The sequence below is a fragment of the Candidatus Bathyarchaeota archaeon genome, assembly GCA_026014465.1.
Lineage (GTDB): Archaea > Thermoproteota > Bathyarchaeia > Bathyarchaeales > Bathycorpusculaceae > JADGNF01.
Window position 1 is genome coordinate 112,964 of the sequence record JAOZID010000010.1, and the last position, 103,224, is coordinate 216,187.

Sequence of the window (103,224 nt, forward strand, 5' to 3'; positions counted from 1 at the left end):
ACGACTGCAATAATTTTTTTCATTTTTTGTTACTCCTTATTTTTTTCTTCACCAGAACACATACTCTTCCGAAAATAAAAGGCTTTCTGAGCTTCTTTTCGTTAAATAACTGTTTTAAAGGTTTATTTTTGTTCAGTATTGTTCATTTGGGTTCATTAACTGTTTTGGAGGTTGATTTGAGGTTTTTGCTTGGTTTTGCGCTGGCTGAAGCGATAGCGGCTCGGTTGTTAATTTTAAATATCCTGTTGTTGAAGTTTTATTAAGGTTTAAGATGCGGCGTCAGGGTTTAGTTGTTGCAGGTGCGGTGTGCATGCTGTTGCTTTTTGCTGTGTCAGTTTGCCCAGTGAACGCGCAGGAATTTGTTAAGTACAACGTCGAAGTCAGAACCGATGGCTCTGCAGCCTGGATTATAACGCAAGCAACCGACACCCAAAGCCCCACAGACACCTGGCTTAGTTTTCAAGAAAAAATCTTGACCCTAGTTGAAACAGCCTCCACTCAAACCCAACGAGAAATGAGTGTAGACCTGAATTCACTTGAGATGAAAACAACAAACTTCGCGGACACCCAATCAAAAATCACCGAGTACCAGTTCACCTGGAAAAACTTTAGCATCATAGAAGATACGCAAATCATCTTCGGCGACGTCTTTGGGGTCAGCAACTTTTTTGGCAGCCTGTACGGCGATGGCTCTTTGGAAATTATTTATCCCCAAACGTTTGAGGTGCAGTCGGTTTCGCCCATGCCCAACGGCGGCAATGACGCGCAGGTTTTGGAGTGGCTGGGTACAAACTTTTTTGTCAACGCAAACCCAAGCATCACCTTAGTGGAAAACACTGATTTAGCCACGGGAACAAGCCAGGCTGATTCTGGTCTTTGGTTGCTTATCATTTTGGTGGTTGCTGTGGTCTGCGTGGCAATTGCATTTCTCTACCTGCGTAGACGCGGCAAAAAACCTGCAGCCAAAACCCAAGAGATGGTTAGGTTGCCTGTTGTGGAGAGCGAAGAAGATAAAATAGTGAAAGCCCTTTTAGATAGTGGGGGCAGCAGTTCGCAGTCCGCCATTACACGGCAATGCATGTTTTCGAAAGCTAAAACAAGTCAGTTGTTGACTGCTCTAGAAAAAGATGGTGTAGTGACAAGGTATAAGAAGGGACGGGATAAGATAGTTGTTCTTACAGAAAAAGGCAAGGGAAACAGGCATGATGCATAGATTATTTGGTAGGCGTCAGGTTTTTGTGGCAGCGGTTTTGTTTAGCTTGTTTTTGGCTGCTATGGCTCAAACTGTTAACGCCCAAGCTGATTCAGAGCCAACCGTCGCAGTAGTTCCAAGCCAAAACACGGCGCAAATAGGCGAATCTCTAACCGTTAACATAACTCTTACTAACGTGGAAAACCTCTACGGGTTGGATATAGCGTTTTCGTGGAACAGCTCTGTTTTACAGTTAATAGACAGCCAAGCATTATTGGGCGTAGAAACCTACCCCGAAGGCGTTTTGCATGAACCCGTACTAATTATAGTTGAAGATGTCTCGCAGGAAACAGGGCAGTACCAGCTTGTTGCAATCTCACAAGCCACCGCGCAACCGTTTAGCGGCAGCGGAACCATAGCCACCTTCACGTTCAACGTCACAAGCACAGGACACACCACCCTGACCGTGCAAAGCACACTCGCAGATTACCCCGAACCCGACCAAGTATCCGAACCCATAGCCCACGCCCGCATCAACGCAACCATAAACGCAGTCATCCCCGAATTCCCAAGCACCATTATACTAGCAGCCCTAATAGCCGCAGTCACAGCAACACTCCTACTCCACAAACAACACCAAACCAAAAAAGCCACACACACCTAAACACGCCCAACCAAACCACAAACCCGCTTCAACAGAAAAAAAGTAGACCCCCTCCCCCCTTTTCTGCATACAATTAAAATTTGGACCCAAATAGGTTGGTGTTGGGGGATGAAAAAGTTATAAACGGTTTTTGCCTCAGTTACGGTTTGATGTGTTATGTCTTTAGATGGTTATGTTGAGTATTCGCGGCGTGAATTCTGCAAAGATATTAGGTGTCCTGTGCAGGAGACTTTGAACACTTTGGAGGGTAATCCTGAAGCTTATGAGCTTATCAGGCAGACCTGCAGCACCGCTTGCCGCCACAGCACTTGGGAGTTTCATCACTGGCTAATCAAAAAAGGATATTTACTCGTACGTCCAAAGGACACAGCGGAGCAATAAATTATGTCTATGGATTGGGGAATGAAGAACCGTTTATCTCAGCTTATCCAAAAAGACGGCAAAGCCCTGTTTTTGCCTGTTGACCACGGATACTTCCAAGGACCAACCAGGTGCCTTGAAAAGCCAGGCGAGACCATTAAGCCGATTTGGCAGTACGCAGACGCGTTGATGATGACCCGCGGCGTACTTCGCAACTGCATAGACCCAGCAATTCCAAAACCTGTTATCATGAGGGTCTCAGGCGCCGTAACCGTAGTTGGGGAAGATTTGGCTAACGAGAGCAGAGTCACATCGATCCAGGAAATTTTGCGGCTAAACGCTTCTGCCGTGTCCATGTCCGTGTTCGTCGGCACACCGTACGAAAACAAAAGCCTAACCAACCTAGGCAAACTCGTCGACGAATGCGAAGACTACGGCGTACCCGTAATGGCAGTCACCGCAGTAGGCAAAGAACTCGAAAAACGAGAAGCCCGCTACCTCGCCCTGTGCTGCCGAGTCGCCGCCGAAATCGGTGCCCGCGTAGTCAAAACCTACTACTGCAAAGAGAAATTCGAAAAAGTCGTAGACGGCTGCCCCGTACCCGTTGTCATCGCAGGCGGACCAAAAGCCGAAACCCAACAAGAAGTCTTCGACTTCGTCTATGACGGCATGCAAAAAGGCGCAGTCGGCGTAAACCTGGGCAGAAACATCTGGCAAACCCCAAACCCCGTAGCGTCAATACGCGCGATTAGAGCCATCATACACGACAACTACACCCCCAAAGAAGCCAACGACCTTTACATGCAAATCCAAAACCAAACAACCTAACCCTTTTTTGGTGTTTTTCTTGCTTGTTGCCATGTACTACAACAACCACGACGTACGCATCGAACAAATGCCTGTTCCAACAATCGGCGACGACGAATTCTTGTTCAAGGTCATGGCGTCAGGCATCTGTGGAAGCGACGTAACCGAATGGTACCGTGTTCCTAAAGCGCCGCGGGTTTTGGGACACGAAGCTACGGGCGTTGTCGAAAAGGTTGGCAAGAACGTGACCCGCGTCAAGGTGGGTGAGCGCGTTTTTGTTTCCCATCACGTGCCCTGCAATGCATGCATAAACTGCCAACGGGGACACCACACCGCATGCGAGACCCTGCACACCACCAACTATTATCCCGGCGGGTTTGCCCAGTACGTGCGGGTGCCAAAAATCAACGTGGAACAGGGCGTTTACAAGCTTCCCGACAGTATGTCTTTTGAGGAGGGCACGTTTATTGAGCCTTTGGCGTGCGTGGTCCGAGGACAAAGACTTGCTAACCTGCAAAAAAACGACACGCTACTGATAATCGGCGCAGGCTTAGCAGGCATACTGCACACGCAACTGGCAAAAGCCAAAGGCCTAAGCAAAATCATCGTAGCCGACGTAAACCCCTACAGGCTACAGCTAGCCAAAAAATTCGGCGCCACCCACACCTTAGACGCCAAAACAAACCTCCCCGAGCAACTCAAAACAGTCAATGGCGACTGCTTAGCCGACCAAGTTATCGTCTGCACAGGAGCAACCCCCGCAGCATTAACCGCGTTGGAATGCGTAGGCAAAGGCGGGGTCATCTTGTTTTTTGCAGTTCCCGACCCCACAGTTAAGCTGCCCTTGCCCATTACGGATTTTTGGAGAAACGAAGTGACCCTGAAAACCAGTTACGGCGCAGCTCCGCAGGATTTGGAAGATTCCCTGCTGCTTTTGGAGCAAAAGAAGCTGAACGTGAACGATATGATCACGCATAAGCTGAGCCTTCAAGACGCCGCCAGAGGTTTTGAGTTAGTTGCTACTGCAGGCGAGTCGCTTAAGGTTATTCTTGAGCCTAACCCGCCATAAGCTGGTGGGTCTTGTTTGCTGGAAACTGCGTGAACAAATCCTTGGTGGCTTTGGTTTAACCTATGAATTCAATTCATAATTGACCTTTGTTTTAATCATATACCCGATACGACAATGTCGAGTATTGTTCTATCACTGTTTAAATACTGTTATATTTGATATTATATCTGCACATGTATGCTTTGGGAGAAGCAGAGATGTTGGAGGAGGCTAATGCTCTGTATGGAGCATTTACGGGTGTAACCTTGCTTGTCATCGGCTAAACGCCTTGCAGCATTTACATTTTACTAGCTTCTTTCATCGAATATGTGACATATGAAAGGAGGAGAAAGGAGAAATGAATAATTCACGGAAAATGGCACTTAGTGCAGTAGCAATAACAGTCTTTAGCTTATGCCTCGCAGCAGCAAGCATGCCCCAAGCAAACGCAGTACCAATGATACCCACAATTGACAGTTATGACTCCGCTGGAAACCAAGTGGATGTCTTTTCCATCGGTGAAGACGCCTACGCTCAAGGCAGCGGTTTTTCACCCAACACGCTATACAATGTCTTGGTCTTTGATGACGGTGTTTGCCCCGACCACAGTGACGACATAGAATGGTACACTGGTATGGTAGTTCCAACAGCACGTCTAATTGCTTGTGTTCCCGTTTCCACAGATGGAGATGGCAACCTTCCCTTGACTAAAATAGTTACAAATGTTGGTCCAACAGGGCAAGCTTATGACCTTATGGTTGACGTTAACGGAAACTGTGTATACGATGCTTTCATGGATGCTCTTGACGCTAATGACGATGTTCCACCTTGTGACCTTGGCAACAGCGGCTTCTTTGTAGTCCCTGAGTACAGCTACGGTGCACTCGCAGCCTTAGCAGCTTGCATTGGTGCTTTCGCAATCATAAAACGCAAAGACCTGCACATTGCATAATCTGTGCCTTCAAACGCCAGATACTGCAAACCCTTTTTTCAACCCGTTTTACTCTTTTTCTACATAAACTCTTGAGGGCTCTATATATTACTACGAAATTGCAGATTAACCGTTTCTTTGTATTCTTTGTTTCGGATGCACTGTGACGCATAAACTGGGTGAAACAAACAAGCCAAGCAAAGACAGTTTTGGCAGGCAAAACGCCGAAGACTTGCTGTGCTTTGTTCGAACGCAAACGGACCATATCGTCCACAAAAGAAGGTCTGAAATCCTATGCAGGCACTAGAGCTAAAAAGAAACCGAATCCAGCTCCTTAACCAAATCCTAAACATCTGTCAGCACCCCCAGACGCCCACGGCAATCATGCAAAAAGCCGACCTCACCAAAGAAAACCTTGACGATTGCATCATGCAACTGCAAGATTTAGGTTTTCTATTTTTCGATGTCGCCCATAATGAGTACTTGACAACTGCAAAAGGGCAGGCTTTTCTGGGCAAATGGCGCCAATTTCAAGAACTGCTAAAACCCAACGAACGATGCCTATTCAAAATCCAAACAGAAAAACATTAAAACCTTTTACTGCAAAAAGCAAACCCGCTTAAACTTGCCGTTTTTAACAGGTTATTGCAATCTAAACATGTTTTGTGCGAATTATTTATAACAGACGACACGCATCTATATAGTTAACAGAGAATAAATGGGAACTTCTTATTTTTGAGTTATACATCCTGTTATAAGAGAAAGGGAGATGAAAAGAATTGAATGCAAGTGTAAAATTTCAATGTCCCACATGCAAAGCTGTGTTTGAGTTTGATTGTATAGGCGAACACGAATTCGTTCCTTGCCCCATATGCGGAAACGACTTCAAAACCGCCAAAAAAGGCAAACGCTTAGTCCTTGAACCCTTCGAATTCAAAACCGCACCCATACCCACCTAAACCCAACTTTTCACAAACAAATCGCAACATGAAAGGAGGCAAAAACATGAAAGTAACATGCGCCTGCTGCAGGCAAACCTTCAACGTCTGCACCGAAAACTTTTCCAACTACGAAATAATCTTCTGCCCAAACTGCGCACTAGACCACCAAATAACCAAAAACAACAATCAAGTCACCGTAAAACCTTTACTCCGAGCTTAATGCTTGGGTGGCAATCCCTTGGGCGCTTGAAACAGCGCTGCGCTTTTTGGAAACCCAGCAAGACACCTAAATCAAGCCAAAACCTACCTGTGCACGCAAACTAAACCGTAAAGCCACGACTTCAAAACAAAAACCCAACCTGCTCAATGCAAGTGTTTTGGTAGCCCGGAAGAGATTCGAACTCTTGTCAAGGGCTCCAGAGGCCCCTATGCTTGGCCACTACACCACCGGGCTCCTACCGCACCACTAAAAACACTTCTACGTAATAACCTTAACGTTCTTTCAGCGGCACCTTTCGCCTTTCTGAGTTGGCGGTTTGGGTTCTGGGCTGCTTTTGATGTTTAGCCAAAACGGTTTGCCCCGCAAAAACTCGGTGAGAAACCCTGCAAAACCGGGGTCGCTTTTGTAAACCTCTGTTATTTGTGTGTTAACCAGAACCGATAGGCTTTCACGAAAACTCTTAGCTATAAGTCCAGCAGCGCCTATGTCTTTGCCGCCATCCGCAAGCTTTCTACGCAGCAAATCCGCAGCCCCCGCATTTTTTCGATGCACCTGAACTGCCCATCTGCCCTCTTCAAGGTAAGGACCCGCAATTACCTCGCTGCTGTTTGCGTATTTTTCCAAGAAGCGGCTGCTTGCTTTTTCCCGCGCAAGCGGTGGACCCAAATGCTTCTTAACCAAGGGCAAAACCTGCTCTTCAAGCTCAAAAACAAAAACCGCCAACGCCGCCGCATCACTTGTCCACGCTGCGTCACGCAAAACCTTGAAGTTCGCAATCTCCAACTGCCTGCGCAGGTTTTTTTGGGTGCGGTAGATTTGTCCCCACAGCACATCCGCCACTGCCTCGGGCTTGTTGCAGCAGACAAAGACAAGGTCTGTGCCGCGGTTCTCCACGGTCTGTTGTAGTTTTTGGGTGGTTAGGGGCTGGGTTTTGGGTGGAAAAAAGAACGTTTCGCGGGGGGTTTGCAGAAATGCGCGGCTGGCTGCTACGAAAACGTTGAGTTTGGGGGGTTGCACGGCGGAGGCGACGTTTCTTGCTTTGTCTACGGGGTCAACAATTACCAACGGCTCAGCAAACAACCGCTTCAACTCGGCTTCGTCTTGCCTGTAGTGGCTTTCAATGTCTATGAGTTGTCTGCCCGCGTAGCCTGATGCCGCTTCCAAGACCTCAAGGAACGAGCCGTAATGCAGAACCAACAACTCACACAAATAGCCGCTAAACCCGCCGACTTTAATTTCCGCCCCATACACCCCAATGCCCTTCATGAACTTCTTCAGCAGCCGCACTTCCCCACGCTGCGCCTCATTCAAGTGGGTGTTGATGTAGTTTGTATGAAAAGGCGTTCGGTCCGTTGCGCTTAACCACTTGCCTGGCGTGGCATCGTAGCAGGGCACAATATTTACCCGTGTCCCATCCTCTGTGAACGCTTCCAAGTACGGGTGCTCCGCGTATCTTTCAACCTGCCTTGCGCCCTCCATGGCTTTGCGCGCAATCTTTAGGGTCAAATCGCCTAGTTCATCTCGAGAAACCGTTCGCGGCACACGCATAAAAACATCCACGTCAGGGTCGCCTCCAAGCCACGTATCTTTTGCCACTGAACCCTCCACACGCACATCCGCCACAACCCCCATCTGTTCACAAACCAGCGCGACTTTGTCTTCTAAAGACTTGGCCAAAGCTTCCATTTTGGCTCTCTCAGCCTGCGTAGGCGTAATTTTCTTCAATACGCGTTGGGTGACTTGGCTGGTTTGGGGTTGCATTGTCTTCGCCTTGGTTACTGTTGCTGGTTTGGGCAGTGTTGTTTTAGGGTGGTGTATATGGGTCCTTGGGGTGTTAGTTGGCTTTTTTTGAGGCGTAGGCAGTTCGCGGTTACTGCTCCAAAGTCGGTTTGGGTGTTTTGGGTGACGAACTGTGATAGTTGGGTTTTGTTTCGTGGTGAGCGTACGCGTGCGATGGTTAGGTGTGGGTTGAATCCTTTTTTGTCGGCTGTGAAGCCCAGTTTTTGCAGGCGCGGCTCTATTTGGTTGAAGATTTCTTGGAGTTGCGTTGCGCCTTGGGTTATGCCTGCCCAGAGCACTCGTGGGTAGTTCAAGTTGGGAAACACGCCTAAACCTTTAACCTGCACCGAAAAAGGCGCAAATTCGATTTGCTGCATCTGCTCAAAAACCTTCTCCGCCATGCTCAACGTGATGTCGCCTAGGAACCGTAAGGTTATGTGGATGTTTTGGGGCTCCACAGGTTTTAGGTCTGCGCCTGTCTGCACGGCGAGTTTTTGCCTGTGAGCAAGTTTCTTTTTGACTTCTTCGCTTTCTAAATCAAAAGCCAAAAAAGCTCTCACGAACTCGGACATTTACGGTTTTCCTCACAGACTACTTTTTACAGTTTCCCCTCATAAATGCTTTTTAATTGTGGATGCGGAGTTTAAAAGCGGACTTGGATATGAACTCTGGCAAACTGGTTGTTGGGTTAACTGGCATGCCTGGCTCGGGGAAATCTTTGGTGGTTCAGACTGCGAAGGAGCTGGGTTATGAAGTAGTTACGATGGGCGATGTGATACGTGAAGAAACCGCCAAGCGGGGCTTAACGCTTAATCCTGCTAACGTGGGCAAAGTAATGCTTGAACTTCGAGCAGAAGGCGGCGATGCTGTCATAGCCGAGAAATGCGTGCAAAAAATCCAAGGCAAAGCCGCCCAGAAAATAATTATCGACGGGATTCGCAGCCTTATCGAAGCGGTGACTTTCAAGGCGCATTTTGAAGGGTTTGTGTTGGTTACGGTGTATGCGCCGCCCAAGACCCGTTTTACTCGTCTTTCTGGCAGGGGCAGAAGCGATGACCCGCCAAGCTGGGAAGTGTTTCATGAACGCGACATGCGCGAGTTAGGCGTGGGTCTGGGAAAAGCGGTTGCAATGGCAGAGCAAGTCATAATCAATGACCAAACAAAGGATGCTTTAAAAGAAAAGGTTGTAGAGGTTTTGGGAGGCATAGAAACAAAATGGTTGCAGTAACTGTTCACGTGGAAGTTGAGGTTTCCCCTACTGAGAACGAAGAGAAAGTCCAGCGGGCATTGTTTAACCTGTTTGGCAGCGCACCCGTAGAATCCAAGCCTGCGTTTCGGGGAAGCGTTTTGACAATTGATGCGAAAGGACAAGAAAGCCTTAGCACCCTGCGCAACGTCCTGCGTAGAGACCGCATCCGCGACTCCTCCAGACGAGCCCTGCGCCAACAACTAAAAGGCGACGCGCTGAGTTTTTGCTTAAATAAGCAGGTGGCGTTTGCGGGTCACGTATCGTTTTGCGAAGCCGAAGCCGAATCACCCCTTGGACCCATACGCGTAACCTTGACCTCCCCTGACCTTCGAGAAATAATCGATTGGCTTGCGCCTAAAACCAGCAAATCCTAACGTGAGAGTTTGAATTTGAATGCAAGCGTAACTAACCGCGGCGCGGTTTTACTTGGCAAATCCGTTGCTTGCGACGCATACGACGCGAACATGCCGTTGCGAATCGTTACGCATGCACACGCTGACCACACAGGCGGTTTACGCTGGAGCCTTAGAAGCTGCCAAAAAGTTTTGATGACTCCCGCCACCCGCGACCTTATAGACGCCATAGAAAAACCCTTGGGAGACCGCCTCAAAGACATCCAGACCCTTGAGTACGAGCAGACCCTAGAGTACGACGGAGAAAAAATTACGCTGCACAAGGCGAACCACATTTTGGGTGCGGCTCAGGTCTTGGTGGAAACCGCTGCGGGCGAGCGAGTTGTCTGGACAGGTGACTTCAAACTCGACGAGACCCCCGTTCTAAACTGTGACACTTTGGTTGTGGAATCCACCTACGGCAAGCCCTCATTTAAGCGTCGTTTTGATGTTGACGTACGTGAACTCTTGGTTTCCATGGTTGAATCGCGCCTCAAACACGGCACCGTCTACATCTTCGGGTACCACGGTAAACTCCAAGAAGTCATGCAGACCCTTAGCAAAGCCCACGTAAACGTGCCCTACGTAATGCCCGAGAAAGTCTACAACATATCCAAAGTCTGCCAACGACACGGCATGCAACTAGGCTGCCTCACGCCATCCACCGACAAAGAAGCCAAACTGCTCCTAGACGAAAACCTGCCCTGCGTTGCCTTCTACCACATGAACAGCCGTAGCAAAATCGGCGCAAACAACCAACGAATCTGCGTCAGCGGCTGGGAATTCCGACGCCCCTGCAGACAAATCGGCGAAAACGAACACGTCATCGCCCTAAGCGACCACTGCGACTTCGAAGACCTCATCGAATACGTACGCCAAGCAAACCCCAAACGCGTCATAACCGACAACCACCGCGTAAACCACGGAGCAATCCTAGCCCAAGAAATAAACAAACGCCTAAACATACCCGCAACCCCCCTACCCAACAAAAACCCCCAACAAACCCTCTAAATAGCGTCTGCAGAGGCGGGGAACATTAAAGTTTTAAGGGTCATCGCACTGTAGAAGGTTTGTGACGTTCATGAACAAGTCCTCCGCGATTTCAGGTTTCTACAAGCTTAACCCAAAAGACCGCTTAGAAAAAGTCAAAGAATTTGCAGGTTTAACCGACGAGGAATGCTCTGTTTTGCAGGATACGGGTGCGTTGCCGTTGGATGTGGCTGACCGTATGATAGAGAACGTGGTTGGCGCGTTTCCTGTGCCCTTGGGTATTGGTGTTAATTTTGTGCTTAATGGTTGTGATTATTTGGTTCCTATGGCTACTGAGGAGCCTTCGGTGGTGGCGGCGGCGAGTTACGCGGCGAAGATGGTTCGTGATGGCGGAGGTTTTCACACTAGCAGTACTGCGCCTGTTATGATTGGTCAAATTCAGGTGGTTAACGTTAAAGACCCCAACGCCGCTCGGCTGCGGGTTTTTGAGTCAAAAACTGTGTTGCTCCAGAAAGCTAACGAGCAAGACCCCATGCTAAACTCGGTAGGCGGAGGAGCAAAAGACCTTGATGCACGCATAATCCAAACCAGCCAAGGCACAATGCTCATCGTGGAACTGCACGTAGACTGCCGCGACGCAATGGGCGCAAACGCAGTAAACACCATGGCCGAAGCAATCGCCCCCACAATCGAAGAGCTAACAGGCGGCAAAGTATACCTGCGTATCATCTCAAACCTCGCCGTAAAACGCCTCGCCCGAGCCTGGTGCACCATACCCAAAGAATCCGTAGGCGGCGCAGACGTTGTCGAAGGCATAATTAACGCAAGCGCATTTGCTGAAGCTGACCCCTACCGCGGAGCTACCCACAACAAGGGCGCGCTTAACGGCATCATAGCAGTTGTCTTGGCAACAGGCAACGACCACCGAGCCATAGAAGCTGGCGCCCACGCATACGCCGCAAAAAACGGTTGCTACACCACGCTCACAAAATGGGAGAAAAACGTAGACGGCGACTTGGTGGGTTCCATTGAATTGCCCATGGCGGTGGGTCTTATTGGCGGCGCAGTAAAGACGCATCCAACGGCTAGGGTTGCCCTGAAAATTTTGGGTGTGAAATCTGCTGTGGAGTTTGCTGAGGTTTTGGCGGCGGTTGGTTTGGCGCAGAACTTGGCGGCTCTGAGGGCTTTGGCAAGTGAAGGTATCCAGCGTGGTCACATGTCGTTGCATGCGCGAAACATCGCAGTTCAAGCAGGCGCAACAGGCTCGCTTGTTGACGCGGTTGCAGCGCAGATGGTTAAAGAACGCAAAGTCCGAGCAGACCGAGCAAAAGAAATCCTAAACGAACTCAGCAACTCAACACAATAAAACAAAATTTCTTTTTTCTTTCTTTTTGTTAGGGGCATTTGTCGGTTTTTCTTATTTCCATGCATAGGTGGCAGAACATGGTGTTGAATTCTTCGCGGGTGACTTCTGAGGTTGCCATTTGTTTTGCGATTTTCTCTGCTGCGGTTTGTACTGTTTGCCCGTTTTCTTCGTAGTTGGGGATGCATTTTACTCCGCGTTTGCTGTTGACGTATTGGCTTATGGCTGCTTGGGTGGTGCCAAGTTTTTTGGCGGCTTGGTTTTGGGTCATGTTGTATTTGTTTATGAGTTCTTTGGCTATGAACGAGCGGTAGATGGGGAGTATGTGTCGGGCTACGCTTTCGCATGAGATTGACATTTTCTTCACAGAGGACATAACATGCTTATACTTAAGATATATGGCTTGGAAAAACAAATTTTTTGCATCAAATATTGCTGCGGTGGCGCGGTTGTGTTTCGTGTTTACAGCAACACTGCAGCTAAACGCGCATTTAACGCGTTTAACCCCAACAGACCACATAGTTAACCGTTAATTTAGCGTGAAACCGCAAACAAGACTCTTGCATCACCGAGTTTTCACAATGACGGCTGTTTTGGTTTTATTTGGTTCCGTGCAAGATGCCAATTGACCCAAATATGAAGCGTGGCTTTAGTGATGCGGGTATGAATTCTTGCTGGTTGGTATCTACGTACTTGACGTTTTCTACGCCCCAGCTTCTGATGGTGCTGAGCAGTTCGTCCATGTCGCCATACATTCTTTTTTCTATGAACATGTCTTGGAACGAGAATTTGCCGCCCTTTTTTAGTACACGAAGCGCTTCTTTGATTAAGTCCTGCTTGTTTTGTGCACTGCTTACTTCATGAAACACCAAGTTACTAACTACCGCATCAAAACAGCCATCCTCAAACGGCAACTTCTCGGCGCTCGCCCGTTCAAACTTGACGCGGTCTGCTACGCCCTCGATTTTGGCGTTGTTTTCACAGGCACTCTTTGAGTACTCCCATCTGCCACCCCAGTAATCAATGCCTGTAACTTGAGCCTCTGAAAGCTTTTTAGCCAACATAATTGCAAGAGGACCATTGCCGCAGCCTATATCCAATGCCTTGCCCTTGCCGTTCCAGCCCAACTGTGTAATGACTAACTCGCGGATTTTAGCCTGCAAGTTCCCTCCTGACGGCGCAAACATGTACCGCGCATAAACAAAATATGCCAAACCCGCAAAAACCACAGCTGCACCCGCAATTAATGGCAGATAAAACAACGATGCAACAAGAAACACAACGCCCACGCAGCCTACAACAACAAGCATGCGCACGGCTAACCAGTTACCATAATCAGGTACCGTATTGCTGGTTTTATTCATGGTGGCTCTGCTTTTTCATATTATCTGCAAGTATAAAACGGTGGTGCCCTGTTTGGCAAAACCGCAAAACCTAAAATGCACTACCAGAGGGTGTTTTGAAAAAGTAAAAAGGGTGTGTCGGTTTGTGGTGTGCTTTTACTGTACGGATTCGACACTTTCTACTTCGGGGATTCGCCTTTTCAGGTGTGCTTCAACGCCTTGTTTTAGCGTCATGGCTGACATGGGGCAGCCGACACAGTGACCTTGAAGCCTGACCTTCACGACGCCGCCTTCAACATCGACAAGCTGAATGTCTCCGCCGTCTGCCTGAATCTGAGGTCTAATTTCATCCAAAGCTTCTTGAACTCTTTGCTTCATAACTTCACTCATCAAATATCACATCATCAAACTTTGCTTTCCAAAAGCACCTTTTCTAACAGCAAGAAACATCTTAAAAGCATTACTATGACTCCCGCCGTTTTAACCCAACAATCCCTGTTTATTTTCTCAACTACCGTCTAGAAATGTTAACCTCGTACAAGCTGCCGTCAGTGCTTGGCGTGGCTGGTTGTTGTGGGGCATTTGAAGTGGGGTGGGTCTATGAATTTGTTTTTTGTTTTGCTGTAGAGCTTCCATGCGATGTAGACTGTTATGGCGACTATGATGGCTGATGTTGGGGCTACTTGTGCAAACGGGTTTAGGATTGCGAAGGCGTTGTTGGCGGCGTGCAGAGAAACGGCTAGGACGTAGTAGGGTAGGGGTTTTTTGGTGGCTATGCCGTATGCGGCTATGGCTGTGCTTGCGGGGTGGAACAAAAGCCCGGGTATGCGGTCTATGGGTCTTGCGCCAAGCGTTATGTACGTGATGAATTCGATTATGCTAAAGCCTAGCCCAACGAATATGGCGAGGGTAACAATGGAGCGTTGGGTTTCGCCGTGCCTGTAAAACAGCGGGTACACTTTGGCGAATTCTTCGATAAGCGGGGCAAACACTGCTGCGGATATGAAGAACGCTGAGAATTCGGAGAAGCCTACAAGCAGCCCTGAAGCGTATTGGCTGACAAACAAAGTCAACGGAACACTAAGAATCGCTCCCGACAACAAAAAGAACAGCTGCTCATTAACATCGGGTTTATGAACCGGAATTATCGCTTCATCCGTAGCCATCCAACTCAACCTGCCTAAAAGCTGCCTTCAAAACCGTACGTAAACAGTTGCCCTGACATATTTAATTATTTTCTAACCCCCTCTTTTGGGTTTGTGCGTCCAAAGGGTTATTTACGTTCCCTGCAAAATTATATGACTCCAAGAATGTGACTGCTGTGCCAAAGAAAGAATTCACAAGTTTTGATGTTGCGTCTGCGGTTTTGGAACTGCAAAACACGATTTCTGACACGCGAGTCAACAACATTTACCAGCTTGACCCCAAAACCTTCGTATTCAAACTACACAAAACCAACGCCCCACCCATCCGACTGATTTTAGAAGTTGGTAGACGACTACACCAGACCGACTACGCCTTAGAACCGCCCTCTATGCCCCCAACGTTTTGCATGGCACTGCGCAAATACCTAAGAAACGTCTGGCTAACAGGCATCACACAGTACGAGTTCGAACGCATCGTCGCACTACATTTCAAAACCAAAGAAGGCACAATGAAGCTGGTTTTAGAACTCTTCGGCGAAGGCAACCTCATACTAATAAACGAACAAAACAACATACTCCACGCCTTATGGTATAAACGAATGCGCGACCGAACAATACGACGCAACGAACAATTCCAGCTACCCCCCGCCCGAGGAAAAAACCCCCTAACCCTAACCATAGAAGAACTGACAGAGGAGCTAAAAACCGCAGGGGACACGGCGGTGGTGAAGGTTTTGGCGCGCTCTGTTGGTGTTGGTGGAACGTATGCAGAGGAGATTTTGGCGCGTGCGGGTATTGACAAGAACCTGTCCTGTGGAGCTTTGTCGGATTTGCAGGTGAACACGGTTTTTGAGGGGCTGCAAGAGGTTTTGTCGCCAATTACCCAGGGCAAGCTAGAGCCATGTATCGTGCTCAACGCGGAGGGCGACTTTGACGATGTTGTGCCTTTCAAGCTAAAACGGTACGAAAACGCGCAGGTCAAAGACTTTGAACGCTTCAACGCGGCTTTGGACGAGTTTTACCTGAAAACCACAACCGTAGAAAAAGCAACCGCCAAAGTTGAAACCGACGAGTTTGAACGCGACCTAGAACGCGTTAACCGCGTAGTCGCCGAACAAGAACGGCTAGTAGCTGAAGCAGAAGAGAAATACAACAAAGTAATGCAAATCGGAAACACCATATACGCGCATACCAGCGAAGTGCAGACCCTGCTGACGCTGTTTTCAAACGCCAAACTCCACGGCAAAGACTGGCAGTCCGTCATACAACAGGTCAACGCCGCCAAAGCTGCGGGAACAGCGCCGTTTGTACTTTTCGAATCCTTTGACTCCAAGAACCTAGCCATTAACGTCTGCGTGGATGGCTTGAAGTTTAGCCTGAGTATACGTAAATCCATTTTCGATAACGCTGCAGAGTTTTATGAACGTGGCAAGAAAGCAAAACAGAAGCAGGCTGGGGCGTTGGCGGCTTTGCAAACGTCTCGCAAGCAGTTGGCAAAAGCGAAGGCTCGGTTAGCGGATGCAGAGCGCCTAAAAAGCTTGAAGCCCGCAGAAGTCTTAGAAGAGCTTAACCAGCGCAAAATGAAAAGCAAGGAATGGTACGAAAAGTTCCGGTGGTTCACCTCCAGCGAGGATTTGCTTGTGGTTGCAGGAAAAGACGCCACCAGCAACGAAGTCCTCATCAAAAAGTATGCAAACCCCGACGAAGCGGTTTTCCACGTGGAAATCGTGGGTTCCCCGTTTGTTGTGGTTAAATCTGATGGCAAGGAACCTTCTGAGCAGACCCTAAAAGAAGCTGCCGAGTTTGCAGCCGCGTTTTCCAGAGCATGGCGTGAAGGCTTGGGTTCAGCGGATGTCTACTGGGTCAAACCCGAACAACTCAGTAAAAGCGGGCCATCAGGCGAGTACGTAGCACATGGCTCGTTTATGGTCAACGGCAAACGAAACTGGCTACGCGGAACCCCCCTGCGCATGGCAATAGGCGTAGCAGAAGACGACGAAGAAGACAAACTGGTTTATGTCGGCGGACCTGTAGATGCGGTTAAAGCAAAAACCAAATCGTACGTGGTTCTTGTTCCAGGCGACACAACAGGCAAAGACCTGCTAAGGCAAGTGATGAAAAGCTTAACCCTAAAACTATCCAAAGAACAACGCGAACGCCTAGGCAAAACAACCATAGAAAGCATACGAGAATTCATACCCTACACCAAAGGACGCATCATGCCAACCCGCTAACCCTCTGTTTTTCTGGTTTTCTTGTTTTTGGCTTTGTGGGCGGGTTTTATTCGCAAGGTATAAAACGCTGCTTGTTTGTTTTTGTAGCTAGGGTCTGCCATGAAACGGTCGGTTTTGCTTTTTTGTGTTGTTGTGGCTGTTGCGGTTCTTGCTTTGGGTTCGTTTTTGAATCTGTATGGCGCAGGTTCTAACGCGCATAGGTTGAATGGGGAGCTTGAAGAGTTGCAGGCGGATTTTGATGAACTGCAAACCAAATACTACGACCTGCTGGGCAACCACAGCATGCTTGAGTGGGATTACGAACGCGTTTTGATGCAAAACCCCTACAGCAGTGTCCCTAACCCGTCTAGTTCAGGAGACCCCGACGCGGCTCAGTACCTATCCCGATACCAAGCCCTGCAAAAACTGTATGCCGAACTTAAAACCGAATACTACCAGTACCTTGAAGACTACGCAAAACTCAAAGGACTCGTCGACGCACGGCTCCTGCACGCTAATGTTCGAAGCAACATAACCCCCGACGACCCCGCAGTAGTCGACATAACCTACAGCATAACCGGCAAAGTAGGAAACATATCCGACCCCAACTCGTACTGGAAAGACATCAAAGCCCTCTACGACTGGGTCAACACCAACATCGAATACCGCGAAGACGGCTTGTACCCAGTTTTGCCAAACAACCCCGCCGACGCCGCAACCGAGGGACTGATGCAGACTGACCAGATGGTGCAGTTCCCAAACGAAACCCTGACCCTGCGAATGGGTGACTGTGAAGACACCGCCGCTTTGCTTTGCAGCATGGTACGCGCTTACTTTGACAAGGAATTCTTGGTGGAGTGCATCTGGATAACAGGTGAAAACGCAGGACACGTAGCCGTGGTGATTCCGTTTTCAGGCGAACGAGTCGTCATAATAGACCCCGTACGCGACTACTACAGCCACGACACATTAGGAAACATCGCATTAAACAGCATCTCAACAGAAATCTACAACTGGATGAACATCTGGCGACCCTCCCTAGGCAACGACGTACACGTCTACCTCGTTTTTAGCGACTACATGGACCAGTACTTTGATACAACCGAAGAATACATAGACTGGATGTACAACCGCTAACCGCTTGTTCTTTGGAGAAGTTAGTTCATTTTTCTTCGCAGCTTGGTTAGGACGGTTTCTTCTATCCATTTTTCGCCTTGGATGGTGAGTTTGAATTCGGGTCTGGAAGGGTCAGGTTTGAAGACTTGTCCGCGTTTGGTCATCTCGTTTAGCCGTGCGGGAACCATGCTTTTTATGCCGCTGCTCTCCAGAAGCTTTGTTATCTGCGCCGCGGTGTTTTTGCGGTCGTCTGAAGCATACAAGACAAGACCCACAGCTTCGTAATGCGTCAAGCTCTCACGGGTTACGATGACAGGTCCTTCCGTGGTGGGCTCAACGATGCCTTTTAATTGGGCTCCTGACGGGATAAGGCGGCTGGAAACAAAATCGGAAAGGTTCTCCACAAAATTTTCGGGAACCGACTCAAGCATCTCAAGGATTTCCTGTGCCGAATCCGCTTTGATGGTGACTTCGCCAAAGGGGGTTTTTATGTGTGCTTCAATGCTTTTCATTTTCTGATTTTCCTTTTCACTTCTTCGTCTTTTACGTCTGCCAAGATGTAGACGAAGCCGTCGTTAGTGTTCCAACGTTTCACCAGTCCCTTCTCCACGATGGCTTCAAGAATAGACGGCAAAACCAGCCCTGGATAATCGCGTTTGTTGAATTTCATGGCATCCTTTAACTCTTCTACGGTTCGGGGTCGCCATTTTCCCCAGTCACTCTCCAACGCTTTTAGGATAGCATCTTCGGGGTTCTCTGACGCAGCGATTTTCGGGTATTTCTGGGGAGCGGCTTCTGGCGAAGATTCAGGGTTGTCCACGGCGATGGCAGCAATTGTCTTAGGCTTCACGTTTTCAAACGCCTTGTTAATATCCTCAATCAAAGTGGGCAGAGTCTTCACGGTTTTCATAACATCCCTGTGAGCCCCACTAAGCTCCACTTCATACTCTCCCATCTTGACACGTAACGAAAAACCTTCAGGTTTCTCATCGGCTACTATCTTTTTCTGCTGCAATTAAATCCCCGCTATAGAATAATGCGTTTTCCTTTTTAGGATTTTTGATACAAAGATGTCAAAAAGAAAAACCCCCACAAAAAAGGGTTAGTTGAGTTTTTGTTTGACTAGTTCGGTGACGTAGCCAGGCTTGGCTTTGCCGCGGGCTTTTTTCATGACCATGCCCATTAGCATGCCAAAAGCGTTTTTGCCCAGCTTCTCGACTGTTTGCTTGTTTTCGGAGAGGACACTGTCAACAAGCGCTTCAAGCTCTGTTTTCGAAAGCATCTTCAAACCCAAAGCCTCCACCGCATCAGATACGGCTTTGCCCTCATTCTTGGAAAGCCAAACAAAAACATCCGCTACCGCCTCTTTCGCCAGCTCCCCTGAGCCAACGCTTTGGAAGATTTCGCAGATTTGCTTGTCGGTGACGTTTTCAACCTCGGTGCCGTCACGTTTTAGCGCCTTTAGGCTCTCTGTTAGGAAGACTGCAACGGTGGTGGCGGATATGCCGTTTTGCTTGACGATGTCCTCAAAAAGTGCGGTGTACTCACAGTCCGCAATCTGAACCGCCAGCTTATCGTTCAAACTGTAGGTCTTCATCAACCGTTTTAGTTTAGCTTCGGCAGATTCAGGCAAATTCGCTTTGACCTGCTCCACAAACTCGCGGCTAATCAACGTCGGCGGGATGTCGGTTTCAGGATACATACGCGCGGCGCCTGGGCGAGGTCGCATGTATCGTGTCGTGCCGTCATCCTTGGCGGTGCGGGTCTCGGCGGGTACGCCAGTTAAGAGTTCGCGTGCTCTTTGAGCAACAGCTTTCAACGCATCAGTTGTGTTCTCTGCAGTGTCAGCTACAAAAACCACGGCATCCTCGGGTTCTGCACAAACCGCTTGTCGTAGCGCCTCAACCTCTTCGGCTGTTACGCCGTAATTGGGCATTTCGTCAGTGTGAAATATGCCGCCGACTCTGCCCCAGAACTTGGCGCGGTCAGACAGTTCAGTGCCGACGCGGAAGCTGGGCATCAGTTCGCGTTTGAGAAAGCCCGCGAAGCTTTTGAGTTTGAGGGCTTTGACGGCTCCGTTTTTGTTTAAGGCTTTTTTGATAACTTTGCTGGTGCTACCCTTGAAGGTGGCGGTGACATCGACGATGTCCTCCGTGATGTCTTGCTCGGTTATGCCCTTGCCTGTTAACTCGTCTTTTACGGCGATGAGGTTTAGTTGACGTTGGACCTCGTAATCCACGACGGTAGAAATCAAATCCAGAGCCTGAACCCCCTTAATCTCAATCAACGCGCCATTAGGCAACGACACATTCAAGTCTTGGCGAATCGTTCCTAAGCCACGCATAACCCTGCCCGTATCACGCAGTATGCGCCCAATTGCCAAAGCCACTTCCTGCGCTTCTTGAGGCGAATAAATCACGGGCGCCGTAGCCACTTCAATAAGTGGAATTCCTAGGCGGTCGATGCGGTAACGGATGATTTTGCCGTCTGCTTCGGTGCTGATTTTGCGTGCGGCGTCCTCTTCTAAGCTTGCGGCTTGCATGGGGATGGTTTTGCCGCTAACTGTTATGTGGCCATCCAACGCCACGATGCAGGTTCGCTGAAAACCCGTCGTGTTCGAGCCGTCTATGACTGTTTTGCGCATAACATGAACCTCATCCACAGGCTGCATGTTCATCATCACCGACGCCATCAACACGGTCTCCAAGGCTTCACGGTTTAGCGGATGCGGCGGTTCCTCGTCCATTTCAACTAGGCAGGCGGTTTCGCGGTTTGCTTCGTAGCGGACTTGGACGCCTTTTTGGAACTCAAAGTACGCTGCGGGGTCGATTTGTCCGAGTTCGCTTTGGGTGGGTCGTAGCCTTCTCAGGAAAACGATTTCGGGGTCTTCCTTGAATAGTTGGGGTGGGCAACTGCAAAACAGTTTTTCAGCGGTTGCAAGTTGCTGGTGAATTTCCAAGCCGACTTTCAAGCCGACCTTCGCGTAATCGATGGTCATTTAGATGTCTCCTTCTTCGTGGATTTGCATTTCCTGAGGCAGGGTGCGGGGTTTGAATTCGCCTGCAATATTTGTTTTGAAGAGCTTCTTGGCTTCTTCTACGTCTTGGGTTTGCCCCAAAGTCCACATGAGCTTGACCAGCGCGGTTTCAGGGAACATGTCCTCACAGGGAATCACGCCCAACGCGAGCAGGTCACGCCCCGTGTCGTAAACGTTCATGTTCACACGCCCCCAGATACACTGCGATGCTAACGCAACCAAAACGCCCTGCTTAACGGCATGCTTTATGGCTCCAAAACATCGAGCACTCACGTGACCCAACCCTGAACCCTCAAGCAAAATGCCTTTCACGTCACGTTCAGCATACCAATCAATCACCGACGGGTCAAAACCTGGGTAAAACTTGACTAATGCGGTTTTCTCGCTAAAATTAGGCTTCAAAACCAGCTTCGCCGACGAGTCGCGCTTGCGGTAATCGGGGTTGAGCATGGTTATGTTATTGTCTTTTGTGGTTATGGCAAGGGGTGTGTCGTTTACGGCTTTGAATGTGTCTCTGCGGCTGGTGTGGCATTTGCGTACTTTGGTTCCGCGGTTAAAAATAATCTCTGTATCCGCAACGGTTTCATGCATAGCTACTGCCACTTCTGCGAAGGGTCCATAGGCTGCGGCTTTTACGGCTCCGATTAGGTTGGTTGCGGCGTCCGAGCTTGGTCGGTCAGAGCTGCGTTGGGCACCCACTACAATTACTGGAACAGGCAAATTCTGCAATGCAAAACTTAGAGCCGCCGAAGTGTACGCCATGGTGTCGGTTCCGTGGGCGATGATTACGCCTTTTGCGCCTGCTTCGATGTGTTGTGCGACGGTTTGGGCAGTTTGGGTCCAATGTTGGGGGGTGAGGTTTTCGCTGTAAGTGCTAAACAGAATCTGCGTGTCCACATGCGCGAGGTCTGATAGTTCGGGAACTACGCCGTAGAGGTCGCTTGCGGATATGGCTGAGCGTACCGCGCCGGTGCGGTAGTCAACGCGGCTTGCAATTGTGCCTCCTGTGCTCATAATCACAATTTTTGGAAGCTCAGCTCGTTGGGGCGGAAGCGGCGGGGATGCGAAGCTGGGTTTGGTGCCTTTGCCGATTTTCTCGATCTGTACGCCTGCGTCTAGGCGGATGCCTACGTTGTAGCCGCTTTTCTGCTTGACGACTACGTGTTTTGTGTCGCCTGTTTCCGAGCGGGGAATCAAGATGCCTTCGTAGGATTTGCCTTCGCTTGTGACACGCACTATGTCGCCGACTTCACAGCCAGCCTTAGTAAGAGCTTGTAACGCCTCGCCCTTGTAACCGACATTTTCCTCTGTTTGACTCACTTTTAGTTCCTCAAATTCTTTGACACGTAAACTCCATCACGGCTATAACCCAACCGCATGTAATACTGCTTTGTGCCTAACGCACTAATAACTAAAATCTTCTTTAAATCATACGCTTCCCGCGCTAAACGCTCTGCTTCAGCTAAAAGTGATGCCCCAAAGCCGCGGTGCTGCCACGCCCCCGCCCAGTGTTTGCCCACGGGAACAAGCTGACCATACACATGCAACTCACGCACCACCGCAGACGGAGCCGCCACAATCTCAGGTCTAAACGCCTTTTGTGAGGGCACCCTAAGACGCAAATAGCCAATGAGCACGTCGTTTGCGGGGTCTTCTGCTGAGATGAAAACTTCGGTGCCTTCTGAAGCTTCATATGTCGTAGAAGAAATCTTTACGTTCTCCAAATCTGCCTGCACGCCATCCACGGCTAAGCGGTGACCCACCTCGCGGCAGCGAATACACCGGCAACGTTCACCATGCTCAACGAGTTGTCGCTGGACAATCTGGCGCAGATTCCCGTTTTTCACCCCCGCGGTGATGTACTGGGCGGGGATGTCGCGTTGTACCCGCATGATTCGAACCCACGGCGGAATAAACCTTTTGACCTCGGCGATTAGGTCTGCGGCTTGCTGGGTCGTGTAGGGCTGGTAGGCTCCGTTTTTGTGCCATTGGCTAACTTTGGTGCCGTCTATGACAAGGCAGGGATAAATCTTTATCATGTCGGGCTTGAACGCGGGGTTAGTGAATACGGTTTTGAAGGCTTCTATGTCTTTTTCGCGGTTTGAACCCGGCATACCCGGCATGAGATGGTAAACGATTTTGAGTCCCGCGTCTTTGGCGGTTTGGGTGGCTTGCGCTACGTCAGCTACGGTGTGGTCGCGCTCCACAAGCCGATACAGCGCATCATCAGGGTTTTGCACGCCCAACTCTATGCGGGTTACACCCATGTCCAGCATCGCATCAATATGTGGCTGTTTTGCCCAGTCAGGGCGGGTTTCAACGGTTATACCTACGTTGCGGGTGCTGCTGTTTTCCGCATTCGCTTTAGCTTCCTCTAAACCTGCTGATTCCTGCTGCGTTATAGCATCTAAGCAGCGCTGTATGAACCATGTCTGGTACTCAGGCGGCGTTGCGGGAAAAGTTCCGCCCATTACAATTAGTTCGATTTTGTCTACTTTGTGCCCTATGGCTGTGAGTTGTTCGATGCGGCTGCGGACTTGCCTGTAGGGGTCGTAGCTGTTTTGTTCTCCGCGCATGGCGGCGGGTTCGTGTCCTGTGTAGCTTTGGGGGGCTCCGCGGCTGGGTCCTCCGGGGCAGTACGCGCAGGGTTCGGGTTGTGGACACGGGTAGGGTTTGGTCATGACTGCTACGACAGTGACACCTGAGACGGTACGGGTATTTTTCATGCGTAGAATCGGCAAAAGTTTGACTCGCTCGTCTGGGGTGAGCTCGCAGATGATGTCGGCGTTTGAGGGTATCGTAGAGAGGTGGTTTTTGGCGGCGGCTTTTAGCTTTAGGTGGTTGATGTCGCTGGAGGTAGGGTTAGGCAAAAGCATCAATGTATCTATGATTTGGCGCGCCGTCGAGTCAACATTCAACGTTGATAAACCACCTTAACCGTTCAAACGCTAATAGATAAACCACACGACAAAAAATTCAGGCAACTAAAAGAACAAACCTGTTAAGCGACGGGTACAAACTGAGCATCTAACGTCCTGTGAACATCGGGCAGCAGCAACTCTTTTGTGCCTTTTGGTAAACGCCTCTTTTCTTTTCGCTTGTGCAAACGCGTTTTCGACCCCCCTCCCCCCTTTTCTGCATACAATTAAAATTTGCAGGCTAATCGGTTGGCGGCTTTGGTTTTTGTTGCCTCTTAATGCTTTAAACGTAGTTAAGTTCCAATCCGCTATACCGCGGCAGGGTTATTGCTAAAAAATTTGTTGCTGTGTGAGATAAAGAATTATGGGTGGGCAGATTTGGGTCTGCTTTTTTACATGGGGTTTTGTCCAGCTTTACGCTGCAAAATCACGCGTTTCTCGTAGTTGCGCCTGCTCCTTGCTTTTGGGCTTGGAGAGGTTCTTGGAGTACCCTCGATTTTGGGGGTTTGCGCGCGGACTTTGCCTGCTTTGGATAATGAACCGTGAGTTGGCATTCTTATACACCTGTCTTCACATAAAGCCCAAAAGTCACACTTAAACCTTTACCTGCAGCCGCCGCTATTCGTGGATGTGGTGTTTTGTTTTTGGTTTTGTAATCTAAACTGTAGATTCACAGGACTAATATGTTTGCAGCTGCAATTTAAGGTTAAGAGGAGCGCATATTGAGTGGAAAAAGTGCCTGCAAAGATGCATGCAATGAAACAGGTTACGGTGCGTACATTGCTTCCACAGACTTGCCTGACGCTGCTGAGAACGAATGCTTAGATATTCTTCATGTTGACGATGAACTCGCTATCCTAGATATCACCAAAGAAATAATCGAGTTGGAAGGCAACTTTAGGGTTGACCGCGCGAAGTCAGTTGATGACGCTTTCAACAAGCTTAAACACAAATCTTATGACCTGATTATTTCTGACTATGAAATGCCTGGCAAAGACGGTCTGAACTTTCTCAAAGAGTTAAGGCAAACGGGAAACAAGACGCCTGTTATAATTTTCACGGGCAAGGGACGCGAAGAAGTGGCGGTTAAGGCACTTAATCTGGGAGCATATCGTTACATTAACAAGCACGGCGACCCGCAAGTTGTTTACAAGGAGCTGTCTTCAAGTATCGTGCAAGTTTGCGACCGCGTTAACGCCCACAAGAAACTGTTGAAAAGCGAAAAACAGTTCCGCCAGTTATTCTCGAATATGCCCAGCGGCGTAGCAGTTTATGAAGCAGTAAACAACGGCGAAGACTTTGCTTTCGTAGATTTAAACAAAGCCGCCGAAAAAATAGACCAAGTCGCCAAAAACGAAATTGTCGGCAGAAAAGTCACTGAAGCTTTCCCCGGCGTCAAGGACATAGGCTTGTTTGCTGTTTTTCAGAGGGTCTGGCGTACAGGAAAACCCGAACATCTGCCAGCTGCTATCTACAATGACGGCAGCGACTCAGGTGTATGGCGTGAAAACTGGGTTTTCAAGTTGCCAAACGGGAATCTTGTTGCGATTTATAATGATGTTACTGCCTGCAAGAAGGCTGAAACGGTGTTGAAGCAGAGCCAAAAACGTTTTCGTGAGTTGGCAGATGCTTTGCCTGAAATGGTTTATGAGGCAGATACTCGTGGCGTTGTAGTTTACATGAACCAGCGAGGCTACGAATTAACAGGTTACACAGAACAATACCTCAAAAAAGAAATGCGTTTGTTTGATTTATTCTCACCTGTTGACTCGAAAAAAACAAAGAGCGCAGATGCCGCTTTGTCGGGTCCGCTGCGGGGTGAGTTCTGGGTAAAGAAAAACGCTGGTGACCTGTTTCCTGTTGTGCTGGAAAGTGTGCCTGTTTTTTCCGAAGGTAAAGTAGCAGGCGTTAGGGGTGTAGCTATTGACTTGACGGAAATCAAGCACAAAGAGAAGCTTCTTGAAAGCAAAGCCCAAGAATGCCAAAAAATCTTGGATGGCATTAATGATTGGCTGTTTGTCATAGACAAAAACCACGTAATCAAGCAAGTTAACAAGAGCTTTTACACGGCTTTGAAAAAGAAACCTGAAGACCTTATCGGTAAACATTGCTACGAAGTTGTTCACGGCACAAACAAGCCTTGGGCTACCTGCCCCGCTGTACGAACCTTCGCAACCAACACCATACAAGCCCAAGAGGTACTTGACGACAAAATAGGCATACCCCTGAATGTCATCACCACGCCGCTTCAAAAACAAGACAACGAATCCCCCCAATGCGTCCACATAGCCCAAGACATAACCCCGCAAAAAGAAACCCAAGAAACCCTCAAAAACACCACGCAAGAGAAAAAATGCCAAGAAGAAGAAATCGCTGCCCTACTACAAGGCACATACGCCGTCTTGAAACACCCAAATTACAAAGATGCCATACGCGTCATATTCGAATCCTGCAAAAACCTAACCAAAGCAGCTGCCGGACATATTGCATTGCTTTCAAAGGCCAACTCCGATAGCAAGGTGATTTTCAGCGATTCTGGAAAACTTGGCTCTATATTTGACCCTGACCCATCCACACCCATAAAAGCCTTGCAAAAACAAGCTTACCAAACCCGACAAGCAGTCTACCAAAACGATTTCTCCAAAAACAAAAAACGCAGGGCTTCTCCAAAAAGCCCGCAGATTGACAATGTTTTGTTTGCTCCCTTGGTTATCGAGAACGAAGCGGTGGGAGTTATAGAGCTTGTCAACAAACCTGGCGGCTTCACCAACAAGGACGCCGCAATAGCAAGAGCTTTTGGAGAATACGCCGCCATAGCAGTAAACAACAACTGGAACTGGGAATCAATCAACAAAAAAGAGGCGCTTTTGAGGGCAATAACAAGTTCTGCTGCCGATGCCATAATTCTAATAGACGCCCAAGGAAAAGCTGCTTTCTGGAGCCCTGCAGCAGAAAAAATGTTTGGCTACACGGAAAAAGAGATGCTGGGGAAAATTCCTCACTTGTTTTTGACTCCAAAGAAAGTGCATAAACTCTATCAGAAACAGTTTAAACAATTCCAGTCTTCTCCTAACCAGTCACTTGTAAGTCCGTCGGAGGTTTTAGTGAAAAACAAAGAAGGCACAGAGTTTTACGTAGAGTTTTCCCTTTCGTCTTTCCAGTTTGATGGCAAATGGCATGCCGTTGAAATAATCCGCGACATCACCGAACGTAAAAAAGCAGAAGCCGAAATAGCCTACGCCAAGGAAAAGTTCAGGATGTACGTGGAGAACTCGCCTGTTGCGGTGTTCGTCGCTAATGTCGATGGCAGTTTTGAGTATGCAAACGAGGCAGCGTATAACCTGCTTGGGTACCCCAATGGACAACTGGTGGGCATGTTTATTCCCCAGGTGCTTTTTGACGAAGATGTCCCAGCTGCTCTCAAAAACTTCAATGACGTTAAAGAGGACGGGCATTCAAGAATTGAGCTATCGTTGCGGACAAAGGACCGCAAGCATGTGTATGTGACGGTGAATTCGGTTAGGTTGCCCGACGGGAAGATCATGGCTTTTTGCGAAAACATAACAGAGCTCAAAAACGCTGAAAAGGAGCTGCGGGCAAACCGTGACCAAATGCAGATGATGAACGAAAAGCTGCGTGTAGTAGGCAGTCTGACCCGGCATGACGTTCGCAACAAGCTGGTTGCAGTAGCTGGAAACGCATATTTAATCAAACGCAAAAACAAAGACCAACCCGACACAATAGAGCGACTCACCGATATGGAGCAAGCGGTCAAGGATATTAACAGGATTTTTGACTTCACAAAGATGTACGAACAACTAGGTGTTGAAAACCTTACCGTAATCAACGTCGCCCAAACCATCGACGAAGCAATCGCACTGTTTCCTGCTTTACCCGACTTAGACGTCAAAAACAAATGCCAAGGACTAAACCTTCTTGCCGACTCCTTCCTACGACAACTTTTCTACAACCTAATCGATAACTCCAAAAAACACGGCAAACACGTCAAAAACATCCAGATCAGCTACGAAAAAACCCCAGATGACAACCTGCTCTTGATCTACCAAGATGACGGCGCAGGTATAACCGAAGAAAACAAGAAAAACCTGTTCAAAGAAGGCTTTAGCACCGCTGGTTCAACAGGCTACGGACTGCACCTAATCAAAAAAATGATCGAAGTCTACGGCTGGACCATACAAGAAACAGGCACCCCCGGGAAAGGCGCCAAATTCGTAATAACCATCCCCCAAACAAACCTAAGCGGAAAAGAAAACTATCAAATCCAAACCTAACCTCCTTTTCTACCCTAAAACAATTAGGACCAACAAACAAACCCTTTTTTCGCGTCAAACCCAAAGCATGCCTTCAGTAACAGTTATCTGTCTGAATCGCAAACAACAATTAACACCTCAACAGGAAAACATGCCCGCACACAAACGCAGTCCCCAAGCAGGGGTCGCCGAGCATGGCCAAAGGCGTAGGCTTCAGGCGCCTATCCTGCAGAGGTTCGTGGGTTCAAATCCCACCCCCTGCACCATATGTAATCATTTCAGTTTTTCAGAAGGGGTTGCATGTTGGCTGTTTGGAATTGCTGGAAGGCTTTTTTGTTGTATTGTTTGGTGAGTTGTTGGGTGTAGGTTTGGAGTGCTTTGAGAGTGTGGGCTTCGCCGAGTTCTTTGGAGAATGTGATTTGTAGGGTCCAGCCTTTGTTTCGCATGTAGCCCATGCCTGTGGTGAGGTCGGCTTGTTTGGTGCCCTTTGACGCGGCGCGTTCACAGTGAACTCCCAACTCGGATAGGATCTTGAAGATTGTCTCGTTAACAAAAGACCACATGGCAAGGTTTTTTTCTTTGCCGCGGTTTTCTATGTACGTTTGGGCGTCGACAATGAGCATGTTTGTGTTTTCGTCGAATGTGCCGTAGTGACCCAGTATCCAAAGGAATCTGAAAACGTGTGCTCTTAGGTTTTCAAGTTTGTTTTGCTGAGCAAACGTGTCGGTATCTCGCAGACCCAACGACGAACGCGCTAACCCCGCTAATAAGTCGTGAAGCGCCCTAAACGCTTCAACCTCTTCGCTGGAGTACGGTAGTTCCTCGGGGAAATCCGTAACTTTCACTTTGGGGGTTGGTGCTTTGGCTGGTTCCACAATGTCTTGGGGCTGCAATGTTGCCCGAATAGCTTCCAAGCGTTGTATTCCCTCAAAGGGCTTAACAAAAACGCGGTAATCCTCTTCCTCTAACGTTGCTCCCAGACGTTGCTCCACGGTTTTTCGGTTCCACGCACCCGCAGTCGCCTTCAAAGTATCGCAGGGAAACCGTGTACAGTACGCGCAGTTTGCAATTCCCGTTTTATCTATGCATTGGCGTATCAGGCATCTGCGGTTTGGCAGCATTGACCCCTTGGGAATCTGCTCGTCAGGCGTCTGGCACGTTGGACACGCCGTCCTAATGGGCATGTACCCTAAGATGGTTTTTGCCCTGTTCTTGTACACCTCAAACTCTTCAGCTGACATGCCTTCTCGCGGATAAGGTCCCCACGGACATGAACCGCAGTCTATGCCGCATTTGGAAACAAGACTTGACATGCACTGTCCCTCAAGGGCAAAACATGAGTGCGATACAAAAACCTTTCTAAGGCAGCTACATCACACGATAAGAGCCGCACAAACCTTTAGATACAGCCTAATCCCAAGCAAATACTTTGGTTTTGCTAACTCCACACGGGGCGGTCTTAGGGTTTTTCTGGTTTGGTTTTGTTGGTTAGTTGGCTTATGATGGCGGCTAGAAAAAGGTCAATGCGTTCGTGGGTTTTGCCAAAGTCTGCTATAGCAGTTATTGTTGTGACGGGGGTTTCTGCGGCTACGGTGATTTGGGTTGTTTTTTCGGAGACTGGGTCTAGGATGATTTGTAGGAGGGAACTGTAGGACATGAACGATTTTTTTGTTTTAACTGTGAGGCTGTGCTCTGTCTTGTTGGTTTCTTCTATGCTCCATTTGAGGGCTGTGATTGCTTTGTGCATTGCCGTCCACACTTGATCTAAAGGGTAGTCAGCTTCTACCGCTTCTTTTTCTTTACGCAGATAAGCCATAATATCCACGGCAAAACCAAGAAGCTACAGCTATTTAAAACATACAGAAAACCCGCGGCTCAAACCATTTCTCTCTTATGAAAAACCCACAAGCTGCCACACAAAACCAACCCCGCAATTACTGCCGCCCCCAAAACCAACTCTATCAACGAAAAACCCTGAATGCTTTCGGGCACAACTGCGATGCTGCTTAGGGAAACCTCGTCTACGACGCTCACTGAATCGTGCCCAATGTAGAATTCGGTTCCACGCGCTACCTCCCCGCTTGGGTTTTGAACACCCGATAACACCTGCACCTCCTGCTCTACTCCGTCCACGTAAATCTGCATACCCAAAGTTAAGCTGCGAACAAACACGACATGAAACCACTCATCCAACACTATAACAGGCTGCGTTGTAACTACTTCATTAAACACGCCCTCCTCATCTAGCATGAATCCTCTAAGCGCACCCAAAGGCGGCGAACTATTGTCTATGGGCGGTTCCCCATTGAAGGCAAACCCAAAAATGCGCATCGGAAACTTTTCAGGCGTGCGCAGGCATTCGACGACGATGTTGCTGTAGGCGACGTTTTTGAATTCTTTAACGTTTACCCATGCGTCTATGGTGAATTCGCCGTGGATGTTGAGCGTGGGTGAGGCGGTGACGTAGGCGTAGTCGGTTCCGTTGAAGCGTAGGGCGTTGCCGTTTTTGCCTTCGACAAGTACTGGCGTGAAAACATCGCCTCCTGACGACTCCAAAACCACAGCGTTATTCCCCAAAGCATCAGGCGTAGCTCCGTTGGGGGAGACTTCGTCAAAATGCCACAGAGCACTGGCTCCGTCCGTGGTTTCTGCCGTGAACGGTAAAGCTGGCGGGGCGGCGTTTTGATTCAGGCTAAACGGCTTGCTCAAAGGATGATAATCTATGTTGCCCTCGTAAACGGTGTATCCGCCGTTGCCTGTGCCGTCGTAGCCGCTCCAGTAGTTGCCCTCTGCGCCGTTATCCCAAACCTGCACGTTATGCGTCGAAGTCACGTCCACATGGTACGTGTTGTTTTCAAAGTTGTTGTGGTAGAACGTGTTGTTGTTTGGGGCTGCAAAATACGACGTAAAATGAACCCCCAACATGTTATCCGCTATAGCGTTGGCTGCGATTATGCAATCTGAGGCTCCAAGGTAGATTCCGCTCTCACTGTGGCTTGTTATGTTGTTGCCAAAGACCACAGAGTACGAAGCGCCCAATCCGATGCCTCTTTGATTGCCTGCCAAACTGTTTCCTGTAATGGTGTCCAAGTATCCGTCTATGGCTATGCCTGACTTTGCACTATTTGTTATGTTGTTGTTGGTTATGGTGTTGTGGGAGCCGCCGCATATGCGTACGCCGTCTTTTAGGGCTGTGGTTATGTTGTTGTCGGTTATGGTTGTAAAGAGTTGGACTGAGCAAAATACGCCGTAGTATATGCCTTCTATGCTGTTGCCTGTTATGGTGCAGTTATCGCCTGCTACCTTGATTGCTGTAGCATAATTTGTTGATTGCGTGTAGTTTTGGCTTTGGATGGTGAATCCTGTAAGTGTTATGTCGTTTGCGGCTAAAGTGAAAACAGAGTTGCCGCCGCGTTCTACTCCGCCTTCACCTACAACTACTGTTTGCGTATCCTCTCCAGCAATAACTAAAGCCTTATCCACATACAGGTTCTCATAGTACACGCCTGCCCTGACTTGTATGGTGTCGCCTTGATGCGCATTTTCTACAGCCGCATTTATAGACGGATAATCATCAGGCACAATCAACGTGGACGCCGCTTGCACATAGAACGTAGCTGAACCAAATGCCTGCGCCACAAGCAACGCGGCAACGGCGGCTAAAACCATAACACTTGGCTTCATACGGGCTTCACAACACCATAAAGAAAGCTGTCCCTATTAGCTCTCCCCCAAGAACAAGCCGTTCCCCTAAAAGAACGCCCTCAGAAGATTCTTGTTCATTTTCACTGTTCTCTCTACTGCTGCGGCGGGTTGTTGGAGCGTTTGCTTTTTAGCTGATTAGTGCCTAACCGCTTGAAACAGAGCGTGACTTCAATGAAGAAAAAGGTTCTGACCACCGTTTCAGTGGAGGATGATTTGCTGGTGGATTTGACGTTTCATAACGTGCCTGCCAGCTTGATAGCGGATTTCACTGCAAAAGTGGTCAAGCCTTACTACGCTGGAAGCCTAACCTGTGCACTCAAAGACCTAATGCAAAAAGCCGTAGCCGACCAAGAATTCGTGCAAAACCACATAACTCGCTGACCGCTACAAACAAGCTACTTTATAGCAAAAAAGAAAGAATGGGTGTTGAGGTCAGAGGAACCCTTTACGCTTTTTTCTACCTCTTAAAACAACTATAGCAATTACGACTACGATTACTACCGCTATTATGCCTGCTATGATGTGTAGCGGTAATGACAGATTATCGTCCCCAGAGGTGTTGCCATTGTCGTTTGAAACCGCCCAGAGGTTTGTTTCTTTTATCATCCAAATAACTGAGCCAGTTTCTTCGTTGTCAAAGTATTCTACTTCATCCTGTGCCTCCACGAGTACTCCAGTTACTTTGTCCAAATAGAACGCTGTCCGCCTCGTGCCGATTGTATTTGCGTCATTGCTTTCGGAGTCAACAATGGGCGCTGTTAATTCGACAATGTTTATTTCTCTTTCTCCGTCGGCGTAGCTGCGGGTTATTGTCTGGTTTATCGTGATTGTGTCGTTGCCCAGTGGATGCAGTAGGTCGCCTGCGGTTAGGTCAGCGCCGACTATGCCTTCAAAGGGAGATTGAACGTAGTAGTAGCTTTCTCCTGTTTCTATGTCCCATGTGACAAGGTATGGCTGCTGAGTATTGTTAACGAAATTCCAAAGCTGAGTCGTTGTGACGTTAGGCGCAGAAACAATCGTCACCTTGACCGTAAAATTGCCGGTGCTGTTCATTTGCTGCAGTTCAGGGGGAACAGTTGCGCTGCTGTTTTGTGAAGTCCAGTATGCTTTAACATCGTAAACCATTTCGTCCCCGTTTGATACGCCAGGAACACGCGTTTGAGCATACGTTTGAATTGCCATGCCAAGACATAAAATAGCAACTAGAGAAAACGCCAAGGTCAGTTTCAAATTCATACAGATCACGCTTAATGCGTGCGATTCGTTTTTATGGTTTTTCCCAAATGCCGTTTTTCCCTTGCAAACCTTGTGGTTCTAGCCAATTTGTCAGATCTGTTATAGGCAGTTTTTGACGTTGCGCAGGTAGGACATGACTTGGTCAATTTTTGGTTCTGAAAAATTGAATGCTAACTCTATGGCTGCTTTGATTTTGGGTTCAGGCGAAAGGTCTACGGTGGTTATGGCGTGGTCGATGTTTGTTAGAAGTGAATCCCATGGGATGGTGATGGGTTGCCCTCTGAGGTTGTAGAGTGTAAGTAGGTACGCGCTGGTTTTGTTTAGGCTCCCCTTGAACGCCTGAAGATGCACTTTAATCTGAAGGGAGTCATAGGTTGCTCCCGAAAGATACTGAGTTAAAACTTTGTATTGTTCTTCTACATTATCTATAGAATCAATAAGGTCCTGTCTTATGCGTGCTTCCGTGTTGCCTTGCATACTTTTCCCCTTATGCTTGTTGGTTGCCCAGTACAAAAACCTAGCGTGTTGACTGCAAGCTATTTTGTTAGAAGCGTGTGTCCATCAAAAGTTATTGACCTAAGTGTGGCTTCGTTTAGTTGAACTACGTTGGCGGGAATCGGTGCATACTCCAGTTCAGGCGCACAATCTTGCCCCTCATGCACAACCCACCACAAAAACTCAACCAGTTCCGCTGCCTCGTTTTGGGTGATGTCGGGAATCACGTTAAGTTCGCTGTAAACCATCATGTAGCTAAAGCTCACTATGGGGTAAGCTTGGGGATCAGGTGTATTTAGCAGGTTCACTTCAGTCCAGTCTTCATCGCCTGCGGGAAGCCCCTCAAAAGCCCCTGACTGAGCTGCAATCTGCGTGGATTCAAGAGAAGGAACCACAAAATTCCCCGAAGGATTCCTAACAGCCGCCACCGACATATCATTCTGGATCGTATAAGCCAGCTCCACATAACCAATACTGTACGGGTTACCTTGAACCACACCCGCCAAACCAGGGTTTCCCTCAGCACCAAGCCCAACTGGCCACGAAACCGTCTTATATGCACCGATCGAAGCATTCCACGCAACGCTAACCTCACTTAAATAGCTCGTAAAAATAAACGTAGTTCCCGAACCATCCGACCTGTGCACAACCGTTATCTCCTCTGAAGGCAACAAAACCCCCACGTTTATATCCTGAATTGCAGGGTCATCCCACCTCGTTATGGTTCCAGCAAAAATGTCTGCTAAGGTTTCCCCTGTCAAATTAAGCCCGGTGGGTATGTCTGGGAGGTTGTATGCGACTGCAACTGCGCCGATTGTTTCGGGGATATGGAGCGCGTTTGGTGCTTGGGTTCGGTCTGTGGTGCTTAAGGGTACGTCGGAACAGACAAAGTCCACGCTTTTTTCTTGAAGCGCATTTATGCCGCTGCTGCTTCCGCTACCTGAGTAGGTGATTTGTATGTTGGTTTTTACGAGGCGATAGTTGTTTATCATTTCTGTGAGGAGGGGTTTGGGGAAGGTTGCTCCTGTGCCTGAGAGGGCGACTGTTTGGGGTGGTTGTGATGAGTGGATGTAGCTTAGGGCTGCGGCTAGGGTTATGGCTATTAGTGCTACTGCGATGAGGATTTTAGGCGCTGTTTTCATCTTTTTGTCCTCTGGTTTTGTTTTTATTATGCGTTGTGAACGTTGTGTCTTAATCATTGGTATATAAGTAGTCCTTAGAAAATCCATACTTTCTATAGGTTGGGCTTATTAGTTTGGGTGTATGGTTTTGTGAGTGAGTACGCGTAGTAAAACACAAGTGTTAATATAAAAGATTAAGGTTGGTTGAATGGAGAACGCCCAATGAGCAAAAAAACCTTCGACGCCCTCCTCTGCGAATCCATCGACGAAGTACTAACAATCCTAGGCGAATCCGTAAAAAAAACCATAACACACCATCTACAACACACCTTCAACTTAAAACCCCAAGAAACCCCACAAAAACCCCAATACTTCGCCTTTGCCCTCGAAGAACTCCTTGGTCCAGGAGCAAAATACGTCCAAACCATTATTCTCAAACGGCTATACACAAAAATCCAGCCCCATTCCATGCCCACGTTGACAGATGAACCGTTCAGTCAACAGGTAAAACAGGCTGCTAAGGCATATTCTATGCAACAAAGTGATGACAACGCATGAAGCTTCGGACAAAAACGCTTTTGCTCTTTGCGGGGACAACAATTTGTCTCATCGTAATTTTGCATTCAATTTCTGAAAACATCATTTTAAGCAATTCCCTGCAGCTTGAACAAACCGAAGTGGGCAACTCCATTGGGCAAGTTCAAATCGCGTTGAATAACGAGTTAACCCAGTTCCAAAGCAGCGCCTACAGTTGGGTCAACAAAAACGACATAGCATCGTTTGTAAAAAAACACAACAGCACATTACCTTTATCCAGCCAAGAAGTCGAATCACTAGTTGACTTAGGCGCAAACTACATCCTAATCTACGACGTTCAAGGCAAATTTGACTCAGGCATAGGCTTTAACCTAACAACATACCAAAAAGAGTCCATCCCCGATAACCTGATAACCGAAATTGAAGAAAACGAGAAAATCTGGAACCTGCAAGAACTTGACAGCGGCATAACTGGCTTTTTATTGCTCTCCAACAAGCCCGCTATTATTGCTTCTAGTCCTCTTTTGGCTGTTGGTGTTGATGATGGTTCAATGCAGGGGGAGCTGGTTTTGGTTAGGTATTTTGATTCGGCTACGGTTGCGGCTTTGTCTCGCAGTGTACGTTTGCCCGTGACGCTAGAGTTGTATGATGCCTGGCAAGGTTCGGCTGTTGAGCAAACTCGAAGTTCCCTTTCCCCCACCACATTCTCCCAAGCCATAGACACCAACTACATCATAGGATACAGTGTCGTAAATGACTTGAACACGCAGCCCGCATTCGTCTTAGGCGTCACCATCCCAAGAAACGTATACGTCCAAGGCATCATAACCGTCAACTACGTGGATATGCTGGTTCTTGCAAGCTGTGTCGTGTTTAGCGTAGCCGTTGTTTTAATGCTTGAATTTTTCATGCTCTCCAAACTAAGCAAACTAAACGAAGCCGTCAGCAAACTAAGCCACCGCCAAAACCTCTCCGAACGCCTCCCCACAACAGGCAACGACGAAATCACCACCCTAACAAAATCCATAAACAACATGCTAAGCGAAATCGAAGACAACACCCACAAACTCCAAAAAGCCGAACGTTTCTCCGCCATAGGCGAACTCTCCTCCATGGTCGCCCACGACCTACGCAATCCCCTGCAAGGCATCGCCAACGCCGCGTTTTTCCTAAAACGAAAAGCCAACCCCCTAACCACCGAGAAGGAAAAAGAGATGATACGGTTAATCGAGAATAACGTGAAGTATTCGGATAAGATTGTGCGTGATTTGCTGGATTATTCAAGGCAGATTAAGCTGGATTTGCAGCCTGTGACGCCTAAGTGTTTGCTTGTGGAAACCTGCAGCTTGGTTAGCGTGCCCCAAAACATCCACGTTGTGGATAAGACCTTGGATAGCCCCGTTGTTTTGGTGGATGTGGATAAGATTAAGCGGGTTTTTGCTAACATGGTAACTAATGCGTGTGATGCTATGCCTAAGGGGGGTACGCTTACGGTTAGCTGCGAATCTGTGGGGGAGGAGGCGCTGTTTATTTTCTCGGATACGGGCGCGGGTATGTCAGAGGAAACCCAACGAAAGCTTTTCCAGCCCCTGTTCACCACCAAAGCGAAAGGCATGGGTTTTGGGCTTTCCATTTGTAAACGAATCGTAGATGCGCACGGAGGCAGAATTATGGTCAAAAGTGCCCTAGGCGAAGGAACAAGTTTTAATATTTACTTGCCTGCTGTATCAAAGCTTGAGGGGAGATGAGAAGAGTTGAGCGAAAAAACCTACTCCATACTTGTAGTCGATGACGACGAAAGCATACGTTCATCCATAGCCGCCGTCCTAGACATGGAAGGCTACATCGTAGAAACCGCCGAAACAGGCAAAGAAGCCCTACAAAAAACCCAAAACAAACCCTACGACATAGCCCTAATCGACTTCAAACTACCCGACACCGCAGGAACCGACCTGCTCGACCAATTCAAACCAACCACCCCACCCATGATAAAACTCATCGTAACAGGCTACCCCTCCCTACAAAGCGCCATAGACTCAGTAAACAACGGCGCCGACGGATACATCCAAAAACCCGTCGACATGGAAAAACTCCTCGAAACCATAACCAAATACATCAAAAAACGCGAAGAAAACCGCAAATACAGCGAACAAAAAGTCATCGAATACATACAAACCCGCGTCAAAGAACACGAACAAAACAAACAACAAAACCAAAACCCCAACAACCCCAACCAACCCAACAAATAACCCCACACGTTTTATCAAGCAACTCCTTCTTATCACAGTCGCCTATGATGAAAATTGCACGTAAAGACGCGGATAACGCCCAAAGCGCATCCACGAACCATGACTGAAAACAACAAGCAAACCTGAGGCGCAACAACCGCTACAGCAAGATTTTGATTGTATTTTGTGAAACTTAACTGATTGTCTTTTTATTTTCCAGACTTTAGCTTTACATTGGTCATTGAGTATAACGCTCTCTTTGTTTCCTTCAAAATGTCAATGTCTTTTTCTAAAATGAAGGTATCAATGTCTGAAAGGGTTAGCCTTTTTAGACTATTAACCCTAGCCCAATCTACACATTGACATACAAGCGACGGTAACTCTTCTTTTTCCTGTAATAGCATTGCTTTTTTCTTTTCATCATCTTCTTTTTGTAACTGCAGTCTAGCTTCAATATCTGCTTGCCGTATTTTCAATTCAATCTCAGGTGGAAGAAAGAATTTTTCAACGCCTTTTTTACTCCAAAAAAGATTGGACAACAAATGAAAGCTTATCCCATCATTTTTTGGGGATTGCTCATCTTTAAATTCTAAAATCTCTTTTGCTATTGATTCAGGGGTCGCAGTCTTCAACCAGCTAGGTACTTTAGTCTCTATTCTACCTAACACTGAGGACGGAGCTTGGACAATTTCTTCTGAAAAAGCATCCTGATTTTCCTTTGAAGGCATTTCTTGAAGACATTCAAGGAAATTAACAATCATGCATTGTTCTTCTTTCCACATCACACACTGGTTACCATGACAGGTTGTCTTAAAGAAAGGACACAAGTTCTCCATTAAACATCCACCTTTTCTAACTCAGTCAATATATCACATATACGTTCATTCATAGTACGTTTAAGTGAGTTTGATAAGTTGATTAACTCGTCAAGGTTGTTTTTACAGGTTGTTTTAAGCCTATCTGCAATCGTTCCAATCTCTTGAATCGAATTAACAAGCTTTTGAAGTTCTTGTACATGTTTATTTGCTCTTGCAATTACCTTGTTAATTTCTTCACCCTTCAGTTCTTTTTTCTTTAAAGACTCGATTTCAACAATTTTTTTGATGACATAGAATGCGAATATGTGTCCAGACCAGTTAAGTTCACTGTTGTTAACGAAAATTGCCGTTTTGTTCATTTCAGTTTTAACCGTAATGCAACTGGAACACTTTGATATCCCAGTTCGTAATGAGATAAATATTCCATAATGAGTTCCTCTTCTTTCGATGTCTCGCCAAAACTTTTCCACCTCACTTGAAGGGACAGTGCCACTGTAGTCTTTTAGTTCTATTAAAATAGGCGTCTTTGATACCGGAGTTGTTGCTAAAATATCTGAGTATTTTCCAATTCTTGAAACATCTTCAAAAGAATCATCCATAAAATGCTCTTTTAGACTTGCATAAACGGTTTCCACCGTCATTTTCCCTTTCTTTGTTGGAGTTGAGAGCGTTGGAATTATAAGTCTTATTTGCTCCCTTATTGTCTCAATATCCTGACGTAGCGGTGAGAAAAATTCTTCAACTGTTTCTTTGCTTGTGCTTATTGATGCATGGGATGCAACCATTTCTCCGAGGATAATATATTTTTCAATAACTTCATCTCTTCGTGTAAGTGTGATGTTTTCTACTATTTCTTTTGCTCGGGGGTCTTTAAGAGATATTGTTAGGCTCATTTCGTGTGCACCGGATTTCATGAAAGATTACCTGTAGCTAAATTATATGGCATCAATATTTAAAATTTAAAAGACTTAAGTTATCTTGGTGTCACATGTCATTTAATAATTGACTCTTATCAAATTATGGAGCTCTATTTGATGCCTCATCATTTTGGCGGTGTGTTGGTTATGACCTGGTTTTATCTTTAGCAATATTTCTTGTTGTTATTGTTGATTCAAAGTTTCGATTTGGAGATAATGATTAAATGGTGAGGGTGCTATGTTACCGTTTAGAGTGTCTGATGGTTTGCATTGGTTGGCGATTAAGCTTTAGGCATGAATGTAAGACTGTTGGGTGGTGGTTTGGGTTTGAGGTTGTTGGTTACGGGTGCTTTTGGGAATATTGGTAAGGCAGTGATAGGTGAGGCGTGTAGTCGGGGTCATGAATTGGTGGTTTTTGAGGTGGATAATAAGAAGACTCGGAAGGCGGCTAGGCAGTACAAAGACAGAATAGCTGGTGTGGTTTTTGGTGATATCAGAGATTTTGGGTCGGTTAAAGCTGCGGTTGCTCAGTCTGATGCGGTGATTCATCTTGCGGCGATAATTCCTCCGTTATCAAAAAAGAACCGTGACCTCACAATGGCGGTTAATTACGGTGGCACCGAAAACCTGCTAAAAGCAATCCAAACAGCTAACCCGGGTATGCCGCTTGTTTTTACTTCCTCGGCAAGCGTCATGGGACCTACCCAGCATCAAAACAGGCTGGTCAACCGAAATGACCCCCTAGTTGTTACGGGGAATTATGAAGAATCGAAAATCAAATGTGAAGAACTCCTAAAACGCAGCGCGGATAACTATCTTGTTTTCAGACTTGCTGGGGTGCTTCCAACTTTCTCGCCGTGGTCCTTTAGAGACGTCTTCCCTTTGCTGGAAGAGATTTTTGATATGCACCCAGATATGCGACTTGAAATGATAACCGCCCAAGACGTCGCCACCGCATTAGTCACTGGCGCCGAAAAACTAAAAACGAAAGCCACACCCAAAAACCAAGCCTACATCCTTGGCGGCGGAGAAAAAAACGGCTGGCAACTCCACGGCAAACAATTCCTCTCATCCTTCTTTGGCGCATTCTCCTTACCCCTACCCGACACAAAATACTTCACCCCAAACATCAACACCTACCACCTAGACTGGTACGACACCAAAAAAGCCCAACAAGAATTCAACTTCCAAAACCACACCCTAACCCAGTACCTGCAACAACTACAAAAATCCGCCCGACCCTTCAAACTACCCATAACACTGCTCCGACGATTCATCCTAAAAAAACTCACACAAATGTCCCCCTACCACCCCCAAAACGGTTAAAGCCTGACCTGCTGGCGGTTAGGTGGGCGTGGCGTTTTCGCATTACTACTGGGCATAGAAGCGAACCATAATTTATCAAAATGTGAACTGGAAAATTACTGGGCGCATGGATGGAAGATACTTTGCGTCTGTTAAATGGAAGCGGAGCTATCCCTAAAAATGAATCTTTAGTCCAAATAAAGGGTTAGTTAAGCTGTAATGCATGAAGCAAGTGTTTCATGGAGTTATGGTCAAGCGGATATTCTGTATTTGGATTGGGTAGCAAATACGTATTTCCACAATACATGATTATTACACCGCTTAGATATTTGGCTTCATTCTCATAAAAAATCCCTGTTTTGTCGGGATTTATTGATAAATTCTCTAACCCTGAATCTGTATATAATTCAAATATCGTTTTTCTAGCAGCAATTGAATTTCCATACAAAGCTCTTTTGTAATCAGTTATATCATATTCCCACTTTTCACAATCAATAACACAAAAAACTGGAGAATATGCCTTGAACTGTTTGTTTTTCTTATCAAAAACACTGCGAATTTTCCTCCTTATCTGCTCAGAGACAACGTTACTTTTTAGTTGGCAAAAAGATAAAGGTGTGGATTCTGTTGTGCCATCAAGACGATTCTTATATATTTTGATTTCATAGCCTGCTGCTGGAAAGCATCCAGTTATCCCCGCGCCTATCTTAGCTTTGATTTCCTCAAGTAATTTATCTTCCTGATATTCGTTAAGCTCAAGACTATCGTCAAAAGTAATTTGAACCCTTAAATCGGATTTAATTCGTCCAATTTCGCCCATAAGACGACCTATATCCACGGGGGTTTTAATCAATCCGACTTCAAAATACACATTTTTTCCCAGCAGACATGTTTTTAAGTCAGGCGTGGCTTTGCCCGCTTTGCCATTTTCTTCCCTAATAAATTCTGGTTTTAAACTTTTTATTTTTCTAGCAAACTCTAATTCGACAATGTAGCTTTCCCAATTATTGTCCCTTTTATTCTTTATTCTATTAATTTTATGCTGGATATTTTGTAATCCTTCACTTTCTTGTAATAACCTTTCTATGTGACCTTTATAGGTTGGGACCAGTTCAAACCTTTTAACTAGTGGGTGGTCTTTCTCAAAGTCTCCAATGAACTTTTTGAGAAATGGATAATTTGTGTAGTCCATACCGCGAATTATAATCGATCTTGTTTATAGAACCTTGTTTTTTCTTTTCTAAGAACATGGAAAACGGAAATAATGATGCAAAACTAGGTGTGTTAGTGAAATAGGCTGGTGTGTTGGTTGTAACCCGCTTTTTGTTTTTTGTGGCATTTGGCTTATCGGGCTACCTGCGCCTTCTGGTAGATGCTTCATCGGCGCTTGTTTGCCCTTTCCACTTGCAGGTCAGCCGTTTCACCGTGCCTTCCCAGCGGACTCTACGTCTGGACGTGTCATTGACGTGTCTGGGGGGACGTTCGTTTCTGCTCTGTTGCCAAGCCTCTCGGCTTCCCCGTTTGGGGTGCAATTCTACGTGTGAGCGGAGTTTCCTCAGACCTCCAAAGGTCCGAAAGCCACACACCAACTCACCAGCCCAACCACAAAAACGGGTGCAGGCAAATAAATATACCCACAGAAAAGGCTTTGAAACGCGGTTATTCTCGCCAGTGTTGGGGCTTGTTTAGGGCTTCACAGCAAACTATTGTGCCTTTGACGCTGCCCAAAACGTTCGGGCGAAGCTCCTGCACCATCCAAGCATCCGCAACCTCCTTGGGAATCGGGAACGGTGCCTGCAAACCAAACTTTGCCGCGGGCGTAAACCCCGCTTTAGGATAATACGCAGGGTGACCTAACACAAAAACCAGCTCAACGCCTGATTTTTTGAGGTATGCTAAGCCGTGTTTGATGAGGTTTTTGCCGACTTTTTGGTTTTGGAATTTGGGAACGACGGCAAGGGGTGCTAGAAGCGAGATTTTTACGTGGGGCTCGTTGGGCAGGGCTCCTTTGGTGAATAGGATGTGTCCTGCGGGTTGGTTGTCGATGTACGCGAGGAGCGATAGCAGCGGCTTTGCGGTGGGGTCAAAGAGCATGTCACGGGTCAGGTTTGCTTCCTTATCGTACCCAAACGCTTCACGCTCAACAAACAAAACATCCTCAAGATCAACCTCTCTTGCTTCTCGTATCTGCAATGCATCAAACCTTCCTTGCAGTACCTATACTTTACAGTCTTTATAAGAACCCAGCAGCCTCACGCCGACGAGCAATCAAACAACAAAAAATACTCGCAACCTTCTGCAGACAAAACAAAACAGAACCTAACAAAACCCGCCACTTTCACCAACCTATTAGCCGCCTAATAGCATCCAAGTTTTAATTCTATGCAGAAAAGGGGGGAGGGGGTCTATATTTTTGCTGTTTCTCAGGTTGGGTTTGTGGGTTCAAAATCCGTTGTCCTGTGCGTGTTTGGTTGATAGTAAGTGTTAACTATTGCGTTGGCTTTTAGGCGGTTATGAATAGGCGTGTCATAGTGGTTACGGGAACTCCTGCAGTTGGGAAAACTACGTTGTCTAAGCAGCTTGCAGAGGATTTGTCTGCTCGATATGTTAATTTGACGGAGCTGGCGAAATCTGAGCGGTTGCTTGTGGGCAAAGACCCCGACCGTGACACCCAAATCATCGACGAAGACAAGGTGCGCCAAAAACTCGCCCAGCTGCTCCAGCAAACCCCAAACGCCGATTTCATCGTTGATGGGCACTACGCCGCCGCAGTAACGCCCCCAGACGCGGTGACCCAAGTGCTGGTGCTTAGGCGCCACCCCAAAGAACTCCACGCCCAAATGCAGCAAAAAGGCTTTAGCACCCAAAAAATCCAAGAAAACCTCACCGCCGAAATCCTTGACGCCTGCCTCGTTGAAGCCCTAGCGCATCAATCCAAAGAAAAAATCTGCGAACTTGACCTCACTGGCAAAAACGTAGAGCAAAGCCTCAAAGCCGTCCACGATGTGCTTGCAGGCAAAGCCCCCTGTGTTGTGGGCATGATTGATTGGATTGCGGTTTTAGAAAAAGAAGGCGTTGTGGATGAGTATTTGCGCTTTTAGCGGGGTTATTGTAGGCTGCGGGTTATTTTGTATATGGTGATGAGTGTGATTTTGCGTCGGTTGGAGTAGGATTTTGCGTGGTCGCTGAATTTTTCGCCTATCATGATTGGGTTTGATAATCCGATGTCGGCGGAGGCGGTGTCGAGGTTGATGATGACGTTGACGCCTATAGTGCGGTTCCAGTCTCGTATCCAAACGGCTTGTTCGCCGGGTCCTTTTTGCACGATAAGGTCAAACTGTCGGGTAATTCCGCTGTAACCGTCTATGGCAACTGCTTCGCTCTTCACTTGGAATCCCTCTTTTTTGAAGTACCGCAACGAAAGCTCCATCAAACGCGGCTTCTCAGCTATACTTGTCACTATGCACGTTCCCCAATAACATTATCTAACTGTATGTGGAAAAGGCTTTCGCTAAAAAAGTGACTAAACATGCCCTCGACGCTTATAGTTGAATGCCCAAACTGCGGCGGCTTACTTATGGCAGCATCCGACAAGAAAACCCGCACCTGCCCGTACTGCACCAAACGAATCAGCCTGCATAAAGCCAAACGCGTAGCAGCTGCACAAAACGTTTTCGAAGCCTCAAACATGCTGCGCATACTCAAAAGCCAACGGCAAACAAAAAAGAAACCACAAAAAAAGGATTATTTGGAGCGGCTGTAGAGCCCCATCAACTCGCCCTGAGCTAGGATGTGTCCTTGCATTGCTTTTTCCAAATCGGCTTTCGTGGTTACTTTTGCATCGAGGTTTAGCTGAGTGTCGAGTGCGTAGACTTTGAAGAAGTAACGGTGGGTTCCAGAGGGCGGGCATGGACCCATATATGATGCTTGCTTGTCACTGTTAAGCCCCTGCGCGCCTGCAACCGCGTTCTCCGCAATCGTACCCGTGGGCGGTATATTCCACATCAGCCAGTGGTCAAAGGTTCCCATCGGAGCATCAGGGTCATCCACTATTAACGCCAAGCTTTTGGCGTCTTTTGGTATGCCCTCAACAGTCAAAGGCGGACTGATGTCTTCGCCATCACACGTGTACTTGCTTGGTATACTCTTGTTATGTTCAAAAGCCGAACTTTTAACCGTCAAACTCGCCATTCAAAATCACCTAACACAACCCTGCTAACCCAATGCAACCTCAAAAACCTATCTAACCGCCGCCTTTTGCCATGTGGTTTAGGGTTGTGGGGTTTGGGTGGTTTCTGGCTGTGGCTGGGTGTTGCCTGTTTTTGGTGGGGCGAGTTTGGGTGCTTTAAACATCAAGAAGCCCCCTGCTACTCGTAGTATGGCTGCGGCTATGAACAGGTAGATTCCAGCGCCTACGCCCCAGTTTACGGTGGTGGTTCCAACGATGGGGAATGCTGTGCTGGTTGTTCCTTGGATGGGGTTGGAGGCTATGGTTTGTATCATGGTGGTTACTTGGACGGGTATGTCTTGGGTAGGTAGTAGTCCTGATGCAAACGGCAAGAACGCGGGTAGTTGCGAGATGAAGATCAGGATGATTATTATGGGGAGCAGTAGGGTTACGGCGCCTGTCATGAGTTTTAGCCCCAAGCTTTTGCCGCTTCTAACCCCCAGCACGTCAAGCGCTAACAGTATGACTCCCGCACCCAATGCGATAGCAAAAGGCATCTGAGTAGCAAACAAGCTGGTGTAGCCCGAAGTTGAATCCGAACTTGCCGCGCCCACAAACATGTTCACATTAAGCCCATTAACGCCGTCCATAGTCATCAACGTAACTCCGCCTTCCTGAGCCAAAGGCCCCGCCTGCGAAGAAGCCGTTATGGTGTACCATGGCAAAAACAACGCAGCAACCGTCAGCAAAATAGCTACGATACCCAGCATTAACCCGATGCCACCGTGTCCTTTAAGGAACTTTTTCACCATTAAGCCGCCCTTTCGTTGAATCCTGTATATGCAAACGCTTTTCCATGCGGCTCGCACGACGATGTAGATGAGAAATAGCATGAGGAAATTGGCTACGAGCCAGGCGAGGGTGAAATAGTTGCCTTCGACGGTGAAAGTGGTGCTTAGGTACAGGTCTGGATATGACCATCGGATTCCATCCTGGTTGAAGACTGGTCCGTGGGGACCTGCTTGACCCAATGCGACTTCTTGCTCCGTGCCCCAGTAACCCCAGCGTCCCTTAAACTCAAGCCAGCTTTGGCTCTGTGGGTGATTATTCACTTCGCCCAGCATCACCAAATTCAGTTCTTCCGGCATAACAGTTTTTCCGTCGCTGCCCACAACGTCGTTTTCGATGCCCATTTTGCCTTGATATGCTCTGAAGTAGTTGGCGTGTGAACCTTGAGCTACGTAAACTACGGGGTGCGTATCAACTTTTTCTACGTCGTTCCATGCAGCGTTTTGTCCTGCGCCGTGTTGGGAGAGCAGAACGGTCTGTGGGTTTCCTGCACTGTCTAAAAAGACCTGAATTACTTCGATGTCACCTTGATGGTTATTGAGGGGTCCATTGTTGTAGACGTAGAAGAGCCAGTACTGAATAATCGTTGAGGTGCCTCTTTGAGTAACTCGGGCGTATGCGTGGTAACCCATGCTGGAAGCTTGGTTTTCGTAATCTTCGGCTATGCTCTTGGCGTCGCCTAGTTTGTTGTCTAAGAACAAATCGATGCTTGAGTAACTGCCTAGACTTGCGGCTGTAGGTGAAGCGTCAACAAGGGTTGGGGTTCCACCGATGTGCCTTTGTTTGAGTGTGCAGCTTTCAATGATGTAGTCTACGTTTGTGGGGTAGAACGTTTCGCCTTGAGTGAAATGAAGAACAGGTGCGTACTGTTCTGCTAACTGCGTATCAGTCTGACCACAAACAGGAGACATGAACGCTGGAGAAGCTAACAAACAAACACACAAGAAAACGGTAAACAAAACCAAATAACGACGACTCTTCAATGACCCTGGGACAGGCACGTTTTGAGTGGGCATCTTTTTTCGCTCCCACTTTTACTCTCCAGATTAGCTATTTAATATTTCGTAATACCACTAGGGGTTAAATAGTGTGTTCGAAATTCTATCTATTTTAGAGCAAGATTTATGAGAAAAACAATCAAACACTTAGTAACGCGAGGCCACCAAAGATGCGGCTCAAAACCTTAGAAGAAACATACCACGTTAACGCAGACATTGAAGAAACGTCCCTGCGGGTACAAAAGGCACTATCTGAAATCGGCTTGAAAAACGTCGCCATAAAAAAGTATGTGCCGCCCCGTTACTTACTTGTCGAATACAGCCCCAGCTGGGTTGGAAAATCCCTTGAAATAGAATTTCTCTTCGAAGAAAAACAAGCAGGTACCGACATCGCAGTCAAATGGCCCTACACCAAAGAACTCCCCGCCAAAAACGACGTCCCCGACCAATTCCGCAAATACCAAGAAGAAATGAAGAAAACCACCGAACGCATCGTCACAGAATTCAAAACCAAAATCGGCGCAGTCAACACCTAACCCAAACTCGTTTTGCACCCGTGCCTACGGTGCCCCTACGTTTCTGTTTTGGTGTGTAAAAAAGCTGGTTTGTTCTCCGCCGTGGGTTCTTGTAAAAATGGGGGCGGTTATGTGGTTTGGTCTTCGTCGTCTTCGTCTTTTTCCCATTTGGATATTGTTAGGGTTTTTTCTCCCATTTTGAAGCCTACTCGTACGTACATGGAGCTGTTCACTTTTAGTGGGAACATGCTGTCTTCGGCTAGGTCTACTGGGAGATAGATTAGGTATCTGCCTTGGCTGTTCTTGAATAGGCGTGCCTTTCCTTCATTGACCATTGACTTCACCTTTACTGAAGTGTACCTCACTTAATGACGTACTCTTTTAAATTTGCTTCCCCGTTCAAGTCTCAGTTTCAATTTCAGAGGGTATAGGAAGTAGCGGCTTTTGCACGTTTGCGTCTTTTAAACAAAACAGCAACCGCCCCTACAGAGGCGGCTATGATGCATGTTACTACCAAAATGACTGTAGCTGTACTGATAAAGATTGTCACTGTCGTTGGCTGCGCAGCGCTGCTCACAGTTGTTGAGACGCCAAAATACGTTATGGTAGCGTTAAATGTCCCAAGCGGAATCAAACCCAAATCTATGGAGCCATCGCTTCCTGTAGCGGCAGTTACAACCGTAGCATTCGCGAATTCAATAGTTGCTTTGGCATCTGTCACGGGAAGGTTCAGGTAATCCTTTACATTTAACTGGGCACTGCTAACTTGACACGCAACCTCCTCCGTTACAGGTGCATCAACAACATACAATTCTAACAAATCAGGCTTCACATCAACATCTCCCCAAACAATGCTATGGAAACGGAACTGTGTCCCGCTATCCAGCCAAAAACCCTGCCCCAAAACAGGCACCACCCCGTCGTTGGCGGTTTCAATTTGCACCTTTTGAGGCGTTATAGGCGTGTCGCCGTTTTGGTCAGTGAACTTGAACCCAACCAGATACTGTGTAACTGAATCAAAGTTTAACTTTTGGCTGCTGTCGATGGTTATGGCGGGCGTGGTATAAGTGCCGCTGCCTTCTTGGGCTACTTCGTGTGCAACGCCGTTGAGCGTGTACCCGATTAGGTTTTGGCGGGTGCTGCCTTCGCCCCAAAGATAATCCGTGGATACCGCTGTTTGGGTGCCTGCATCAAAAAAATCATCTCCTGTTGGGGACGCTGGAACCGTGGTGATGTTGTTGCCGCCCACGACTTCAAGGCGGTATTGCGTAACAGTATTTAGCGTGATTGTTTGGGGCTCATTCATGGTTATTTGAACCGTAAAAACGCCTTTTCCTTGCCGCGTCAAAGCCGTTGGGCTGTCTTGGTTTATGGCGTAGGCGGCGATGTTGATTCGTGACTGAGCAGTTAAAGCCGGTTTTGAATATGCAAAACTGACGGTAACACGCGTTCCAAGGTCATACCATCCACTGTCGCCTGCTACAGGTGGGTTTATGATGGATTCCACAAAATCGTCTGGTATGCTAAGTTCGTATTGTTCAACAGCGCTGACTTGAATCTGATGAGGTGCATCCATGACAACGGGAAATACTACGGCTTGAGCTGTCTGCACAGACGTTTCCGCTCCACTGTCCACGCGATAACCTGTTACCCTCTGACCCACCCCAGATGCCCTATCAGATACGCTCAAAAGCTGAACCTGCACCGTTGACCCTCTATCATACCATTGAACATTTTCCTGTGCCCCGACAATTTCAAGTGAATACTGCTCCGTGTACGCTATAGCGTCTGGAAGCTGGTTGGGCTGGGTTATGCGCCATTGGCTGGTCTGGGTTGCCCATCTGGTGGTCTGTGTGGCTTGCAGCGGGTTGGTTGCGGTGGCGGTTGTTTGACGCAGAGCCCAAAACGTTTGGGGCGTTATTTGTGAAAGCGTTACCTGCGTGGTTTGCACGGTACCCTGTGTGGATGCTTGAGCGGGTGCGGTGTAATAGGTTATTGTTGGGTTTTGGGTTGGATTGGTGCCTGTGATGGTGTAGCTTGTTGTTTGGGCGAGCAGGTTGTAGTAGTAGATGGTTTGGTTGGTGCCTGATGCTATTTGGGTGGGGCTGTTGCTTGCGGTTAGGACCCATTTTTCTTGGCTGTTGGAGTTTGTGCTGGCGGCGGCTACTTCAAGGTTTGTGTTTGAGTCCGTGTGCAGCGTTAACGTGCTGTCTTGAATGTATGTTGTCTGCACGTTGCCCCCTGATGTGTAGGTTACTGTGAACTGGTTGCTTTCCGAAAGCGGTGTGGACTGCCCTGCAGGTAGCAAGGTTATGGATGTGAGCAGGGATCGTCCGTAGTTGCTGGTTAAGGGGCTGCCTAGTCCTGTTACGTAGTCGTAGCCTGTGGTGGCGTCGTAGCCGTTTGAACCTGCTAGTATATCACGGAAGTAGTAGGTGTAGTTTTGGGATTGCGCGTTTAGGTACAAGTTATCGTTTGATGCAGAATGGCTTAACGCGTTGATTGCTGCCCATTGTGGAGCACCTGCGCTTGTACCGCCCACTATATACCAACGTGAATCATGGTACACCGCAAAACCCGTGGATGGGTCAGCATTGTAGGATACGTCGGGGGTGGTTCGTTTGCTGCTTTGGATGCCGTATTGTGCTTGATAATCTGGTTGAGGTTCGTAGGCGCTTATGCCTCCGCCGCTTTTACTCCAAGCCGTCTCCGAGAGCACCGTGCCGTAAGCATCTAAACTAAGCGTTGTCCCACCAACAGAAACCACATTTGCCGAACTCGCAGGCCACATACAACCCGAACCGTTATCCCCTGAAGCCGCATAAAAAACCGCGCCATACGCACTAGTAAAATGCCTGTTGCTTCGAGTCTGCGAAACAAACTCGTCCGAGCCCCAACTCATCGAAACAGAAACCACATCAGGTCGATTTCGTGCATAATCCACCGCCGATAGAAGATCATTAAGAGTTTCAGATTCCGCTTGAACCAGCAGTATTTTCGCTTGAGGCGCAATAGCGTGAGCCCACTGGACATCTAACGCTGTCTCCAACGACCACCCTTCATCAAACGAAATTTTTGGCGCCATGCTATACACTTCAAGGTCAGCCTCAGGCAAACCAAATCGCTCACTAAAAACTGACAAATCCGAAGCAATATCAGGTGCCCTATACGCTACAACAACCGCAATCGTAGACCCCGCCCCACCTGACGACGGCAAATTATACGCGCGGCGAACTTGATCAGGAGAGTACCCCGTTACGGCGTAAGGGTCTGCTAAGGGAAAGACTTCAAAAAGTGGCGATGCCTTCCCGTTTTTTTCTGTTAACGTGGCATGTGCTTGGGTTACATATACCTCGCTTAGAATTGTAACCGAAAACGACAAAACCAAGGCAAAGGCTAAGACGCGACATTTCTGCACGTATCTGTTTCCTCGTTTAAACAATTGCACAAAACCTTTAAAACGTTCTCTCACCCGCAAGCTTAGAAAAAACTTGAGATACACAAATACTTCTGGCAAAACCCAGATTTACCCAAAGCCTCGTAGTGGCTGGTTTGCTGGGACTTTGGCAACCAAAACAGAAGAGAGAAAGAAAACCGTCAGCTTTTGTGCATCAGCACTTTACAGCCAAAGTCCATTCAGCCCAACCTGATTTACTCGATTTTTTAGAAAAAAAAGAAAGGTGTGGATTTTTTTTGTTTTAGCGTTTTCGTCGGAATATCGTTACTGCGGCGATTGCTACGATTATGATGATGACTGCAGCTGCGATAGCGATGTATGTTGTTGTTGGTGTTGCGCTTGTTGGTGGATTAACTGCGGTGTCAGGTGATGGCGAGGGGGAGACAATGTTTGGGGAAGCAGCGTTTGAACTAACTGACAGGTATGTTGTTGAATACGAAGGCCAATATGATTTGGAACCTTCGAATGTGGCTGTAATCTCGTATTTGCCTTCCATATCAGGTGTCCATGCAAATCCGTATTTGCCGTCCATGTTGCATGTAGTTGTGCCTATAGTTACGGGGGCACCGTTGGGGTCAATAGCGGTTAAGGTTACTTGAACGCCTTTGGCATTGCCTGGAATCGGGAACTGCTTGTATAGGTATTCCATCCACTCAGTCATGTACTCATCAGCAATAGCCGGGGTATCTTTAGCGCCCGGAGACTGGTCGGTAACAGAGCCTTCGATTAGTATTCCATTTCCGACTCCCACAACTTTTGGTGATGCTAAAACGGTTGTTTCTGTTTCGCCTTTGCCATACGCGTATACTAGAAGGTCATAGTCATCAAGGGCTGCAATGTAGCCATCTGAAATCACGGGGTTCTCTGTCCACATTGATATGGTCCAGAGTTCTTCACCTGCAGAGCTTATGCAACGTAGCCGTGAACCTCGGTGCGGCGGATTAATTGGCGAGTGCTCACCTGTCTGCAAATAGATTTTGCCGTCTGCAATGAAGGATATTTCTGTGGGGAAGTTTGCTCCATAAAGCGCTTCTCCAGTTGGGTCTGAAGCTTCATATTTCCATAGCAATGTGCCATCGTGGACGTCATAGCAGTACAAGACGCCTCCGTAGCCTGCAGTGTATAATTTGCTGTCAGCAATGTACGCGGCGGAACGAATGGCATCCCACGTTATTTGCGGTTCAGTTGGGCCCCATACTTTTTCGCCTGTCTCTAAGCTATAGCCGTTCCATCTGTTCAGCTCTTTTTCGCGTAGAACGAAAATGCCATCTTCAAGACTTACTGTTCCTCGTTCCATGGTGACGTTACCCTCTGGCGCATGGTACTGCTTGTGCCACATCAAGTTCCCTTCTTCACCTGGCTTTAGGCTAATTGCCCACAAACTCCAGGGGTCGTAGCTGTAGTATCTTTGACCTAAATCAGAACCTATGATTCTGTCGTCAAGAACCGTCCATATGCTGCCTGATAAGTCAGTGGGTATTGATACGTTCCACGTGTAGGGGTTAACTTCCCATGAGGTTTCTCGTCCTGCAGCGTTCTCAATTGTCCACGTATAGGGTTTGCTTACGTCTAGTGTAGTTCCAGGCCAAAGTCGGTATTGCCATGCATCAGTTCCGTCAGGGCCAGCTAGTGGAATCGCGTCACTTGAATTCCAAAGTGCCATCCAGCCGTTTGCTGTATTGACTTGGTATATCAGGATTTCGCCGTTTGGACCAAAGGTTCGTGTTCCCGAGGGTACGCCTGTGAAGCTTAGTATCCAGTCGCCTGTGAATGCATCGTACATGTCCCATCTAGCAGTTGAGCCTGAACCGCCAGTTGCCCACAAGTATGCAAAAGCACCGTGTTGGTTGGGTGAACTGTAGTAGTAGATTTGTCCAAAGCTTAGGGTTGGGTATCCTTCCCAGTTGCCGTAATTAGCTCCACCACCGCTCAGAACTACGCTCACTGGGTCACCGCGTCCAGTGCTGTTGTTGCGCCAGATTTCTTCTCCAGTTTGCAAGTCAACAGCGACAATATCTGTCCAGTATTGAGAGTGCCCATAACCGTATTCCTTGTAGTAGAGTACACCGTTAATGACTACCGAGTTGGCAAATTTGTTTTCGTATGCTCGCCCCTCATGATAAGAGTGAGAGCCATACTCTCCGCCAACAAGTCCGCCATCACCATAGGGTTTTGTCCAGATGATGTGAGCAGATTCAGGTCCTCGAGTGTAAGCTGCGTACCTATTGTCTGGCGCACTAAGCCAGTTTCCAGAAATTGCATACCAGTTTCTATGCACCGCGTTTATGGGTCGAGTCCAGTAGGTATTGGTGTCAGGAACAGGCGTATCTTGCCAAGTTGGTGTTGCTTCTTCCTGCACGGTCAATTCAACTTCGTTGCTGTCGCTGGGTTGGAAGTAATACTCATCAGGGGGTAGCCAGCGTCGCGGCGTATCTTCAGGGATGTCTATTGTTTGACCAGGGAAGTGTGCTTGAAAAGTGTAGGTGCCGACTTGGTTAGGCGTATACAGAGCCCAAAAGCCAGAGATAGGGTCGCTATTAAATGGTCCCAAAGTTTCTGTAGAGCCATCCGGTTTTGTTACGTCAATTGTGATGCCAATCCATGGATCACCGCCATGGGATACGGCATAGGGTGGCACCAAGTCAAGCCAGCCAGTAACGTACGCGGGTTGATTTACCTGTACTGGATTGGGTATTGCAACTAGATACGTATAGGTGCTCATCGTGCCTTCAGCCTCAGCTGTAGGTATTGCAGCCATGAATGCAGATGTTGTCAATAGCAAGGTCAACGCAATGGCAACTAAAATAGTGTTTTTAGAGTGTTTTTCATTTTTTGCAGTATTCAATTTTTATTCTCTCCAATTCTGTTAGCTGTGTTTATCTGCAAATTTTTTGTTTTAAAATTTTGTAATGTATAACATATACAGACGACTTGCGCGGGCATCATGGTGTTATCATGGCGTGCTGTATTTGCACTTAAACAGCTCATCCTCAGATTCCAATATACGCGGCAAATCTGAATAAAAAACTGCTAAGTTGACAAAGAAAACTTGCAAACTTCCAAATATCAAGCAACCGTTTTTTTGCCAAAGCTTATAAAATTTAGCAACAGTGATAGCAATACCAAATAGGAAACACGATAGGGGGCACTATGAAGGTGGCGTTGCCCGCCTCTTTTGAAAGTATTGTATTAATTCTGTCTGAGCTAGGACTTACTACTTCCGAAGCCAAGGCATACATAGCACTTCTCCAAAACGGGAAATCAACAATTGATACTATTTCAAAAACTACTGGAATACACAGGACTAATCTGTACAAAATTATCCAATCTCTTGAAAACAAAAATCTTGTGGAAAGGGAGTTAAAGGCATCTGCCACTCGATACAGGGCAATTCCATTTTGCGACGGAATATCTATGCTGCTTGACCGCAAAAGACTCCACATGTCAGAGTTGACTTCAAAAACAAAGACTGCAATAGCACAATTTGAAAGACTAAAACAACCCGCAGCCGGAATGACCAAAAAGCACGACGCTGATTCTCAATACCTAACGGTCGTTCCCCGAAAAAGAGTCATCATTGAAAAACAAAGAAAATCAATCCACAAAACTGCCCTAAGCATAGACATCGTCACTTCAAAAAAACGTTTTTCAAATGTAATTGAAGAGTTCATGGATGACTTTCAACTGGCACTAAAACGTGGCGTAACAATCCGAATAGCAACAGAAGCGCACAACATCGAAAAAACCACATCAGGCCTTCTACAAACATTACAACAAAACCCCAACTTCGAAGTCAGACACATACCATCCCCAATCAACGCCATAGGCGGCATATTCGACAACAAAGAAGTTTGCCTAATACTATCCCCCACAACACCTTTCGCAGCATCCCCCGCACTATGGTCAAACAACAACTGCTTAATACACATCACACAAACCTACTTCGAAACCCACTGGAAAACAACCCAGCCACCCCTACAACAAACCCCAAACAAACTCTAAAACCAAAGTTTTTATGTTCTTTGTTTTTGCTTACGGTTTTTCTGCTGATTATTGTTCTCATGACAGTTACGTGCTAAACTAACACTTTTGTTAACAATTCAAGATATGGCTATGTTGCTATGTTCTGCTACTATGTTGATGCACTAATTTTTTATTATATAACGTTGCATTATTAACATGTCGTGCGGGGGCAATCAGAAAAGTTGCAGGGCTTGTCTCAAGCGTTTAGCCACTGTGGGCAAGGCTTAGTTGGAGTTGAAGATGTAGCGACCTTGACGGCTCTGGGTCTTACGGGTAGGCAAGCTCGTGTTTATCTTGCATTACTTAAAACAGGTACTGCCACAGCCAAAACAATTGCCCAGGTCTCTCAAATAAATCGGCAAGACATCCACAGAGTAATCAACACTCTTCAACAAACAGGTTTTATCCAAAAAGAAGTAACTACCCCTACTACATTCACACCAACTCCAATAAAGCAAACTCTACACATATTACTCCACCAAAAAACGCACCAACTCACTATCCTCAAAAGCAAAACCGAACTGCTAACAAAAAAATACAGGCACCCACAAATAACCCAACCCCCACCAATTTCTTATCTAGGAACTCTCTCAGAAGCCGATCACGGAAAAAAACACAAAACCGCTATCCAAGACACCCAGCATCACATCCAAATAGTAACCACATGGAAACAATTCCGACAAGCAACCACAATCTATGAGAATCACCTCAAAAACGCCCTCAACAAACACGCAATCATTCAAATGATAACCCAAAAACCACAAAGCCAACTTCTTCCAAACTGGGTTAAATATGCTATGACAAAAAATAATACCTTCAAACTAAAATTCCTCGATAACCCGCCAGCTGCTACATTCACAATATTTGATGACACAAAAGCAGCAATAGCCCTCTCCAACACCGCAAGCTTCACACGCGGACCTCACCTTTGGACAAACAACCCTACTTTAATCGCCACATCACAAGCCTACTTTAACACCAACTGGGAACTAGCAGAATAAAGCGCAAAAGTATCATTATCTACACACCAAACAAACCATAGACGGTTTAATTTACTAACTTTTGAAAGTGACTCACATATTTTTTGCCTTAGTTTGACCAATCCGTTGTCTGCCTGAACCACAGCCAGAAACACGTTATGTATCTACATCGGCAATTTTGCTTTCATAAAAATTTGGAGAAACAGAAATATCTATGAAATCAATTAAAAAAAATCTGAGAATTCAACGAAATCAAACATTAACCGCGATTGCATTAATTTTGATGTTGTCTATTTCTATGCCCCTGCTATCTTTGCCACTTGCTACCGCACATGATCCGCCATGGACGATTCCAACTTATGCATACATAAGTGTCGCGCCAGACCCTGTCGGAGTTGATCAAACATGCCTCATTATATTTTGGCTTAACCAACTGCCGCCTTCTGCAGCAGGTCTAGGCGGTGACCGCTGGAGAAACCTGACAATTGACATCGAAAAGCCTGACGGGTCAACAACCGTTTTGGGCCCCTTCAATTCAGACCCGGTCGGTTCCTGCTATACACAGTTTACGCCGGACCAAACTGGCATGTACACTTTGACATTCAATTTTCCTGGTCAAGTAGCTTCCTTATACGGACCCGGTGGAATTGCTGGTTCTAACAGCCCTTACATCAATGACACCTACACGGAGAGCAGCGCAACAACAACGTTAACCGTGCAGGCTGACCCTGTACCCGGTTTACCTGAATATCCCCTTCCAAACGAGTACTGGTCACGCCCCATAGAAGGACAGAACATAGCATGGGCTAGTCTTGTTTCAAACTGGCTGGGCTCTCCACAGATTGTAGCAAAGCTGCAACCAGACGGCATAGCTCCAAGTAGTGCTCACGTTATGTGGACAAGACCTATTTCTTTCGGAGGAATTGCTGGAGGTCAATACACAACTAATAACGCTATGCCTTACTATTCAGGAACCGCATATGAGGGCAAGTTTGGGTCACCGCTAATTCTGTATGGACGACTCTACTACGATTTGCCGCAAAGCAACTCACGTTCTGGTGATGGCTATGTCTGTGTGGACCTTCAAACAGGCGAAGAAATTTACTGGCAAAACATGACAGCGCCAACATTTGGGCAACTTTACGACTACGAATCGATGAACCAACACGGTATAATCCCCAACGGATATCTATGGAAGAGCGTTAATGACCCCGCCAACGGTGGCTCAGTGTGGATGGCTTATGACCCTATGAATGGCAACTGGTTATTCAACGAAACAAATGTTCCTAGAGGCACACAAGCTTATGGTCCAAACGGCGAAATACTCATCTACCAACTTGACTACGAAGGACGCTGGCTCGCAATGTGGAACAACACTGCAGCACACGGTTTGACAAACTCGCGGGACCCAACAGATTGGACAAGCAGTAACTACTATCAATGGCGCCCCCTTGGTAAGAACGTCAATGCAAGTGATGCCTACTCGTGGAACGTTACCGTGCCTGATTTGCCCGGAGTGGCCCCTCCCGCGATTATTAGCATAATCCAAGATGACGTAATGATTGGCACAAGCAGCACTATGGGTGGTCTTTTAGCTTCTGGTACCCCAGACCCCTACACGATTTGGGCTGTTAGCTTAAAACCCGAGAGTAGAGGCGAACTTATGTGGATAAAAGACTTCCCTGCTCCTGCAAACAACCTAACTCGTTCAATTGCCCAAGTAGACCCCGTAACCAGAGTCATAGCAATCTTAGAGAAGGAAACTCTTTGCTATTATGGTTTAAGCGTAGATGACGGAAGTGAACTGTGGGGTCCAACTCCACGTGAAGCTGACTTCAACTACTACGCTGACGTTGGTCTGCCACGCAACAACATCGCTTACGGTCGACTTTACTCTGTAGGCTACGGCGGATTCTGTTACTGCTATGACCTTACAGACGGTAGATTACTTTGGACCTACGAGGCTCCTGCAGGCTTTGCAACACCTTACGGACGCTACCCACTAGGTATTGGCGCAATCGCTGACGGAAAAGTCTACCTATACTCCACTGAACACTCAGCCAACTCGCCACTGACTCCCGGCGCAAAGATACGCTGTGTCGACGCGTACAGTGGAGATGAAGTCTGGAGCGTATTCTCTTACGGAACACAAAACGGCATGGCTGTCGCAGACGGATACTTGGTTTTCCTCGACCTCTATGACATGCAAATCTACTGTGTTGGCAAAGGACCAAGCGCGCTAACCGTGACGGCTCCAACTACTGCAACACCACAAGGAATCAATGTCCTCATACAAGGCACAATCACAGATGAAGCCTCAGGAACAAAACAAACTGAACAAGCAGCACGTTTTCCAAACGGCGTACCCGCAGTATCTGACAGCAGTATGAACGAGTGGATAGAGTACGTGTACATGCAAAAACCCCTACCAACAGACGTAACTGGGGTTGAAGTGCACTTAACAGCAATAGACCCTAACGGAAATATCCAAGACATTGGCGTAGCTACAAGCGACGAACTAGGCAACTATGCAACTGAGTGGACCCCCCCTATTCCCGGACTATACACCGTAACAGCCACCTTTGAAGGATCAGACGCTTACTATGGCAGCAAAGCAGGAACAGCATTTGTAGTATCAGAAACCGCAGCCTCACCCAGCATATCACCACAACCGTCAACCGACGTATCACAGCCACCAACTGCCACACCTACACAACTAACATCTCCATCACCAAGTGAAGCACCACAACCACCGACTAGTGGTATGCCAACTGAAACCTACATCGCCATTGTTGCAGCCGTCGTAGTACTCATCGTAGCCGCAACTATCATTCTCAGACGCAAAAACTAGACAAACAAACACCAACCTCTCCCCTTTTTTAGCCACAACAAACCAGCAAAATCGGACTGAATGGACTCTGGAAAAAGATAATGCATACATCAGCAACAAATCATCCGTTCATTCTCTCTCCTGTTTGGTTCCCAGAGCCCCAGCACCCCTTCACCCCTTCAACTATAAAGCCCAAAAAGACGGTTAAATCCCACACATGCAAACCACACGCTAAAACGATTACTGCCAAAAGAACACATGAACATATAAAACAAATTGTCGATTATTCACCACTATACATGCCCAGTAGTTTTAGCACAGAAATAATAAACAGCTAACTTGCTGACATCTTGTTTGGTGGACGGGGATAGCTTCATGCTGTCGTTTAACCCGTCGGTATCTTTGGTTTTATGGTACTTCCTGAACTTGACTGTCTTTCTTTCCAGATTATGCATTTAGTGTTTTTGTTTATTGACCTTTCTTAGTTTAATAAGCCCTGAAGTGATTTGGTTTTTATGATTTAACCATTGTTTTGAAATATTTGTTTGTTTAAAAGTCTGATTTGTAGAAAAATTTAAAAGACAATCAGCAGATAACCTGAAGATTATTCTTCCTCACTGTTCATCCGTGAGGTTGGTGAAAACAGACATTTACATCGAGGGAAAGTTTAGTGGGTAGGAACACTGTATATTTCAAGAAACAACATCAACTCTTTTTAGTTGCAACATTGTTATTCCTGCTAATTTCGGCTAATTATGCCTCTTTGATCCCTAGTGCTACTGCGGAAACGCTTACCCCTGAGGAGCAAAAAGGTTTGTCTATTCTTAGCAATGTGATGAGCCTTGATGTTGGAAAATACGCCGTGACCCTAAAAGAGTATTCACAAAACTACTCTGTTGATTATCTTAGTTCTTTCTCTCAAAAGACTGTAGGTTTTAACCTAAATTCTAGCACGAGTAAGCTTAATGTTCTTTGTTCTTTTGCGAACGGGAATTTGCATATGATTCAGGTGCTTGAAAATGAGGGATCGCCAAGCATGAGCAAGACGCTACTAAACAATAATGCTGGTGAACTGGCTAAAGACTTTCTTAGTAACTACCAAGCATACACCAATGACCCAGTTTATGGGGCTTTAAGTATAATGCTTGATAGTGTAGACGGTAACAAGAACCTTACTCAAACTTCAGATAACTCACAGCTTGAAGTATCTGCTATCAGCGGTTACAGTGCTTTCAAATGGGAATTCATGTCTAACGGAGTGGTTGCTCCAAGCAAGTTCATAGGCATAGGCTTCGCTAATGGGTCCCTTACATATTTTATTGATAATTGGAGTATTTACCAGGTCGAAAACACAGATGTGAACCTTTCTGAAAAAGAAGCTATAGCTATAGCTCTCCAAGCAGCTAAGTCTCATTCTTGGAGCTTTGAGTTAGACAAAGATGCTTTTGATATGAAGAACTTCAACGAGTCAAACGTACGCTGGGTTTCTTTGATTTTTGACAGCTCCGAGGGGGCAACTAATACCCGTTCTGCTGATTCTCTGAAGCTCTATCCAGTTTGGCGTGTTGCCGTTGCTCTAAACAGATGGTACGAGAATTTATACGGTGTAGAGGTTGATATCTGGGCTGATACAAAAGAAGTGAGGAGTGTTGAAGAGGCTTGGTCAACGCTGACTCCACAGGATCTAATGCAGTCAGAAAACTTAGTCGAAATGTCACAAACAAGAGGTTCTGATTTAACCGATAACCACGGTGTTACTTTGTCTTCACTTGGTATGTTGTCAAGTTTGTCTTTCGTATTCGCATTTATGTTGATTACTGGAACAATAATTTGGATCATTATAAAGAAAAACTTGACTCTTGGTCTTCACAAGCGTCTCCAAAAAACCAAAGCCACGACCGCAATGAAGAGGCGTCTTCCCCAATTAATTACAAGTTTATTGATTGGCTTTTTAATCGTCTCTTCCTTGAACGTTTCTATGCAGACTCCAATGGTTGAAGCAACCACTCCAACTGGAGGTGCTGTAGTTTGGGGGTCGGAAAGCATTGGCGCATACAACCCATCGCTTGGTTATAGTCTCCGGAAAAATAATACGGAAGTGGAAGCTCAAAAACAAGTGGCTTCACATATTGCAGGTTGTTTTAACGCTTGTGGGTATGTTTCTTATAATCACCAAGGAAACAACAGTAGTGGCTCTCTAAAAGAAAGCATCATGGCTAACTTGACGACGTTTCTATCGCTTTATGATAAGCTAGCAGTTGTTGATTTTGACCATGGCGTAGGCTTATCGTTCAATAATACGTCAAATAGTACAGAATTTCATTTTATGTTCGAAGATAATAATGGAACAAAAATTGGTCAACAATTTCCTTTATCAACCTTTATTGAAAACGGCGTTTTCGACATGGATATCTACAATCTTACCTCATGGGGAGAAGTTACCTTTGCCTTTATTAACACTTGTATGTCTGCGAACTACAACAATCTAAATGGCATAATTACACTAGAAGATAATGCTAGTTCAATTACGCAAGGCATACTCAACCCGAATGACCCCCCGAGTCAATGGCGCGCACGAAGTATGCCTTTTGCTTGGACCCACCGTACAGTAGCTAACATGAGCGATCAAACGCAATGGGTTGGTATTGCATACAACATGAGTGCTGATGGTTATGCCCATCCAGATGGGGGACCTCAAGTGTACATAGGCTTTCCATTTGGTTCTGCGTCTTTGACACAAAAAATACCCTACGAGAATGGTACCCAGTCATATGACGTTTGGGTACGGTCATTCTTTTCAAAGGCATTGAACACTCAGTATCCCATGACTGTGACTCAAGCGTTAGATAGTGCTTCAATATTATATTGCGGCACATATTTTGGGAATTCAGATCTGCGGAAAGGGTTTGGTGCTTACTGGTGGGAGGAGAATAAGACTGATATCGCGTATGACGGATCCACTATGGCGGTTTATGGCAATGGCGATATTTTCATTCAGAATCCTGCGCCTATCACTCCTGCACCCGTTCCAGCACCAACACTTCAATGCCTTACATCGCCCACATGGGTTGATACCCGCTTATCATTCGATGCGGGTACTGTTTCTCCAGAAAATGATATCTATTACACTTTTGATTGGGGCGATAACACTCCTCGATTCACCACAGGACCAAACGCCAGCGGAGTCTCTGGCTTGGGGGAACATACATATGGTTTCCCAGGACAGTATAATGTTACTGTGTGTGCTGTGGATTCAGAAGGAAACCATAGTGTTTGGTCAACCCCTCTTATGATTAATGTTGAAAATCTACCACTAAACAATACTGCACCCAGTACACCTATCCTTGACGGTCCTTTGTCTGGATACGTCAATACTACCTATGTCTTCAGTGCGAATGCAACAGACCCAGAAGGTAACGACATACGTTACACGTTTAACTGGGATGATGGCACAGGGCAGATCACGATAGGTCCCCTTCCAAGTGAAGAGACAGTGTACGCGATACATAACTGGACGTCCGCAGGTCAATTTGCAGTAACAGTTAAAGCTACAGACATTGTAGGCGCATCAAGTAACTGGTCTGATCCTCTGGTAATAAATATTCAAGAGCTACCTCTACCACCTCAACAACGGCTAAATATTATTGATTCTGGCTCGTCGGGAACTACAGACCCGCCTTCAGGCATATATTACTATAATCATGGTTCTCAAGTGCAAGTTAGAGCCATTCCCAGCGACGGCTGCACTTTTTTACATTGGATATACGATGGTGCCACTTATTGTGAGAACCCCATAACAATCACCTTAGATACCGTCGGAATAATGCACAACCTATGCCCCGTATTTTACCAACCCCCAACATACTACCCATTATACTTTAGTGCCTCGGATAACCAAGATGGAGTTGTAACACCCGATGTTTATCTAGACGGGGAATACATGGGAACTATGTCTAACCAAGTTTTCTACGTATTACCTGGGACTCACACGTTACAGGTAAGCGTCCCCGATGGGTTATCTTTCCAAAACTGGACCTCTAGCGATGGTTATACCTACTACAGTAACCCAATTGGAATATACGTCGGCGGTAGCGCCCAATACTGGAACGCTCATTTCATCCGTACATTACCTCAACCCGTTGCTATAACTGGACCCATAAGCTCTCTTACAGAGACCACTTCAAACGGTAATCAACGAAAAACTTTCTATGCTAATGACCATTTTTGGACCTTTTATACAACTAGTGACCATTTACATTGTATATCATCAACGGATGGCGTAACTTGGTCAGACGTTGTTGGTGTATCTGTAACCGTATCATTTGGATACAATTTTGATGTACATTATGACGGAACCAATATTCATCTTGTTTGGACATCACCTGGTGGTTACGGTAGTAATCCTCCCCCTGGACTTTATTATAAAAGAGGAACACCAAACTCCGATGGCACAATGAACTGGGGTGCTCAACAAACTGTTTGTTCGCCCACATCAGGCGTTCTAAATTACAAGCCGTCGATTACCGTCGATAGTAATGGTTTTCCTTGGATTGCTTATCAAAAAGTTCAATATGAGCCATCAGTACCCGGTTACGCTGAAACAGTATATGTCACGAAATCTTCACTAAACAATGGAATATGGTCAACAGCCGACGGCTTCCCATATCAATTAACCACGCCTAACGGCGGAGATACTCCAACTGTTCTTCCCTTATCCACAGGAAAAACGTTAGTTCTATACGGCGGCAGAGGTCAAAGTGACCCTATTTGTGCTCAAAGATGGGACGGCTCAAATTGGAGTGCTTCAGTGGCGACTCCCATTAGCGCAATTTCTTCAAAAAGCTATTCAGCAGTTGCACAAGGCGATGACGCACAACTAATCTATGTTACATCGACCAATAACTCAATTGTGCATGTGACTTACAATTACACAACCCACTCTTTCAGCCCTGAAACGATTATTCAATCTAGCGTCGGGTCTTTGAAATTTCCAGTTTTAGCCAAAACTGACGCTGATGATCTATACGCATTCTGGGCAGGCAGTCCATATCCTAACCACATTTACTTCAAAAAATATACAAAAACAACAGGAACATGGGATGCCAACCAAACGGACTGGATATATGATCAATACTTAACCAATACCTATCATCTGTTAACGTGTTCCCAACAAAACAATTTCGGGAAAATCGGGTTATTATATCTTACAAACTGTGTTAAGTTTGATTATCTAAATGCACCTACAACATATCCGCTCTGCATGTTAGAGGTTGACTATTCCCCCGGAGGAACAACAAATCTTCCGCCAAACACATACACTTATGAGCCAAGTACACCTGTTCTGGTTACTGCAACTTCCAATCCTGGTTTTAGCTTTGACCATTGGCTTTTGGACAGCGAAGACGCAGGAAATAACTCAACAATACTAATCACAATGGACAGCAACCACTCATTGGTTCCCATATTCACGTTATCCAGTGCAATAGGGCGTGTTCAAGGTAGTTTTAGAGGCACTGCAACTGGTACCGCTACCTCTATTAACGTTACATTAACAAATCAGCCAATAAGCGGGAACGTACTTGTCGCTGTAGTTGGTGCATGGGCTGGTGGTTACCAAGCTCAATCTATTACAAGTATAAGTCAAACAGGTGTTAATTGGAGTAGACAGGTATCAAGTAGTTCCACGAATATAGTTAGCGAAATATGGCTCGGTACAGTCGGGGCAGATGCTTCTACGTCAATTACAATTAATCTTGAAAACCAAATCTGCTACTATGGTGACTGCCTTTTGGGTATTGCAGATGTGTGCGAATACGAAGGTGTTTCTCTCTTTGATCCGTTAGACAAAAGTGCCATACGTCATGGCACCTCTTCTGACGATGGTGGTGATGGCTACGGTTATGAATATACAGGTACCACTGAAACAACCTCTCAAACGGATGAATTGTGGATTGGAGGAATTTTCTCATTTCTCAACGGTCCAATGTATGCGAGCAGCAATACCGGAAACGGCTTCACTTTATTTGACGGCTTAAGCACAGGAAAAGTTTCTTGTCTGGGGTATCTTGAAAAAATAGTTTCTTCAACTGGACAAGCGCATTCAGGAGTAAAAGACGTGGAGTTCACCAATTATTATGGCTGTATTGCGACATTTAAAGCAGGTACAAACTGTACTTTGACAATTACAAGCGGCGCTGGAGGTACCACGAACCCGCAGCCGGGTACTTACTCCTATGAACAAGGCAGCAATGTTCAAGTGATGGCATCCAATAGTAGCGGTTTCCATTTTGACTACTGGAACATAGATGGGCAAATCCTCTACGATAACCCCATAATAGTTACAATGGACAGCAACCACACTTTACAAGCCTATTTTGCGGAACAACAAACCGCTGTTGTATTCCAAGATGGATTTGAGAGCGGCAACTTTAGTGCATGGTCAAGTTACAACGGCACACCTACAATAGTCTCTTCACCGGTTAATGAAGGCACATATGCTGCAAATGCTACTGGTCCGGATTCTTATTGGCTGTTAAATCTCGAAGGTCAGGATAGTACGATCTTTTTTGCGGGTTATGTCCAATTTCCTCAGTTGCAGTCTAACGATGAAACCACTTATTGTATGGTCATTGCTGACGAAGAATACACTTGTAGTGTTTGGGCTGGTTCGTACGTCTACGGAAACTACAGCTACTGGCTTCTATCTTGCGATGATGAATACCTTTCTACATCCGCTAATATTCAGACCAACCACTGGTATTTCATGGAAATAGAGTATAACACCAACGGGTCCATCAACATGTGGATAGATGGTATACTTGTTGCCTCGGCTACGGGTCAGAGCTTACCAAATAACGCGGCTACGGCACTGGCTGGCAATCCATGGAGCGGTACACACCCGGGATTCATCAGCTACGGCGATAACTACACAATAGGTACACGTTACATACCCTATATCTGATGCGAAAAGACAAATCAACATGTCCGTCCTAACAGCAGTAAGCTCAAGGCATATAACTACTTTTTTAATGGGTTTGGCTGCTCGTTAAACTCTATCACTGTAATCATTTTGAAAAACAAGCGTAAATTAAACTTTGATGTGGACGGGGCGGGATTTGAACCCGCGACCTCCACGATGCCAACGTGGCGATCATACCATGCTGATCTACCCGCCCGATGTTGGGTTTGTAGCTAGCTTTTATCGTGCATCTTTAGCCTATAAGCGTTTCTTTGAATTGTGGGTTAATGTGGGGTCTTTGGTTGTTTTTTAGTTGTGTTACGGGTTGGGGGTGTGGTGTGGTTTGGTTGTTTGGGTGGATGTTTGGTGTTGGTTGTGTTTGAGGAGGCTTGTTTTTAGTATGTCGGTTATGGCGAAGCTGAGTAGTGCGTATCCCCATACGAGGGCGGCTAGTTCCCATCCGAGGGGGGTCATGAATATGCCGTAGACTGCTATGAGGGTGCCTATGACTTGGGTTATTTCTGCGGTGAAGAATAGGGATTTGGCGGGGAAGGGGCGTTCCCAGAAGTGGTTTGTGCCTGTGCGTGCGAGGTAGATGGTCATGTGTCCTCCTACGGTCATTTTGAGGAATATTAGTGTCTGTAGCATAGCGGGGTCTAGGTTTAGGGTGTAGGTGCCTATTAGGAAAAGGACAAAGCTTGAGATTACTCCTGTAGTTCCCAGAAGTGATGCTATTCTAAGTACGCTGTGCATGTTCCAGCGAACGGGGTTTTGCTGAATCTTTACCTTGTCGTAGGCAATCATCATGATAGGCAAATCGTTTAGCAGCGCCAAAATAATTATCATAACCGCCGTTAGGGGATAGACGTCAAAGACAAGAATAGCCAGCGTCAAGAAAATCAGTACACGAACGGTTTCGGCAATTCGGTAAATTGCATAGTTGTTCATGCGCTGGAAAATCTTTCGGCTCTCTTCTATGGTGTCAATTATAACCGAGAGCCCCATTTTGGTGAGGACAACATCTGCTGCGGACTTTGCCGCGTCCGTGGCTCCTGCAACTGCGATTCCTGCGTCGGCTTTTTTTAGTGCGGGTGCGTCGTTTACGCCGTCTCCTGTCATGCCTACTATGTGTCCGCGTTCTTGGAGTAGTTGTACGATGCGGTATTTGTGTTCGGGGAAGACCTGTGCAAACCCGTCTGCTTTATCCACAAGCTCAGAGACTTCATCTCCTGTTTTTTCCACGAACTCTGAAGCGTGAAGAACATTGGAGCCAAGATTTACTTCTCGAGAGATTTCTTTTGATACGGCTATGTGGTCGCCTGTTACCATTTTGACGTTGATTCCCAGGTCCTGAGCCGTTTTTATGGTCTGAGCAGAATCTTCGCGTGGGGGGTCATAAACTGCGAGCAAACCGATATAGCGCCATTTGCCTTCTGCTTCAGATTTAGCCACAGCCAATGCCCGATAACCCTTACTTGCAAAAGAGTTCACAACCTCCGTAATCTTTTCTTCCATTTCTGCATCGGGCGTTAGGGACAGGAAAATTTGGGGCGCCCCCTTGGACACCTTAATTGCTGTGGCGTTAGCTGTTTGGATATTTGCTTCGGTTCGTTTTGAAACAGGGTCAAAGGGCTTAAAATCAAGCACCTTATAAGCTGCAATTGTTTGGGCAACTTTTTTGTTTTCTTTTGCTTTAGCCAAAACAGCGTCATCAATCGGGTCATTGTTTTCTTCTCTAGATGCCAACGCGCCAAACAGCAGCGTATCTTCTACTGTGTAATCGCCAAAAGCCTCCACAGTAACAACGGTCAATTCATTTTTCGTAATCGTTCCCGTCTTGTCGGAGCATAAAACATCAACCCCCGCCATCTCTTCAATCGCAACTAGCTTGCTCACAATGGCTTCTTTTTTGGCAAGAGCAATAGCGCCAACAGCCATGGTCACCGTTAAAACGGCTGGCAACGCAACTGGAATGGCGGCGACAACCAAAACCAATGCAAACTGCAAAATTTCCAACGGATTTGCAGAACGCAAAAGGGTAACAACTAGCACCGTTGAAACCATTACTGCAGCCAGCGCGATTAGGTAGTTGCCGATTTTTAGAACTGCTTTTTGGAAGTGGCTTCCCGTTTTGGCTTCTTCTACTAGTTTTGCGGTTTTGCCAAAGAAGGTGGTTATGCCTGTTCCTACAACTGACGCGTTCATTTCACCTTGGCGAACAATTGACCCTGAAAAAGCAATGTCAGAGATGTGTTTTTCAACGGGCAGCGATTCTCCTGTTAATGCAGATTCATCCAAAAGCAGGTAATCGCCATTCATGAGTTTAATATCAGCAGGAACTGTATCGCCTAAACGAACCCTAACAACATCTCCTGGTACCAGTTGTTTTGCCGGGATTTCTTTCCAAACGCCATCGCGCAGTACACGTGCGTTAGGGGCTAGTCTTTTTTGAAGCATGGCTATGGCGTTGTCTGCTTTGTGTTCTTGCCAAAAACCCACCACAGCATTTACTACAAGCAACGTGAATATAATTGCAAAATCTTCCCAATGCTGAATAGCAACTGAGAGTCCAGCTGCCGCCTCAATCATCCATGGAATTGGTCCCCAAAAGTAGCTCAAAAACTTGCGTATGGGACTGACTTTCTTTTCTGGAATTTCGTTGGTGCCAAAGTATTGTAATGTTTTTTCTACTTCTTCGGAGGATAGCCCCGTTCTAGCATATTTTTCAAATGGGGTTTCTTCTTCAGAAGCCTGGTTAGATGCGGATAAACCCAATAATAAGCCTTCTAATCTACAAACCACAACTTTGGAACACACTAGCTCTTAAGTATTACTCAAAAACTCCATGATTTCTATCTGTTTTCTTTTAGCCCCAAACAAAACCTTTGTTTACGCCGCTTGAATCTGCAAAACTTTTATCAGATTCGCATCTGTTTGTTATGTTGATGGTAACTGTAGAAAGTCTCATGACTAAAAAACCCTTAACCATCGACGGAGAAAAAACTGTTTTTGAAGCAGCACAGCTCATGAGCAGAAAAGAAGTCGGTGACATCATTGTGGTAGATATGGAAATGCCCGTTGGCATAGTCACTGAACGCGATTTTGTAAGAAGAATAATAGCCAAGGGGCGCTCAGTAGATATGAAAGTTTCAGATATAATGTCAAAACCTCTAATCACCATTGAACCCAGTGCTTCAATTAAAGACGCCGCAAGAAAAATGGGCGAACACAAAATCAGGCGACTTCCAGTCATGAAAACCCACAAACTCGTAGGCATAATCGTCGCCTCTGACCTAACACGGCATGTAGGCAAAAAAACCTTCACCGAAGGCCTTCTCGACGCAATATGGCGCCACCCCCTACGATAACCACATCACCTTTTTAGGTGCTTGTTGAGTTTTTCAAGGTTTTTGCTCTTGCCTTTATCTGTGGACGAAAATGGCTGCTGTTTTTCGTAGTTTGCCGTCCGAGTAACTCTGAGTTGTCATCCCTTGCGGTCAAGCTAATGCCTTTTCATCATCCGGCACGGAAAATAAGGTTACGCCGAAGATAAAAGGGTTGGCAAAAATTGTAGTTGATGTTGAGGGTTTATTTGGTGGCTTGTTTTGGTGGGGGGTCTTTGGTGTAGTATTGGACGGTGTGGTCGGTTGTGAATCCGAGTTTTTCGTAGAGTTTTTGGGCGTTGCTGTTTTTTTCGGTTTGAAGAGTGTGGATTTTATTTCCTTTGGCTATGGAGTCTTTTAGGGCTTGTATGGTTAGGGCGGTTCCTATGCCGCGGTTTCGACACGTTATTAGGGTGCCTACGTCGAATATGCCGCCTATGCCTTTGGAAGAAAACAGGGCGCAGGTGCCAACGGGTTTTTCTTGGAGATAGCTTAGGTAGAACGTCCAGCCGTTTTGCAGGCAGTCACGGGTAAAATCGTCAAACCCGCTTTTCCATTCTGGGGGCATCTGGAAAATTGAAACCAGCAAATTGTTGAAAACTTCAATTTCCGCGTCCGTGGTTACCCTTTTTACGGTAAAGCCGTTGTCTGTTTCCTTGGGCAAGGTTTTGGTTTGGAGTACCATGACGGCTTGTTCGCCTTTTGGTTCAAACCCTGCTTGTTGGAGAAGAGAAACAAATGAGTTGGGGGTTAGCGGTGAAACCCTAAAACATGCATACGACATGCCCTTCAAGCGGAAATACTCTTCCACTTCTTCAAGCAGCACCTGCGTGTTCGCTTCGGGGTCAACTCCAGCTGCATGATTTAGCGCATACAACGGAATTTGGGGATAGCAAACAAATATGGTGCCTTCACGTTTTTTAGATAGAGATAATCCTAAAACAAGGTCACGCCAAAACAACTCCAAACGCTCAGTACAGCTCAAAGCAAACCCCGCCAACCTAAGATAATGTCTCCTGTTAAAGAATTCTTGTCTGTCACTGTTGTCTAGTCTAACCAGTTGCGTGATTTCATGATGATTTTTCCTGCGAATTTGGCTTTAAGCGCGCCTTCATAGGGGCACATTTCCACGCATCGCATACATAGCATGCAGCCTGAAACTGTTACGTCGCCGCCTTTCTTGTCGTAAATTTCAGTGACCTGCGTGGGGCAAACGCGTTTGCAGACGCCGCATTTGGTGCATTTCTCTGCGTCTTTTTCAAGTTTGGTTAGGGCTATTTGTTTGAATGGCGTGAATGTGCTGAAAAGCGCGGTTAAGCCTCCCAGCGGGCAGATGCGACACCAGAACCGCCTGTACGCCAGCGACAACGCCGTGACGATGATAAGCACGGTCAGGTTTATGGAGGTCACATAGAACCCTGTAAGGTAGAAGGGTCCATAGGTTATTTGGGCGACGTAGTCAAAATTCATGGAACCCACGGCGCACTGTGACAGCACGCATAAGGGACGCATGGGGCAAACCAGGCAGAACGGCTCGTTTATGTTGCCTACTATGCCTGCTTCGGTTCCTTCAGGTCCGCCTGGTATGGTGCCGGGTATGAGTTCGGTGCCAAGTATGGCGTAGGACCCGAATATGACGCTTAGAAGTAGCGTTATGGCTATGATGACGTAGGGTAGTTGCCCGATTTTGGCGTTGGTTTTGTCTGAGAAGGTGAGGTGACGTTTTTTGAAGGCTTTGCGTATGCGTGTGAGCACGTCCATGTACAAGCCAAAGGGACAGAGCCAGCCGCAGAAACTTCGCCCAAGCACCACCGACGCGGTTATGACTAACCCAAAGACGATGGCGAGTTTTTCGATGCCTGGCGTCGAGTAGAAGACTTGGTAGCCGCGTGGGTAATCCCAAAACGGAAAAATGTACGCCTGAATCTGCCACAACGCACAGGTCACGGTGCGTCCGTTAGGATAATAGCAGGCAAGCACAGGAACCGACAAACCATCAGGAAACTGGTTACCCAACAATTCAATGCCAACAAGGCGGTCACGCGGCGAACTGCCCAGCGGCGCCCACAGCGGCTGATTAAACGGTCCAAGAAAAAGCCCCATAAAAATAACTACAACCGCCGCGATTTGAACAAATAACCGCAGATTACTAACCCGACGCGTCTTGTCATTGCTAAACTTTAGAATCGCCAAAACACCCACTATAAACAGCAACAAGAAGGTGCCCACAACTATGGCATCCCAAGTTATGGGTGTCACTGTTTTGCCTCCCTGCGTTTGTTCACTTCTTTAACCGCCACGGCTATTGAAAGCGCAATGGCTGTTGTGATTCCTGCTGCGATGGCTACTGAATGTTTTTGGTAGGTGGTTAGGCTGCTGTTTTCTTGCATGTCTGGCGGGTAGGTTATGTAGAGTAGGGCGATGTTTTGGGCGTTTGTTGTTACTGTTAGGGTTTGTTTGTCTTCTGATAGGGTCCAGTCTTTGCCTTCGGGGACAAACTCGCCTTCCACAATAACGCTCCAGTCACGCGATGTAGTATACCAGCCAACATCAAACGTCTGCGAACCCTCACCCACAACAGTGTAACGCAGTATTCCAGTTGCGCCCGACGAAGCAAAGCGTCCATACGACCACACCGTGATGCTGCAATCCTGAACCGACAACCTAAACGCATCCACAAAAGAATCTCCAAACTGCAAACCCGAAAAAACCCACATATCATCCTCCAAAACCGCCGAAGTGTACGAGCCGTTTGACCCAAAACTTATCGTTCCGTTAAGCGCAGGTATTCTAAACTGGTCATCAGGCGTAAAAGAGGTTACATTTTGAGCCTGCGCACTCAAGCAAACAAGCAAAAGCCCCCAAACTATGCACACCGCCAACACGACGCTTGCCCTAATTGCTCTTTGGGTAATAACCAAATCCCCTTCGACGCTAAACTAAACTAACTCGCCAGCACTGGTATTTTAATGCATTCCAAAAACCCCAACTGCTGCTTCAGGCTGTCTCGTGGTGCCCGTGCCATTGGTCGATTAGGGCTGTAGGTTTTATGTCATGTTTTTCTAAGCCATAACGCCGCAAAGGCTTGGTTAGGTGTCTTTGTGACCGCGTAGACGTAACATAAAGCTCAGGCTTTAAGCCGCGTTGTATTTGGGTTTGGATTTTGCCCATGTCTTTGTAGCGGATTTTGCATTTCTCACACCGCAAGCCCTGATTACGTCCCATAGATTCGAGGCGTTTATTACAGTTTGGACACAGTGGATTCTCAAACACCACTTTAGGCGCAAGCTCTACCACCCTGATTTTCTCCAAATTCACCGTCAACGAACGCTTTGGGGTCTGCTTTTTCACCGCGCCATAAACCTCAACGCAATCCCCAACCATGAGTTCCCGCGCTATCTTCGCCAAACCCCCTGTAGGCTCGTAAGCAGCGCAGTCAACCTCCCCTTGTAGGTCGTTTATGGCGAAAACCACATGGCGAACAGGAACCAGATGTGGCTCTTTGGAGACGACGCCTTGGACGATAACCGAACTGTACGGCGTGATTTCTCTGAGGTTGGCTGCGGGTTTGAGGTGGGCGTCGGTTCCTTGGTTGCTGCGAAAAATCATCCATCTATCCACTGGCTCCAACGTTTTGACCATGCTAAATGCCTCTTTGACGACCTGCGGGGTTTCGCCTCGGATACCAAACAAGATGGGGTCAGGTCCGCGCGGCGTGATGATTACACGGTTTTTCTCGTTGTCGACGTTGTTGAAAGTGAGCGGCTGCAGGGCTTGGTCCATGTGAAAAATCGAGGCTGTGTCGACTTGGCGTTTGCTGCCAAAACGTTCGGGTCTGCGGTATGCGATTAGTTCATAGGTGTGGTCGCCTGTGAGGGCTGTGCCGATGGCTGAAAGCGCCCCGATGATGCCGCGCCTGCTGTTGTAGCCGTATGCTTCCCCGTTAAAGCACCTGATGAGTTGCAGGGCATCTTCAAGGTGCATGATATCGGTAACTGCACATTTGGCAAACGCTTCAACCTCGGCAGGTATTTGCGGGGTTTTTAGGAAAACGATGCCTGGGTTGGTTCCCCTACAGCATACGTCCGAGTGCTTCTCCACCAGCTCCACCGTGAACTGCTTTATCTGCTCCTCCAGCTCGGCGTCAAATTCGATACGCAGGCACAACGCGCCGTTTCCACGTGTCTTCCACGGAACATTCGGGTTGAGCCTAACCAGCAACGGATAATCCAAAAACCTTGCGCCTAAACGTTCAAGCTCCTCCACCAGCAAAGCGGCAACATACGTAGTGCATCCCTGCTTGGTCGAGTCGGTATCGTCAAACCCGATATGCATCTGCATTGTAGTATCTGACTGCGGCATTGTTGACAACTGGAGAAATGACTGCGTCTGTTAAAAATTTTTTTACAGGCTGTCTTCTCCTTCAGTAAAAGACGTTTGCTGTAAACCCCTTAATCTGTTATTAGTAGTTAGCCCTCTATCAATCGTAATGCGATTTGAAAACATTGTTCAGCGTATATTTCATAAACATGTAAGCGGGTATCATTTTCTGAGAATGGCCACAATACATTGTTTTCCTCCCAGAACATGGCATAATGGTATTCATGGAAAAACTTGTTTCTGGCGTCTCTTAGTTGGTCTAATAACTCAAATTCTTCTTGCGTAATTACTTTTTTGTTTACCGCCTCTGCTAGACATTCCCTAAAGTTACCTTCAGTTTTGTTGATTGAAAATTTTGTTACTTGTTCAACTAGAATAACCAAACATGCAAATGCTGCCAGTCCTTTGTTTTCTTCATAGCATTCTTCAGCTTCTTGTGCTAATGTTCCTATCAAAAAATCTCTTTCTAAGAGCTTCGTGATTACTTTCAGTTTTTCCATAGATATGTCCTCGTCTGTGTGGCGTATTCACTATTGAAAATATTTGATTGGGCTATTAAAGAATTTAAAAGGTTGTGTATTATAATCAGGGCTTTTCGTGTGGGTATCTATGTGGTTAAATAAACATATGGTTTTTGGAGTTGACTGTACACAACTGATGACCGCAACTGGAACAACATTTTCTATCTTGCTTATAGCCATTGTGTTCACAAGTTTTAAATGTTGAATCATGGCATCTTAGGAAAGGAGCTGTTTGCTTTGGGTTCGGCTGTTATTGAAGTTGCTGATTTGGTTAAGCGGTATGACGAGTTGAATGCGGTTAACGGGATTTCTTTTGACGTGAAAGAGGGCGAGGTTTTTGCTTTTTTGGGTCCTAACGGTGCAGGTAAGACTACGACGGTGGAGATTTTAGAGTGTATACGTCCTCTCACCAGCGGAAACGCGCGTATCTGTGGGTTGGATGTGACGCGTGAGTCGGATGTTAAGCAAATCAAGAAAATCATTGGGGTTTTGCCTCAGGATTTTAACGCTTTGGATAAGCTTAGCGTAAAAGAAAACATTAGCCTGATTAGCGACATGTACGACACGCACCTTGACGTAGACGAAGTCATCAAACTGCTCGACTTGGACGATAAAACCAAAACCAAATTCGAAAACCTCTCAGGTGGCTTAAAACAACGCGTAGGCATCGCAGCAGCCTTGGTAAGCGACCCCAAAGTTGTGTTCCTTGATGAACCCACCACAGGCTTAGACCCAAAAGCACGCCGCGACGTCTGGTCAGTAATCGCTAACCTTCGCAAACTAAACAAAACCGTCTTTCTAACCACGCATTACATGGAAGAAGCCCAAGTCCTCGCCGACCGCATAGCCATCATGGACAAAGGCAAAATCGCCGCCATCGGCTCCACCCAGCAACTCATAACAAAGCACGGCGGACTCAAAGTGCTGATAATTCGCAAACCCGAAAAAACCCTTGCTGAGCAGCTGCAGAAAAAATTCAAAAACGCCATACTGAACCACGACAGCGACGTCGAAATCAAGGTTGACAACGTCGAGGAACTGTGGCGTATCATGTCAGGCTTAACCGAAATGAAGCTCGATAAGGACTTGGAGATTCAAACCCCCACAATCGAAGACGTTTTCCTCAAAATCACGGGTGGACGCATAACTGAGGAGGGCGAACTGAACTGAAATTCGTAGCAATTTTCATGGCGGTTACTAAGAACTGGATTAGAAGCCGCTCAGGCTTGTTCTTTAGCATCATGTTCCCGATTTTGCTGCTTGTGGTTTTCGGCTCGATTTTCTCTAACGTGGGCGGCGCAAGCAGCTACGGCTTATTTGTGCAGAACATGGACCAAACCAACGGCGAACCCACAGAGCTCTCACAAGCCTTCGTGGACGCACTCAACAGCACCGAAACATTTGCCATAACCACCATTCCGCCAGACGCGAACGCCACAACCTACGCCCAAGACGCCCTTGGACCCTTAGGCGGCAACATGCGCATACTCGTCATATCCGAAGGCTTCCATGACGACCTGATAAACGGAACCATGCGCGTACGCCTAGGCATTTGCCATGACACCCTGAACATGTCCTACGAGTACTTTGCACCGTACATCAACGGAACTGAAGCTGCCCAAATCCAAGAGGGCATGGAACAGATGCAACTGTTCATCGACGAGTTCCCCGAAGTAAACGCTTCTTTAACTATAATGCTGGATTCAGGTGACCAATCCGCTGGAACCGTATACAGCATCATCGGCAGCGTAGCCAACGCGTTTAACTACGAACTCATCGGAGCCAAAAACATAATCGTCATCAACCAAGAATCCGTAACCTCCACACAATTTAGCACTGTAGACTTCTACATCCCAGGCATAACCGCAGCCTTCATCATGACCAATGGCATAATCGGGTTAACCTCCACTAACACCGAATTCAAACGCCGCGGCATCATCAAACGCCTCTCCATAACGCCTCTCACCAAGATGGACTGGGTCATAGGCTCCATCCTAAGCCAGACCCTTCTAAACCTTATACTTGCCTTCATCATGATAGGCGTAGGCTGGCTGCTCTTCGACGTCCGCGTAATACCCGACGCCATAACCATCCTTATGATATTCTTGGGTTCAGTCATGTTCTCAGGCATAGGCATGAGCCTCGCAGGGCTGTTCAAAGACATAGAAGCCGCCAACGCAGTCGGAAACGCCATAGCCTTCCCCATGATGTTCCTCTCAGGCACCTTCTTCCCCTTAGAAATGATGCCCGACTACCTACAAACAATCTCCAAAGTCCTGCCCCTAACCTACTTCTCAGAAGGACTCAAAGCCGCCATGATAACCCAAAACCTCGACACCATCATATTCAACATCACCATCGTCGCCGCCATCGCAGTAGCCTTCATCATCATCGGAACCCTCGTCACACGCTGGAAAAGCAAATAACCCCACTTCCCCAACCCCCACACCCTTCTTCATCTACAAATTCAAAACCGCTACAAAACCGCTACAACACCGTCCAAACCAACCTATTAGCTGCCTATTTGGCTGCTGTTTTTAATTGTATGCAGAAACGATAGGGGGAGGGGGGTCTACGTGGATTCAAAAAAGAGTTATATTCCTTGATGGGTTTTTGTTCCCAAACAGCTTAGTTTCAGTTGGATGTTTATGGTCGCCCCCGATAGCAGTGCAGAAAACAATAATGGCGAGATGGTGGTTACGCCTTGGGAGGTTAAGGGTAAAGTTGATTATGAGCGGCTTATTCGCGAGTTTGGTACGCAGCCCTTAACTGATGAGCTTCTTGATAAAGTTGCAAAGTACACCGACGAGCTTCACTTGCAGATTCAGCGTCACATCTTCTTTAGCCACCGCGACCTAGACACTGTGCTTAACCTGTACGAGCAAGGCAAAAAATTCGTTCTCTACACAGGCAGAGGTCCCTCAGGACCCGTACACATCGGGCACCTTGTTCCCTGGATATTCACCAAGCACCTGCAAGAAAAATTCGACACGCGCCTGTACTTCCAGATGACCGACGACGAAAAATACCTCATCAGCGACCGCGCCACCCTCAAGCAGACACGCCAAAACGCGTATGAAAACGCCCTTGACCTCATAGCAGTTGGGTTCAAACCCGAAAACACGTTTATCATCTACGATGTTGAAGACATGGATTTGCTCTACGACATCATCCTTGAAATCGCCAAACGCATCACCTACAGCACGGCACGCAGCACCTTTGGCTTCCAAGACAGCACCAACATCGGCTGGGTATTCTGGCCCGCCATACAAGCCGCTCCCTGCTTTTTGCACAAAAAACTCACAGGCGAAAACGTCCCCGCCCTAATCCCCGCAGCCATCGACCAAGACCCGTACTGGCGCGTAACCCGAGACATCGCCCCAAAACTCGGCTACCACAAACCCGCCCAAATCCACTGCCGCTTCCTCCCCGGATTAGCTGCAGGAGGCAAAATGAGCGCGAGCATGCCTGAAACCAGCATATTCACCATGGACCCCCCCGACGTCGTCAAAAAGAAAATCTGGAACGCGTTTACGGGCGGCAAAGGAACCGCAGCCGAGCAACGCAAACTAGGCGCAAACCCGCACGTATGCAGCATATTCCAATACTACTTTTACCTGTTTGAAGAAGACAACCAGAAGCTATCGGAGCGCGAACGCAAATGCCAAGCAGGCGAAATGCTCTGCGGAGAATGCAAAAAAGACATCGTCGAAAAACTAAACAAGTTCTTGGAGCAGCATCGTGAGCGCCGAGAAAAAGCCAAAGACACCATCAACCAGTACCACATCAAACGTTAACCACCCTTTTTAGGAGCTTCTCACTTTTCTGGTTCCTCTGGTTTTGGGTTGCGCAAGCCTTTTATGTTTGAAATGACTATGGGTCATTGTGTGACCATTGGTCATTTAGTGAATGGCGGTCAATAAGTTGACGGTTGAACGAAAAGAAAAAGAAAAAGAACTGCGGCGAAGTCAGATTCTCGATGCTGCTCAGGAGCTTTTCTTCTCTGAAAGCTACGACAAAATCACCATTGCCTCAATTGCCAAGGCGGCGCAGCTTGCTAAAGGCACGTTGTATCTGTATTTTTCCAGTAAGGAGGCGCTTTATTGTGCGGTTTCTCTGAGGGGGGCTCGGTTGTTAAATGAGATGTTTCATGAAGCAGTAGCTGGGAAGCCGTCGGGGTTGGAGAAGGCTTCTGCGCTTGGCATGACCTATTACGAATTCTATAGGCGCTATCCTCAGTATTTTGAGATGTGTATGCACGCTGAGAACCTGCCCACGGTGTGCAGTGATGACGTTAACGCTTTAGAGTTGCAGCGGGTAAGCTTTGCAAACCTCGAAGTAGTGCTAAACGCTATAACAGAGGGTACCCACGACGGCTCCATAAAACCTGACCTAGACCCCCTGTTGACCTCGATTTTCCTCATACAATCCACACGAACCATGATACAGCTTCCAACAAGCTTCAAAATGATTCTCACGCAAACAGGCACAGACCAAGCTGCAACCGTAAAATTCGCCCTGCAGGCGCTACGTCATTTCCTACAAAACACCGAAAACAAAAAACTGGAGGAGAAAAAATAGGATGCAAGCTGTAATTTTTGATGGAGCCGCTGAAGATGATTTGGCGGTTAATGAAATTGAGACTGCATTGTGCAGTCAGCTACGCCGTAGCGGCTGGGCGGTAGAGCTAATCAAGCTTCGGGAAAAACAAATCGCAGAATGCCTTGGCTGTTTTGGCTGCTGGATAAAAACTCCCGGAGAATGCGTCATCGACGACTACGGCAGAGAAACCACAAAAAAAGTCGTGCAAAGCGACCTGCTAATCTGGGTCACTCCAATAACTTTTGGCGGATACTCTTCAGAACTAAAAAAAGCAATTGACCGCATCATACCCATGCTGATGCCCTACTTTGAATCCTACCACGGAGAAATCCACCACCAAATGCGCTACGAAAAATCGCCCAAACTAATAGTCATCGGAACCCACGCCGCCAACACGCAAACCACCGACACCTTCAAGGCGCTGACCCTTAGAAACGCCCTAAACATGCGACCCCCAAAATATGCCGTCGGAACCTTCCAAACCGACCAAAGCACCAAGGAAGCCTCAGCGTTTGTCGGTGACTTGCTCAAGCAGGTGGAGGTAGTTGCATGAACGCGCCCAAATCTGTCTTGTTGATAAACGGCAGCCCCAGATGCGAAAAAAGCAACTCACGCGCTATCGCAAAAAACCTAACCGACAAACTGGAGAAGAAAGGCGTAAAATCCAGCGAAGCCACCGTTGTTAGGCTAATTAACACTGCGCAGGGACGCAAAAAACTCTTGGACCTTGTGGACGCTGCGGACATTTTGGTTCTTGCCGCGCCCCTCTACGTTGACAGTATCCCCTCGTTTACCATAAAAGCCATGGAACTAATCTGCAGCCACCGCAAAGCCACATCCCAACCCCGCCGGTCTATGCTGGTTCCTGTTATGAACTGCGGCTTTCCCGAAATAGAGCACATGAAAATCGCGGTCCAAATCATGCAACACTTTGCTTTGGAGTCAAATCTTGAGTGGGGTGGTGAGGTCATTGTTGGTATGGGCGAGGCTTTGAATGGTGAATTAAGTGATGAAAACAAGATGACTAGAAACTTGATTAAGGGGCTTGGTTTGGCTTCTGAGGCTCTTGTTCAGGGACAGGTTATTTCGGATGAGGCCAAGACTTTGACTGTTAAACCGTTTCTACCGCTGTTTGTATCAAAGCCGATGCTGCGTTGGTTTGGGCGCCGCGTGTGGAACAAGCAAGCAAAACAAAATGGCGCTCAAGACAAGATGCGAGCAAAACCATACGCGCCTTAGAACCCTCTGACAGTTATGCGTAATAGCTGTTTTACTCCAGTTTTATTTTGCTGCTGCTCCGCCGATTGCTCCGCCTATGGTTGCTGTGACGGTGCCTACTACTGCGATTATACCCGCGAGTATTCCTATGGTGAAGCCCATTGCACCGCCAAATATGCTGCCTGCAACGCTAGAAACTATGCCTGTTAACAAAGCTGTACCTACAACTGCAAATACTGCCATGATGACTGCTCCAAACATGCCTGACAAAAATCCTGCGAGGGCTCCTCGTCCAGCTCCTTGCGCTATAACTCCTGCTGTAAAGCCACCCAAAAATATGCCTATAAAAACGCCAAAAAACGGTATGACTATGCCTAAGGTTATCCCTGCGAATATGGTTGTTATGAAGCCTACAAGGGAAGCTAGGATTACGCTGTTTATCATTGTCCTCTCTATTAGCCTCAAAGGTCTGTTGGATAAAACCCTTCTGTCCTCTGAGTCCTGATGTAAAATCCGTATTTTCACGCATGTTTTACTGTGCGGAGCGTTTTGTTAGAAGTATAGTTCGTGTTCTTGCAGTAGCGCGTAGTATTCTTCGGGGCGTTTTAGTTTTTTGATGTATCCTCTGAAGCGAACGCTGATGGCTGTGCCTTTTTGGGCAAGAATTTCTTTTCGTCGTAGGTAATCCGCGGGTAAGGGTTTAGCCCATCGGTCAACTTTTTCGATGAACACGCCCTGCTCAGAGTCTATGTACTCTTTGTGGACGACTTGGGCGGCTTGCTCCTCAGTTAACCGCGTATAATCTGAAGCCAAGACACAGGTGCCCACGAAGCGACCGCTATTTTTGCCCACCGCATAGAAAACTGCTTTGTCCCCTTTCCTTAGCAGGTCAATTTTGTTCTCGCGTTTGCCGTCTTCAGAGAGTTCCCTGATTGGCCAAAACTCCTCTTTGGTGCGGTGGTCAAACAGTTCCTGCGCTGTTCTGCCAAACAATCCGCCTGTTTCGCTTGTTACCTTGAAAATCCAGTAATTACTCAACGTTTACGTCTCCAATGGGTGAACAGTGTTTCTTTGAAGGGGTTCCTGTTTTATAGCTCTTGTTCTGTCTTTGCTGCAAAAGCGTGGTTACTTGGAGCGAAAGATGTAATTTGGTAACTGCTGATAGGTATGCTGGAAGTGAACTGTTATGTCTGGAAAAGTTGAAGTGAACTCGCAGTATTCGTATCGGCTTATTCATCCTATGCATACCTTTTTGGTTTCCTGTGCGGGTGCGGATGGTAAACCTAACGTTTCGGCTGTGGCTTGGGTTATGCCCGTTAGCAATGACCCCGCGTTGGTGGCAATTAGCCTCTCACCTAAACGTCATTCTCACACGCTTATTGAGGCATCGCAAGAATTCGTGATTAACGTTCCAACCCTTGAGCTTTTGCAGTCCGTTTACGCGTGCGGCTCATTTAGCGGCAGAAGTTTTGACAAATTCAAGAAAGCAGGCCTAACCGCTGCGCCAGCCAAAAAAGTCAAAGCCCCAATCGTGCAGGAATGCATAGCCCACATAGAATGCAAAGTCTACGACCAAGTAACCGCAGGCGACCACACCCTATTCATCGGAAAAATCCTTCAAACCTACGCAGATCCAGGCGTCTTCACAGAACGCTACTCGCTCGAAAACGCAAAAATGCTCTACCACGCAGGTGGCAACAACTTCGCCCTACTAGACCCCAAAATCTACAAACCCTAACCTTTTCCTTTTCCCCTCAATTTCCTTTTTTATTGTGCACTACTAATTTAAGTGTCTGTATATCTAACAAAGGCAGACCGTGACGAAGTGAACCCGTATGCCCACTTATGACCAAGAAGCCATAGAAAAGTTCTATTTATCAGGTAAAATTCTTCGTGAAACCCGCGAAACCATGAAGAGCTATGTCCGCGAGAACATGTCCGTGCTGGAGATTTGCGAAAAAGCCGAAGCCCTCATACGTGAAAAAGGCGGCAAACCCGCGTTTCCCTGCAACGTCTCCATCAACGAAGTAGCTGCACACTACAGCTCACCCCCTGGCGATAAAAGCACGGTACCCGAAAAATCCGTAGTCAAACTAGACATGGGCGTACACGTCGACGGCTACGTAACCGACACTGCCACCACCGTCTGCTTTGACCCCCAATACGACTTGATGACGCAAGCCGCACAAGCAGCCCTAGCCGCCGCAACTGAAAACATCCGCGCAGGCATCACCCCCTCTAAAATCGGAGGCATAATCGAGAACACCATAAAAAACCGTGGCTTCAAACCCATATCCAACCTCACAGGGCACTCAGTGGGACGCTACATCATTCACGCGGGAACCAGCATCCCAAATGTTCATCAAGTTACTTTCTCGAAGTTCAAGGCAGGCGAAGTCTTTGCCATAGAGCCGTTTGTGACCACTTTTGATGCAAATGGTGTGGTGGAGGATGCGCCTCAGAGAACGATTTTCCGTTTGGTTAAGCCTAAAGCCGCCAAGTCGCCTCTTGCTAAGCAGCTTGTGAAGTACATTGAAGACAACTGCTACACGTTGCCGTTTTCGGAGCGTTGGCTAACAGATGCGTTGCCGCCTAAAGATTACGCTGTCGCGTTCAAGGAGTTGCTGTCCAAAAAAGCAGTTATGAGTTACCCCGTGTTTGTGGAGACAAGCCGCAAAATGGTTACCCAAGCTGAACATACGGTGGTAATAGAAGAAGATGGGTGTTCCGTCGTGTCTTAGATTAGACTTTGACGGGTTTTTCTTTTTGTTTGACTTCTCTGTAAATCGCTGTGATTAGCTGTTTGTCGTCGCATTTGGGGCATTGTTCGAGTTCTTTGAATACGTAGTCGCCGCGTTGGAATTCGCGTGTGCTTTTGATGTTGCATTTGGGGCATTCGATGGTGGTGAGTATGGGCATGTCTTCTACTTTGAGGTTTGCTACGTGTTTGCGTGACTGATACGCGTAGTATCCTGCAAGACCCATCGAGATGAAACCAATGGCTAACAGGTAGAGGGTTATTTCTAACGAACCTGTTTCAAAGTATGCTCCGACGGCTACGACAATTGCGACAACGGAAAGCGCCAATGTTATGTAGATTACGGCTTGTACGAAAGTTGAAATTTTGTTTGCTCCTGTGCTGTTTGCTTTTACAGTGTTGCTCATCTTCTTTTCCTCCTATTGTGCAACTCCTATGGTGTTGCCGACTCCAAAGATGACCACTTTGTCGCCTTCCTTGGTTCGCTCTACAACAATATCTTTAACGCGCTGGATTGCTTTGTCAGCGGCGTCCGAGATTTCCTTGCGCATCAGTGAAACTGCATCGCCGATGTCCTCTTTGACGATTACCGCGTAGAGTGGAATCTTTTGGTCGACGACGGTTTCTTCGATTTTGAATGCGTCGACGCCTGGACCGCCGATGGCTGCGCCGATTCCCTCGCTGATTTCGCCGACGTTTTCGCCCTCCAGCTTCAAGCCTGCGTCAATCATGACAACCGCCGCGATTTTGCCCTTGTTTTCCTCAAGCACTGCTTTGATCGCATCACCTGGTTTGCCTACGTTACCGCCAGGGCCTTCCGCTTTCATGACAAGAGCGGTGCGGCCTTCGAAGGGTACGGAAGCGACTACGCAGTCTTTGGGTACTTTGCTGGTTTTGTATCCGTGCATGATTTTCGCTGCAATCAGGGGTCCTACGCCGTCGCCGATGGGTTGGCCGTTTGCGAAGGCTTTGAGGGCGCTGGCGTATGCTTCAGCTTCTTTCATCACCATGGGCAGTATCATTTGCAGTTGCATGATGGTGTAGAGGCTAAGGGTTTTTTTGCCCTGTAAATAGAAGTGACGTACGACTTTGTAGATGTAATTCAGCGCCATTGCCGCCTCCAAAGTGTTTTCCAAATTGTTGATTTGGACGTCGTCGCTTTCAGGTGCCATTAGTTTTACTTCTTCTTTTAGGCGGGCGTCGCGTATGTCAATGATGTGATCAAGCTTGTGGACTATGCCTGCGGGGTCCATGCTTTGAGGGGAAATCGTGAAGTAGTCCATGTAACGGTCAACTCTGTCTGAAGGGTCAACGGTTGGTTTGCCGATTTCCTTTATGGTTCCTATAGCGGTTTTTCGGCCTTCTTCCTTCATGAGTTTAAGCTTGAAAAGAGAACTCTCAACCTCCCTAATCATAACGTACATCTGAATTCTCTGACCGTAAAAAATGAACACAAAAATGAACAAGTACGAAAATAAGCTGATAATCGTAAGTATAGGGTCCCCCGAACCGATACCAAACTGATTAGTTAGCACTGGATTTTGAACCAACGTATTCATCTTCATTCATCACTTCGTTTCAAAAACTGTTACCCCTCAGTAATAAAGCTATGCCAAATACAACATCCTACACCCTACCGCATAAATCACGCTATCCCCCGCGGTTGTGAGCAAACGTAACGTTAGATTTTTATGCTGGCACGTCCTACTATGTGCTCTATGCCTGAGGTGGGGTCGTAGTCTAGACAGGCATGACGACGGGCTCCAGAAAGCAAGCAACGGGTTTGCTGACCGCAAGGGATGACGAAGTTCTGGAGCGGTCCTTAGAGAAACCCGTAAAGAATCGCCACGCGCGGTTCTTGGGTAAAGGTCGTCGGTTCAAATCCGGCCGACCCCACCACCTTCCACACCAAATACACTTGCTTGCGCTCTGCAAACATAGTTTGTTTTTTAAAAATTGTGTTTTTGGTTTTGCTGTTTTTGTGTAGTACATTTCGTAAAAAAGTCTTAAATATAAAAGTCCGACGTTTCAGTGCTATGTCCCGACGTTACACCTATTATTTTCTAATTGTAGCCCTTGTAATTTCATTGGCGGCAGCGTCTGTGTATGTTTTACAATTTGGGCAGTCCAATAGCCTGAATGATCTTGCTTACTATACTGAAGAGTTTCCGCCCTGTAACTACCAAGAAAATGGGGTTGCAAAAGGTATTGCGGTTGATCTTTTAACTGAAGTTGCCGATAGAATGGGCAGCAAAGTAGCGCCTGATCAAATCCATGTGGTTCCTTGGACTGAAGCATACAACGCAGCCTTAACAGGTGAGAAGATGGTTCTTTTTTCTACAGCGCGATTACCCGCGCGAGAGCAGTCTTTCAAGTGGGCAGGACCCCTGTTTACAGACACATACGCCCTTTTCACCCGATGGGACAATGACGTTGTAATCAACCAAGCCAGCGATTTAAACGGGTACAAAATCGGTGTAATCAAGGACTCCGCTGCCATTGTGCAGCTTACAAACGCAGGAGTATCCGAGAATCAACTGGTATATTTCACCAATGCATCCGCCATCATAGACGACCTTTCAAAGGGCAGCATAGACTTTTGGTGCTACGCGCAAGTAGTAGGTCGAACTCTCACCGAACAGATAACAGGCAACTACTACTCCTTTAAGAACGCTTTTCAACTAAGCTATTACGATTATTACTACGCCTTTAGCAAGGACATTCCCGACTCGACAGTTGCCTCTTTCCAGCAGACAATTGACACACTTAAGCAAGAAACAGACGCCTTAGGCACCTCCGTTTATGAACAGATTTTAAGACGCTACATTCCAACGCAGGGAACAGCTACCTCTCCCGAAGAACTCTTCGCCTTCGTTCAAGCCGCCTACGAGTATGCACACCAGAATAGTCAAGAAACGGCTCTAAACGAATTCAATAACCAGTCGGGTCAATTTGTTGAAGGTGAACTCTACATATTTGCCTATGACATGTCAGGTAACACTTTGGCGCTGCCGTTTCAACCAGAACTTATCGGTACAAACCGCTGGAACGCAACAGACCCCAACGGAACCGCATTTATCCAACAGATCATTCAAACAGCACAATCAGGAGGCGGCTTTGTACGTTACGCATACGCAGACCCCTCAGACAACTTCACCATCAAACCTAAAGTCAGCTACGTCACAATGGTAAATCAAAACTGGCTTATCGGAGCAGGCATCTACGAAGCCCAACAATAAACCCTTTTTTGTGTGCTGTTTTGGTTGTGTGTTCTGTTAGTTAATTGTTTTTTTGAGTAACTGAATTGCTAGATATAGGAAAACCAGTGAGAAGAGTGTTTGGGCTCCTAAATCAGCGAGAAAAATGGGTGTATTAATAGCGCCTGTCATTGCTTGTCTTAGAGCTTCTACTGAGTACGTGAGCGGCATGGTGAATGCGATTGCCTGAAGAATCGTGGGCATAGCTGATATGGGCAAGAATACCCCTGAAATGAAGACCATTGCGATGCGTACTACTGTAGCTGGGGGCATAGCTTGGGGAATGTCCTTAAACGGCACCGAGAGCAGAAAACCAAACGCCGAAAACATGAATGCTGAAAACGCGATGCACACAACAAACAAAGGCAAATTAGCCACTGCCGTGAAGGGAAGCATAACCGCCATGTACGCTATGGACAGGATTACTCCGTATATGAAACCTGCTAAAACTTTTCCTGCTGCTATGGTAGACAAAGAGATGGGTGCGGTTAGGAGAAGCTTGAATGTTCCTGTTCTTCGCTCCAGCGGAAGAGTGATTGCTTGGATGGCTCCTGCGCCAAAGAAAGATGCAATCGCCACTAGTCCAGGAACTGAAAAAGTGGGGTCAACAGATCTGCCAATGGAGAAAGCCAGAAAAAGTGAGACGGGTAAGATCAGGCCAAAAATGAGGTTTGGACCTTTAAAGAAGTAGACTTTAATGTCTTTTTCAGCGATGTAAACTGCTCTCTGGAAGCTTTCAAGCCAACTTGACATATTTTTCATCTCTGGTTTTGCTCTGTTTTGCCTTCGGCTGATAATATTTCGGGATGCAAACCCGTAAGCCTGACAAACGCAGCCTCCAAGGTCGGCTTTGGCGTGTTAATGGAGATTATCCTCAGATGGTTTTCTTGGGCGAACCTAACTATAGTAGGTAGCACCATAGAAGTGTCGTCTGTAAGTAGCCTAAACTTGTCCCCTGCAACAGCTACGCCCTTAACATAATCCAGTTTCTGCAGCTTTTGAGTTAAATCTGCCGCGCCGTCAAACGAGACCTCAATTACCTGCTCGGCTTGTGCCATCAATTTTAGCCTTTCTGGGGTGTCTATGGCTATGATGTTTCCGTTTGAAATTATGGCTATTCGGGCACAGCACTGGTCTGCTTCTTCTAAGTAATGAGTAGTCAAAAACACGGTTACGCCCTGCCGATTTAGCTCTCTGATTAAAGCTCGGACATCTCGGGCGCTTTGCACGTCCAACCCCGTCGTGGGCTCGTCCAAAAACAGGATTTTGGGGTCATGAATCAGGGCGGCGGCTATCATCAGGCGCTTCTTCATGCCTCTGGAAAAAGTGTCCACACGCTCATCACGCCTTTCGAATAAACCCACAGATTTGAGTAACATAGCGGCTTTTTCTTGCCGTTTTTCTTTTTTTACGCCGTGGATTTTAGCGCAAAACATCAGGTTGTTCCATGCGGATATTTCGCCATAGAGATTTGATGCGTCAGGAACTACGCCGATATGCTCTTTTACTTGCATAGGCTTTTGGGTGAGGTTGCCGCCAAGGATGTATGCTTGCCCCGAAGTTGCATTTGAGGTGCCTGTTAGGATGTTAATAGTGGTGGTTTTACCCGCTCCGTTTGGACCCAGAAAACCAAAAAACTCGCCCTTCAGCACCTTGAAGCTTATGTGGTCAACAGCCAAAACTTTCGGATAACATTTAGTTAGTTCCCGAACATCAATTGCAACCGCCATACAATCACTTCAACAAAGAAAGATACGCCTAAGAAGATAATAAAACTGGTCGCTTTGTGCTGTTCAAGCGAAGTTGGTTCATTGTGGGGGAGTTTTGTTTATATGGCTGGGCTGTTTGGTTAGTTTGTTTGAAGCTGTGGAGGTGTTTTGTTGTCTGGGGGTGGTGTTGAGGGTTTGGATGTGACTGAGGAGCTGGTTGTTTCTAAGGTTTCAGAGCTTTTGGAAACCCTTGACCACGTAAAACGCTACAACGCCCTGCTCAAAGCCCTAACAAAAGTTGCGTTTGTCGTGGTTTGTTTGATTTCGGCGTGCTTGTTTTTGGGGGCGGCTTCGTCTTTTTTGTATCCTGCAGCGGTGGAGAGCGAATTTTTGATGGCTTTGTTTGCTTTTTTGCTGGTGCCTGTACTTGGAATTGTTTTGGGTTACGTTTACGTGCGTGAAAAAGTTAACGATGTGGGTTCTGTTAGGCGCCGCGACGAGCTTTCGGGCGGTTTTCCTGAGGCGTTGCAGCTGCTTTTGGAGTGGGACTGGGAAGCAACTCTTGAAGAAGTCTCAGTTGGCAAACTCGGCTACGCCCTCTATGGACTGCTAAAGACGGTCGCGTACATAGCGGCAGTGCTCTTTGGGTTAGAGCTTGTGGGCAACCTATTTGCCTGGGTGGTTTTTGGCTCCACAAACGTCTCGTTTACCCTGTTCTTGGGGTTCCTGACATTTCCAGTTGTCTTTCTCATTTTAGGTCGCGACTTGTTGCGGCGGTATAAAGAAATCCAAGCCTTAGATATGCTCCTTTTGGAGCTGCGGTGGTTTAGCCTTGAATTCCGGAGAGCTGAATTCCAAACCTGACCTTTACGTCATCGCCCGCATAATCAAAACGTTAAAGGAAAAAGGGCGCATGAACAAAACCGCCTTGGCAACATCCACGGGGCTCGCATATGATAAGCTGGTTAAGTACTTGGGGTGGATGGTTGAGAAGGGCTTTATACGCATAGACGACGCAGACGGCTTAGTTGTTTTAACCAAAGAAGGCTCTGAAGCGTACAGCGAACTCGTGCAGTGGATACTCAAATACGTCGGGCAACTCAAATTCCCACGCATCCGACTACGAACCTAACCCACTTGTTTGGGTACTCCCTCGCAGTGAGTTCTGTTTTTAAGCATTTTTGAGCCCAGGTAGAATTGAGGAAAACATACTATGCCCTCTATTGAAGCAGTTAACCTTACAAAACGGTACGGCGCGTTTGCTGCAGTTTCCGATTTGAACTTCAAAATCCAAGGCGCCAAATGCGTCGGCTTTTTAGGTCCAAACGGCGCAGGCAAAACCACCACCCTAAAAATGTTTACCGATCTAATCACGCCCTCCCACGGCAAAGCCCTGATTAACGGCAGAAACGTACACACCGAAAAAAAACAGGCACTCTCGTCTGTGGGAACGCTAATTGAAACCCCCGAGATTTACCCGTCCCTTACGCCACGAGAAGCGTTAAGCATGATTGCTGAGCTTCGCGGAATGCCCGCTGCTGAGCGCAGTAGCTGTATCGAACACGCCGTAGCCCAAGTCAAAATGTCTGAGTGGATTGACAAGAAAGTGGGCAAATTCTCCAAGGGCATGAAGCAGCGAATCTGCATAGCCGCCGCGTTGCTTAGCGACCCTGACGTGTTGCTTTTGGATGAACCAACTACGGGTTTGGATCCGCGGGGCATGAGCGAGGTACGCGAGATAATCAAGCACCTCAAAAGCCAGAGCAAACTGATTTTCATGAGCAGCCATATCCTAACTGAAGTTGCCGACGTCTGCGATGAAGTTGCCATTGTGGATCAGGGCAGGTTAATCACGTATGATTCGCTGGCACATGTTTCAGCGCGTTTTTCGGGTGGCTCGAATTTGGTGGAAGCCGAGTTTTGTCGCCCGTTGGCTGTGGGAGTGGCACAGAAGCTCGAAGCAGCCGTTTCTGACGTGATTGACGTAGAAAAAACAGGCGCCAAAGCCTTGACAGTTAGGTTCAACGGCGGCATAGATGTGCAAGAGCAAATCCTGCAGGCCCTCGTTACGCTTGGCACGGGCGTTGTCAGCTACAAACCCGCCTCCTCAGACCTTGAAGCAGTATACCTGCAACTAATCAAAAACACGAAGTGAACCCCATGAAAGATGTAATCATACCTGAAACCCAAATTCCAAATAGCCTCACCCAAATATTCACCATCACCAAATACACCCTGCTCGACTACATACGCTCGCGCAGATTCTACATCCTACTAGCCATAACCCTCTCCGTTGGTGCGCTGCTGACTGGGGTTGTTGCTTATTTTCAGCCCCAAACGTTTCTTTCTTCGGAGATGGCGTTTTATTCGGGTTGGTGGGGCAACACGGCAGTCTACATCGTTGCGCTTTCAGGCATATTTTTTGGCGGTGATGCCATAGCGGGGGAGTTCCAAAACAAAACCGGGTACTTTAGCGTCCCCAACCCCGTCAAACGCTCTTCAATTTACGTGGGCAAACTGTTGTCGGCGTTTATAGCGTCCACGCTTATCATCGGCGCCTTCACCGCACTCACCCTGTGCAACGGCTTGTACTATTTTGGCGCCGCAGTTCCCATCGAATTCTTCCAGTCCGTGCTGTTTTCGTGGTTCTACCTCTTCGCCGTGCTAGGCGTAACCTTCATGCTCAGTTCCCTATTCAAAAGCGGAGCCTACGCCATACTCGTATCCGCCATACTATTTCTGTTTGCCTTCGACCTCGTCCAAGTAATCATCGTGCAACTGGTGCAAATCGAACCCTGGTTCTTGCTCTCCTACGGCTCAGCCATAATCAGCAACGCCCTCACCATACCCTACCCTCAACACACAACCGCCTTCGACGTAGGCTTTGGAGAAACCCTAACAGTCTACAACGCAACAATACCCCAAGGACTAATCATAATCGCCGCCTACTTCGCCATAGCCGCCATCGCAGGACTGCTACTCTTCAAACGAAAAGAATTCAACTAAACCCCCACCTTTCCTTCTTTTGTTTTTGTTGCGTAATTGGTGTTTTGGCAAAACCCTTTTAGAATCGCACAGGCATTAACGCTGTAGTTGATGTTGATTGAAGCTAAAAATCGTGGTTTTGTTGGCGGCGTTGTTGGTTTTGGTTGGGTCTATTGTTGCGGGGCTTTATTGGATTGGGAATTTTGGTGAGGATTTGGATGTTTATTCGTATCCTTTGTCTGTTGACGATCGGAGCTATCTTGTAACGGTTGTTGCTAACTGGACTTCGCAGCCAAAGGTGTACTTGCCCGAATTTGATGGCGCGTACGTCTCGGTTGACTTCTTTGGTCCCGATAGAGAAACTGTTTACTTTAACGTAACTGTTCCAAAGGATTTAATCTGGGGAGACATCTCGCTGGTTTGGAAGTATTATGAGCAAAGCCCTGACCGCTACACGTTGTCAAGCAATGCAACACATAACTCTGTGGAGATGACTTTTGCGCACGTAGCCACCATTGAACACTTTGAAATACGTGGAACAGAGCGTGCGTGGTAACTCCTTGGTGTGTCTTAAAGAAGCTAATGTTGGCTTTGGCGGGTCAAAGCACGTTTTGGCATAACCGCACAGGCAAAGGTTTGTTTGTAGCTCTAAGGAGCTTTCGCGTTATGTCAAAGTTGACCCAGTCCAAAGCGCGGGCACATATCGCATTAGAGGGGGTTTCCCTGTTTTGAGGGTGGTTTTTTGAAAATAAATGGGTTTTTGGCTGAGTTTTTGTAGGGGCTGGTTTAAAAAATTTTTGAGGAAGAGCGAAAAAAGGCGCTGTTTGGTGGAGGTGCCTGCCGTTTGGTTTTTTGTTTGGATGAAAAGGGAAGAAGAGTTTTTAGGTGTATTCTCTGAAGGTGTGGTTGCATTTAGTGCATCGCATGAACTGTGTTGAGGCTTCGTCTCCTCCTCGGGTCTGCACCTGCCAAACGTAAACTTCCATGTTGCCGCATTTGGGACATTCTACCCGAAGAGTGGGCAATGTCGCCATTTTCTGGTCTTCTTTGCCGATAATGGTTACTTGCTGGCGAAGGTTGTGCTGTATGACTTTTCCGCCGGTTAAAGCAGATTTTTTGGATATATCCTGCTTGACGTAGTCGCATTTTGAGCAGGCAAGAACAATAACTGGTTTGTCGCAGTCTTCAGATTTCTTGGGGACAAGTCGTGAACCGCAATTAGGACAAAACTCCATAATCCTATACTCCTTCCAAAATAGAGGCGTTAAACAGGATATAAGCATAATCCCTGCAACCACAAAAAAGTCATGCAACAAACAACGCTAACAAACCGCGGGGACCTTGAAGAAATCTGGGTTCTCCTCCCTCCAACTCTAAACCCCCGCTTGGGTGTCTCCTGTTTTTGTCTTGAGGCTTATTTCGCAGGAGCCAGCTTTGCGCCGCAAACAGAGCATTTCCCGTCTGCAGTTATTTTCGGCTGCTCGTTCACTTCCTTGCCGCACAGACCACACTTCAATAAAATCACCTCCAACATATTTCGTTTACGACAAAATCACACTATAATGTCGCGATAGCCGCTATAAACGTTTGGTTTGCCAGCAAACGCCCTTTGTTTTGGTTGAGAAATAGGGTTGTTGGAATGTGCTGATTGTTATTGGATAAGTGCGTATTGTTCGTTTGGGTCAATGCATTGCGTGATTGCATCGCAGTCTACTAGGTGAACGGTTCCGTCGGGGCAGTAGACTTTGTCGCCTTTGATGGCTATGCGGTAGCGTTTGCTGCATGCTTTTAGTTGTGAGCATCCGTCACAGTCTCGTGATAACATTTTTTTCTTTACACCTCCAAGTGTTTCCAAATTAATATGTACTCATTCTCAACTCATATATTTAATGTCAATAATCTATATAGAATATATACTGACTTTTCAGGCAAAAATTAAACTTTAAGAGGCACAGCGGAAAAAAATTTAGATAGCCGTGTCTACTGGCTCCGCAACTGGCTTGATTAGTTTTTTGTGGTAGAAACGGGTTGCAATGCAAAGGGCTACTACGGCTATGGCAAACCAGAAGGGCCACTCCAAGCTTGACGTGACTGGGAAGCTCACTGCTGCCATGTTTTGTGTCAACGCTGCGGGCAATTGTATCATAGCAGACCCCATCAAAGGCAAATCAATCCCAAGCATCGTCTTCATTACCAAAACCAACCCAACCAATTCAACAATGAAAAATATTATAACATAGACTGGTTTGCGGTACGAAAAACTAAGCAAACGCATAGAATACGATTTGTAAGGCATCAGTGAATAAATTATCATGATAACTGCGCCTGCGCCCAGAAACAGCAACAACGACAGTGTAAAGGCCCCCATCAAAGGTACCGTAAACGATTCAGCGCCTGCAAGGGTAAAGTCAAAAATCAGCGGCGAAATCTCTGCTGCTAAAAAGCCATCCCCGACCGAGAAATGCCACCACGGCACTGAAAGCGAAACAGCTAACAAAACCAGTGTGGCAGCTCCACCTGCAAGACCAAACCAGTTAATCTTCAAATTTTGTAGTTCCACGGTTTATTCACCACTATGCTATGGGGATGTTTGGGATTTTGATGGGGTCTGTTGGTTCGATGGTGATGCCGTTTACGTTTACGTTGATGTTTACTATTTCGACGTCTATGGTTTTGTCGCCAGCGTGTTCTGTTTGGAAGTGGGTTTCTGCTTCTTGTGTCCAGAAACCTTCGACGGTGATTAAGGTGCTTTGTTTGCCTTGCATGAGCAGTTCATTTGGGATGCTTGCGTGTCCAAGGATGAATTTGTGTTCGGTGCATTGGATGTCTGCAGAGAACGTTGTGAGGTTCAAATCGTAGTTAAGCGGATTGGTGAAGTTGATGATGAGGGTAACTGTGCGTGCTTCGGTGTCTACTTGGTAATCTACAAGCGTAGGCAACGTAAACACAGGCTCTTCAGAAGACAACGTTTCCTCCACAATCTCTTTCATCTGAGGCGGAACAACAAGCTCGGTTAAATTATCCTGGTAACTAACCGTAACCGCCGCAACAGGACCTACAATAGTTACAATATTAATCAAAACTAAAACTACGCCTATTAGCTGCATTACATGCATCCATCCATTGGATATCTAACCTGAACGTATATAGAAGCTTTAAACCTTTCCAAACCTGCAAAACCGCCCTTTAGCTGTTCTTCAAATAGACATTTAAGCAAATCTTAAAAACGGCACGGCGTCATAACAGCTACAGACCAGCTATGCACAAATCAGGGTCGCGTATATGGGTTCTTTGTCTTCTTGCTTTAGCTGTCGCCGTTGCATCTGCAAGTTTTTGCGTTGCCCTAACCGTTGGCGTTGAACCCGGCGACTGCGTCTCCTACAATGTTGAAGTAACAGGCACCCCACCTGCAGGGCACGACGTAATTTGGGCGCAACTGCAAGTCACCGACGTTGACACAACAACTATCTTTTTGGATGTTCAAACCCGTTTCTCCAATGGCTCCACGCTGCCTGACTCAATTATTTTAGACCCTGCCGCGGGCATACTAGGCGATGGCTTTGTTATTCCCGCGGATCTTGAGCTTGGGGACTCTTTTTTTGCGGTTCATTTGGGTGACATAATAATTACCGATGTCGAGCAGCAGACCTTTGGGGGCGTAGAACGCACCGTTGTTATTTCAGCTGATGAGCAAAACCAGTACCGTTGGGACCAAAAAACAGGTTTTCTCGTTGGGGCTTACTCGGATTTTGGTGACTGGACCATCAATACGACATTAGACGAGACAAACCTTTGGAGCCCACAAGTTCTTGGTTTATCCTACACGACATTCATTATCCTGCTTGTCTGCATAGCTATAGTCGTGGTTGTGGTGGTTGCCTTGGTTTTGCGGCGGCTACGCCATTAATTCATGCAATGTTGGCAAGCACAACTATAATAAATCATGTTTAAACATGGCTTTACTGAGGCGCATTTATTGACCCCAAGACGCAAATACCAACGTGGATACCCCGTAGCAGTTCTCATAGGTTTAGCGGAGAATCAAGCGGTTCTCTGGGCTGTTTACAGCCGCGTTGTCAAAGCCCACAGCAACATCTCCTTGTTTGGTATGAGAAGTGACAGCAAAGCGCTCTACAAGTTCCACGAAGCTATAGTTAACGCTGTTCGACCCGCTATGAAAGAAGGCATCAAAAGTCTCATACTTGCTGCTCCTGCACGAACGGATTACGCCGCAAAATTCGCCTCGCACATCCGCGGTCATCACGCATGGCTTATTCAAGGTGCCAACAAAGCTGTGGTCTCCGAGATAACAGGAGATGCAACGACCCTGCATGAAGTGACTGTGCTGACTAGGCTTGTGGAATTCAAAGAGCTTATTAGCAAAACTACTTGTGAAGAAACAGAAAACCTGCTTGAACTGCTTGAGAAACGCCTTAATGCCTCCAGCTCCGAACCGCTTGTACTGTATTCCGTAGAAGAAATCGAAGAGCAAATTTACGGTGAAGCAAAACCAGGCAAACCCCGCCCAGAGTACCTCTTAATCACTGACAGTCAACTTAGCAGCCCCCAAAAACGGCGGTTAAACAGGCTTATGCAGATTGCAGCAAACAAGCAGATAAAAACGCGTGTTGTCGCTTCTGATACTCCCGCAGGGAAACGTCTTGCTCAACTAGGCGGTGTGGTCTGCCTTGAACAGTTGGATGTTTAGGTTACAGATGGCGGGTTTTTTCTGTATCTAAGAGTTCAATTGAATGTGTTTCGGGTGCAAGGAATCGTGCAAATTCTGGGTAGACTTGCGTCATGAGTTCTTCATCTTCAAGTATGCGGCTCCAACATTTGTCGCAGTCAGAGAGGTTCTCGTACTCCCAAATCTCGATGTAGCCTCCATAGGAACCACTATCTGGGGCATCAATTGTTTGGTCAATCATAAGGTGGTTTTTCACCTCTCGGTACAGGTCAGGGTTGCATTTTTCGCGCCATCGCAGATACTTTTTGGCAAATTCTGAGAAATCATCAATTTTTTCAGGCTTCACGACATATTTTTCCAAAACAAATACCGACGTATGTTCACCTTCCTTCCTTTTTGGTAAAAACGTGTTTAGGCATTTCTTATTTTAATGATTTATTAAGTCTAAAAATAGATGCAGACTCAACGTTATGTGCAACACATCTACAGCAGCGCTACCAAAGTCATATCAGACCTGCGTTTTGCAGGGCATCCACCGTGATTTCCCCGTTGTGAAGCGCCGTAGCAAGCAACACCCCCGCAACACCCAAGCCGTCGAGTTCAAGCAAATCATCCATGCCACGCACGCCTCCACCAACAAACACCTCCAAACCCGTACTTCTCTGCAATTTTTCCACCAGTGCAACATCCACACCTTCGCCGCTCCCAACCCGAACCAAATCCAAAACAATAACCTGCAACACGCCACGCCTCTCCAGTTCTTTTGCAAGAGCCAAAACATCCATAGCGGCGGCTTTCTCGTTTTTGCTTAACACCTTGCCCTGCATCAAATCCAAGCTAACCACAAGACGCCTACCCCCAATACTGCCGACGATATCTGCTACCACGTCTAGGCTGTGCAGTGTTTCAGTTCCAACTACCACTTTGGACACAGAAGATTTGATAAGCGCTTGGGTACCTTTAGCGTCAGAAACGCCCGCGTCAACCATAACCTGCAAACCCATCTGGCTAATCTCCCCCAAAAGCGCCGTGTCAGGCTGTTTTTTCGCTGTGATGGCATCTAAATCCGCGAGGTAAAGCTCGGTGAAGCCGCAGTCTCGAAACGCTTTGGCTGCTGTTTTAGGGTCTGCGCAGTCGCCGTTGCATAGCCTGCTTTGAAGGGGCATGTACTGGGCGCGTTTGCCTTTTACGGCGTGAACTGCCCTGCCGCCCATGACGTCGATGACGGGGATTATCTTCACGGCTATTCGTCTGCCTGATGCTTGTTTTCTTGTCTGCAGTAAAAAAGTTTGCGCCACCTTCTTTGGGTTCTGGGCAGGTTTGGCAGGTTTTGGAGGCAAAACCTTTAAGGTTTAGGAGTTTCTGCTCGTCAAGTAAAAAGCGAAGTGAATATGCGTTGAAGCTGCTTGTAAGCCCAGTTGACGAACAAGAAGCCCAACAAGCCATCAAAGGCGGAGCCGACATAATCGACGCAAAAAACCCCAAAGAAGGTCCCCTAGGCGCCAACTTCCCCTGGGTCATCAAAAACATCCGCACAATAACTCCAAAAGACCGCGCGGTTAGCTGTACGTTGGGGGATTTGCCGTATCTGCCTGGCAGTGTTTCGTTGGCGGCGTTTGGTGCTGCCTCGTTAGGTGTGGATTATGTGAAGGTTAGCCTGCTTGAGATGCATATGAAAGCTGAGGCGGTGGATTTGCTCAAATGTGTTGTTCGAGCTGTCCGCGAGGTAGGTTCAAAGGCGTTTGTTGTTGCCGTGGGTTACGCTGACGCTGTAAGGGTGGGTTCGGTTGACCCTTTTTTGGTGCCTGAGGTTGCTTGGGAGTCGGGCTGTGACTTTGCGATGCTTGATACTGCGGTAAAAGACGGCAAGACCCTGTTTGACGCATTAACAGCGCAGCAGCTTCAAAAGTTCGTGGACAAGGCTCATGGTTATGGTTTGAAGGTTGCGTTGGCGGGTTCGCTGAAAAAAGAGCAGCTTTTGGTGCTTTGCGGTTTAGGCGTAGACGTAATTGGCCTGCGAGGAGCCGCATGCGAAGGCGAAGACCGCGTAGTGGGGCGCATAACCCAAGAAAAAGTGCGCGAACTCGTAAAGACCGTTAAAGCCGCCTGCGCGCAAACTGTAGTTTCAACTTTTTGAGGCACCTCTATGCGTGAGCACGGCTTAACCCCCAACGAAGTCCTCTCAACGCTGCGACAAGCCCTATCACGCGACGGCAAATACGCCGACGGCAACATCTTGTGCTCCATGTGCACCACCCCCCACCCCATAGCAAAAACCGCCGCCACAATGTTTTTTGAATCAAACTTGGGCGACCCCGGGCTTTTCCCTGGCAGCGTAGAACTCGAAAAACAAGCCGTACACGCTTTATCTGAGCTTTTGCATTGCCCAAACGGCACAGGATTCATCGTTTCAGGGGGCACGGAAGCAAACCTTTTGGCATTGTATGCTGCCCGCGAACAAGCAAACACAACAGAACCCGAGGTGGTTTTGCCTGACTCCGCACATTTCTCCTTTGACAAAATCTGTCGCATGCTCAAAATCAAGCCCAAAAAAGTAGCTTTGGATGCGTCGTTTCGGGTTGACCCCGCCAGTGTAGCGCAACTGATTACGCCCCGCACGGTTGCAGTTGTAGGAACAGCAGGTTCTGCCGAACTAGGCGCAGTTGACCCCATCTCCGACATAGCCAAAATCGCGCAGCGCCACGATGTGCCCGTGCATGTTGATGCAGCGTTTGGCGGTTTGGTGCTGCCTTTCCTTGAAGAACTCAGCTACCCAGCCGTGGGCGTTTTTGATTTTCGTTTGCCTGCAGTTCAGTCAGTCACGGTTGACCCTCACAAGATGGGCATGGTCACAGTCCCAGCAGGCGGCATCGTTTTCCGCGACCCCCAAAAGCTCGAGTGCATCAAAACCCAAACGCCCTACCTAACCCGTGAAGACCAGTACACGTTTGTGGGGACTCGATCCGCCGCTGCGGCAGCCGCAACATGGGCAGTCTTTGCCTCTCTGGGACGCGAAGGTTTCCGACAAACCATACAGCAGTGTATGCATCTAACCACTTTTCTCGCCGACAACCTCAAAAACGCAGGCTTCGAACTCGTAACACCACCACAACTAAACATCATCGCCTTCCGCAGCAACTCAAACACCAAACAACTCGCCCAAAAACTCCAAAACCACGGCTGGCAAATCTCCTACATCCCACGCCTAAACTGCATCCGAGTCGTCATCATGCCCCACACAACCCAAAAACACCTAACCCAGTTCCTACACGACCTCCAAAACCAATAACCCCACGCGCCCACTCACCAACCTTTGGATGCTAATTTTAATTGTATGCAGAAACGATAGGGGGAGGGGGTCTATTCTGTGTTAACGTGGCATATCTGAGGGCAAAAAAGCCTTTAAGGCAGTTGGGGTTTGTTGCGTTTGTGTGGTGGTGTGTCTTTGAAGGTTTTGGTGTATGAACATCTTTCGGGTGGGGGCTTGGCTGGGCAGTGTTTGCCTGCGGGTTTGCTAAGTGAAGGGTACGCCATGCTTTCGGGTGTGGCATCGGATTTTCAGGCTGCAGGAGATCAGGTCACGGTTTTGCTCGATGAACGCCTTGCAGGTTACGGTTTGCCGTTGCAGGGTAGCAGGGTTTTGGGGGTTTCAGCTGATGAAAACTTTTTGGATGTGCTGGTGCAGGCTGCTGAATGTGCGGATGCGGTGCTGGTTGTTGCTCCTGAAGACAGCAAATTGCTCTACTCCATCGTGCAGACCTTGGAAAACCATGGGCGGTGCGTGCTAAACTGCCAACCCAACGCCATCGAGCAGGCAACCGACAAAAAATGCTTTTCTGACCACCTAAAAAAGCTCGGCTTACCCTACCCTAATACGCAAACATTTGGCAAGCAAAAAAGCAGTTCTTGCATCAAAAAAGCAGTGGAAGTGTTGGGGTTCCCGTTAGTGTTCAAACCTGCCAGTGGAGCGGGGTGTAGCGGCATTAGTTTTGTCCAAAACAGCAGCCAAATCGAGACGGCAGTCGAAAAAATCCGCAGAGAAACTCAAGAAGACATCATCGTACAAGAGTTCATCGAGGGCGTTGCTGCTAGTGTAAGCTTGCTGTGCACTGAAAACCACGCGGTGCCCCTGAGCCTAAACAGCCAAGACCTCACTTTAGCCTCTCCAGATGCCCAATCAAGCTACAACGGCGGATGCGTCCCCCTAAAACACAACCTCCACAAAGAAGTATTTGAAGCAGCCAAACGTCTTGCAGAGTCATTTTCGGGGCTTAGAGGCTACGTCGGCGTTGATTTATTGCTCACCAAACACGAAGTCTACCTCATGGAACTCAACCCCCGCCTAACCACCTCGTATGTGGGTCTGCGAAAAACCAGCCAATTCAACATTGCCAACGCCATAACAAACGCCGCAACCCACCAAAAACTCCCCCCAAACCCGCTGTGCAAGGGGTATTCTTGCTTTTCCAAGGTTGCAGTTCCAAAAACAGGCAACACTACACCCCAGAAAATCAGCCGCATAGACGGGGTTGCTTCTCCACCGTTTCCTGTAGCAGGCGGCTTGGGCGTGGCTTTTGTTGTTTCTCACGGCGAAACGCGTGATTTGGCGGTTTTGGGTTTGCAGGAAACTAAAAAGCAGCTGCTGCGTAACTGCAATGGAGGCGCACAGACATGAGAAGGGTGCTGGGTTGGGATATTGGCGGCGCAAACACTAAAGCAGCGTACATACAAACCGACAACGCCACCGTTATCGACTGCAAGATCGCGTTGGAGTATTTCCCGTTTTGGAAACGCGACACAACACAACTTTGCAGTATGCTCACCCAAGTTAAGCAAAAACTTTGCGGCACCGACCCCATAGACCTCATCACGGTAACCATAACCGCTGAATTATCCGACGCGTACACAACAAAACGCGAAGGCATCCATCACATCCTAAACTGCCTCCAACAAGTTTTTCCCCAAACAACCATCCAAATACTAACCACGGACGCTTCTTTGCGTTCAGTTGAGCAAGCTAAGGCGCATCCTGTTGAGGTAGCGGCGGCGAATTGGGCGGCAACAGGCTGGATGATAGCTCAGCACATCAAAAACTGCGTAATCGTCGACATCGGAAGCACCAGCACCAGCATAATCCCCGTCTTAAACGCAGAGGTAGCCGCAAAGGGCAAGACGGATTTGGAGAAGCTCATGAACGGGGAGCTGGTCTACACGGGAAGCCTAAGAACCAACGTCGCCGCTATCGTGCAGTCGGTGCCTGTTAAAGGGGGCGTTGCGCGGGTTTCTTCAGAGCTTTTTGCGCAGTCAGGCGATGTCCACATAGTTTTAGGAAACATCCAAAGCAGCGAGTACACAGCTGAAACCGCCGACGCAAAACCCAAAACATTGCCCTGCTCGTTGGCTAGGCTTGCGCGGGTCGTTTGCGCCGACTCAGACATGCTCACCAAACACGAAATCCAGCAAATAGCCACCTACATCTACGAACAACAAATCAGGCAGATCACACAAGGACTCAACCAAGTCTACGCGCAGCTACCAGACAACGCAAAAACCGCCATCCCCACCATAGTCACAGGACTTGGAAAAGACTTTCTAGCACGAAAAGCCGCCCAAAACGCAGGCATCCACAAAGTCTTGGCACTAGACGAAGTACTGCACCCAACGGCGGTTTTGGCGTCTCCAGCAGTCGGGGTCGCTTTGATGGGCGCAACTAAACTGAAAGGAGCAAAACTACAATGGATGCGGTAATCAAAATCGGCGGCAGCCTCGCATACAGCCCAAAGGTCCTGCGTGCGTTAGGCGTGGAACTGCAAAGGGTTTCTGAGCGTTTTCGGGTGGTGGTTGTGCCTGGGGGTGGCAGGTTTGCGGATGTAGTTCGTGAGGTGGATGAGGTGTTTGGTTTGTCGGCGTTGGCGGCTCATCGGATGGCGATTTTGGCTATGGACCAGTATGGGTTGATGCTTGCGGATTTGATTCCAAACTCGCGAACGTGTAATGACCTTGCGGAGGTGGGTGTGTCTGGGGCGGGGCAGGTTGAGGTTTTTCTTCCCTCAGCGATGTTTTTGCGTGAAGACCCATTTGAGGCGTCGTGGGAGGTCACATCTGATGCTATAGCGGCGTATGTTGCATCGCGACTTCAGGCTAAGCGATTGGTGGTTGTTACAGATGTGGATGGCGTTTTTACGAGTGACCCTAAAACGTGCCCTGAGGCGAAGTTGCTGCCTAAGGTATCCGCCGCAGATTTGCTCGCATCCGATAAAGCCACAAGTGTAGACACGGTGCTGCCACGGCTTCTTTTGCAATCGTTTATGAACTGCTACGTTGTAAACGGCAAGTATCCCCAGCGAATCAACCAAATCTTATGCAAAGACCCCGCTGTCGCGACGCAGATTACGCCTTAACCGGTTTCAAATGTGTATTTTGAATTCAGATTGTGTTTTCATAAGCCAGTTAAATATCCTAAACAGAGGTTTGTTCAAAAAGACGTGGTGTAGAACATGAATGAAAATGCACTCTTAAAAGACCGTGGCACATTAAGCTGCAAGATGTCTTCGGTTTTTGACGACGAAATCAAACAACTTTCGCCAGAATTGCAAGAAATGTTGATAGATGACATGGTTACAGCTTTTCAAAATAGACTAAATGTGTTAAACAGAATAAGCCACGGGAGTGGATTCTGATACTGAATCAAGCAAATTACCATGGATTTCAGATACATAAAGGCTATATAGCAAGACATGCGAAACATGAATGGAGGGACACAACATGAGACGCAGCAAACTTGAAATGTACATAGACATACTGAAGGTGCTTGCACACAAAGGTCCGCTGAAACTAACTCACATAATGTACAAAGCAAACGTCAACTGCAGCGTACTAAAAGAGTATCTGGATTTCCTAATCAAGCAAGGCCTAATCGAAGAAAGAACTGTGGGAAAACGCCGCGTAGTCTTCGCCATAACCGCAAGAGGCACAACCGTTCTAAAATACTTCCGCGAACTAAAACAAGTACTCCCCATAATCGAAGAAACAAGAAACAACATGCCAACCCCCTTCTAAACAGAATAAACCCCTTGTATTCCCGCGCATTAACCACACACAAATCATGTGTGTAACCAAACAAACACCTTTCTTTCGCCACATTTCTACCTCAAACTGTTTCTTTTTATTGAATTGACAATAATCACCGTTGTGTCGTAATACTTAATAAACTCTCTTCGTTTATCTGTAGTACATGTGGTCGTACCGGAGGAGAAAGTTATGAGTAAAGAGTCTGGTATGGGTAAGAAGCCTACGGTTTTGTTAGAGAAGATTAAGGAGAATTTGGAGCGGTTGAATGAGAAGATTGAGGTTATGATTGAGCTTCAGAGGCATGACCAGGTGGAGGTTTCGTCTTCGCTTGCTAGTGATGCTCCTTTGGATGTTATGACTTTGCTTTCTATGCCTGATCATTTGCGTAAGACCGCTATGACGGTGTGTCGTTCTGGTATGGCTACTGCGGACGAAATTGCCAAGCAAACAAGCAGAGCCCGCGCGGTAGAAAGCGCATACCTAAACCAGCTCGTAATCATGGGTTACCTCAAAAAGGAACGGCAAGGCCGCAAAGCATACTTTTATGTTGAAAGAAGCAAAGAAGGGACTTAGTAGTGGGCAAAATTATAGCAGTTCATTCATACAAAGGCGGAACAGGCAAAACGTTGCTTTCCGTAAACCTCGCAGCTACCCTAGCTAGGCAAGGCAAAAAAGTCTGCCTGCTTGATTTGGATTTTCGCGCACCAAGCCTCTTCGCCATCCTCAAAGTCAACGACGCCCCCGCCTGGCTAAACGACTACCTAAACAACACCTGCGACATCAACAACGTCCTAATCGACCTCACCAGCCGCATCCCAGGCAAAGGCACATTCTTCGCAGGACTTGCCAACCCCAGCACCGAAGCAATCCGCGACATGTCCGCCAAAGACCGCAAATGGGAAATGCGCGCCCTAGGCAAACTGCTGCAACTTCGCAATTCCCTGCTAAACGAACGCGGCTTCGACTACATCGTATGCGACACCAGCCCAGGCCTACAATACTCCTCAATCAACGCCATAGTAGCAGCCGACCTAGTCGCCGTAGCAACCACTGGAGACCGCTCCGACGTAGACGGCACCCAACGCATGCTAAAAGAACTCTACAACCTCTTCGAAAAGAAAACCGGCATAGTCATCAACAAAGTCCTAGACTACAACAACCCCCAAAAATACGCCGAACTCGACACCCGCGTAAAAAACACCTACCAAGTTCCCCTACTAGGCATCGTACCCTGCTTCTGCGACATCCTACGCGCCGAAGGCGGAATCATATTCGCACAAGACAAACCCGACCACCCCTTCTCCAAACTACTCAACGACATGGCAACCAAAATCGACGCCGACGAAATCAAATAACCCCCCACAAAAACCCAACCCCCCATTTTCGTATACAAAAGCATCCCCCAAACACACTTCTCCAAACCCCAACTCCAACAAACCACGCAAAATGCACATAACCCCCTCCCCCTACGGGTTTCTGCATAGAATCACTATTTGCCGCCTAATAGGCTCCTAATAGGTTGGCGCCTGTGGTT

At 47.2% G+C, this 103,224-nt stretch carries 100 protein-coding genes, 4 tRNA genes, 1 other RNA gene and 1 pseudogene (1 of these 106 running past the window's edge); 56 read left to right on the forward strand and 50 right to left on the reverse strand.

Annotation, left to right across the window (positions count from 1 at the left end; all coding sequences use genetic code 11):
* Positions 1-23 carry the beginning of a hypothetical protein gene (locus NWF04_02690; GenBank protein MCW4005495.1) on the reverse strand. Its footprint begins 796 nt before the window's first position, so 23 of the gene's 819 nt are visible here — the first part of the coding sequence; its start codon is at positions 21-23; its stop codon lies off the left edge, out of view.
* 287 nt (positions 24-310) lie between these two features.
* Here NWF04_02690 and NWF04_02695 point away from each other — a divergent pair, with 287 nt between their 5' ends.
* The 9 genes from NWF04_02695 to NWF04_02735 all read left to right on the forward strand — a co-directional run bounded on the left by NWF04_02695 (position 311) and on the right by NWF04_02735 (position 6,163).
* Complete coding sequence (locus tag NWF04_02695; protein ID MCW4005496.1) at positions 311-1,213, forward strand: winged helix DNA-binding protein; 903 nt, start codon at positions 311-313, stop codon at positions 1,211-1,213.
* Positions 1,203-1,856, forward strand: coding sequence for a cohesin domain-containing protein (locus NWF04_02700; protein MCW4005497.1), 654 nt, complete (start codon positions 1,203-1,205; stop codon positions 1,854-1,856). Before NWF04_02695 ends, NWF04_02700 begins: the two co-directional genes overlap by 11 nt.
* 156 nt (positions 1,857-2,012) lie before the next feature.
* Positions 2,013-2,237: a hypothetical protein gene (locus tag NWF04_02705; GenBank protein MCW4005498.1), complete on the forward strand. Its 225-nt coding sequence runs from the start codon at positions 2,013-2,015 to the stop codon at positions 2,235-2,237.
* 9 nt (positions 2,238-2,246) lie between these two features.
* Positions 2,247-3,044 carry a 3-hydroxy-5-phosphonooxypentane-2,4-dione thiolase gene (gene lsrF, locus NWF04_02710; GenBank protein MCW4005499.1) on the forward strand — a complete coding sequence of 266 codons (798 nt, stop codon included), beginning with the start codon at positions 2,247-2,249 and terminating at the stop codon, positions 3,042-3,044.
* Positions 3,045-3,063: 19 nt separating this feature from the next.
* Positions 3,064-4,092: an alcohol dehydrogenase catalytic domain-containing protein gene (locus NWF04_02715; protein ID MCW4005500.1), complete on the forward strand. Its 1,029-nt coding sequence runs from the start codon at positions 3,064-3,066 to the stop codon at positions 4,090-4,092.
* 337 nt (positions 4,093-4,429) lie between these two features.
* A complete protein-coding gene (locus NWF04_02720) occupies positions 4,430-5,023 on the forward strand; it encodes a hypothetical protein (GenBank protein ID MCW4005501.1) in 594 nt (197 codons plus the stop codon).
* Positions 5,024-5,296: 273 nt separating this feature from the next.
* Positions 5,297-5,593, forward strand: coding sequence for a winged helix-turn-helix domain-containing protein (locus NWF04_02725; GenBank protein ID MCW4005502.1), 297 nt, complete (start codon positions 5,297-5,299; stop codon positions 5,591-5,593).
* A 188-nt stretch (positions 5,594-5,781) separates the two neighbouring features.
* A complete protein-coding gene (locus tag NWF04_02730) occupies positions 5,782-5,961 on the forward strand; it encodes a hypothetical protein (GenBank protein MCW4005503.1) in 180 nt (59 codons plus the stop codon).
* Between the two features lie 46 nt (positions 5,962-6,007).
* Entirely contained in the window at positions 6,008-6,163 is a 156-nt protein-coding gene (locus tag NWF04_02735; GenBank protein MCW4005504.1) for a hypothetical protein, read from the forward strand.
* 158 nt (positions 6,164-6,321) lie between these two features.
* Here the strand turns inward: NWF04_02735 and NWF04_02740 are convergent.
* From NWF04_02740 to thpR, 3 genes are all read right to left on the reverse strand, one after another.
* Positions 6,322-6,397: transfer RNA gene (locus tag NWF04_02740), tRNA-Gln, on the reverse strand.
* A 48-nt stretch (positions 6,398-6,445) separates the two neighbouring features.
* Positions 6,446-7,924 carry a CCA tRNA nucleotidyltransferase gene (cca, locus tag NWF04_02745; protein MCW4005505.1) on the reverse strand — a complete coding sequence of 493 codons (1,479 nt, stop codon included), beginning with the start codon at positions 7,922-7,924 and terminating at the stop codon, positions 6,446-6,448.
* 14 nt (positions 7,925-7,938) lie between these two features.
* Positions 7,939-8,514: an RNA 2',3'-cyclic phosphodiesterase gene (gene thpR, locus NWF04_02750; GenBank protein MCW4005506.1), complete on the reverse strand. Its 576-nt coding sequence runs from the start codon at positions 8,512-8,514 to the stop codon at positions 7,939-7,941.
* Between the two features lie 89 nt (positions 8,515-8,603).
* Between thpR and NWF04_02755 the strand changes: the two genes are divergently transcribed.
* The 4 genes from NWF04_02755 (at position 8,604) to NWF04_02770 (ending at position 11,939) form a co-directional block, all read left to right on the forward strand.
* Positions 8,604-9,170 (forward strand): AAA family ATPase, encoded by a 567-nt coding sequence (locus tag NWF04_02755; GenBank protein MCW4005507.1) that lies wholly within the window; start codon positions 8,604-8,606, stop codon positions 9,168-9,170.
* Entirely contained in the window at positions 9,158-9,565 is a 408-nt protein-coding gene (locus tag NWF04_02760) for a hypothetical protein (GenBank protein MCW4005508.1), read from the forward strand. Before NWF04_02755 ends, NWF04_02760 begins: the two co-directional genes overlap by 13 nt.
* 9 nt (positions 9,566-9,574) lie before the next feature.
* Positions 9,575-10,594, forward strand: coding sequence for an MBL fold metallo-hydrolase (locus tag NWF04_02765; GenBank protein ID MCW4005509.1), 1,020 nt, complete (start codon positions 9,575-9,577; stop codon positions 10,592-10,594).
* 70 nt (positions 10,595-10,664) lie between these two features.
* Entirely contained in the window at positions 10,665-11,939 is a 1,275-nt protein-coding gene (locus NWF04_02770) for a hydroxymethylglutaryl-CoA reductase, degradative (protein MCW4005510.1), read from the forward strand.
* Positions 11,940-11,967: 28 nt separating this feature from the next.
* On the opposite strand, the gene NWF04_02775 is transcribed toward NWF04_02770, so the two are convergent.
* The 4 genes from NWF04_02775 to NWF04_02790 form a co-directional block, all read right to left on the reverse strand.
* Positions 11,968-12,312 carry a helix-turn-helix domain-containing protein gene (locus NWF04_02775; protein MCW4005511.1) on the reverse strand — a complete coding sequence of 115 codons (345 nt, stop codon included), beginning with the start codon at positions 12,310-12,312 and terminating at the stop codon, positions 11,968-11,970.
* A gap of 223 nt (positions 12,313-12,535) precedes the next feature.
* Positions 12,536-13,300 carry a class I SAM-dependent methyltransferase gene (locus NWF04_02780; GenBank protein ID MCW4005512.1) on the reverse strand — a complete coding sequence of 255 codons (765 nt, stop codon included), beginning with the start codon at positions 13,298-13,300 and terminating at the stop codon, positions 12,536-12,538.
* A 135-nt stretch (positions 13,301-13,435) separates the two neighbouring features.
* Positions 13,436-13,657 (reverse strand): NifU family protein, encoded by a 222-nt coding sequence (locus tag NWF04_02785; GenBank protein MCW4005513.1) that lies wholly within the window; start codon positions 13,655-13,657, stop codon positions 13,436-13,438.
* 170 nt (positions 13,658-13,827) lie between these two features.
* On the reverse strand, positions 13,828-14,445 hold the full coding sequence (locus NWF04_02790) for a PrsW family intramembrane metalloprotease (GenBank protein ID MCW4005514.1): 618 nt from the start codon (positions 14,443-14,445) through the stop codon (positions 13,828-13,830).
* A gap of 155 nt (positions 14,446-14,600) precedes the next feature.
* Here NWF04_02790 and rqcH point away from each other — a divergent pair, with 155 nt between their 5' ends.
* A complete protein-coding gene (gene rqcH / locus NWF04_02795) occupies positions 14,601-16,658 on the forward strand; it encodes a ribosome rescue protein RqcH (GenBank protein ID MCW4005515.1) in 2,058 nt (685 codons plus the stop codon).
* 99 nt (positions 16,659-16,757) lie between these two features.
* Positions 16,758-17,774: a transglutaminase-like domain-containing protein gene (locus NWF04_02800; protein MCW4005516.1), complete on the forward strand. Its 1,017-nt coding sequence runs from the start codon at positions 16,758-16,760 to the stop codon at positions 17,772-17,774.
* 20 nt (positions 17,775-17,794) lie between these two features.
* Here the strand turns inward: NWF04_02800 and NWF04_02805 are convergent, their stop codons facing one another.
* The 6 genes from NWF04_02805 to NWF04_02830 form a co-directional block, all read right to left on the reverse strand.
* Positions 17,795-18,265: a hypothetical protein gene (locus NWF04_02805; GenBank protein MCW4005517.1), complete on the reverse strand. Its 471-nt coding sequence runs from the start codon at positions 18,263-18,265 to the stop codon at positions 17,795-17,797.
* Entirely contained in the window at positions 18,262-18,768 is a 507-nt protein-coding gene (locus NWF04_02810) for a hypothetical protein (protein MCW4005518.1), read from the reverse strand. Before NWF04_02810 ends, NWF04_02805 begins: the two co-directional genes overlap by 4 nt.
* Positions 18,769-18,855: 87 nt before the next feature.
* On the reverse strand, positions 18,856-20,751 hold the full coding sequence (gene gatE / locus NWF04_02815) for a Glu-tRNA(Gln) amidotransferase subunit GatE (protein MCW4005519.1): 1,896 nt from the start codon (positions 20,749-20,751) through the stop codon (positions 18,856-18,858).
* On the reverse strand, positions 20,752-22,110 hold the full coding sequence (gene gatD / locus NWF04_02820; protein ID MCW4005520.1) for a Glu-tRNA(Gln) amidotransferase subunit GatD: 1,359 nt from the start codon (positions 22,108-22,110) through the stop codon (positions 20,752-20,754).
* A 2-nt stretch (positions 22,111-22,112) separates the two neighbouring features.
* On the reverse strand, positions 22,113-23,708 hold the full coding sequence (locus NWF04_02825) for a tRNA uridine(34) 5-carboxymethylaminomethyl modification radical SAM/GNAT enzyme Elp3 (protein MCW4005521.1): 1,596 nt from the start codon (positions 23,706-23,708) through the stop codon (positions 22,113-22,115).
* A 392-nt stretch (positions 23,709-24,100) separates the two neighbouring features.
* Positions 24,101-24,262 (reverse strand): 30S ribosomal protein S30e, encoded by a 162-nt coding sequence (locus NWF04_02830; protein MCW4005522.1) that lies wholly within the window; start codon positions 24,260-24,262, stop codon positions 24,101-24,103.
* Positions 24,263-24,430: 168 nt separating this feature from the next.
* On the opposite strand from NWF04_02830, the gene NWF04_02835 reads away from it, so the two are divergent.
* Both NWF04_02835 and NWF04_02840 read left to right on the forward strand, forming a co-directional pair.
* On the forward strand, positions 24,431-28,000 hold the full coding sequence (locus NWF04_02835) for a PAS domain S-box protein (GenBank protein ID MCW4005523.1): 3,570 nt from the start codon (positions 24,431-24,433) through the stop codon (positions 27,998-28,000).
* Between the two features lie 157 nt (positions 28,001-28,157).
* Positions 28,158-28,245: transfer RNA gene (locus NWF04_02840), tRNA-Leu, on the forward strand.
* Between the two features lie 12 nt (positions 28,246-28,257).
* Here NWF04_02840 and NWF04_02845 read toward each other — a convergent pair.
* The 3 genes from NWF04_02845 to NWF04_02855 form a co-directional block, all read right to left on the reverse strand.
* Positions 28,258-29,292: a DUF3795 domain-containing protein gene (locus tag NWF04_02845; protein MCW4005524.1), complete on the reverse strand. Its 1,035-nt coding sequence runs from the start codon at positions 29,290-29,292 to the stop codon at positions 28,258-28,260.
* A gap of 146 nt (positions 29,293-29,438) precedes the next feature.
* Positions 29,439-29,795: a hypothetical protein gene (locus NWF04_02850; protein MCW4005525.1), complete on the reverse strand. Its 357-nt coding sequence runs from the start codon at positions 29,793-29,795 to the stop codon at positions 29,439-29,441.
* A gap of 59 nt (positions 29,796-29,854) precedes the next feature.
* Positions 29,855-31,663 (reverse strand): right-handed parallel beta-helix repeat-containing protein, encoded by a 1,809-nt coding sequence (locus tag NWF04_02855; GenBank protein MCW4005526.1) that lies wholly within the window; start codon positions 31,661-31,663, stop codon positions 29,855-29,857.
* 192 nt (positions 31,664-31,855) lie between these two features.
* Here NWF04_02855 and NWF04_02860 point away from each other — a divergent pair, with 192 nt between their 5' ends.
* On the forward strand, positions 31,856-32,065 hold the full coding sequence (locus NWF04_02860) for a hypothetical protein (protein MCW4005527.1): 210 nt from the start codon (positions 31,856-31,858) through the stop codon (positions 32,063-32,065).
* A 51-nt stretch (positions 32,066-32,116) separates the two neighbouring features.
* Here NWF04_02860 and NWF04_02865 read toward each other — a convergent pair whose 3' ends face one another.
* The 3 genes from NWF04_02865 to pstS all read right to left on the reverse strand — a co-directional run bounded on the left by NWF04_02865 (position 32,117) and on the right by pstS (position 34,557).
* Positions 32,117-32,920: a hypothetical protein gene (locus NWF04_02865; protein ID MCW4005528.1), complete on the reverse strand. Its 804-nt coding sequence runs from the start codon at positions 32,918-32,920 to the stop codon at positions 32,117-32,119.
* Between the two features lie 99 nt (positions 32,921-33,019).
* On the reverse strand, positions 33,020-33,397 hold the full coding sequence (locus tag NWF04_02870; protein ID MCW4005529.1) for a hypothetical protein: 378 nt from the start codon (positions 33,395-33,397) through the stop codon (positions 33,020-33,022).
* Between the two features lie 59 nt (positions 33,398-33,456).
* Positions 33,457-34,557 (reverse strand): phosphate ABC transporter substrate-binding protein PstS, encoded by a 1,101-nt coding sequence (gene pstS, locus NWF04_02875; GenBank protein MCW4005530.1) that lies wholly within the window; start codon positions 34,555-34,557, stop codon positions 33,457-33,459.
* Between the two features lie 201 nt (positions 34,558-34,758).
* Between pstS and NWF04_02880 the strand changes: the two genes are divergently transcribed.
* From NWF04_02880 to NWF04_02890, 3 genes are read left to right on the forward strand one after another with little or no spacing between them, the layout of a single operon-like run.
* Positions 34,759-35,094 (forward strand): hypothetical protein, encoded by a 336-nt coding sequence (locus NWF04_02880; protein ID MCW4005531.1) that lies wholly within the window; start codon positions 34,759-34,761, stop codon positions 35,092-35,094.
* Positions 35,091-36,821, forward strand: coding sequence for an ATP-binding protein (locus NWF04_02885; protein MCW4005532.1), 1,731 nt, complete (start codon positions 35,091-35,093; stop codon positions 36,819-36,821). The genes NWF04_02880 and NWF04_02885 overlap by 4 nt, the downstream gene beginning before the upstream one ends.
* 6 nt (positions 36,822-36,827) lie before the next feature.
* Positions 36,828-37,322 carry a response regulator gene (locus tag NWF04_02890; protein MCW4005533.1) on the forward strand — a complete coding sequence of 165 codons (495 nt, stop codon included), beginning with the start codon at positions 36,828-36,830 and terminating at the stop codon, positions 37,320-37,322.
* A 188-nt stretch (positions 37,323-37,510) separates the two neighbouring features.
* Here the strand turns inward: NWF04_02890 and NWF04_02895 are convergent, their stop codons facing one another.
* Together NWF04_02895 and NWF04_02900 are read right to left on the reverse strand one after the other, a co-directional pair.
* Positions 37,511-38,086 carry a hypothetical protein gene (locus tag NWF04_02895; GenBank protein MCW4005534.1) on the reverse strand — a complete coding sequence of 192 codons (576 nt, stop codon included), beginning with the start codon at positions 38,084-38,086 and terminating at the stop codon, positions 37,511-37,513.
* A gap of 50 nt (positions 38,087-38,136) precedes the next feature.
* Positions 38,137-39,033: a restriction endonuclease gene (locus NWF04_02900; protein MCW4005535.1), complete on the reverse strand. Its 897-nt coding sequence runs from the start codon at positions 39,031-39,033 to the stop codon at positions 38,137-38,139.
* A 330-nt stretch (positions 39,034-39,363) separates the two neighbouring features.
* Between NWF04_02900 and NWF04_02905 the strand changes: the two genes are divergently transcribed.
* The gene (locus NWF04_02905; GenBank protein MCW4005536.1) at positions 39,364-40,362 is read left to right on the forward strand and encodes an NAD(P)-dependent oxidoreductase; all 999 of its coding nucleotides are present in this window, start codon (positions 39,364-39,366) and stop codon (positions 40,360-40,362) included.
* A gap of 184 nt (positions 40,363-40,546) precedes the next feature.
* On the opposite strand, the gene NWF04_02910 is transcribed toward NWF04_02905, so the two are convergent.
* From NWF04_02910 to NWF04_02920, 3 genes are all read right to left on the reverse strand, one after another.
* Positions 40,547-41,533, reverse strand: coding sequence for a hypothetical protein (locus NWF04_02910; GenBank protein ID MCW4005537.1), 987 nt, complete (start codon positions 41,531-41,533; stop codon positions 40,547-40,549).
* A 108-nt stretch (positions 41,534-41,641) separates the two neighbouring features.
* Positions 41,642-41,935: RNase P RNA component (gene rnpB, locus NWF04_02915), an RNA gene on the reverse strand.
* Positions 41,936-42,000: 65 nt separating this feature from the next.
* Entirely contained in the window at positions 42,001-42,534 is a 534-nt protein-coding gene (locus tag NWF04_02920; protein ID MCW4005538.1) for an N-acetyltransferase, read from the reverse strand.
* A gap of 320 nt (positions 42,535-42,854) precedes the next feature.
* On the opposite strand from NWF04_02920, the gene NWF04_02925 reads away from it, so the two are divergent.
* Entirely contained in the window at positions 42,855-43,442 is a 588-nt protein-coding gene (locus NWF04_02925) for an adenylate kinase family protein (GenBank protein MCW4005539.1), read from the forward strand.
* A 5-nt stretch (positions 43,443-43,447) separates the two neighbouring features.
* Here NWF04_02925 and NWF04_02930 read toward each other — a convergent pair whose 3' ends face one another.
* Positions 43,448-43,801, reverse strand: coding sequence for a hypothetical protein (locus tag NWF04_02930; GenBank protein ID MCW4005540.1), 354 nt, complete (start codon positions 43,799-43,801; stop codon positions 43,448-43,450).
* Positions 43,802-43,870: 69 nt separating this feature from the next.
* Here NWF04_02930 and NWF04_02935 point away from each other — a divergent pair, with 69 nt between their 5' ends.
* Positions 43,871-44,104: a DUF1922 domain-containing protein gene (locus tag NWF04_02935; protein ID MCW4005541.1), complete on the forward strand. Its 234-nt coding sequence runs from the start codon at positions 43,871-43,873 to the stop codon at positions 44,102-44,104.
* On the opposite strand, the gene NWF04_02940 is transcribed toward NWF04_02935, so the two are convergent.
* Positions 44,086-44,532 (reverse strand): YbhB/YbcL family Raf kinase inhibitor-like protein, encoded by a 447-nt coding sequence (locus tag NWF04_02940; protein MCW4005542.1) that lies wholly within the window; start codon positions 44,530-44,532, stop codon positions 44,086-44,088. The two genes, NWF04_02935 and NWF04_02940, sit on opposite strands and share 19 nt — an antisense overlap.
* Before the next feature lie 78 nt (positions 44,533-44,610).
* Positions 44,611-46,374: a Vps62-related protein gene (locus NWF04_02945; protein MCW4005543.1), complete on the reverse strand. Its 1,764-nt coding sequence runs from the start codon at positions 46,372-46,374 to the stop codon at positions 44,611-44,613.
* Between the two features lie 152 nt (positions 46,375-46,526).
* Here NWF04_02945 and NWF04_02950 point away from each other — a divergent pair, with 152 nt between their 5' ends.
* Positions 46,527-46,892 carry a hypothetical protein gene (locus NWF04_02950; protein ID MCW4005544.1) on the forward strand — a complete coding sequence of 122 codons (366 nt, stop codon included), beginning with the start codon at positions 46,527-46,529 and terminating at the stop codon, positions 46,890-46,892.
* 107 nt (positions 46,893-46,999) lie between these two features.
* On the opposite strand, the gene NWF04_02955 is transcribed toward NWF04_02950, so the two are convergent.
* The 3 genes from NWF04_02955 to NWF04_02965 all read right to left on the reverse strand — a co-directional run bounded on the left by NWF04_02955 (position 47,000) and on the right by NWF04_02965 (position 53,116).
* Positions 47,000-47,206 carry a hypothetical protein gene (locus NWF04_02955; GenBank protein MCW4005545.1) on the reverse strand — a complete coding sequence of 69 codons (207 nt, stop codon included), beginning with the start codon at positions 47,204-47,206 and terminating at the stop codon, positions 47,000-47,002.
* Positions 47,207-47,289: 83 nt separating this feature from the next.
* Positions 47,290-50,289, reverse strand: a complete 3,000-nt coding sequence (locus NWF04_02960; GenBank protein ID MCW4005546.1) for a S53 family peptidase — start codon at positions 50,287-50,289, stop codon at positions 47,290-47,292.
* Positions 50,290-50,569: 280 nt separating this feature from the next.
* Positions 50,570-53,116: a PQQ-like beta-propeller repeat protein gene (locus NWF04_02965; GenBank protein ID MCW4005547.1), complete on the reverse strand. Its 2,547-nt coding sequence runs from the start codon at positions 53,114-53,116 to the stop codon at positions 50,570-50,572.
* A 362-nt stretch (positions 53,117-53,478) separates the two neighbouring features.
* On the opposite strand from NWF04_02965, the gene NWF04_02970 reads away from it, so the two are divergent.
* From NWF04_02970 to NWF04_02985, 4 genes are all read left to right on the forward strand, one after another.
* The gene (locus NWF04_02970; GenBank protein ID MCW4005548.1) at positions 53,479-54,330 is read left to right on the forward strand and encodes a hypothetical protein; all 852 of its coding nucleotides are present in this window, start codon (positions 53,479-53,481) and stop codon (positions 54,328-54,330) included.
* 212 nt (positions 54,331-54,542) lie between these two features.
* Positions 54,543-55,352, forward strand: a complete 810-nt coding sequence (locus tag NWF04_02975) for a helix-turn-helix domain-containing protein (GenBank protein MCW4005549.1) — start codon at positions 54,543-54,545, stop codon at positions 55,350-55,352.
* 277 nt (positions 55,353-55,629) lie between these two features.
* A complete protein-coding gene (locus NWF04_02980; protein ID MCW4005550.1) occupies positions 55,630-58,182 on the forward strand; it encodes a PQQ-binding-like beta-propeller repeat protein in 2,553 nt (850 codons plus the stop codon).
* A 649-nt stretch (positions 58,183-58,831) separates the two neighbouring features.
* Positions 58,832-65,122, forward strand: coding sequence for a PKD domain-containing protein (locus NWF04_02985; GenBank protein MCW4005551.1), 6,291 nt, complete (start codon positions 58,832-58,834; stop codon positions 65,120-65,122).
* Positions 65,123-65,261: 139 nt separating this feature from the next.
* Here the strand turns inward: NWF04_02985 and NWF04_02990 are convergent.
* Positions 65,262-65,336 (reverse strand) — tRNA-Ala (locus NWF04_02990).
* Between the two features lie 101 nt (positions 65,337-65,437).
* Positions 65,438-67,921, reverse strand: a complete 2,484-nt coding sequence (locus NWF04_02995) for a plasma-membrane proton-efflux P-type ATPase (GenBank protein MCW4005552.1) — start codon at positions 67,919-67,921, stop codon at positions 65,438-65,440.
* Between the two features lie 143 nt (positions 67,922-68,064).
* On the opposite strand from NWF04_02995, the gene NWF04_03000 reads away from it, so the two are divergent.
* Entirely contained in the window at positions 68,065-68,487 is a 423-nt protein-coding gene (locus tag NWF04_03000) for a CBS domain-containing protein (protein MCW4005553.1), read from the forward strand.
* Positions 68,488-68,707: 220 nt separating this feature from the next.
* Here the strand turns inward: NWF04_03000 and NWF04_03005 are convergent, their stop codons facing one another.
* The 5 genes from NWF04_03005 to NWF04_03025 all read right to left on the reverse strand — a co-directional run bounded on the left by NWF04_03005 (position 68,708) and on the right by NWF04_03025 (position 73,382).
* Entirely contained in the window at positions 68,708-69,487 is a 780-nt protein-coding gene (locus NWF04_03005; protein MCW4005554.1) for a GNAT family N-acetyltransferase, read from the reverse strand.
* Between the two features lie 62 nt (positions 69,488-69,549).
* A complete protein-coding gene (locus tag NWF04_03010; protein MCW4005555.1) occupies positions 69,550-70,761 on the reverse strand; it encodes a 4Fe-4S binding protein in 1,212 nt (403 codons plus the stop codon).
* Positions 70,758-71,423 (reverse strand): hypothetical protein, encoded by a 666-nt coding sequence (locus NWF04_03015; GenBank protein MCW4005556.1) that lies wholly within the window; start codon positions 71,421-71,423, stop codon positions 70,758-70,760. The genes NWF04_03010 and NWF04_03015 overlap by 4 nt, the downstream gene beginning before the upstream one ends.
* 76 nt (positions 71,424-71,499) lie before the next feature.
* Complete coding sequence (locus tag NWF04_03020; GenBank protein ID MCW4005557.1) at positions 71,500-72,864, reverse strand: tRNA(Ile)(2)-agmatinylcytidine synthase; 1,365 nt, start codon at positions 72,862-72,864, stop codon at positions 71,500-71,502.
* Between the two features lie 107 nt (positions 72,865-72,971).
* Entirely contained in the window at positions 72,972-73,382 is a 411-nt protein-coding gene (locus NWF04_03025) for a hypothetical protein (GenBank protein ID MCW4005558.1), read from the reverse strand.
* A 258-nt stretch (positions 73,383-73,640) separates the two neighbouring features.
* Here NWF04_03025 and NWF04_03030 point away from each other — a divergent pair, with 258 nt between their 5' ends.
* The 6 genes from NWF04_03030 (at position 73,641) to NWF04_03055 (ending at position 79,244) form a co-directional block, all read left to right on the forward strand.
* Positions 73,641-74,573 carry an ABC transporter ATP-binding protein gene (locus tag NWF04_03030; protein ID MCW4005559.1) on the forward strand — a complete coding sequence of 311 codons (933 nt, stop codon included), beginning with the start codon at positions 73,641-73,643 and terminating at the stop codon, positions 74,571-74,573.
* Between the two features lie 17 nt (positions 74,574-74,590).
* Positions 74,591-75,829: an ABC transporter permease gene (locus NWF04_03035; GenBank protein MCW4005560.1), complete on the forward strand. Its 1,239-nt coding sequence runs from the start codon at positions 74,591-74,593 to the stop codon at positions 75,827-75,829.
* A gap of 222 nt (positions 75,830-76,051) precedes the next feature.
* Positions 76,052-77,200: a tryptophan--tRNA ligase gene (locus tag NWF04_03040; protein ID MCW4005561.1), complete on the forward strand. Its 1,149-nt coding sequence runs from the start codon at positions 76,052-76,054 to the stop codon at positions 77,198-77,200.
* Between the two features lie 127 nt (positions 77,201-77,327).
* Positions 77,328-77,984 carry a TetR/AcrR family transcriptional regulator gene (locus NWF04_03045; protein MCW4005562.1) on the forward strand — a complete coding sequence of 219 codons (657 nt, stop codon included), beginning with the start codon at positions 77,328-77,330 and terminating at the stop codon, positions 77,982-77,984.
* Between the two features lies 1 nt (position 77,985).
* Positions 77,986-78,558 carry a flavodoxin family protein gene (locus tag NWF04_03050; protein MCW4005563.1) on the forward strand — a complete coding sequence of 191 codons (573 nt, stop codon included), beginning with the start codon at positions 77,986-77,988 and terminating at the stop codon, positions 78,556-78,558.
* Positions 78,555-79,244 (forward strand): NAD(P)H-dependent oxidoreductase, encoded by a 690-nt coding sequence (locus tag NWF04_03055; protein MCW4005564.1) that lies wholly within the window; start codon positions 78,555-78,557, stop codon positions 79,242-79,244. The genes NWF04_03050 and NWF04_03055 overlap by 4 nt, the downstream gene beginning before the upstream one ends.
* A 42-nt stretch (positions 79,245-79,286) precedes the next feature.
* On the opposite strand, the gene NWF04_03060 is transcribed toward NWF04_03055, so the two are convergent.
* On the reverse strand, positions 79,287-79,667 hold the full coding sequence (locus tag NWF04_03060) for a DUF5518 domain-containing protein (GenBank protein ID MCW4005565.1): 381 nt from the start codon (positions 79,665-79,667) through the stop codon (positions 79,287-79,289).
* Positions 79,668-79,775: 108 nt separating this feature from the next.
* Entirely contained in the window at positions 79,776-80,261 is a 486-nt protein-coding gene (locus NWF04_03065) for an EVE domain-containing protein (GenBank protein ID MCW4005566.1), read from the reverse strand.
* 148 nt (positions 80,262-80,409) lie between these two features.
* Here NWF04_03065 and NWF04_03070 point away from each other — a divergent pair, with 148 nt between their 5' ends.
* Positions 80,410-80,961 (forward strand): flavin reductase family protein, encoded by a 552-nt coding sequence (locus NWF04_03070; protein MCW4005567.1) that lies wholly within the window; start codon positions 80,410-80,412, stop codon positions 80,959-80,961.
* 97 nt (positions 80,962-81,058) lie between these two features.
* Positions 81,059-81,964 (forward strand): type II methionyl aminopeptidase, encoded by a 906-nt coding sequence (gene map, locus NWF04_03075; protein ID MCW4005568.1) that lies wholly within the window; start codon positions 81,059-81,061, stop codon positions 81,962-81,964.
* Position 81,965: 1 nt separating this feature from the next.
* On the opposite strand, the gene NWF04_03080 is transcribed toward map, so the two are convergent.
* Positions 81,966-82,388: a zf-TFIIB domain-containing protein gene (locus NWF04_03080; protein MCW4005569.1), complete on the reverse strand. Its 423-nt coding sequence runs from the start codon at positions 82,386-82,388 to the stop codon at positions 81,966-81,968.
* 12 nt (positions 82,389-82,400) lie between these two features.
* Entirely contained in the window at positions 82,401-83,540 is a 1,140-nt protein-coding gene (locus tag NWF04_03085; protein MCW4005570.1) for a DUF1512 domain-containing protein, read from the reverse strand.
* A 170-nt stretch (positions 83,541-83,710) separates the two neighbouring features.
* Between NWF04_03085 and NWF04_03090 the strand changes: the two genes are divergently transcribed.
* Together NWF04_03090 and NWF04_03095 are read left to right on the forward strand one after the other, a co-directional pair.
* A tRNA-Trp gene (locus tag NWF04_03090) sits at positions 83,711-83,880 on the forward strand.
* Positions 83,881-84,017: 137 nt separating this feature from the next.
* A complete protein-coding gene (locus NWF04_03095) occupies positions 84,018-85,220 on the forward strand; it encodes a cache domain-containing protein (GenBank protein ID MCW4005571.1) in 1,203 nt (400 codons plus the stop codon).
* A gap of 36 nt (positions 85,221-85,256) precedes the next feature.
* Here NWF04_03095 and NWF04_03100 read toward each other — a convergent pair whose 3' ends face one another.
* Positions 85,257-85,991 carry an ABC transporter permease gene (locus tag NWF04_03100; GenBank protein MCW4005572.1) on the reverse strand — a complete coding sequence of 245 codons (735 nt, stop codon included), beginning with the start codon at positions 85,989-85,991 and terminating at the stop codon, positions 85,257-85,259.
* Between the two features lie 5 nt (positions 85,992-85,996).
* Positions 85,997-86,968 carry an ABC transporter ATP-binding protein gene (locus NWF04_03105; GenBank protein MCW4005573.1) on the reverse strand — a complete coding sequence of 324 codons (972 nt, stop codon included), beginning with the start codon at positions 86,966-86,968 and terminating at the stop codon, positions 85,997-85,999.
* Positions 86,969-87,118: 150 nt separating this feature from the next.
* Between NWF04_03105 and NWF04_03110 the strand changes: the two genes are divergently transcribed.
* The 5 genes from NWF04_03110 (at position 87,119) to NWF04_03130 (ending at position 90,488) form a co-directional block, all read left to right on the forward strand.
* On the forward strand, positions 87,119-87,811 hold the full coding sequence (locus NWF04_03110) for a hypothetical protein (protein ID MCW4005574.1): 693 nt from the start codon (positions 87,119-87,121) through the stop codon (positions 87,809-87,811).
* Positions 87,780-88,079, forward strand: a complete 300-nt coding sequence (locus tag NWF04_03115) for a winged helix-turn-helix domain-containing protein (GenBank protein ID MCW4005575.1) — start codon at positions 87,780-87,782, stop codon at positions 88,077-88,079. Before NWF04_03110 ends, NWF04_03115 begins: the two co-directional genes overlap by 32 nt.
* A gap of 81 nt (positions 88,080-88,160) precedes the next feature.
* Positions 88,161-89,102: an ABC transporter ATP-binding protein gene (locus NWF04_03120; protein ID MCW4005576.1), complete on the forward strand. Its 942-nt coding sequence runs from the start codon at positions 88,161-88,163 to the stop codon at positions 89,100-89,102.
* A 5-nt stretch (positions 89,103-89,107) separates the two neighbouring features.
* Positions 89,108-89,953: an ABC transporter permease gene (locus tag NWF04_03125; GenBank protein ID MCW4005577.1), complete on the forward strand. Its 846-nt coding sequence runs from the start codon at positions 89,108-89,110 to the stop codon at positions 89,951-89,953.
* A 97-nt stretch (positions 89,954-90,050) separates the two neighbouring features.
* Positions 90,051-90,488, forward strand: coding sequence for a hypothetical protein (locus NWF04_03130; GenBank protein MCW4005578.1), 438 nt, complete (start codon positions 90,051-90,053; stop codon positions 90,486-90,488).
* A 325-nt stretch (positions 90,489-90,813) separates the two neighbouring features.
* Here the strand turns inward: NWF04_03130 and NWF04_03135 are convergent, their stop codons facing one another.
* The 4 genes from NWF04_03135 to NWF04_03150 all read right to left on the reverse strand — a co-directional run bounded on the left by NWF04_03135 (position 90,814) and on the right by NWF04_03150 (position 93,039).
* Entirely contained in the window at positions 90,814-91,167 is a 354-nt protein-coding gene (locus tag NWF04_03135; protein MCW4005579.1) for a transcription factor S, read from the reverse strand.
* Between the two features lie 416 nt (positions 91,168-91,583).
* Entirely contained in the window at positions 91,584-91,757 is a 174-nt protein-coding gene (locus NWF04_03140; protein ID MCW4005580.1) for a hypothetical protein, read from the reverse strand.
* Between the two features lie 141 nt (positions 91,758-91,898).
* Positions 91,899-92,492: a hypothetical protein gene (locus tag NWF04_03145; protein MCW4005581.1), complete on the reverse strand. Its 594-nt coding sequence runs from the start codon at positions 92,490-92,492 to the stop codon at positions 91,899-91,901.
* Between the two features lie 13 nt (positions 92,493-92,505).
* Entirely contained in the window at positions 92,506-93,039 is a 534-nt protein-coding gene (locus tag NWF04_03150) for a hypothetical protein (protein MCW4005582.1), read from the reverse strand.
* 152 nt (positions 93,040-93,191) lie between these two features.
* On the opposite strand from NWF04_03150, the gene NWF04_03155 reads away from it, so the two are divergent.
* Positions 93,192-93,839 carry a hypothetical protein gene (locus NWF04_03155; protein MCW4005583.1) on the forward strand — a complete coding sequence of 216 codons (648 nt, stop codon included), beginning with the start codon at positions 93,192-93,194 and terminating at the stop codon, positions 93,837-93,839.
* Between the two features lie 69 nt (positions 93,840-93,908).
* Positions 93,909-94,640, forward strand: a complete 732-nt coding sequence (locus NWF04_03160; GenBank protein ID MCW4005584.1) for a hypothetical protein — start codon at positions 93,909-93,911, stop codon at positions 94,638-94,640.
* Between the two features lies 1 nt (position 94,641).
* On the opposite strand, the gene NWF04_03165 is transcribed toward NWF04_03160, so the two are convergent.
* Positions 94,642-94,965: a hypothetical protein gene (locus NWF04_03165; protein ID MCW4005585.1), complete on the reverse strand. Its 324-nt coding sequence runs from the start codon at positions 94,963-94,965 to the stop codon at positions 94,642-94,644.
* A 157-nt stretch (positions 94,966-95,122) separates the two neighbouring features.
* Positions 95,123-95,917, reverse strand: coding sequence for a HisA/HisF-related TIM barrel protein (locus NWF04_03170; GenBank protein MCW4005586.1), 795 nt, complete (start codon positions 95,915-95,917; stop codon positions 95,123-95,125).
* 98 nt (positions 95,918-96,015) lie between these two features.
* Here NWF04_03170 and NWF04_03175 point away from each other — a divergent pair, with 98 nt between their 5' ends.
* From NWF04_03175 to NWF04_03215, 9 genes and pseudogenes are all read left to right on the forward strand, one after another.
* Positions 96,016-96,756: a hypothetical protein gene (locus NWF04_03175; protein ID MCW4005587.1), complete on the forward strand. Its 741-nt coding sequence runs from the start codon at positions 96,016-96,018 to the stop codon at positions 96,754-96,756.
* A gap of 9 nt (positions 96,757-96,765) precedes the next feature.
* Positions 96,766-97,908: a tyrosine decarboxylase MfnA gene (gene mfnA, locus NWF04_03180; GenBank protein ID MCW4005588.1), complete on the forward strand. Its 1,143-nt coding sequence runs from the start codon at positions 96,766-96,768 to the stop codon at positions 97,906-97,908.
* A 156-nt stretch (positions 97,909-98,064) separates the two neighbouring features.
* Entirely contained in the window at positions 98,065-99,294 is a 1,230-nt protein-coding gene (locus NWF04_03185) for an ATP-grasp domain-containing protein (GenBank protein ID MCW4005589.1), read from the forward strand.
* Positions 99,291-100,367, forward strand: coding sequence for a H4MPT-linked C1 transfer pathway protein (locus NWF04_03190; GenBank protein ID MCW4005590.1), 1,077 nt, complete (start codon positions 99,291-99,293; stop codon positions 100,365-100,367). The genes NWF04_03185 and NWF04_03190 overlap by 4 nt, the downstream gene beginning before the upstream one ends.
* Positions 100,355-101,020, forward strand: a complete 666-nt coding sequence (locus NWF04_03195; GenBank protein ID MCW4005591.1) for a delta 1-pyrroline-5-carboxylate synthetase — start codon at positions 100,355-100,357, stop codon at positions 101,018-101,020. The genes NWF04_03190 and NWF04_03195 overlap by 13 nt, the downstream gene beginning before the upstream one ends.
* Positions 101,021-101,116: 96 nt before the next feature.
* On the forward strand, positions 101,117-101,299 hold the full coding sequence (locus NWF04_03200; GenBank protein MCW4005592.1) for a hypothetical protein: 183 nt from the start codon (positions 101,117-101,119) through the stop codon (positions 101,297-101,299).
* A gap of 85 nt (positions 101,300-101,384) precedes the next feature.
* Positions 101,385-101,678 (forward strand): transcriptional regulator, encoded by a 294-nt coding sequence (locus tag NWF04_03205; GenBank protein ID MCW4005593.1) that lies wholly within the window; start codon positions 101,385-101,387, stop codon positions 101,676-101,678.
* A 201-nt stretch (positions 101,679-101,879) separates the two neighbouring features.
* A complete protein-coding gene (locus NWF04_03210; protein ID MCW4005594.1) occupies positions 101,880-102,263 on the forward strand; it encodes a transcriptional regulator in 384 nt (127 codons plus the stop codon).
* A 14-nt stretch (positions 102,264-102,277) separates the two neighbouring features.
* Positions 102,278-103,045, forward strand: a pseudogene (locus NWF04_03215) (ParA family protein).
* The last annotated feature ends 179 nt before the right edge of the window (positions 103,046-103,224 follow it).

Bases quoted from the DNA above. Each gene is read 5' to 3' on its own strand.
- thpR (MCW4005506.1), bottom strand. From the start codon at position 8,514: ATGTCCGAGTTCGTGAGAGCTTTTTTGGCTTTTGATTTAGAAAGCGAA.
- mfnA (MCW4005588.1), top strand. From the start codon at position 96,766: ATGCGTGAGCACGGCTTAACCCCCAACGAAGTCCTCTCAACGCTGCGA.
- NWF04_03040 (MCW4005561.1), top strand. From the start codon at position 76,052: ATGGTCGCCCCCGATAGCAGTGCAGAAAACAATAATGGCGAGATGGTG.
- NWF04_02845 (MCW4005524.1), bottom strand. From the start codon at position 29,292: ATGTCAAGTCTTGTTTCCAAATGCGGCATAGACTGCGGTTCATGTCCG.
- NWF04_03025 (MCW4005558.1), bottom strand. From the start codon at position 73,382: ATGGAAAAACTGAAAGTAATCACGAAGCTCTTAGAAAGAGATTTTTTG.
- NWF04_02880 (MCW4005531.1), top strand. From the start codon at position 34,759: ATGAGCAAAAAAACCTTCGACGCCCTCCTCTGCGAATCCATCGACGAA.
- map (MCW4005568.1), top strand. From the start codon at position 81,059: ATGCCCACTTATGACCAAGAAGCCATAGAAAAGTTCTATTTATCAGGT.
- NWF04_02805 (MCW4005517.1), bottom strand. From the start codon at position 18,265: ATGAAAAGCATTGAAGCACACATAAAAACCCCCTTTGGCGAAGTCACC.
- NWF04_02725 (MCW4005502.1), top strand. From the start codon at position 5,297: ATGCAGGCACTAGAGCTAAAAAGAAACCGAATCCAGCTCCTTAACCAA.
- NWF04_02800 (MCW4005516.1), top strand. From the start codon at position 16,758: ATGAAACGGTCGGTTTTGCTTTTTTGTGTTGTTGTGGCTGTTGCGGTT.
- NWF04_02830 (MCW4005522.1), bottom strand. From the start codon at position 24,262: ATGCCAACTCACGGTTCATTATCCAAAGCAGGCAAAGTCCGCGCGCAA.
- NWF04_03150 (MCW4005582.1), bottom strand. From the start codon at position 93,039: ATGCAGCTAATAGGCGTAGTTTTAGTTTTGATTAATATTGTAACTATT.
- NWF04_03190 (MCW4005590.1), top strand. From the start codon at position 99,291: ATGAGAAGGGTGCTGGGTTGGGATATTGGCGGCGCAAACACTAAAGCA.
- gatE (MCW4005519.1), bottom strand. From the start codon at position 20,751: ATGACCATCGATTACGCGAAGGTCGGCTTGAAAGTCGGCTTGGAAATT.
- NWF04_02955 (MCW4005545.1), bottom strand. From the start codon at position 47,206: ATGGTCAATGAAGGAAAGGCACGCCTATTCAAGAACAGCCAAGGCAGA.
- NWF04_02970 (MCW4005548.1), top strand. From the start codon at position 53,479: ATGAAGGTGGCGTTGCCCGCCTCTTTTGAAAGTATTGTATTAATTCTG.
- NWF04_03205 (MCW4005593.1), top strand. From the start codon at position 101,385: ATGAGACGCAGCAAACTTGAAATGTACATAGACATACTGAAGGTGCTT.
- NWF04_02770 (MCW4005510.1), top strand. From the start codon at position 10,665: ATGAACAAGTCCTCCGCGATTTCAGGTTTCTACAAGCTTAACCCAAAA.
- NWF04_03085 (MCW4005570.1), bottom strand. From the start codon at position 83,540: ATGAATACGTTGGTTCAAAATCCAGTGCTAACTAATCAGTTTGGTATC.
- NWF04_03020 (MCW4005557.1), bottom strand. From the start codon at position 72,864: ATGCCGCAGTCAGATACTACAATGCAGATGCATATCGGGTTTGACGAT.
- NWF04_03105 (MCW4005573.1), bottom strand. From the start codon at position 86,968: ATGGCGGTTGCAATTGATGTTCGGGAACTAACTAAATGTTATCCGAAA.
- NWF04_03050 (MCW4005563.1), top strand. From the start codon at position 77,986: ATGCAAGCTGTAATTTTTGATGGAGCCGCTGAAGATGATTTGGCGGTT.
- NWF04_03140 (MCW4005580.1), bottom strand. From the start codon at position 91,757: ATGTTATCACGAGACTGTGACGGATGCTCACAACTAAAAGCATGCAGC.
- NWF04_02780 (MCW4005512.1), bottom strand. From the start codon at position 13,300: ATGAATAAAACCAGCAATACGGTACCTGATTATGGTAACTGGTTAGCC.
- NWF04_02945 (MCW4005543.1), bottom strand. From the start codon at position 46,374: ATGCCCACTCAAAACGTGCCTGTCCCAGGGTCATTGAAGAGTCGTCGT.
- NWF04_02870 (MCW4005529.1), bottom strand. From the start codon at position 33,397: ATGCAAGGCAACACGGAAGCACGCATAAGACAGGACCTTATTGATTCT.
- NWF04_02720 (MCW4005501.1), top strand. From the start codon at position 4,430: ATGAATAATTCACGGAAAATGGCACTTAGTGCAGTAGCAATAACAGTC.
- NWF04_02900 (MCW4005535.1), bottom strand. From the start codon at position 39,033: ATGAAATCCGGTGCACACGAAATGAGCCTAACAATATCTCTTAAAGAC.
- NWF04_02760 (MCW4005508.1), top strand. From the start codon at position 9,158: ATGGTTGCAGTAACTGTTCACGTGGAAGTTGAGGTTTCCCCTACTGAG.
- NWF04_02910 (MCW4005537.1), bottom strand. From the start codon at position 41,533: ATGGACTACACAAATTATCCATTTCTCAAAAAGTTCATTGGAGACTTT.
- NWF04_03080 (MCW4005569.1), bottom strand. From the start codon at position 82,388: ATGAGCAACACTGTAAAAGCAAACAGCACAGGAGCAAACAAAATTTCA.
- NWF04_02790 (MCW4005514.1), bottom strand. From the start codon at position 14,445: ATGGCTACGGATGAAGCGATAATTCCGGTTCATAAACCCGATGTTAAT.
- cca (MCW4005505.1), bottom strand. From the start codon at position 7,924: ATGCAACCCCAAACCAGCCAAGTCACCCAACGCGTATTGAAGAAAATT.
- NWF04_02785 (MCW4005513.1), bottom strand. From the start codon at position 13,657: ATGAAGCAAAGAGTTCAAGAAGCTTTGGATGAAATTAGACCTCAGATT.
- NWF04_02705 (MCW4005498.1), top strand. From the start codon at position 2,013: ATGTCTTTAGATGGTTATGTTGAGTATTCGCGGCGTGAATTCTGCAAA.
- NWF04_03200 (MCW4005592.1), top strand. From the start codon at position 101,117: ATGAATGAAAATGCACTCTTAAAAGACCGTGGCACATTAAGCTGCAAG.
- NWF04_02755 (MCW4005507.1), top strand. From the start codon at position 8,604: ATGAACTCTGGCAAACTGGTTGTTGGGTTAACTGGCATGCCTGGCTCG.
- NWF04_03135 (MCW4005579.1), bottom strand. From the start codon at position 91,167: ATGGAGTTTTGTCCTAATTGCGGTTCACGACTTGTCCCCAAGAAATCT.
- NWF04_02950 (MCW4005544.1), top strand. From the start codon at position 46,527: ATGCGGCTCAAAACCTTAGAAGAAACATACCACGTTAACGCAGACATT.
- NWF04_03070 (MCW4005567.1), top strand. From the start codon at position 80,410: ATGTCTGGAAAAGTTGAAGTGAACTCGCAGTATTCGTATCGGCTTATT.
- NWF04_03000 (MCW4005553.1), top strand. From the start codon at position 68,065: ATGGTAACTGTAGAAAGTCTCATGACTAAAAAACCCTTAACCATCGAC.
- NWF04_03055 (MCW4005564.1), top strand. From the start codon at position 78,555: ATGAACGCGCCCAAATCTGTCTTGTTGATAAACGGCAGCCCCAGATGC.
- pstS (MCW4005530.1), bottom strand. From the start codon at position 34,557: ATGAAAACAGCGCCTAAAATCCTCATCGCAGTAGCACTAATAGCCATA.
- NWF04_02925 (MCW4005539.1), top strand. From the start codon at position 42,855: ATGAATAGGCGTGTCATAGTGGTTACGGGAACTCCTGCAGTTGGGAAA.
- NWF04_03120 (MCW4005576.1), top strand. From the start codon at position 88,161: ATGCCCTCTATTGAAGCAGTTAACCTTACAAAACGGTACGGCGCGTTT.
- NWF04_02885 (MCW4005532.1), top strand. From the start codon at position 35,091: ATGAAGCTTCGGACAAAAACGCTTTTGCTCTTTGCGGGGACAACAATT.
- NWF04_02855 (MCW4005526.1), bottom strand. From the start codon at position 31,663: ATGAAGCCAAGTGTTATGGTTTTAGCCGCCGTTGCCGCGTTGCTTGTG.
- NWF04_02775 (MCW4005511.1), bottom strand. From the start codon at position 12,312: ATGTCCTCTGTGAAGAAAATGTCAATCTCATGCGAAAGCGTAGCCCGA.
- NWF04_02735 (MCW4005504.1), top strand. From the start codon at position 6,008: ATGAAAGTAACATGCGCCTGCTGCAGGCAAACCTTCAACGTCTGCACC.
- NWF04_03035 (MCW4005560.1), top strand. From the start codon at position 74,591: ATGGCGGTTACTAAGAACTGGATTAGAAGCCGCTCAGGCTTGTTCTTT.
- NWF04_02935 (MCW4005541.1), top strand. From the start codon at position 43,871: ATGCCCTCGACGCTTATAGTTGAATGCCCAAACTGCGGCGGCTTACTT.
- NWF04_02940 (MCW4005542.1), bottom strand. From the start codon at position 44,532: ATGGCGAGTTTGACGGTTAAAAGTTCGGCTTTTGAACATAACAAGAGT.
- NWF04_02700 (MCW4005497.1), top strand. From the start codon at position 1,203: ATGATGCATAGATTATTTGGTAGGCGTCAGGTTTTTGTGGCAGCGGTT.
- NWF04_03060 (MCW4005565.1), bottom strand. From the start codon at position 79,667: ATGATAAACAGCGTAATCCTAGCTTCCCTTGTAGGCTTCATAACAACC.
- NWF04_02850 (MCW4005525.1), bottom strand. From the start codon at position 29,795: ATGGCTTATCTGCGTAAAGAAAAAGAAGCGGTAGAAGCTGACTACCCT.
- NWF04_02860 (MCW4005527.1), top strand. From the start codon at position 31,856: ATGAAGAAAAAGGTTCTGACCACCGTTTCAGTGGAGGATGATTTGCTG.
- NWF04_03095 (MCW4005571.1), top strand. From the start codon at position 84,018: ATGTCCCGACGTTACACCTATTATTTTCTAATTGTAGCCCTTGTAATT.
- NWF04_03210 (MCW4005594.1), top strand. From the start codon at position 101,880: ATGAGTAAAGAGTCTGGTATGGGTAAGAAGCCTACGGTTTTGTTAGAG.
- NWF04_02695 (MCW4005496.1), top strand. From the start codon at position 311: ATGCTGTTGCTTTTTGCTGTGTCAGTTTGCCCAGTGAACGCGCAGGAA.
- NWF04_02980 (MCW4005550.1), top strand. From the start codon at position 55,630: ATGCCCCTGCTATCTTTGCCACTTGCTACCGCACATGATCCGCCATGG.
- NWF04_03125 (MCW4005577.1), top strand. From the start codon at position 89,108: ATGAAAGATGTAATCATACCTGAAACCCAAATTCCAAATAGCCTCACC.
- NWF04_03195 (MCW4005591.1), top strand. From the start codon at position 100,355: ATGGATGCGGTAATCAAAATCGGCGGCAGCCTCGCATACAGCCCAAAG.
- lsrF (MCW4005499.1), top strand. From the start codon at position 2,247: ATGGATTGGGGAATGAAGAACCGTTTATCTCAGCTTATCCAAAAAGAC.
- NWF04_03100 (MCW4005572.1), bottom strand. From the start codon at position 85,991: ATGTCAAGTTGGCTTGAAAGCTTCCAGAGAGCAGTTTACATCGCTGAA.
- NWF04_03155 (MCW4005583.1), top strand. From the start codon at position 93,192: ATGCACAAATCAGGGTCGCGTATATGGGTTCTTTGTCTTCTTGCTTTA.
- NWF04_02865 (MCW4005528.1), bottom strand. From the start codon at position 32,920: ATGAATTTGAAACTGACCTTGGCGTTTTCTCTAGTTGCTATTTTATGT.